We start from the raw sequence: 111,909 nt of genomic DNA, 5'->3' as shown, positions 1-111,909 counted from the left end.
TGGTGACGCGTCCGGATCTTGCTGTGCATGTGGAGGCGCTGGACCCTGCCTCGGCTGTGTTTTTTCAGGCTCTGGCGGATGGGAAGGCTCTCGGCTTTGCGGCGGAACATGCGCTTGCAGCACATTCTGATTTCGATTTGACGGTGTGTTTGCGTAAGGTACTGGAAACAGGTGCGTTCATTGCCGCAGGCGGCAAGGCATAAATGTGACGTTGGCAGGCGACCGGGCGACCGCATTTTTGGCGGACCTGGAACGGAGGGCAGAATGGGTTTTTTGGCGGCATGGCTTTATCGGGTACACACCAGCGTGGCGCTTGTAGTGCAGCGCGCCACGATGACCTGGTTGCCCGGACTGGCGGCGCGGCTGGTCTTTGCCAGTGTGCTGCTGGTGTATTTCTACAAGTCCGGTCTGACGAAGCTTGGGGACGGGGTCCTCGGCATCTTCATGCCTTCGGATGGTGCCTATGCGCAGATCCTGCCACAGATCTATGAGGCGTCGGGATATGATGTCTCGCAACTGCCGTTTCTGCCCTACGGGGCCATCGTTCTGGCGGGAACCTGGGCGGAATTTATCCTGCCGACGATGATTGTGCTGGGATTGTTCACCCGCATCTCCAGCCTCGGCATGATCATCTTCATCGCAGTGATGACCTACGTTGATATCACCGGGCATCATGTGGAAGCGGCGACCATCGGGGCCTTCTTTGACGGCAATCCGAGTTCCCTGATGGCCGATCAGCGGTTGCTCTGGATCTTCCCCTTGTTGTTTCTGGTGCTTCAGGGGCCCGGAAAACTCTCGCTCGATACGCTTTTGGGTGGGCGGATGCGGCGGCGTGAGCTGTATTACTAGGCTGTCCCTGGTTCACACCTCAAGTCAGGCGGACGACGATTTTCGGTGATCGTCGGTGCGCGAGCCTTGCGCTGGCACAGGGTGTGAAGCACATTCGCCTCCATGAACTTTGCCAGTGATAATTGGGCAGGAGCCACGGCGCCGGTGATGGCAGCCCTGGCCCGCCACTCCGCCGGGTTTGCCTCCGCCTATGGGACAGATCCTCTGACCGCCGCGCTCGAAAAGCGCTTCTGCGAGATTTTCGAGCGGGAAGTGTCGGTGTTCTTCGTGGCGACCGGTTCGGCCGCCAACTCCTTGGCGCTGTCGGCCTTTGCCAGACCAGGTGGCGCAATCTTCTGTCATGAAGATGCGCACATCCGGGTGGACGAATGCGGCTGTCCGGAATTTCTCACCAGCGGCAACAAGCTGGTGGGGGTTGCTGGCGTCAACGGCAAGATGACGCCTGAGGCGCTGAGCCAGTCGATGGCTGATTTCCCCGATGGTGTGGTCCATCACGGCCAGGTCGCTGCGGTTTCCATCACCCAGGCAACGGAAGTCGGGACGCTCTATTCGCTGGACGAAATTGCCGCGATCAAGGCTGTGGCTGAGAGTCGCGGCGTGCCTTTGCATATGGATGGTGCTCGCTTTGCCAACGCGCTTGCCTCGCTGGGCGCAACGCCAGCGGAAATGACCTGGAAAGCGGGCGTCGATGCGCTGTCCTTCGGGGCAACGAAGAACGGCTGCTGGTGCGCTGAGGTGATTGTTTTCTTCGATCCGGAGCAGGCGAAGGGCTTTGAGTATTTCCGCAAGCGCGCCGGGCATCTGTTTTCCAAAAGCCGGTTCGTCGCAGCCCAGCTGGAAGGTTATCTGGAAAATGACAATTGGCTTACGACCGCAGCCCATGCCAACGAGCAGGCCAAGCGGTTGGCCCAAGGTGTTGAGCAGCGCGGCGGGCGCCTGTTGTCGCCGGTGCAGGCGAACGAAGTGTTCCCGATCATCGGCAAGGTCCAGGCCGCCAAGCTGCGGCAAGGTGGGGCGATGTTCCACGAATGGCCTGTGCAGGCCAGTCATCCGAATGCGCCGGTCGAGGGGGACGTTGCTATCCGTCTGGTGACGAGTTTCGCCACCTCACCTGAGGAGGTTTCTCAGTTTCTGGATCTGCTCTAGTCTTTGAGACGAGCTGTTCCTGCTTTTCGACGTGAGCATGGCGCCTGGATTGGATCCAGGCGCCATTTTTTGTCATTCGCACTCTACGGCTGATGCGGGCCGTATCGATTTGCGTCTGGTGGATCAGACCAGACGGCCAGATATTGAGAGCCGACCTTAGTGGGTCTGGGCTTCAATCTGCTTGGAGGTTCCTGTTCCGATTTCGATCTTGCGTGGTTTCATGGCTTCCGGGAGCTCACGAACCAGATCGATGTGGAGCAGGCCGTTTTCAAGCTTGGCTCCGTCGACACGAACATATTCAGCGATCTGGAAGCGGCGCTCGAAGGCGCGTGAAGCGATGCCGCGATGCAAAATGCTTCGGCTTTCGTCTTCCGCTTCCTTGTCTCCCTTGACCGTCAGCACGTGTTCGCGTGCCTCCAGAGAGAGCTCTTTTTCGCTGAAGCCGGCAACGGCCATGGTGATGCGGTAAGCGTTCTCTCCGGTCCGCTCGATGTTGTAGGGCGGATAGCTCGGAGCGTCTGCGTTGGCGCTGTCGAGAAGGGAGAACAACCGGTCAAAACCTACGGTGGAGCGGTAGAGCGGAGTAAGGTCAAAATGGCGCATGTGTCTGTCCTCTTAAAGTTGAGCAACGGATCATTTTCTGTATCGTCCCACCCCCCAATCATTGGCGAGGCTGACGAAGCTAACAGGCCCAATTGGCGCCTGTGTTCCTGAGATGGGGAGCCCGTTTGGCAAGTTCAAGAGGGTGAAATTCAATCTGAATGCCAGATGAATGGGGCCTTCCGTTTTGGTTCAAGTGGTATGAGCCATTGTCCTCTCATCGACGCCGCAACGGGCTTTTGAGCCTGGCGGCAAGCAAGACGAATTGACATGATGAGAGGAGTTCAGAAATGACCCGCACCAAAAGCAAGATCGTACTCGCCTTCGCCACCGCCCTGATGCTCGGCGGAACCGCCATGGGGGTTTCAACCACCGCCGCCAGCGCCCAGAGCGCCGTCAGCAAGATCGAAGACGGCAAGGGCCGTGTCCTTCAGATCGATCATCGCGGCTCCCGTCATGGGTATGAACGGGGAGGACGCCGGGATGAGCGCGGTGGACGTGGACACGTGCAACGCGGCCATGGCCGCGACCATGTTCTCGGCAAGCGTCAGGTTCGTCGTTCCCTGCGACGTCAGGGGTACCGGGATATCCGTTTCGTTGGTCAGCGTGGCCCGGTGTTCATTGTTCGTGCCAAGGGGTGGCGCGGTCTGCCGCAGAGGCTGGTTGTTGACGCCCGTTCTGCAGCCGTGATCGGCCGCAAGCCGGTTCGTCAGGGCGGCTACAACTGGAGCTACCGCTGGTAAGTGCGGAATCCTTTGAGGGCCCGCAATCTCGCCCACTGCGCAAATGGCCGTGCGATCCCCTCGCGCGGCCATTCGTGTGTCGGTCCGGGCACTTGCATGTGTTGTGATCGTGGGGATGGCGCAGTATCGTGTGGCAACACAACAAGGGATGCTGAAGGCCGCGATGAAGTTGATCGATCACCCGGACAATCCCGTGCCTGAGGGCGGTACATGTGGAATGGTCCAGTCTACTGACGGCGTGTTGCTGCGGTATGCCCATTGGCCATCGACCGGCGGCAAGCGTCGCGGCACCGTCACCCTGTTGCAGGGGCGGGCGGAATTCATCGAGAAGTATTTCGAAGTCGTCGAGGACCTTCGCAAGCGCGGCTTTGCCGTCATTGCCTTTGATTGGCGCGGGCAGGGCGGGTCCGACCGACTGTTGCGCGACAGACGTCGAGGGTTCGTCCGCTCCATTCGTCAGTACCAGGAAGATCTTCGCACTGTTTTGAAAACCATTTCGCTGGCCGAATATCCGGGCCCGCACTTCGCTCTGGCGCATTCCACCGGGGCGGCGGTGCTTCTGGCAGAGGCGCCGAGATTGCGGACCGTGATTGATCGGGCCGTTCTTTGTTCGCCGCTGGTCGGCATCCTTGATCTGGGGTGGCGGGAGCGCTGGGCGTTTCGGCTTACCCGGATGATGAGCCTTTACGGGCTCGGCAGCCGTTACATTCCCGGCGGCACATCCGAGATTTTCGGGAAGTTTGAAAACAACCGGCAAAGCAGCGATGAGCGACGGTTTCAGCGGGCGAATTTCGTTCTGCGGCTGGCGCCGGAACTGGGGCTCGGGTCACTCACCGCCGGTTGGTTGCATGCGCTGGGTCAGGCGATGTTGTCTTTTCGGCGCCGCGACTTCGGCCCGTCTATTGCCTTGCCGTGTCTTGTCATTGGCGCGGGAAAGGACCGGATCGTCTCAACCCGCGCGACCGAGGAATTGGTCTCACGGATGAAATCGGCCGGATACCTGGAAATTGCCGGGGCAGAGCATGAGTTGCTGATGGAGCGGGATATCTACCGCGATCAGGTCTTTACGGCTTTCGACGCTTTCATCCCGGGAGGCGCCGAGGCCCCCGGGTTTCAGGATGAAAGCGTCGTGGCCTAGGCGGCTTTAGGAAGGTTCAAACGGCTCCCGATGCCAGCTTTGCCAGCAGCTTTTCATGCAGGCGTGGGTCACCGCTGGCAACCACCTGACCGCCATCGGTCGCCGGCCCGCCTGTCCAGTTGGTTATGACGCCGCCAGCTCCTTCGATTACCGGGATAAGAGCAACGATATCATAGGCTTGCAATCCTGTTTCGATGACGCAGTCGACTTGCCCGGCGGCGATCATGGCATAGCCGTAGCAATCGGTGCTGTAGCGCACCAGACGGGTCTGCGCCTCAATCGCATTGTAGGCGTCTGCCTCGGCGCCCTTGAACATCTCAGGCGCGGTGGTGAGGAGAATAGCGTTCTCGATGCTGTCGCAGGAGCGGGTTTTCAGCGGCCGGCTGCCAATCGGACCCTCGTACCAGGCGGACTTGCAGTCGCCGACAAAGGCTTCGCCGATATAGGGCTGGCCCATCATGCCGATATCCGGCTTGCCGTTGGTCTTGAGGCCGATCAGAACGCCCCAGGTGGGCAATCCGCTGATGAAAGCGCGAGTGCCGTCGATCGGATCAAGAACCCAGACATGCTCCGCATCAAGGTTTTCGCTGCCGTGTTCCTCACCCAGAATGCCGTGTCCGGGATAGGTCTTGTTGATCTCGGCCCGCATTGCCGTTTCTGCGGCCTTGTCGGCGATTGTCACCGGATCGAAGCCGCTGGCCAGCTTGTTTTCAACATCAAGACCGCCTCGGAAGTGCGGCAGGATGGCTTTTGCAGCGGCTGCAGACAAAGTGTCGAGGAAAGGCACGAGCGGGTGGGAAGAAGCCAAGGAGATCTCCACTTTGGGATATGTGATTGTGACATTTGGGTCGGTGTGAGAAATGCCAGGCAGGAAGCTTCTCAAGTAGGTCAGGGGTTTATTGCATTGCGGTGGGTAACTGAACCGAAAAATTGGCGGAATTGCTTATATTTCGATCACTGGATGCACAGAAGCTAGGCTTGACGTTTGTGCGATGCGGTGCGAGGTTTATTGCAGCGCGAAACGATCTTTCTGAGTAGCGCCGCCCTCCTTGGGCGTTTCCTCCCTAGACTTCGGGCCGCTTTTTAGCGGCCCTTTTTTCTTGTCCGGACCGCTGGGTCCAGATTTCAAACATGTTCTTTCCGATAGTGCCGTGTGACGGCCGTCTATTCCGCCGCCTGTGCCTCTTCGGTAAAGGCGGCATCCGGCATGGCTGTCAGTTCCTTGGCGAATTGGGCGAGGTCTGTCTTGAGCTGGACGAAATGTCGATTGGGCTGATGGGTGGCTTCGTCCATATAGAGACCGCGGTTGATTTCGATCTGCAGGGCATGAAGGTTCTTGCTCGGGCGGCCATAGTGCTCGGTGATGAAGCCGCCAGCGTAGGGGGCGTTGCGGCTGACCCGGTAGCCCAGGCTCTGCAACAGGGCGGCGGCGTAATCCACCAGCTCCGTCGCGCAGCTGGTGCCGTAGCGATCTCCGAGGATAAAGTCCGGGCGCATGTCGGAGGGAACGTTGCGGATGACGGATGGCATGGAATGGCAGTCGATGAGGATCGCATGGCCGAAGGCGACATGGGTCTGGGCCAGCAGGCGGCGCAGGGTCACGTGATAAGGCTTGTAGATCTCTTCAATGCGCCACATGGCTTCCGCCAGAGGCAGGCGGTGCCGATAGATTTCGTGATTGTCGCTGACGATGCGGGCAATCGTGCCCAAGCCGCCGGCAACCCGAATGGAGCGTGCGTTGGCGTAACTCGGCAGCCGCTCGTGGAACATCTTCGGGTCTAGCTCATAGGGCTCGCGGTTTACATCCAGATAGGCGCGGGGGAAATGCGCCCGTAGCAAGGGCGCTCCCAACGGGACGACATGGGTGAACAACTGATCGACGAAGGCGTCCTCGGACCGCCTGATCATCTGCTCATCCAGCCGCGAGGCAGCCACAAAACTCTGGGGATACTGACAGCCGGAATGGGGAGAGTTGAAGACGAAGGGCAGGCGCTGATCGGCCGGGCTCAGGATCTCGAAGGGCGGGTATCCGTTGAAATCCGCGTTTGGAGCCCAGGACGCAGGTGTTTCGCTGTCGTTCACCAAGTTCCGCCCTTTCCTGTCCATTGTTTTTGGGGTGGCACTTGACCAGATCCCTGAATTTGCCATGTTGCCAAGGAATTAACACCCCGTCCACAGAAACCGGTTGCCTGTAGCCGGGGAATGGTTTCACTCTATCTTTAAACCGGATTCCGATTATAAACGGCCCTGCACGGGCGGAGTTCGGTCCGCTGTACACAAGTTTAACAACGAATGGTTGCCAACAATGCCGCGTATCCTCCTAGCGGAAGACGACAATGACATGCGCCGCTTTCTGGCCAAGGCACTGGAAAACGCCGGTCATGATGTCATTTCCTTCGATAACGGAAAAAGCGCTTATGAGCGTCTGCAAGAGGAGCCCTTCTCGCTGTTGCTGACGGATATCGTCATGCCGGAGATGGATGGCATTGAGCTGGCTCGGCGTGCGACGCAGCTGGATCCCGACTTGAAGGTGATGTTCATTACAGGCTTCGCAGCTGTTGCTCTGAACCCGGAATCGGACGCACCAAAAGACGCCAAGGTTTTGTCCAAGCCTTTCCACCTAAAGGATCTTGTGCAGGAGGTGGAGCGGATGCTGGCTGCTTAAGCAGCGAGTTATCCACGGCCTGGTGGGTTAAGCGAAAAAGTTTCGCCGGTTCTGTAAAAAGGGTGTTGCCACACCTCCAGATCCTCGCTATATCGCTCCCCACCACAGCGCTCCGGCGCAAGTGATACCGAGGAATTCGGGCGTGTAGCTCAGCGGGAGAGCACTTCGTTGACATCGAAGGGGTCACAGGTTCAATCCCTGTCACGCCCACCATTGTTGCACTGACTGGCGATTGCGCCAATTGGTGTGGGCCATTCCGGGCCAAAGACAGCGCAGGGTTTTACCCAGCTGCGGTCGAAACGGATAGGGCCACTCACAGATGAGCGCCGACGGCGCTTGTTTCATGTTTACGGGTAATAGGGCCCTTCCAAGGGACAGTGTCATGAAGATCAAAAATTCGCTTAAAGCGCTGATGGGCCGTCACCGCGACAACCGTATGGTTCGTCGTAAAGGCCGTGTGTACATCATCAACAAGAAGGCTCCGCGCTTTAAAGCTCGTCAGGGCTAAGCGCCGAGCGCGCCTCGCGCGCTTGTGACCACCTTGTTCAATTCACGGATTGACCGCTGCTGCCGGGAGAGTAATCTTCCGGCATGCGGCTTTTTGTGTTTCTACTTCTTCTTTCGTTTGGTCTCACGTCCGGCATGGCCTGGTCGGCTGGGCGCCTGAGCTTTTTACCTGTTGTCCTTCAGGTGCAGACCGTCCCTGATCTGGGGCCGGAGGCGGATATTCCTTCGCTCGACGATCTGGATACGCTTCTGGATACGCCGGAAGGCGAGGAAGGCTCTGAGGGCGCGGAAGACGGCAGCGGTGTAACCGTGCTGGAAGAGAATCTGACGGGCGAAGGGGCGAAGACGGCCCCGCTTGATGGCTTGTTTGACGATCTGGCAGCTGCCGAGGGCGAGACCCAGGCTCGCATACGTGCCCACCGCATTCAGTTGCTCTGGCTACGCTCGGGAAGTGATACGGTGGATCTGCTGATGCGTCGTGCCGGAACAGCCCTGCAGCAGGAGGATCTGATTCTGGCGCAGGATCTGCTGGATGTGGTTGTGACCCTGGCTCCGGAGTTTGCCGAAGGGTGGAACCGTCGTGCCACGGTCTTCTACATGAAGTCCGATTTTTCCAAGTCTCTGGCCGATATCGAGCGGACGCTTGCTCTTGAGCCGCGGCATTGGGGAGCACTCTCCGGTCTCGGGATCATTCAGCGTCGGCTGGGGCAGGACAAACGCGCTCTGGAGACCTTTCGACGGGCCTTGAGCATTCATCCGGGACTGGAAAATGCCAGCGAGGCGATCGAGACGCTGGAAAAAGATGCTGCGGGCGAAGCGATCTGAGATCGTATTGCTGCTTGCCCAAAGCTGGCGTTCCGCTGAAAGTTTCTTTCCTGCCATTGCTTTGCGCTTGAAGGCTTTTAGTCTGAAGCGATGATTTGGTTTCCCATTACATTGATCGGCCTGACGCTTTTGGTCGCCTATACCTTCTTCCGCACCCGTCAGATCGGCGCAGGCTATCCCCCAACGGGTACATTCGCCGATGTCGAGGATGTTCGTCTGCACTATCACTGGCGCCGTGCAGGAAAAGTGAGCGGCGAAAAGCCTCCGACACTGGTGTTTCTGCATGGGGCAAGTGGCAACGCCTGGGATATTCTGACAGCCTTTGAGCCGCACATTGGCGACGCGGCAGAGTGCCTGTTTGTCGACAGGCCCGGCCTTGGGCACAGCACCCGGGCACGGCGGCACCACGTGCCGATCGAGCAGGCGCGAACCCTTGGTCGGCTGCTGGACCAGCTGGAAATCGGCTGCTGCGTCGTTGTAGGGCATTCGCTCGGGGCCTCCGTGGCGGCCGCACTGGCGCTGGAGCGGCCGGATCTTGTGGCCGGTGCCGTGTTCATCGCGCCTGCAACACATCCGTGGCCGGGTGGCGTGGCGTTATACTACCAGTTGGCCGCATGGCCTCTCCTGGGACCACTGTTCAGCTGGACATTGACGCTGCCGATTGCAGAGCGGTTGGCGCCGGGGGCGACGGCCTATGTGTTCGCTCCCGATCCAGTGCCTGATGATTATGCCGGGAAGATCCGGCTGCCACTGTTGTTTCGTCCAGCGTCGTTCCGTGCCAATGCGGCTGACGTTGCGCGACTGAAGAAGAACGTCAGCAAGCAGAGCTGCCGCTACGGCGAGATCATGCAGCCCTGTCTGGTCTTTACCGGCGACAAGGATGCTGTCGTCTGGCCCAGCATTCACAGCGATGGCCTGGAGCGGGACCTGCCGCATGTGCGGAAGATTGTTCTGCCCGGTGCGGGGCACATGCCGCACTACGCGCATGGAGAGCGGATCTTCCGGGAAACACTGGAGCTGGCGCAGGCGCAGGATTTAGCAAAGAAAAAACTCGCAAGGGAGTTGTGATGAAGAGAACTGGTGCGCGGGGAAGACGGTTATGGGTCAGGCATAAAAAAACCAGCGGCTGTAACCGCTGGTTTTTTGAACCACAATAGAAGTCGCAGATCAGGCTTCGCTGCTGACGCCACCGGCAAGCATGCCAAGTGCCTGAAGATAGAGGTCGAGTACGGCTTCTTCTTCTTCGCGCTCATGCGGCTGCTTCTTGCGCAGGGACACCACCTTGCGCAGGATCTTGACGTCGAAGCCGTTGCCCTTAGCTTCGGAATAGACGTCCTTGATGTCGTCGGAAATGACCTTTTTTTCTTCTTCGAGACGTTCGATACGCTCGATAAATGCACGCAGCTGATCGCCGGCGACGATGTCGGACATGCTTCTTCTCCTAAGTTGATGATGCAGTAGGCGCGCTGGCCCTTTCCTTGGAGTGTGGGGTACGAGAACTCCCGAAAAAGGTCAAGCGGGCAGGCGCGTCAGAGGGCTCAGTGGGCGGGCTTGTTCACGTCGAAGGCGGTTTTTTGCGCGTCCGACGCCTCTGTCTGATGCTTTGCCTTCCATTCGCTATAGGGCATTCCATAGACGATCTCGCGAGACGATTCCTTGTCCATGTCGATGCCTTTTTCCTCAGCGGCATCCCGATACCAATTGGAAAGGCAGTTTCGGCAAAATCCGGCCAGGTTCATCATGTCGATGTTTTGCACATCGGTACGCTCACGCAGGTGGTTTACCAACCGGCGAAAGGCGGCAGCTTCCAGCTCGATGCGGGTCTGGTCGTCCATGGGATATCCTTTCAAAAACTGAAATCGTGTTGTGGCGACCGGTGGGGTTTATGCGCCAGGGCTCCGGTTGCTGTTGAGCCTGAAAATCGGATGTTTCGCGATCTGCTTCAAGGGGTCATTACCTGTCATGTGTGGCGATGCAGCGGCGGCGGGGAAAAAGCCCTCTGTCGATTGGGCAAGGCGGGACGAGGTGAAGCCTTAGCGTTTCAGATGAAATATGGGTGATTCGAATTCGGATCAGATCCCGCTTCATCGACCGGTGGCCCGGAATTATCTCCTCAGTGCCCGTGTGGAGCCGCGTGTCGATAATGTTATGAGATCTTGGCCTTGCTCAGGCGCCTGGCGCTCGGCGCGGGATGTCGCTTCGCACTCAAAGTGAAGCGGGGGTGTCGAGCTTGTTCTGTCGTCCCGTTCGGACTGAGGTCTGCCAGAAGAGGTGCGCGTGCGAGACGGTCTTAGCAGCATGTCGAGGCAGATCAAAAACGCCAACAAGAGTGAGGCGCCGTCACAAGCAGCGTGTTTGCCTTTGGTTTTGCAGCTGCAGGGCTGCACAGGGGTTCATGCGATGGAAACCGGTAGCGGCTCTGCACTCGACGAGGGTCAAGGGGGGAGCGGCGCGTCTGCTGGTTTTCCCGGCCCACTCCAGTGCGGCTCAAACTGTGGCCTTGATGCCGCCTCATTCATGATGCGAAAACGGCAGCCACGGATTTTTCGAAGCGCTGTCAGCGTGATGGTTGGCTGGCGATGCTTCGGCGATGTCGATGTCTTTGCGGCTATCGTCGTTGACATCCCGCAGCAGTCCTAGCAAAAAGCTACTATTCAAAAGACGCGAGAAACGACTTGCCTATGACGATGGACGGGGAACGACGCCAAGGCGGGAAGAATGCTGGTGTTTGCCGGTTGGCGAACCTGGCCAAGCAGATCGGCCTTGCTCTGGTTCCCTTCTTGCTTCTGGGCACTGCGGCACACGCGGATCTACGTCTTTGCAACAAGACTGAAAGCAAGGTTGGCGTAGCAATCGGATACAAGGACAAGGTGGACTGGATTACCGAAGGGTGGTGGAATCTAGAACCCAACACCTGTGAGACACTTGTTCCCGGATCCCTTGTGTCACGTTACTATTACATCTATGCCGTTGATTACGAGCAGTTCGGCGAATGGGGCGGACGTGCTTTCATGTGTACCCGCGAAAAGGAATTTACCATTCGCGGAATTCAGGACTGTGTCGCTCGAGGATTTGAGCGAACAGGTTTTTTTGAAATAGATACGGGCGAACAGAGCAGTTGGACTGTCCAGCTGACGGAGCCCGTACAGCAAGGGGCAGGTGGGCGATGAGGCGTAACCGACGAGTAAAGATCCTGGCAACTCTCGGACCCTCTTCCTCAACACCAGAGGTCATCGAGAAGTTGTATCGTGCGGGTGCGGATGTGTTCCGGATCAACATGAGTCACACTGATCATGACCGGCTACGACAGCTCGTTGAGAGCATCAGGTCAGTTGAGGAAAAGGTGGGACGGCCAATCGGGATCCTCGCGGATCTGCAGGGGCCGAAATTGCGCGTTGGTGCGTTTGGCAATGGTCCTGTGATGCTGGAAAACGGCGCGCGGTTCACGCTGGATGCAGACACCACGCCTGGCGATGTGACCCGTGCACATCTGCCTCATCCGGAAATTTTGAAGGCTCTGGAGCCTGGCCACCGCCTGCTGTTGGACGACGGCAAGGTGCAGCTCAAGGTGCTGGAGTGTTCCGAGACCAAAGCCGTGACGGAAGTTGTCGTCGGTGGCAAGCTGTCTGACCGCAAGGGCGTCAGCGTACCCGATTCCGAAATCGACACCAGCGCGATGACCGACAAAGACCGCAAGGACCTGGTTGCGGCTCTGGATCAGAACGTCGACTGGATCGCGCTGTCCTTCGTTCAGCGCCCTGACGACATTGCCGAAGTGCGCAAGGTTGTTCGTGGCAAGGCCGGCGTTCTGGCCAAGATTGAGAAGCCGCAGGCCATCGGTCGCTTGCATGAGATCATCGAACTTTCCGACGCCATCATGGTTGCCCGTGGCGACCTGGGCGTGGAAATGCCGCTGGAACAGGTGCCTGGCTTGCAGAAGCAGATCACCCGTGCTGCACGTCGCGCCGGAAAGCCGGTGGTGATCGCCACCCAGATGCTGGAATCGATGATTACTGCTCCGGTGCCGACCCGGGCGGAAGTCTCCGATGTGGCGAACGCCGTGTTCGAAGGCGCCGATGCCGTCATGCTATCGGCTGAATCTGCTGCTGGTGACTTCCCCGAGGAAGCCGTTGCCACCATGGACAAGATTGCCCGTGAAGTGGAGCAGGACCCGCATTACCGCTCGATCATCGATGCGCAACGCAGTGAACCGGAAGCAACGGGTGCGGATGCCATTTCGGCAGCTGCGCGCCAGATCGCCGAGACCCTGCGTCTGGCTGCCGTGGTCTGCTACACGACCTCAGGTGCGACCGCGTTGCGGGCGTCGCGCGAACGTCCGACCTCACCGGTGATTGTGCTTTCCCCTGTGGTGCAGACCGCACGTCGTCTGGCGCTGGCCTGGGGGCTGCATTGCGTCGTCAGTGTGGATGCCGCCTCCGAGGAAGACATGATCGATCGTGCTTGTCGGGTTGCTTTCGAGGAAGCGCACGCCAAGCCGGGTCAGCGTATCATCGTCACGGCGGGTGTGCCGTTTGGAACGCCGGGCTCGACCAACCTTCTGCGCATCGCCTTTGTCGGCAATGACGGTCAGGGCGGCGTCTGATCCATCAGGCGGTAGGCTGCAAAGGCTTCAAGCCACACGACCATACTGACGAAAAAGGCGGTCCGGAATTTCCGGGCCGCCTTTTGTTTTGTCTGCACTGATGCAAGCTACAGAGCGTGATGTTGTTGTCTCAGCGGGCGTAGCGTACCGGCAGAACGATGATGGCTGGGCCATCAAAGCGCTCGGAGCGCATCGCACCGTATGGGAAAACGCTGAAGCCCTGTGCCAGGAATCGGTTGCCCGGCTGCATCAGGCGTTGAAGCTGCCGCTGATGCGGATGGTGCAGCGCTGCGACCTGGGCATTGCGCTTGGTCGGCTTGGCTGACAGCAGTGTCGGGTCGGACTTGTCCGGCAGACTGGCGAAGCCGGCCAGCGGGTCGATGATCTCATCGCGTGGAATGGTGCCGGAGACGGATTGGCGTGGGGCATCGGCGACAATAGCCGGCATCAGGTAGGCAAGAGCCTCGGTGCGCCCGTCAGAGGCGTTCCGGTCGCGCTGCTGCTGTGCGCTGTCAGCCAGCTGCCGCGCCGCCTGGCCAGGGATCTGTGACGGGGCACGGTTGGTCAGGTCGGCTGCAGCCGGTGCATAGGCGAGGGTCGATGCCGGTGCATTGGGCCGGATGCGTGGCGCCGTTCCGGTGGCTGCGGCAATCGCTGCGGCGCCATCTTGCAGGGCGGGTGCTGGTTCAGGCGTGCGCAGGGCAAGTTCCTGATGCGATTTGGCAGCTTGCTCGGTGGCCTTCACTAGTGTTGCCGTCGGCTTTTGCGTTGGCAGAATACCAGCCATGGCAAACCGCTGCAGGTCGGCCGGTGCGGCTGGTTCTTCCACTGCAATCGTTGCGACGACAGATGGGGCGTCGCCACGCTCGATCGCCTGACGTTGGCCGTCCAGGGTGTTGCGCGGGGCATCCGGCTCAGGTGCAGGTGCTGCACGGCTGGGCTTGGCAAAAGGAATGCTGCTGGCAATGGCAAAGGGCAGGGCTTCCGGGGTCTCTGGTGTGTCCTGCACGGCTTCTGCAGCCGGCGCTTCGACCACTGCGGGAGCGACTTCGGTTTTCAGCAGAGGGATTGGCGGTGCGCTCAAAGCAGCAATCGTCGCAGGTGCTGGTGTGGACGGTGCGGAGCTGGTGCCGATCTTGCCAGGCGGCAGAGGCTTGCTCTCGTTGCGCGTGGCGGCGACCCTTGCACTTTCAGCAGAGCCACCGTTGCCGAACAGGCTGGCGATGAAATTGCCACCGGCTGGCTTTTCGTTGGAGATCGGCGCACGCACCAGAGCGCTTGGGTCCCTGGACGAACCTGAGCGGGAAGGTGCTGCGCTGGCGACCTGATTGGTCGTGCGGCTGCCACCCTGGTTCAGCTTTTCAAGCGTTCCGGCCTTTTCCTTGGCGAGCGCGACTTTGTAGCCGCTCAGCGGCTTGCCGTCCGTCGGTACGTGGATGGTGTTGCCATCCGGGAAAACCTTTGCCAGCTGCGAGCGTGTCATGCGCGGCCAATGGCGCACCGATCCGGTGTCCATGTGAACGAAGGGTGATCCGGATGTCGGATAATAGCCAACGCCGCCGACCTGTTTGCGCAAGCCCGTGGCGCGCAGAGTGGCGAGGTTGACGCCCGGAATATAGAAGTCCATTGCCCGGCCACGGGTGTGCTGGCTGTTTTGCGCGACGCCGCTGGAGCGTTTGCGCAGCATGTTGTTGGTGGCGGGCGATCTGTAGCTGGAGACGACATAGATCGGCTTGCTCGCGCCGATCTCCTGATAAACTTCCCAGACCAGGTCCAGAAGCTTCGGGTCGATCTTGGTGATTTCGTTACGGCGCCAGTCGCGCAGGAAGCGATTGGCTTCGCGCAGACCGTCTTGCAGGTAACGACCATTCTTCTTGAAGGTAATTTTTACCCGTTCATGGGTGTGGGTGTTGTAGAGGCTGAGCGTGCGCGTTTCAGCCTGCGCTGAAGCTGGAAACCAGACAGCCCAGGCGCAAAGCGCCAGCAGGATGATCTGGAAGCGCTTGAAAGCCTTCGCAGTCTTCAACTGTACGGACGGGTTACGCAAATCACACTCTCGCCTAATTGCGGGCTCTTTGGCCCAGTTCGCTCCCCAGCGAATGAGCACGCTAGCCGTCCCAGGTTAAAAAGCTTTTACCTTGATTTCAATTGACCGAGAAACGTGGCGGAATTGCAACGAAATCCTGAAAAAGGTCTGTATTCGCCGGATTTTCGACTAAATTTCCGGCGGAAACTCAAGGCGCGCGGGTGTCTGGAACACTTCTTAGTGATTTTACGACCTGCGAAGCGGGTTTCAACTGCTGATTTCAGAGGCTGCCATTTTGGTGAATCGGCGGCTCTTTGATCCTGCAAAAACGCCGGGCTATTGGCCCGGCGTCTTGCTACTTGATCAGGCGTCGTCGGGAACCGCGACGGTGTAGTTGAGTGGCATTCTGCCGCCGTCAGCGAAGATCGTCTGGCCGGTCACATAGCTGGCATCCGAAGATGCCAGGAAGGCTGCAACACCTGCAATTTCAGAGGCTTCCCCAACCCGCAGCATCGGCGTGCGTGACAGGATGCGGTTCTTCGCAGCCGGGTCATCGTTCACCGAGGCCAGCATATCGGTCATGATCGAGCCTGGGCCGATCGCGTTGACGCGGATGCCGTGAGGGGCGAGCGCCACTGCTGTCGTCTTGGTCAACTGGGCAACGCCGCCCTTGGAGACGCAGTAGGGAATCTGGTTCGGGATGGCGAGAACCGAGTTGATCGATGACATGTTGATAATGGTTCCGGCTTCTCCGCCGTTCTGAACCTTTTCAACCATGTGGCGGGCAACAGCCTGACTGCACAGGAACGTTCCCTTCAGATTGACACCCAGTACCCGGTCGAGATCTTCCTCCTCGAGGTCGAGGAAGTCCGCACCTGCGACGATGCCGGCATTGTTCACCAGCACATCGATATCGCCATAGGCGTTCAGGGTTTCCGCAACCATATTGCGGACGTCCAGGCGTTCGGCCACGTTGCAGTGAATGTAGGTGACCTCACCCAGCTGGCTCAGTTCCGCAATTGCCTTTTGGCCCGCCTCATCGTCCACATCGGCAATGACCACCTTGGCGCCATCGGTGACAAAACGTTTGGCAACCGCAAAGCCGATGCCACGGGCGGCGCCCGTAACAATGGCGACCTTATTTTCAAGGGACACTGAAGACCTCTTTAGTCGGTTCAAAATAATCGAGGATGCGCCTTGGCGCGAAGCCCGACCATAGGGGGATCAGAACAGGCTGTCGACGGAATTTCCGGAACCGGGTCATGACCGGGAGAGGATGCCGTGGCTTGCCAGCGCCTCGGCAATTTCGTCCAGAATGGCCGGGTCATCGATCGTCGGAGGTAGCTTCACCTCCTGACTGTCCGCGATCTGACGCATGGTCGCCCGTAGGATCTTGCCGGATCGGGTCTTGGGCAGACGCTCAACGGTAATGGCGATCTTGAAGGCGGCAACCGGGCCAATCTCCTGGCGAACCCGCTGCACCAGCTCTTTCTCGATTTCCTCCGGAGGACGGTTGACCCCGGACTTGAGAACGGCAAAGCCGCAGGGCAACTGGCCCTTGAGCTTGTCCGCGATTCCGATGACCGCGCACTCGGCAACATCCGGATGACCGGCCAGAACCTCTTCCATCGCCCCGGTCGACAGGCGGTGCCCGGCAACATTGATGATATCGTCGGTGCGCGACATGATTGAGAGATAGCCGTCCTCGTCGAGAATGCCCGCATCCGAGGTTTTGTAAAATCCGGGGAAATCCGCCAGATAGGCCTCATGGAAGCGGTCTTCGGCATTCCAAAGAGTGGGCAAGCTGCCCGGTGGCAACGGCAATTTGATGACGATATTGCCCAGGGTGTTCTCGGGCAGCGGGGCGCCACTGTCGTCAACGATCTGGACATCATAGCCGGGCATCGGGACTGTGGGGGAGCCTGGCTTGACAGGCAGGAGGCCCAGGCCCATCGGGTTGCCGACGATGCACCAGCCGGTCTCGGTCTGCCACCAATGATCGATCACCGGGATCTTGAGGGTTTCCGCTGCCCAGTTGACCGTGTCCGGGTCGGCGCGTTCGCCAGCCAGGAAGAGTGCACGGAACTGATGCATCTCATAGTCGGCCATCAGCTTGCCTTGCGGGTCTTCCTTGCGAATGGCGCGGAAGGCGGTGGGGGCGGTGAAAAGCGCTGCCACCTGATGCTCGGAAATGACACGCCAGAACACACCGGCATCCGGCGTTCCCACAGGCTTGCCCTCAAACAGGATGGAGGTGCAGCCGTGCAGCAGCGGGCCGTAGGCGATGTAGGAATGACCAACCACCCAGCCGACGTCGGATGCGCCCCAGAAGACTTCGCCGGGTTCGATGCCGTAGAGATTTTCCATTGACCACTTCAGCGCAACCATGTGGCCGCCGGTGTCGCGGACGACGCCCTTCGGCTGGCCCGTCGTGCCGGAGGTGTAGAGGATGTAAAGCGGGTCCGTGGCTTCCATCGGTACGGGCGCAACTTCGCGCCCCTCGCTGACGGCGATGTCCAAGGCTGCGCCAAGATCGAAGTCGCGGTCGTTTTGGAGGTCGGCCGGCGCCTGCTCGCGCTGGACCACGAGAACAGCTGAGGGCTTGTGTTTCGAAACGTCGATTGCCTTGTCGATCAACGGTTTGTAGGGGATCACCCGGCCGGGTTCGATGCCACAGGAGGCGGCGATGATGATTTTTGGCGTCGCATCATCAATGCGTGTGGCCAGCTCGTTTGCCGCAAATCCGCCGAAGACCACAGAGTGGATCGCGCCGATGCGTGCGCAGGCCAGCATGGCCATCACGGCTTCCGGTATCATCGGCATGTAGATGATGACCCGGTCGCCCTTGGAAACATCGTGATCCTGCAAAATGGCGGAGAAGGCCTGAACCTTGTCGAGCAGTTCCTCGTAGGAATAGGCGCGTTTGGATCCGGTTATCGGGCTGTCGTAAATCAGGGCTGGCTGCCCGCGCCGCCCGCGCTCCACATGTCGATCCAGACAATTGTAGCAAGTGTTGGTCTGCCAACCGGGAAACCAGTGGCCATAGGGGCCAGATCCGGCATCGAAGACCTCCGTCCCCTCGACACTCCAGTCTATTTCAGCGGCAGCCTTTCGCCAGAAGTCAAAGGGGGCGGACTTCCAGCTGGCGTAGGTTTCCTTGTAGTGGCTTGGCATCGATGTTCCTCCCGAAGCGCCCGTCCTTGCTTGCTTGTTCACTTCTGCAGACGTTGCGGCTCACAATGAGAGTGGGGCAAACAACCCGAAAAACGCAAGAGTGCAACCCGTCAGCCTTTCGATCTAAGGTAAAACAGAGGGCATGGAAGCGAGCGGGCTTTACGACACGAGGTCGGCCATGCTTGAGTGGGCGCCCTGCATTCCCACGCATTCTTTCATTTCTGGCTTTCCTGAATGTCTCCAATTTCTGATCCGATGTTTTATGCCGTCGCTGTTCCGGCGGTGATCCTGGCTGGCCTGTCAAAAGGTGGGTTCGGCGGCTCGATGGCAATGCTCGCCGTGCCGCTGATTGCGCTCGTCATTTCGCCTATCCAGGCGGCCGGGATCATGTTGCCGATCCTGGTGCTGATGGATGTCGTCGGGTTGATCGCCTACCGCGGCCATTACGATCGCAAGAGCTTGTGGATTCTGGTTCCGCCCGCGTTGCTGGGGATCGGGGTCGGCTGGGCGACGGCGGCGCTGGTCAATGAGGCCTTTGTCCGGCTGCTCGTCGGGTCGATGTCTTTGATCTTCGTGGCAGACTATCTCTGGCGCAAGCGACGCGGCGGGCTGGACAAGGCGGCTGGGCACAATCGTGCCAAGGGCAGCTTCTGGGGCGCTGTGGCCGGGTTCACCAGCTTCGTCAGTCATACCGGTGGGCCTCCGTTCCAGCTTTACATGGTGCCGTTGCGCCTGGAGCCGACGCTGTTTGCCGGCACGGCCGTCATCTTTTTTGCGGTCGCCAACACCGTGAAGCTGGTGCCATATTTCTTCCTTGGTCAATTCGACATGACCAATCTGGCGACGGCCGCCGTGCTGTTGCCGCTTGCACCGCTTGCCACGCTTTTCGGGGTCTGGCTGGTCAAGGTGGTGAAGCCGGATTTCTTCTACTCGTTCATTTACATCATGATGGTGATCGTCGGGGTGAAGCTGATCTGGGACGGCGCCACCGCGCTCATGGTCTGACGTCTTGGGCTGACCTGGACCTCAAGATCATCGTTGCAGCATCGGGCGATTGGCGGTCATATGTCCTGTACAGCTCGGGTCGAGGAGGGCTGACTGTCTTGGGAGGACGTCAAAAATGAAAAGCAGCGCATCACAAGGCAAAAGTGTCTTTGATGAAGGTCTGGAACGGTGCGAAGCCAATTATACACCCCTGAGCCCATTGAGCTTTCTGGCGCGGGCGGCGGAAGTGTTTCCCGATCAGACCGCAATCGTCCACGGCAAGACACGGACGGATTATCGGACCTTCTACGCTCGGAGCCGTCAGCTCGCTTCGGCCTTGAGCACACTCGGCATCGGCAAGAACGACACGGTGACGGTGATGCTGTCCAACACGCCGCCGATGTTGGAGGCGCACTACGGTGTTCCGATGACAGGTGCCGTTCTGCATTCCATGAACACGCGACTTGATGCAGCCGTCATCGCCTTTCAGCTCGATCATGCCAACAGCAAGGTCGTGATCACAGATCGGGAGTTCGCTCCTGTGATGAAGGACGCGCTGGCTTTGGCGAAGGTCTCGCCAACAGTGATCGACTATGATGATCCGGAATTTCCGCAGATGGGCGAGCGTTTGGGCTCTTTGGACTACGAGGCTTTCCTCATGTCCGGTGACCCGGAGTTTGCCTGGCAGTTGCCGATGGATGAGTGGGATGCGATCGCGCTGAACTATACCTCAGGCACGACCGGCAACCCGAAGGGCGTGGTTTATCACCACCGGGGGGCCTATCTGCTGGCGCAGGCCAACATCCTGACAGCCTCCATGCCGAAGCATTCGGCCTACTTGTGGACGCTGCCGATGTTCCACTGCAACGGCTGGTGTTTTCCGTGGTCGATTTCCATCATCGCCGGAACGCATGTCTGTTTGCGCTGGGTGAGGCCGGATGCGATGTGGGCGGCCATGGCAGAGGCTGGGGTGACCCACATGTGCGGCGCTCCGGTCGTCATGTCGGCTTTGCTGAATGCACCGGCGGAGATGAAACGTTCGCTGGATCGCACGGTGGAATTCTTTACCGCCGCCGCGCCGCCGCCTGAAAGCGTGCTGGCGGCAATGAAGGCGGAAGGGTTCAACGTCACCCATCTTTACGGCCTGACCGAGGTTTACGGCCCTGCCGTGGTCAATGACTGGCATTCTGCCTGGGACGCGTTGCCGCCGTCCGAGCAGGCTGCGAAAAAAGCCCGGCAGGGTGTGAAGTATGTGGCGCTGGAAGGCCTGACCGTGCTGGATCCTCAGACGATGGAGCCGGTTCCGGCAGACGGCGTGACTATTGGCGAAGTGATGTTTCGCGGCAATGTGGTGATGAAGGGCTACCTGAAAAACAGGGAGGCAACGGACGAGGCCTTCCGAGGTGGCTGGTTCCACTCCGGCGATCTGGGTGTCTTGCATCCGGACGGCTATATCCAGCTGAAGGACCGGTCCAAGGACATCATCATTTCAGGTGGCGAGAACATTTCCTCCATTGAGGTGGAGGAGGTGCTTTACAAGCATCCATTGGTGCAATCGGTCGCCGTGGTCGCTCGACCGGACGAAAAGTGGGGCGAGACGCCTTGTGCTTTTGTCGAGCTGGTTGAGGGGGCGCAGGTGAGTGAAAGCGAACTGATTGCCTATTGTCGCGATCATATGGCGCGCTTCAAGGCGCCGCGCACGGTGGTGTTTTCAGCGCTGCCGAAAACCTCTACCGGCAAGATTCAGAAATTTGCCTTGCGGGAACAGGCCCGGCTTTTGCCAGAAATGATCTGATTTGACCGGCGTTTCGAACCGGATTTCTGATCGGCACGTGTCGGCCTGGGCGGGCAAAAAAGAAAGCGCCGAGGGAATTCCCGGCGCTTTCAAAACCTTTATGGGCGGCCTGTCGATGAAGGATCGATCATCGGGCCTGCTAACGCTTCATCAATGAAGGGTTACATCCTGTCGTATTCGCTCAATCTCGTCTTTCAACTTGAGTTTTTTGCGCTTCATGTTGGCCAACTCCAGGGAGTCGGTACTCGGGTGCAGGAGTGCGTCGGAGATCTGGCGTTCAAGGTCCGAATGACGGCGCTGGAGCTCGGCGAGATGCGATGGCAGGTTCATAAAATGCCTCCTGTTGGTTGGCCTCAACACGAAAAGACTGCCATAGGGAAAAGGACCTGTCGATCCGTTCAAAGCCCTATCGGCGAAATATTCGCCACCTAAACGGAACTTCAAGAAAATAACCTTTCGTGACCATAAACCGGACACTAAAAAACCGACGTGTTGTCTTGATGTGCATGCTTGTCAATTGCGCGGAGGGGCTTGCTGTGGCATGGCTTTGGGCGCGTAATTTTGCAAGCGGATACAGTCTGAGGAAATTGGGCAAGAGAGAGCATTGATGGGCGATAGTGACGATCAGGAATTGAGGGTGGAGCTGGCGCAGCTGAGGCAGGAGCATCGCGATCTTGATGCTGCCGTGCAGGCCTTGTCCCTGGCTGGAAATGCCGACGCCCTGCAAATGCAGCGATTGAAGAAAAAGAAACTGGCGATCAAGGACCGTATCGTCGCGCTGGAAGACCAGCTTTTTCCCGATATTAGCGCCTGAAAACGCGCATGAGCAATAAATCCCGGGCAGACCTTGCGTGCCCGGCGCGTCTGCCTATACTCCGCGCCTTCAAAAATGACTGAAGAATTCAATCGAACGGGGGTCACACGTGGCGGGCAAGGATGTAGCAATCATCATGGGAAGTCAGTCCGACTGGACGACCATGAAACATGCAGCTGATGTTCTGGACGAACTGGGTGTCAGCCACGATGTGCGCATCGTCTCCGCCCACAGAACCCCTGAGCGCATGTATGAATTTGCCAAATCGGCCAAGAGTGAAGGCTTCAAGGTGATCATCGCCGGTGCCGGCGGTGCGGCGCATCTACCGGGCATGACCGCTGCCCTGACGCCGCTGCCGGTATTTGGCGTGCCGGTTGAAAGTCGAGCGCTTTCTGGCGAAGACAGCTTGCTCTCCATCGTTCAGATGCCAGGCGGCATCCCAGTGGGCACTTTGGCCATTGGCAAAGCAGGTGCCACCAACGCTGGTCTTCTGGCCGCAGCTGTTCTGGCGCTGATGGACACAAAGATCGAAGCGTCTCTCGATGCCTACCGAACCAACCGGACCGCAGCCGTGGCTGAACGCCCGTCTGACGACTGACCTCGTTTTCCAAGTTTACCCCAAACGCAACTGACCTTCGAAAGGCCCCCACATGAGTGCAACGACCCAACTTCGTCCCGGTGACACCATCGGCATTCTGGGCGGCGGACAGTTGGGGCGGATGATGGCGCTGGCCGGGGCAAGCCTAGGACTGAAGTCTCATATCTACTGTCCGGATCCGAATTCTCCGGCCTTCGAAGTCGCAAATGCCTATTCGGTCGCTCCCTACGATGATGTGGCGGCACTCGATGCCTTTGCATCGCAGTGTCAGGCGATCACCTATGAGTTCGAGAATGTTCCAGGGCCGACTGCGGATCATTTGAACGCCAGGGTGGCGGTGCGCCCGGGCGTGAAGGCGCTGGAAGTGGCGCAAGACCGGTTGGCTGAAAAAGAGTTCCTGCGCTCCGCCGGTGTGGAAATCGCAGACTTTGCCCGTATCGACAGTGAGGCAGATCTGACGGCGGCGCTGGAAGCCTTTGCCGGTCAGGGTGTGCTGAAAACCCGTCGCTTTGGCTATGACGGCAAGGGTCAGGTGATGATCCGGGCTGAGGGCGATGCTGACGGGGCGCTGGACAGCCTGAAGAATGCCCCGGCTGTGCTGGAAAGGCTGATTGGCTTTCAGCGTGAAGTCTCGGTCATCGTCGGACGCGATGTGAAAGGCACCTGCGAAGTCTATGACATCGCCGAGAACCTGCACGAGAACCACATTCTGAAAACATCGACCGTGCCGGCAAATGTCTCTGCGGCGACGGCGGCTGTCGCGCGTGACGTGGCGGTGAAGATCGCCTCGGCGCTCGATTATGTCGGTGTGCTGGGGGTGGAGTTGTTCCTTTGCGGCGAGGGCTCGGCTGAGCGGCTTCTGGTCAATGAGATTGCGCCACGCGTTCATAACTCGGGTCACTGGACGCAAGACGCCTGCCTGACATCGCAGTTCGAGCAGCACATGCGTGCGGTCGCGGGATGGCAGCTTGGCTCAGCTGTGCGCCACTCCGACGTGGTGATGGAAAACCTCATCGGCGATGAATGCGAAAATTGGGCGAAGATTCTGAGTGAGCCGAACGCGCGGCTGCATCTTTATGGCAAGGCGGAAGCCCGCCCTGGTCGCAAGATGGGGCACGTCAACCGGATTTTCCCAAAGAGCTGACCCAATGCGGGGCAGCCAGGCGCACAAGAAGGTCCTCGGGCGCTAGACCAGCCCAAGGGATTGTCGACGGATAAAGCGGATGTTGGCCAGCACTGCGACGGTTGCCAGACCGCCCGCAAGTCCACTCCAGACCCCAACGCCGCCCCATTCCAGATAAATTCCCAGTCCGAGCGAGAGGCTGATGCCGATCACCCAATAGCCGACCAGCGCGTAGGCGAGGGGGACCGCCGTGTCGCCGAGGCCGCGCAGGTTGTTGACGCCGATGATCTGCGCACCGTCGGCGATCTGGAACAGAGCTGCGACTGCCAGGAAGGACACGGCGAGTGCCAGGACTTCGCCCGACTGCGGATTGTCGAAATCCAGGTAAAGCGAAATGATGGCCTCGGGCACGGTCCAGAACAGCAGCGCAAAGGACGTCATGAACATGAGCGTGATGCCAAAGGCGGACCAGCCGGCACGTCCAATGGCGGCATTGTCATTGCGCCCGGCAGCGAGACCGACGCGGGTCAGGGCAGCCTGACTGAGGCCGACGGGAACCATGAAGGTCAGCGAGGCAATCTGCAGCGCAATGCCGTGGGCTGCCAGCGGCAAGGCACCGGTCCAGCCGATCAGAATCGCCGAGGCGGCAAACAGCGCGGCTTCGGCGACAATCGTGATGGCGATGGGAGTGCCGACACGGATGATCCGGAAGAAGGTGGTCCAGTCTGAACGCCAGATGCGCCCGAGAATGGCGTAGCGCTTCAACTGCCTCTGATGAGTGACATAATACAGCAGGACGGCGGCCGTGGTGGCCGATGAGAAGACCGATGCAATGCCTGCGCCGACCAGTTCCAGGCGTGGCAAGCCGAAAGCCCCAAAAATCAGCGCATAGTCGAGGAGGGCATTGACAAGCGCGCCGCAGATGGTGGCAATCAGCACGACACGGGATTTTTCCATCACGGTCAGGAAGCCGCGAAGCGCCATGATCATCAGCGCCGGGAGCAGGCTCCACTGCAGGACGATCATGTATTCGCCGGCAAGGCGGGCGATCTCGGGCTGCTGGCCGAGGGCGATGAGGATCTCTTCGGCAAACAGCATGGCGCACCAGGCAGGCAGGCAGTAGAGCACTGAAATCCAAAGACCCATGCGCACAATGCGCCGAAACTCGCGGGTCTCGCGGCGGCCACGGGCCTTGGCACCAAGCGGGATCACAGCCTGGATCAACCCCATTCCGAAGAACCATGTGACCATGAACATATTGAAGGCCAGAACCGAGCCTGCGAGCTTTTCGGCTCCGAGCCGACCGATCATCAGGACGTCAGTCGTGTTGATCGCCATCTGTGCCAGCTGAGCGCCGGCCAGCGGCAGGCCCAGAGCAAGGGTCGGACGGATGTCACTTTGCCAGAGACGTCCCCAGGGCGTCACGGCTTGTGGGTCGGTGGTGCGCGCCACGGAATGGCCCCTTCTGGATGGAGGGCCGGATCAGGCGGAAAATGCTGCGGATCCCTGTCGCCCTTTGTGTCTGTTCGTCTATCTGGGTTTGCTGGCAACGTCTACCATTTGCCGGTCAGTTGGCTCGCGGCAGCTGTGGCAGGAATAAGTGCAGGGGACTGAGGGAAACGCGCGGTTTTTGCCTGTGGACAAGTTTTTTGGCTTCTGCTATGACCCCGCGCACGATGGGGTGGTCGCCATAAATCGGTTCCGGCCGGTCGCTCCTCTTCTTCTTTTTGGAAACGATTGCGGCTCGATTTTTCGAGGTCGCTACAGAGCGGGATATACACCAGTGCAGGTTCTGGTTCGCGACAACAACGTCGATCAGGCGCTTCGGGTGCTGAAGAAAAAATTGCAGCGTGAAGGCGTCTTCCGGGAGATGAAGCTGCGCGGTCATTTCGAGAAGCCATCTGAAAAGAAGGTTCGCGAGAAGGCCGAAGCTGTTCGCCGGGCACGCAAGCTGGCACGCAAGGCAGCGCAGCGTGAAGGCCTGGCATCAGGTCACACAGCACGCCGCTAAGGCGTTTCTGCTGTTGGTTCACGGCCCCTTTCATCCGGTTTCAAACTGCTGCTGACCGGATCAGAATGTGGGTTTTCAAAGATTTGGGGGGCCGGCTGAATGCTCAGTCGGCTCTTCGTGCTTGCAATCCGTGGTGGTCTTCAATAGCCAACGGTAGGGAATAGGGCCATTATGGGGTTTCCCACGTGGCGGGATTTTGGCGGACAGGCGAGGCAAATTGCGATCATGGCAGTGCAGCAGAACGATCAGGGCAAACAGATGACGCGGATGACATTGGCGTTTCTGGGTTTGTTGGCTCTGGGAGCCTGCCAGACCGGTGGCGGAATTTATGAAGGCGTGCCAGTTGACCGGGCTGCTGGATCTTCCGAGAACATCAAGAGCCTTTCTGCCGTTATCGAGGCCAATCCACGCGACGCTGGCGCCTACACCACACGCGGCATTGCCTATGGTCAGGCCGGCAAGCTGGACGAGGCCATCGGCGATTTCAACGCGGCCCTGCAGCTCGACCCGAATTCCTACCAAACCTACGCCAACCGGGCGCTGGTCTACCGGCGTCTCAACCAGGATCAGGCGGCTATTGCGGATTACAATCGCGCGCTTAACCTGAAACCGGATTATGAAACTGCTCTGGTCGGTCGCGGCAACACCTATCGCGGTCTGGGGCAGTACGGCGCAGCTTTGGCCGATTTCAATCGGGTGATTGCGCAGAACTCTTCCAACGCACGGGCGTTTTACAATCGCGGCCTTATCCATCAGGCGCAGAACCAGCATCAGCGCGCTGTCGAGGATTTTGCCACTGCCATCGGCTTGAACCCGAATGCCTCCGAACCTTACGTCGCGCGCGGGATCTCTTATCTGGCGCTGAATGATTCGGGCGCAGCTCTGGAAGATCTGACGGTGGCTCTGAACCTGGACAAGGAATCGTCCGTGGCCTGGGCCAATCGGGGTGTTGCGTTGGAGCTTCAGGGCAAGTTCAAGGACGCGCGCCGTAATTACCAGAAGGCGTCGGTTCTTGATCCCAGCAATACGCTGGCGAAAGAAGGCCTGCGCCGAATGGACAGCCGTCGCGGTTAAATCTTCTCAGTTTTTAAAAGGGAGTGGGGGCTTCGAAGGTCAGCCACTCTCCCCCATTGGGATGATAGAGGCTCAGGCTTTCAGCATGGAGCTGCAGTCTCTGGGCTGCCTGCAGCGCTTCGTCATCTGCATAAAATCTGTCACCAATGATCGGGTGACCTAAACTCAGCATATGGACACGTAGTTGATGGGATCTGCCGGTTTCGGGAAATAGCCGAACCCGCGTTGTCGCGTCGTCGCGTTCGATCACCTGGTAGCGGGTAAGAGCTTTGCGGCCCAGTTCAAAGCAGACCATCTGTTTTGGGCGATTGGGCCAGTCGCAGCGCAACGGCAAATCAATCTCACCGCTGTCGTGTTCCAGCTGGCCCCAGACGCGCGCCAGATAGGTCTTCTTGGTGTGACGTCGCTCGAATTGCAGGCCAAGGTGGCGGTGCGCTGCCGGGGTCATTGCCAACACCATGACGCCCGACGTGTCCATATCCAGCCGGTGAACAATGCGGGCCTGCGGATAAATCGCCTGAGCGCGCGCTTCCAGACAATCCTTGTGCTCGGCCGCCTTGCCGGGAACGCTGAGCAGTCCGCTCGGCTTGATCACCAGCAACAGATCGTCGTCCTGGTGCAGCACCTCCAGAAAGGGCTCCATCGGCGGATCGTAGACAAACGGGGCAGTGGCTGTGGCAGAGGTCACGGTCATGCGGGGCTTATAGCGCAGTGGCGTAAAAACAAAAGGCGCGGGGCCAGATGGCACCGCGCCTTTTTCATGCTGGATCGGTTGGTGCCTTACAGCGCCTTGATGATGTCCTCGGTCATCTTCTTGGCATCGCCGAAGAGCATCATCGTGCGGTCCATGAAGAACAACTCGTTCTGGATGCCGGCATAGCCGGAGCTCATGCCACGCTTGACGAAGAGCACTGTCCCGGCCTTGTCGACGTCGAGGATCGGCATGCCGTAAATCGGCGACTGCGGATCATCACGGGCTGCCGGGTTGGTCACATCATTCGCGCCGATCACATAGACCACGTCGGCCTGTGCGAACTCCGAGTTGATGTCTTCCAGCTCGAAGACTTCGTCATAAGGCACGTTGGCTTCCGCCAGCAGCACATTCATGTGTCCTGGCATACGCCCGGCCACCGGGTGAATGGCGTATTTGACCTCGACGCCTTCTTCCTTCAGCACATCGGCCAGCTCGCGCAGGGCATGCTGGGCCTGAGCCACCGCCATGCCGTATCCGGGCACGATGATGACCTTGGAGGCGTTCTTCATGATAAAGGCTGCATCGTCGGCAGCACCCTGCTTGACCGGGCGATCATCTTCGCTACCGCCGCTGCTGGTTGCTGTGTCTCCGCCAAAGCCACCAAGAATGACGGAGATGAACGAGCGGTTCATGCCCTTGCACATGATGTAGGACAGGATCGCGCCGGACGACCCGACGAGGGCGCCTGTGATAATCAAGGCCATGTTGCCGAGGGTGAAGCCGATGCCGGCTGCTGCCCATCCGGAATAGGAGTTGAGCATGGATACAACCACCGGCATGTCCGCGCCGCCGATCGGGACGATGATCAGCACGCCGAAAGCGAAGGCCGCCAGCACGATCAGCCAGAACAGGAAGGTGCTCTCGGTGGCCACCAGACCTGCGATCAGGACGACAACCAGAACGGCCAGGCCCAGGTTGATCATGTGCCTGCCCGGCAACATGATCGGCTTGCCGGACATGCGGCCGTCGAGCTTCAAGAAGGCGATGATCGATCCGGTGAAGGTGATCGCACCAATGGCAGCGCCAAGAGCGGCTTCAACCAGCGCCGAAGCGTGGATATCGCCAGGTTCGCCGATGCCGAAGGCTGCGGGGGCATAAAGAGCGCCCGCTGCAACGAAGACGGCAGCCAGGCCGACCAGCGAGTGGAAGGCGGCAACAAGCTGAGGCATGGCCGTCATCGGAATGCGCTTGGCAATCACCGCACCGATACCGCCGCCGATGCCGAGGCCCAGCAGGATCAGGACGAAGGCCCCGAAGCTCAGGTCAGCTGCGGCAAGCGTTGTCAGAACGGCAATGGTCATGCCGACCATGCCGTAGAGATTGCCCTTGCGGGAGGTTTCCGGGCTGGACAGGCCGCGCAGGGCCATGATGAACAGGACGCCCGAGGCGAGGTAAAGAAGTGCCGTCACATTGGCAGACATGGTATGGCCCTCCTATCGCTGCTTTTTCTTGTACATGGCGAGCATCCGGCTGGTCACCATGAACCCGCCGAAGATGTTGACGCTGGCCAGTACGAGCGCAATAAACCCGAAGATCTTCGCCCAGATGGCGCCGTCGCCAGAGGCGAGGTCGACACCGACTGCAAGCAGTGCTCCGACGATGATCACGGAGGAAATGGCGTTGGTAACAGCCATCAGCGGAGTGTGCAGGGCAGGGGTCACCGACCAGACCACGTAGTAGCCGACAAAGATCGCCATGATGAACACGGAGAAGAGGAAAACGAAGGGGTCGACGCCTCCGGTCGCACCTGTTGCCTGGGTCGCCAAACCTGCGAGCTGGTCCAGATAGGATGCCGCAGCAGCAGATGCTTCACGGGCGCCCTCGGCGGCTTCACCGGCGGCCTGGACGGCAGCCTGGGCTCTTTCCAGGGCATCTGCCTGTTGGGTCACGTCGCTCATGCGCTCGCTCCTTCATTTTCCTTGCCGGCAGCGACCATCACCGGCGTTTCCGGCTGCTTGGGCGCAAACGCCGGATGCACGACAGCGCCATCGCGGGTCAGGCAGGTGGCCTTGAGCAACTCGTCATCCCAGTTGGGCTTGAGCGTCTTGCTTTCCTTGTCGATCATCGTTTCCAGGAAAGTGAACAGGTTCTTGGCGTAGAGTGCAGAAGCGGAGGCCGGAATGCGGCCAGCCATGTTCTCGTAGCCGATTACGGTGACGTCACTGACAGTGGCGACTTCACCGGGAACCGTACCCTCGACGTTGCCACCGCGCTCAGCTGCCAGATCGACGACGACGGAGCCTGGTTTCATGCTGGAGAGCATGGCGCTGTTGACCAGCTTGGGTGCCGGGCGGCCAGGGATCAGGGCGGTGGTGATGACGATGTCCTGCTTGGCGATATGGCTTGCGACCAGCTCGGCCTGCTTCTTGCGGTAGTCCTCGGACATTTCCTTGGCGTAACCGCCCGAGGTTTCTGCCTGCTTGAACTCGTCATCCTCGACGGCGATGAACTTTGCGCCGAGTGATTCCACTTGTTCCTTGGCAGCGGGGCGGACGTCTGTTGCGGTCACAACGGCGCCAAGGCGGCGCGCTGTGGCGATGGCCTGAAGCCCGGCAACACCAGCGCCCATGATAAAGACACGTGCGGCGGGAACGGTGCCGGCTGCGGTCATCATCATCGGCATGGCGCGGCCATAGGCGGTCGCAGCCTCGATGACGGCCTGATAGCCGGCGAGGTTTGCCTGGGAGGAGAGGACGTCCATGCTCTGAGCGCGGGTGATGCGCGGCATGAATTCCATGGAAAAGGCGCTGACGCCCTGCTTGGCGATTGCGGCGATTTCGGCCTCGTGTCCGAACGGATCCAGAGAGCCGATCAACAAGGTGCCGGACGCCATGTCTGCCAAGGTGTCGGCGTTCGGCCGACGAACGGTCAGAACGACGTCTGCATCTTTCAACGTGGCGGTGCGATCCGGAGCGATCTGGGCTCCGAAGGCTTGATAGTCGGCGTCGGGAATCATGGCGGTCTTGCCAGCGGCCGTCTCGATGACGACAGTCGCGCCTTGGGCAACAAGGCGCTTGACGGTGTCTGGCGTTGCCGCAACACGCGATTCAGCCGCCGCGGTTTCGCGCGGCACTGCGATTTTCATAGATTTCCTCCCCTTGGAAAAATGCGCTCTCCGATAATCCTCAATTCGAAGAGCGCACTATCATTTCTTCAAGACCGCATGGTCTTTAAACCATCAGGATTGCAAGAGCCCCAGACAGGAAGAATACGCCGGCGGCCGGAATCCAGCCCTTTTCACCAATCGCCATGCCAACGGCAGTGGCGACGATGTTGGCGATGAGCATCAACCAACCAAAGACATGCGCTGCTGTTCCGCCGAAAGCGAACATGATCAGGCACAGCACGATTGTCAGCACATGGATGGTGCCGATCTTGGAAAAGTTGATGAAACCTTCGTAAGTCCGTTCGTGGGACGGATAGTCCATGGAAGGTGCGGAGTTGTCGGACATATATTCCCCCGGTAATAAAACGCGTTCCTTAGGGTCTTTACAATAAACGGGTGTCCGGGGGCAATGCGCCATTTCACGAACAGTCGCGTGAAACAGGCTTTATGAGGATCGTCATGCTGCTCAAGCGGAGAGCTGAGCGTGCCCCGCTGACGCCAAAACGGCCTGCTGTCGGCTTGCGACTTTTTCGGCTGTGAAATTTTCGATTTGTTCGTTGAAAAGCCTGAAGAAATTGAGCTCTGCCCGCAGGTGCAGAAAGACCGATCCGAGACCTATTGCTGCCCGGTCCATGAAGACGAATTCCTGGGGGATGGTCACCGGCCCGAGCTCCTTCAACCCCTTGTGAACCTGAAAAGCTTCTTTGCGTCCATAGTCGGCTGCACTGATGCCTTCTGCAATCGGTCGGACGCGGTCGGTCAGCAAGGGGCCATAAATGAAACGGGCCCAGATGTTCAGGACGTCGATGGTTTCGCGGGTAAGACCCCTGTAACCCCAGGTTTCATAGGCATGGACGACACGGTCCTCATCGCCCTCCAGCAGCCCCATGTAGAGGTCGACAACGCCGCCGACGAATTGCTCGGGGAAGATGCGAATGCAGCCGTAGTCCAGCAGGTTGATCCCGGCGGGGTGCTTGCCGCTGTCATCGGTGAAGACGGTGTAGTTTCCCAGATGCGGATCGCCGTGGATCATGCCGTAGTGTGAAAACGGATGCCACCAGGCGTGGAACATGGTTTCCGCCAGACGATTGCGGTCTTCTAGGGGATGTTCCTTGAAGTGCAGGATCGGCTCACCTTCCAGCCATCCCATTGTGAGAAGCCGTCGGGTGGAGAGCTCAGGCAGGGTTTCAGGGATGCGAATGTCAGGACGATGGGCCAGCATTTGCTGATAGGCGGCGATGTTGGCGGCCTCGCGCTTGTAATCCAGTTCCTCGCGCACCCGGGCGGCGATCTCCTTGGCGATCTCGCGGCTGTCGATGGCATTTTGAATGCGCCTATGCAGTGAAACCAGCCACTGCAGCTGTTGCAGGTCCGCCTCGACTGCAGATGCCATATCGGGGTACTGCAGCTTGCAGGCGATTTTATGCCCCTCCAGTGTCGTCGCCTTGTGTACCTGACCCAGGGAGGCCGCGGCGGCTGGATCCTTGCCGAAGTCCATGAACTTGGATTGCCAATCGGGTCCGAGTTCGGCTCGCATCCGGCGTTTGACGAAGGCCCAGCCCATCGGTGGCGCACTCGCCTGAAGCTTGGCCAGTTCGGCGGCATATTCAGGCGGCAGCAGATCCGGCACGGTCGACAGCAGCTGTGCGACTTTCATCAACGGGCCTTTCAGGCCGCCCAGCGCATCGGCGATCTCCTGCGCGCTCTTGAGATTGTCCAGATCCTTGCCCAGCAACCGGGAGCCGGCCATCTTGGCGGCGATGCCTCCCATGTTGGTGCCGACTTTGGCGTAGCGGCCAACGCGGGCCGTCAGGCGATTGCTTTCCCGGTCTCGTGACATGGTGGCGTTATTCTCCGGTACGTGCGGTGCAGCGATGCTCTCCTGCAGATGTAGGCAGGCTCGAGGTAAAGACCAGTGACCACTTCGTCGCGGTCGAGGCAATGGCTCTTGGGAGAATGAGCGAGGTTCAGCTGGTCGCGGGAGCCGAGGCCAGATCCTGCAGGGCCTGGGCGAGCGTGGCCCGGTGCTGGGACAGCCCCTTGTAGGACAGCTGATGTTCATCAAGACCCAACAGCTGTTGGCGTAGCCCAGCCGCCCAGTTGCCGCCATTGGGATGGCTGTTCAAAAGCTCCAGCGGGTCGTGGTGGATCTTGATGGTGAAGAGAATGTCGCCGGATCCGGGCAGTCGGCGCAGGGTCTGGCGTTCCACGCGGATGAACAGACCTGCAAGGCTGGCACCGCCATCGCCGGTCAGTTGCGGATCGATCTGCTTTGGCTCGGGATGATGGAGATCATCGTCATCGTAGATCGACCAGTTGAAGCGGGCAACCAGCTGGGTTGGCTTCAGGTTGTCAAAAATCCGCGCTACGACGTTGCCCAGACGCGTGCCGTTGAAGCCCGGCACACCGACGTGGATGTCGTGCATCGACTTGCGGAATTTTTCCAGCAGCGACCAGGACGACGGAAAGCAGAGGCAGGCAGCCGCAAGGCGGTAGCCCTCCGGTCCCTTGCGCATCAGCACCAGATCTTCCTGCACAAGACGTGCAGCGACGACCAACGGCGGATCACCCGGCATGGGTTGGACATCCGCAGCTGACAAGCCGGGAGGAACGATTGTGCCGTTGCGTGTCGCGTAGGAGGGCTGGTGAACGCGCAGATGCGATAGGATCAGATCATGGATTTCCTGCTGCGCGGCCTCGGTATCGGGCTCCGCCTGGACGACTTTGTGCCGGCGGCTTTCCAGAAGCTGCTTCTTGTAGGTCAGGTGCTGGACAAGAAAGGTGTCCGGCTCAAGCCATTGCGCTTCTGTCGTCGGTTCCAGGCCGACTGAAAATGGCTGCTTGGAGCCGTCATAAGGTGTGTGCAGAAACGGTGGGGAGGGCGCAGGCGCGGATGTGAGAACAGACATGGTCTACAAGATCCCCAAAGCGGTCCGGAGCAGAGTTCGATTGGGAAACTCTGGCGCCGCAGCGTTCGCGCTCACAAGGGGCCAGCCGGCAAAATGCTGAGGCCAGCCCCTTGTCAGAGTTTATTCGGCGGCTTCGAGCTCTTCCAGCTCATCGATGATGGCTTCAATCACCGAAAGGCCCTTCTTCCAGAACTCGGGATCGCTGGCGTCCAGACCGAAGGGGGCCAGCAGCTCGGAGTGATGCTTGGTGCCTCCGGCCTTCAGCAGGTCGAAGTATTTCTCCTGGAAGCCTTCTTCTGCGTCCTGATAGACAGCGTAGAGCGAGTTCACCAGGCAGTCGCCAAAGGCATAGGCATAGACGTAGAAGGGCGAGTGGATGAAGTGCGGAATATAGGTCCAGAAGTTCTCGTAGCCCGGGTTCATCTCGATTGACGGTCCGAGGCTTTCCTTCTGCACGTCGAGCCAGATCTGCCCAAGGCGTTCCGATGTCAGCTCGCCTTCCCGACGTTCGGTGTGGACCTGACGCTCGAATGTGTAGAAGGCGATCTGGCGCACTACTGTGTTGAGCATGTCTTCGGCCTTGGAGGCGAGCATGATCTTGCGCTGTTGCGGGGTTTCGGCCTTTTTCAGCAACGACTGGAAGGTCAGCATTTCGCCGAAGACGCTGGCCGTTTCAGCCAAAGTCAGCGGAGTCGGTGCCATCAGCGGGCCGTTTTCTCCCGCCAACACCTGATGCACACCATGGCCCAGTTCATGCGCCAGGGTCATCACGTCGCGGGTCTTGCCGAGGTAATTCACGAGAACATAAGGGTGAGCGCTGGGCACGGTCGGGTGGGCAAAGGCCCCTGGAGCCTTGCCCTGACGCGCCGGCGCATCAATCCAGTTGCGATCAAAGAACCGTTCGGCAATCTCGGCCATTTCCGGCGAAAAGCCGGCGTAGGCGGTGAGCACGGTGTCCTTGGCTTCGTTCCACGGGATGACTCGCCCGTCAGCCTTTGGCAGGGGTGCATTGCGATCCCAGAAGTTCATCTTTTCCATGCCGAGCCATCTGGCCTTCATCGCATAATAGCGGTGCGACAGGCGCGGATAGGATTCGCGCACGGAGGCGACCATCGCATCGACGACTTCCCGCTCGACCCTATTGCCGAGGTGGCGGCTGTCGGCAATGTCTGAGAACTTGCGCCAGCGGTCGGAGATTTCCTTGTCCTTGGCCAGTGTGTTGGTCACCAGAGTGAAGAGGCTGAGGTTCTCGGTGAATGTCTTGTTCAACGCTTCGGCGGCCTTGGCACGCTTGGTCGGATCGACGTCCTGAAGCAGGTTCAAGGTGGACTCGAGCGGCAGAGTTCCCGTGACGCCTTCGACTTCGAAGCGCAGCGACGCCATGGTCTCGTCGAAAAGACGATTCCAGGCCGCACGGCCGGTGATGGATTTCTCGTGAAAGAGCTGCTCGACCCGATCTTCCAGCTGGTAGGGTTTGTCCTTGCGCAGATCTTCCAGCCAGGGGCGGTAGTAGGCAAGATCCGGATTGGCAAGCGCTGCATCGATGTCCGCGTCCTCGATGCGGTTCATTTCCAGCGTGAAGAACAGCAGGTGCGAGCTGGCAACGGTGATCTGTTCCTGCACATCGCCATAAAACTTCTGCACCTTGGGATCGGTGGTGGCGCCTGCATAGGCGAGCCCGGCAAAAGAGATCAGCTTGCCGAGTGAATCTTCCAGTTCCTCATAGGCCTTGATCGCGGCAACCAGCGAAGCGACGTCGGACTTGGCGAAATCTGCCAGTTTGCCCTTGTTTGCCGTTTCGAAAGCCTTCGACTTCTCGATGCCTTCTGCAAGATCGGCTTTCACTTCCGGCGCGTCGATTGAGGCATAAAGATCGGTCAGATCCCACTGAGGCAACGCACCGAGATCCTTGCTCGCTGCTGATGAGGCGTCTGAGGTTGCGCTGAGGAGAGCGCCGGACAGGCGAGCGGAAAGATACGGGTTGCTTGGGATCATGGGATCACCTCATGGTTTGTTCTGGTGTCGGGGCATGAAGGCCGCCAACTTGTGTCCATTCATGGCGTCGAATGTGGCATGTTTACGAGGCGGTACAAGCATCAGGCAAATGCTTTTCCGTAGAAACCTGCGCGAGGCGTGGGAACCGGTGACATATGAGGCCGTTGACGATCTATGCAAAATCCCATGGAAAACGAGGTCCGGGCCGTTTCGACCGGCGTCATCGTAGCACTTGCGCTTTTTGTGGCGGATGTGCTGCTCGTCGAAACCGGCAGAGTGGAAGCCTTTGACCTGGCAGTCCTGGAGTGGTTTCGAAGCACTGCCGACATCAATGATGCCTGGGGTCCTCCCTGGTTTGAGGAGGCGGCCGGTGAGATCACCGCGCTTGGCAGCTATTCGGTCATCCTGTTGTTCTCGCTGATTGCCGCTGGTGTGCTGGCGATCTACCGGCACACGCTGGCAATCGTCTTCATCGGCGTGGCGATCTCCGGTGGAGCCATTGTCTCGTCCGTGTTGAAGCTGCTGTTTGAACGCGCGCGCCCAGATGTGGTGGAGCATATGGACACCACCTTCACCTACAGCTTCCCCAGTGGCCATGCGCTGATTTCTGCCATGACCTATCTCACCTTGGCCGCGGTCGCGATCCGTTTCATCAACAACACGCTGGCGCGACGCTACCTGCTGGGGTGTGCGGTTTTGCTGACCGCATTGGTCGGAACCAGCCGGGTTTATCTCGGGGTTCACTGGCCCAGCGATGTCTTTGCCGGCTGGTGCCTTGGCGGCGCGTGGGCCGGGGCAAGCTGGCTCATTGCACATTATCTGTCGCTGCGTGTCAGCAAGGGTGGAATGGGGGCAGATCTTGGCGAATCCGATGTCTGATACAATTGAAAAATTGCCGTCTTTCGAGCAACCGAGGTGGATCGCTGTGGCGGCCCGTGCCGGCTATGCCGCACGGGGTATTGTCTACATCATCCTGGGGTGCCTGACGTTTCTGGCAGCCTTCAGCGCGGCCAGCAAGACGGACACCAAAGGCGCCATACGCACCCTGCTTGAGCAACCCTTCGGCGAAGCGCTTGTCGGGCTGTTGGTCATCGGGCTGGCGAGCTATGTCTTCTGGCGCCTCGTGCAGGCCTTCTTTGATCCGGACGATCATGGTCTGGGGGTACGGGGTGTGTTCATCCGGTTGGCACTTTTCGTCTCCGCGCTGTCTTACTCCACTCTGGCGCTCTATGCGGCATCGCTGGTTTTCTCGATTCACTCTGATGGCAGTGAAGGCGGGGCGGCCGGATCTGTCGTGCGGAGCCTGAACGGCTTCTTCTCCATCCAGACCATCAGCCTGGGAATGGCGATTGTCATTGCCGGCGTTGCCTTGTCGCACTGGTGGAAGGCGTTTGCGGGTACTTATGAGCAATATTTCAAAGCCGATGAACAGGCGATGCGAATCATCCGCCCCATTTCCATCATTGGGCTGAGCGCTCGTGGGCTGATCTTCGCGACGATCTCCTGGCTCCTGGTTCTGCGCTTTCTCAATCGCAAGGAAGACAGTGCCGGGGATGCACAGCCGGGGCTGAAGCATGTGTTGCACTATTTTTCAGAACTGCCTTACGGACAGTGGCTGTTGGGCGGCATCGGCCTCGGGCTGGTTGCCTTTGCCTTGTATTCTCTTGCTGAATCCCGTTGGCGCCGAATTTCGACACCGGATTTCACCTGACGATCTGTTGTGGACAGGGGGTGGAGGGACGTGCATACGCGCCCTTTTTGCCGACGTTTTTAGCAAGCCGCTGGATGATTTGTTTACCCATTCGAGACCACACTGGCCCGAATTGACACACTGAATCCGTAGGAAGTGGCCTAAATGCAGCCAGCCATTGGCAAAATTCTCATCGTCGATGATGATCCGATCCAACGCAGGCTCCTGCAGGAGGCGGTGAAGAAATTCGGTCACCGGTCGAAACTAGCCGAGCATGGTGCGGAAGCCGTGGCCATCATGACGGGCCCCGAGGCTGCCGATATCGATCTGATCATTCTGGATATGGTGATGCCGGAACTGGACGGCATCGGCGTTTTGACCGAATTGCGTCGGCGCAAGATCGGCACGCCGGTGATCGTTCAAACGGCTCATGGCGGGATCGACACGGTTGTCAGTGCCATGAACGCGGGTGCTCAGGATTTCGTGGTGAAACCGCTCAGCGCTGAGCGACTGGATGTCTCGATCCGGAACCTGCTGAAGGTGTCCGCGCTGGAAGGTGAAATCACCCGCTTCCGCAAGCAGGCGTCCGGCACACTGACGTTCGACGACATCGTAACCCGGTCTCCCGGCATGGAACGGGTGATCAATCTGGGTCGCCGGGCTGCCTCTTCCAACATTCCGATCCTCATTGAAGGGGAAAGCGGTGTCGGCAAGGAGCTGATCGCCAGCGCGATTCAGGGGTCGAGCGAACGCAAGTCCAAGCCGTTGGTCACCGTCAACTGCGGTGCCATCCCCGATAATCTGGTGGAATCAATTCTCTTCGGCCACGAGAAGGGCGCGTTTACGGGTGCGGTCGACAAGCATGTCGGCAAGTTTCAGGAAGCCCATGGCGGTACGCTGTTTCTGGATGAGGTTGGCGAACTTCCGTCCGACGTGCAAGTGAAGTTGCTGCGAGCTCTGCAGGAAGGCGAAATCGATCCGATCGGTGGCCGCCGTCCGGTGAAGGTCGACTTCCGGCTGATCTCGGCGACGAATCGTCGTCTGGTCGATCAGGTCAAGGAAGGCGCTTTCCGCGAAGACCTTTATTACCGTCTGAATGTCTTTCCGATCTGGATCCCGCCGCTGCGCGACCGCCCGGAAGATATTCCGATACTCTCCCGCCACTTCCTGGCGCGCTTTGCCGCTGAGGAGGGCAAGCCCCAGGTCTCCGGCATTGCGCCTGATGCCCTGGATCTGCTGCAGTCTTACCGTTGGCCGGGCAATATCCGTCAACTGCAAAACACCATCTTCCGTGCGGTTGTCCTGTGTGATGGTCCGGCATTGACGATTGACGATTTTCCGCAGGTTGCAGCGGCTGTCGACCGCGTGGTTCCGGGGCATGTGCACTCCGGTTTGTCGGTTGCTCCCGCGGAACCGGTGGCACGAGCTGCTCCATCGCATGCCGAGGTACACACCCGCCCGGCACCACAGCCGGCTTCGCAGGCCATGACCCCGCCGCCGGTGAACCAGGAAGCCTTCCGTCATGCAGCGCCCTTCGGCTTCATGCGGTCCCTCGATAATGATGGACACGTGCGCAAGCTGGTGACGATGGAAGAGGAACTGATCCGCTTGGCCATCGACCATTACTCCGGTCGTATGACCGAAGTTGCCAAGCGCTTGGGAATCGGTCGTTCAACCCTCTACCGCAAGCTCAAGGAATACGGCCTGGAAGAGGGCACGAACGGCAAGGAAGACGCCGCCTGAGTATCAGGTTGGCGTCTTACGCCAGTGGTTGATCGAACTGCAGTCTGGCCAGATTGGCGTAGAGTCCACCCTTGGCCAGCAGCTGCTGATGCGTGCCTTCTTCCAGAATACGGCCGCTCTCCAGAACGATGATACGGTCGGCCTTCAGGACGGTTGCCAGCCTGTGGGCAATCACCAGGGTGGTGCGGTCCTGCATCAGCTCGTCCAGAGCGTCCTGCACGGCGCGTTCACTTTCTGCATCGAGAGCGCTGGTGGCTTCATCCAGCAATAGTATCGGCGCGTCCTTCAGGATCGCCCGCGCAATCGCGAGGCGTTGCTTCTGGCCGCCTGACAGGGTGATCCCACGTTCCCCGACCAGCGTGTCGTAGCCCTCGGTCATGGCAGAGATGAAATCATGGGCAGACGCGGCCTTGGCGGCGACGATGATTTCTTCACGGCTCGCCTCTGGCTTGGAGAAGGCAATGTTATCGGCAATCGTTGCCGCAAAGATCGCTGTTTCCTGAGGGACCAGAGCCATGTGGGTTCGCAATTCACGCGGATCGAGCTGCCGTAGGTCCGTGCCGTTAAGGGTCAGGGCGCCGGACGTCGGGTCGTAATAGCGCAGCAGCAAATGAAACAAGGTCGACTTGCCCGCACCTGAGGGGCCGACCAGGGCCACTGTCTCGCCTGGGCGCACCTTGAGCGAGATATCCGTCAGTGCCGGCAGCGCATTGGCCGCTTCATAGGCGAAAGAGACGTTTTCAAAGCCCAGCTCGACAGCATTCGAATGTAGAACGGATTGGGCGTTCTGTGGTGCGGTGATGGAGGGTTCTATATCCAGCAGCTCAGAAAGCCGTTCGGCGGCGCCTGCGGCCAGAGACAATTCCCCCCAGACTTCGGACAGACCGGCGAGGGAGCCCGCGGCCAGAACGGAATAGAGCAGGAACTGGCTCAGCTCGCCGCCGGTCATGGTTCCGGCCATCACCCTATTGGCGCCGATCCAAAGAACGATCACCACACTGCAGCCGATGACGAAGATCGCAAAGGCTGTCAGGATCGCCCGGGCTGCGGTCATGCGTCTGGCGGCGGAGAAGCTTTCCTCAACGGCGCTGCCGAAGCGCTCGCTGGCGTGCCGTTCGTGCGTGAAAGCCTGCAAACTGCGGATGTTGGAAAGGATCTCGGAGGCATAGGCGATGGCGTTGGCCAGCGTGTCCTGGGCCATGCGCGAACGTTTGCGGACGCCACGGGCAAAGGTCAGCAGGGGCACCAAAATCACCGGAATGGCGGCCAGCACGATCAGTGACAGATGCGGACTGGTGATCACCATCATGACGGTGGCGCCGAAGCTCATGATCAGATTGCGCATGGCAATCGAGGCGCTGGCTCCGAAGGCGGACTTGATCTGGGTGGTATCGGCGGTCAGGCGCGAGAGGATTTCTCCAGAGCGTGCGCCGTCATAAAACGATGCATCGAGCCCGACGATATGGTCGAAAGCAGCGCGGCGCAGATCGGCTACCACCCGTTCGCCAATCCACATGACGAGGAAGTATCGCAAGGCACTTGCCACCGAGAGGGCGGCAACCACGGCAATGAGAACCAGAAAATACGATTGAATCAGCTGCGAATTATCGCTGTCAAAGCCCTGATCGATCATTTGTCGAATGGCTGAGGGGAGGACCAACGTGGCGCCTGCAGCCGCAAACAAGGCGGCGATAGCTGCCAGAACCTTCAGCTTGTAGCGCTTCAGGAAGGGCAACAGTCGTGCAAGCGGCGCAAGATTGGCACGTTTGCGCCGGTTTTCCGCTTCGTTGACAAGGGGTTCGGCCGTTGTTGCAGGGCCGTTGCGATCCGGGGATGTTGAAACGTCACTCATGGTGCTAAGACTTGGGGGAGGGGCGGCGAAAAACCAAGAGATAAATTGGTGTAAGGAATCCTTTTCCGGCACTTGTCACTACCGGATCGATAGGGTATACGACCGCCTCATGTTTCCGGGGCTGCATCCATCATGGATCGGCGGCCCCTTTGTATCGTTTGCACCTCAGGGACGTGCTTCGCATGGCGGGCCCGGATCAGGTGCCTGAAAGGACCGGCCATGAAAGCGGATATTCATCCCGATTACCACTCCATCAAGGTTGTCATGACCGATGGTACCGAATACCTCACCCGTTCCACATACGGTGCTGAAGGCGACACACTGACCCTGGACATCGACCCGACCTCGCACCCGGCATGGACCGGTGGCGACCGTCAGATCATGGACCGTGGTGGTCGTGTATCCCGCTTCAAGAACAAGTTCGCTGGCTTCCTGGGTTCCTAATCGACCCGGAGCTATCGCTCTCTGTTTTAAAGAAAACCCGGTCCTTGTGGCCGGGTTTTTTTATTTTCAAACCAAGACGGTGGATGTCAGTCTGCCAATGTCGCTGTTAACGCCATGCCAGATGAGGGATTTGATGTCCGGAAACACCACGCAGCCTCCGTTTACCCCAGTGTCGGGGCAAGATCCTGCACTGGCAGAGCTCACCCTGGATGAGGCGACGCGTCCGAAGCTGCTGCCGATTGAGGGCGCGCGTCCGGAGCACCGGGCACATGGCCGGCATCTGGCGATGATCCATCGGATGTATCTCGATGATCTGGATACCGTTGGGCAACTTCTGGAAAGTGTCGAGCGCGGAGAAGCGTCGGCGCTGGATCTGGCCCAGACGGTCGAGGGGCTCGATCTGACGCAGAACTATCGCCAGTTCGGCACGCTGTGCGGACGCGAATGTTATGTGCTGACCATGCATCACAACATCGAGGAAGCTCAGGTCTTCCCGATCCTGGAGGCTGCCGGCAACGATGGCCTGAGGGCCGTCGTGCAAAGGCTGCAAGAGGAGCACAAGGTGGTGCACGCTCTGCTTGAAAAGCTCGGGCAGGCCGCTGCAAATCTTGTGGAGCAGCCCGGCAGCGATACGTTCAGCGATGCGAAAGAAGTCTTTCGCGTCCTGCTGAAGGTGGTTCGGTCCCACTTCAGTTACGAGGAGACGGAACTGGAAGAAGCTCTGGGTGTCTATAACGCGCTGTGAGCGGCTTTTCGGGCGCTGAGGCTTGGTTCTCAGCAGATAAAAGAAAAGCCGCTCTGAGAGGCTCGGAGAGAGCGTCAGAGACGGCTTGAAAAGGTGCTGTCATTTTAAAGTGTGCCGTTCAGGCGAAGTGTGGCGTCTCAGCCCGCCTGTCCGAAAGCGGCACGCAGTTGGTTCAGCTGTGCCACTACGGGATTCCCCTGAGCGTCCAGAACTTCCTCTTCAACAGCGTAGAGCATCTTGTCCAGGTGGACGACGCGCTTCTGCAGGCGAATGGAGCGGGTGATCAGTGCACGAAGGCTTTCCGGAAGATCGTCCCAGACAACGCTTTCAGTGGCGCTGGAAAGTTTGTCGAGGCGGACGCGGTTCTTTTCGCTTCCAGCCTGTTCTTTCGACATTTCACCTTCATTTACAGCGCGTTGAAGCAAAAGCCAGGAGGCCAGCTGCATCAGGCGTGTGGTCAGGCGCATGGATTCTGTCGCGTAGGCCAGCGATGTCGGGCGGCCCAGAAGCTTGGACTCGGCCCGTCCTTCGCCATCGAGGTACAGCGCGGTTTCTTCAACCAGAGCCATGCCTTCCTGGAAAAGCGACTGGAAATTGTCGGAGGCAGCCAGTCGGTTGGCGAAAAATACTGTTTCCAAGTCGCCGGTCTTCGGGTTGATCTCGTCGGTCATGGGTCTAAACACCTTCTACTGCCTACTCGTCTGCCTCTGCCTGAGGTCCGGGATTGGGACACTGCATGATGCGATGTCTCAATTTGGAACAGGCGGTGATCTTGCCCGGTTAATTTGCAATCAACGTGCCAGTTACGGCCTTCGGTATCCAAAGGAAGGTCGATTACCGGTCCGCTCATGCGGCGGACCTAATCTCAGATCCCGTCCGGAATATCCGGAGATGATCTCCCGCACGCCGGTCATCAGCAAACCTCTCAGGGAGGTGGCCCGTTCAGCGGATGATCTATATTGTTATATCGGGATGGAGGCAAAAAAAAGAGCCGCGTCATGCGCGGCTCGAAGTCTTTAACAGGGAGGCGTCAAACAGAGTGGACAGGAGCCACTCAGAATCCAGAAACTCTGGACAACGGTTAATATCGTTTGAAATGCTTAACACAAGGTAAATACGTAAAATTTTATTCAAATTACATAGAAGTACCTATGTAATCGTCACGGGTCTGTTAAGTTGTCGACTGTGATTAATCACAGCTTAGTTCCGAATATAGCATCAGCATTTGCACGGACGCCCTTCTTATGGCCCAAGCTCTGTTGCGTGCGCTCAATTTCCGCCTCAAGCGCTTCGATCCGCTGCGTCAGCTCCTCTTCCGACAAGTTTTCCAGGTCCTCTCCGACCAGAATGGTGCCTAAAATGAGAGAAGGACGGGTGCTCAGATTATCGTCTGTCATCTGTTTCGTTTCCTTCTGCCGTGTCGCCTGGCTTGGTGCGCGATGAGCGCGCGGTGATTGTCAGCCGTGTCGACGAGACTTACATATAAGGCCGTCATCAGGAGAATATTATGCCACAACTGCCCGAAAAAATGACCGTCATTGCGATCACCGCGCCAGGCGGTCCGGATGTGCTCGGACCGGAAGAGCGGTATGTGCCTGTGGCGCTGGGGCGCGAGATCCTCATCAAGGTGGAAGCGGCCGGCGTCAATCGGCCCGACGTGATGCAGCGTATGGGGCTTTATCCGCCGCCCAAGGATGCCTCGGATCTGCCGGGTCTGGAGGTTGCCGGTACGGTGGTGGCCAGCGGGAGCGACGCATCTCGCTATCAGGTCGGCGACAAAGTGACCGCACTTGCCCCAGGTGGCGGCTATGCGGAGTACTGCAAGGTCGATGAGCGTCACGCCCTGCCGATCCCCGAGGGATTGTCGATGGTGGAGGCTGCTGCCCTGCCGGAAACGTTCTTTACGGTGTGGAGCAACGTCTTTGATCGGCTCGGGCTGAAGCCGGGAGAAAACTTTCTGGTTCATGGTGGGACGTCCGGCATCGGCACGACAGCCATTCAGCTTGCCAAGGCGTTCGGCGCGGTGGTCTTCACCACTGTCGGTTCGGATGAAAAGCTGGAGGCCGTCAAGGCGCTGGGGGCTGATCACGCGGTCAACTACAACAAGCTCGACTTCGTAGAAACCTTTCTGGAGGCGACCAACACGGTCGGAATCCACGCCATTCTGGATATGGTCGGCGGCGACTATGTGGAGAAAAACTGGAAGGTGGCTGCGGTTGAAGGGCGTATCTGTCAGATCGCAACATTGAACGGCACGTCCCAGGAGGTGAACTTCTCGCGCCTGATGATGAAGCGCCTGACCCACACCGGTTCCACATTGCGCCCGCGGGATGCTGCCTTCAAGGCGGAGATCGCCAGCACGCTCGAAGCAAAGGTCTGGCCGCTGATTGCTCAGGGCAAGGCGAAGCCACTGATCGATTCGACCTATCCACTTGCCCAGGCGGCAGAAGCGCATCGCCGGATGGAAAGCTCTGGCCATATCGGCAAGATTGTTTTGACGATTGGCGATACTGCAAACACTGAGATGTGATTCTATTTGGCTTCCGTAAGGAAAACCCTCCGATAAAAGCAGTTAATCCTTGGCGGATTAGTTTGCTTTTGCCGGGGGGCGGCGTTATACAGGATCCATATCCCACTCAGCTTTGAATGGACCCTTTGCTTTTTCACCTTGCCGGGTGAGGGAGCTGTCAGGAGGATTTTGACCGATGTCGAATACGCCGCTTATGCCGAAGGCCACTGCCGTCTGGCTTGTTGACAATACGGCGCTCAGTTTCACCCAGATTGCCAACTTCTGTAAGTTGCATCCGCTGGAAGTGAAAGCGATTGCCGATGGTGAAGCCGCACAGGGCATCAAGGGTCTCGACCCTATCCTGACCGGTCAGCTGAGCCGTGATGAACTGGAACGGGCGCAGACCGATCCAAACCATCCGCTGAGCTTGCAGACCTCCAAGGTTGTGGTGCCAGAAGCCAAGCGCAAGGGACCGCGCTACACGCCGGTGTCACGTCGTCAGGACCGTCCGAACGCGATCCTGTGGTTGGTGCGCAACCATCCGGAGCTGAAAGACACCCAGATCATCCGTCTGGTGGGAACCACGAAGCCGACAATTGCGGCGATCCGTGACCGGACCCACTGGAACTCTTCGAATCTGACGCCTTCCGATCCCGTGACCCTCGGACTGTGCAACCAGATCGAGCTCGACCTGGAAGTCGAAAAGGCCGCGAAGCATTCTCCGCACCAGGTTCTGAAGCCTCAGGAAGTGCTGGCTTCGGTCGATGAAACCACCAGTGAAGAAGCTCTGGCTGCTGCCTTCTCCTTCGACACGTCCAAGCCGATGCAGCGTGAAGTCGAAGAAGTCTACGACGCCGATGCTGTGTTTGCGAAACTGAATTCGTTGAAGTCTTCCGAGGAAGCGCCTGAAGACGTGGCTGATGCCCCGGCTGAGGAAGCTGAAGACGAAGACAAGACCGAGGAAGATCGCGGTTAAGCCTCGTTCCCTTGGTTTGATGTTTAAGGAAAAGCCGCCGGGTTCCGGCGGCTTTTTTGCGTTTTGGGCTGTTGATTGAAGGTCAGCGTTCGGTCAGTTTCAGCTCGATGCGGCGGTTCTTTGCCAGGGCATCAGGGCTCTCGCCCTCTTCCAATGGCTGGAATTCGCCGAAGCCGGCGGCTACCAGGCGCTTGGGATCAACGCCCTTGGCAACAAGATAACGAACCACCGAGATTGCGCGCGCTGCCGAGAGCTCCCAGTTGTTGCGCAGGCGCCCAGTGCCGGAGAGTGGACGTGCATCTGTGTGACCATCGACGCGCAGCACCCAGTTGATCTCTTCCGGAATCTGGCTGCTCAGTTCGAGGATTGCATCTGCCAGCTTTTCCAACTCGCCCTCACCATCGGGATTGATCTCTTCCGAACCGGAATCGAACAGAACCTCTGACTGGAAGACAAAACGGTCGCCAACAACCCGAATGTCGGAGCGTTGCGACAGGATTTCCCGGAGGCGGCCGAAGAAGTCGGAGCGATAGCGAGAGAGTTCCTGCACCCGCTGCACGAGGGCCGCGTTCAGCCGTTTGCCGAGGCTGGCAATCTTGGCCTGGCTTTGGCTTTCCTTCGCCTCAGACGCCTCCAGAGCTGCGTTGGCTGCAGAAATCTGGCGACGCAAGGCGGAAATCTGCTGATTGAGCAGCTCGACTTGCGCCAGAGCTCGTTGGGACACCTGCTTTTCATCATCCAGCAGGTTTTCCAATTGTGAGGCACGGCCACCTGCAGCATCTGCAGCACCTGACTGCGTATCGAGCAGACCAAGCAGCCGGTCGCGTTCGTCAGTTGTGGCGCCGAGGCTGGCCTGAAGACCGGAAATCGTGTCCTCAAGCTCGGAGTTGCTGGCGCGTTCCATCGCCAGTAACTCGGTCAATTCGCTGATCTGGATGTTCAGTCGATTGAGCACCGTGTCACGGCCCGACAGCTGTTGGGACAGGAAAAACTGGGCAAGCATGAAGATCGACAGCATGAAGATGATGACGAGCAACAGCGTTGCCATGGCGTCAACGAAGCCCGGCCAGTAGTCGGTGCCCTGCACTCTGCGGCGGCTGCGCAATCCGGCCATGGTCGATTACTCCTTGGCGCGGTCGAAGGCAGCGGAAATCGAGGAAAGCAGGTCTTCGATGCGTTTCTGCTGGGCGGTTTGGCCTTCGGCCCATTCCCGCATCATCTGCTGCTCGGAGCGCACGTGTTTGACCAGGCCCTGAATGCCTTCAGCCAGATTGGCCATTGCCTGGGCGGAGGCGCGATTGCCGCCTTCCTCAACCGTCTTCTGCAACTGGGCAATGGAGGCCTGGATCTGCTCTGTATTGGTGGACGGGGTTTCGAGGAAGGGCTCTTCCGGATCGATGTCGGTAACCGTGGAAAGCCAGTCTTCCAGTTCGGTGTAGAAGCGATTCTGTGCCTGGCCGGCCTGAAGGTCGAGGAAGCCCAAGACCAGAGATCCCGTGAGGCCGAAGAGCGAGGACGAGAAGGCAGTGCCCATGCCTGACAACGGGGCTTCAAGGCCAGCTTTCAGATCTTCGAAGATGACGTTGGCATCGCCCGCGCCGACATTCAGGTTCTGGATCGTCGCGCCGACGGAGCTTACCGTCTGAAGCAGGCCCCAGAAGGTGCCAAGCAGGCCGAGGAAGACAAGCAGCCCTGTGAGATAGCGGGAGATCTCCCGGCTTTCCTCCAGTCGCATGCCAATGGATTCCAGGATAGATCTTGCTGTGGTCGGGGTCAGCGCCATTTCGCCGACCTTGTTGCCCAGCAGTGACGCCATCGGAGCAAGCAGAACCGGCGAGCGGGTTTCGAAATCCGGATCCCCGGTTCGGAAGCTGTTGACCCATGAGATTTCCGGAAACAGCCGTATAACCCTCCCGAACAGCAGAACGATGCCGAACAGAGCGACAAACACGATCAGGCCGTTGAGGCCCGGGTTGCTCATGAAGGCTTCGGAGATCTGCCGGTTCAAAATGAACGCGAGAAAGGCCACGATCACCAGGAAGATGGTCATGAAAGACAGATAAGCCCGAGGGCTGGACAGACTATAGGGGTCGAAGTCTCGTGACATGGTCGCCAATCAATCACCTGTTGCAAGGTCCTTGATTGATAGCGTGATTTCCCAAGCCTTGGGAACCGTTAATCTTAAATCTTTGAAATGCTTCAGGCTGGGGTTGACGCTGCGCCGGACGTGAAAACGCCCCGGACTGGCCAGGGCGTCTATCGCTATCGCATGTTGCACCTGGGCGCGGAAATCAGCCCTGCGCTGCTTTCAGCAGGCGCAGAATGTGCTTGTGGGCGATCTCGTTGCCCGCAACGATGTTGCCGCTTTCGAGGAAGCCCTGTTTGCCGTCGGTTTCACTGACATATCCACCGGCTTCCTTGACGATCAAGGCACCTGCGGCGATGTCCCAGGAATTCAGGTCGTATTCCCAGTAACCATCGACACGACCGGAGGCCGTCCATGCAAGGTCGAGGGAGGCGGCGCCAAATCGGCGAATGCCTGCCAGCTCGGGCATGATGTGGCGCAGCTGTTTCAGCATGCGGCCGTGATCGCTGTGGCCGATGCGCGGCAGGCCGGTGGCGAAGACCATTTCGGACAGTTCGCTGCGGCCAGCAACGCGCAGGCGACGGTCGTTGAGGAAAGCGCCACGGCCACGTTCGGCAGTGTAGAGCTCGTCCATCACCGGGTTATAGACAACAGCGGCAACGATCTGCCCAAGGCGTTCAAGCGCGATGGAGGTGGCGAAGATCGGGATGCCATGCAGGAAATTGGTCGTGCCGTCGAGCGGGTCGACATGCCAGACATGCTGACCGTCGGTGCCTTCGGTGATGCCGCTTTCTTCCATGATCAGCCCGAAGTTCGGGCGGGCCTTGGTCAGCTCGGTCCGAATGATCTCTTCAGCGCGCCGGTCGGCTGCGGAGACGAAATCCCCCGGCCCCTTGCGCGAGACCTGAAGGTTTTCGACCTCCCCGAAATCGCGGATGAGGCTACGGCCCGCCTTGGTGGCGGCCTGAACCATGACGTTGAGGATTGCTGTACGGGCCATTTTCTTGCCAATATTTTCTTGGGTTCGGCGACCTGATGTTCAGGCTGCCGAACCGGGAGAGGGACGTGAGACGGCGCTCCTTAGTCGGCGCGTTTCACATATTCGAGTGTGCCGGTGTCGACCATGATCTTCTCGCCGGACGTAATGAACGGCGGGACCATGACGCGCACGCCGTTTTCCAGCAGAGCAGGCTTGTAGGACGAAGACTGTGTCTGACCTTTGACGACGGCGTCGGCTTCGGTGATCGAAAGCGCAACAAACTGTGGCAAGGTGATGCCGATCGGGCGTTCTTCGTGCATCTCGACGGTCACCATCATGCCGTCCTGCAGGAAGGCCGCGCGATCGCCAACGAAGTCGGCCTGCAGTTCAAGCTGCTCGTAGGTTTCCGTGTCCATGAAGATCAGCATGTCTTCCTGGGTGTAAAGGTACTGAAAGTCCTTTTGCTCCAGGCGAACGCGCTCGACCTTGTCTTCCGAGCGGAAACGCTCGTTGAGCTTGCGACCATCGATCAGGTTTTTCAGCTCAACCTGAGCAAATGCCCCACCCTTGCCTGGCTTGACGTGCTGGGTCTTGACGACCGCCCAGAGCGTGTCCTGATGCTGCAAAACGTTGCCAGGCTTGATTTCGTTACCGTTGATTTTCATGGAACGACCGATTGCGTAATGATTGAAACTGACGAATAGGTTGGCGTCGGGCCAATTTTAGATAAAGACCGCGCGAAACCAGTGTGCGGCCTGTCCTACACAAATGCGGGCGGGTTTCAAGCAAAAAAGCTGATTTCAGCCAAAGCTTAGCGTGTCTGGCGAAAGCTAGCTTCCGCAGCGGCGACGGTGCTGCCGGTGAATTCCTCAGCCAATCTCTGAGCTTCCTGGCGGGTCCCATCGTCAAGGCGTTCGGCCAGACCGTCGAGGGCTTCGTCGTCGACGCCCATGGCGCGTGCGATGTAGTGCCACTTGATGGCGAGGACCGGATCGAGATCGCGGCCACGGCCGGAGGCATGGCAGCGGGCGAGCCGGTTCATGGCCACTGGATTCCCGGCAATGGCGGCACGTTCGAACCAGTCGGCGCCTTCCATCTCGTCGGGTACGACGCCTTTGCCCTGAAAGCGGAGGATGCCGTAATAGAGCTGGGCTTCCACATGACCGCGCCGAGCGGCACGACCCATCCAGAAAGCCCCTTGGCGCAGCGTATTGGCATCTTCCTCACTCGGGTTTTGGTCAACCGACTGAAGATAGGACAGCGCGAGATTGTACTGGGCTTCCGGGTAGTTTCCCTCTGCCGCCTGGCGCAGGAGATCGCGGGCTTTGTCGTAGTTTTGAGGCCGGCCAACGCCTTCCTGATAGAGCAGGGCCAAATTGTAGCGGGCTGCTGCGTCGCCAGCATCGGCGGCAAGCTGAAACAGGTCTGCGGCCTTTGACTTGTCTTGCGGGACGCCATTGCCGAGAAGGTACAGCTGGGCTAATTGCTGGGCTGCGGTGACATCACCGGCCTCAGCTGCCTTGGTATACCAGCCTGCAGCTTTCTTGGGATCTTTTTTCAGACCAAGGCCGGCTTCATACATCACGCCGAGCAGGGTCTGGGCATGCATGTTGCCGACGTCTGCCAAGGGTTTAGCGCGCACCGCAGCGGTGATGTACCAGCCGCGCTGAAACGCGCCATAGGCCAGGTCCACAGGCGCCAGGCTGTCCGGCCCTTCGGAGGGCGGGAAGGCAAGGTAGGGCGGTGGCAGGAGGCCGGGTGCCGTGGTCTCAGAGGCGCCAGGCTCGCCGGCCTTGTCGCCCTTGCCAGAGGGTTCCTGGGGAAGAGCAGGCGCTTGCGCCTGCTTTTCAGCCGCTGAAACCGCTTGCGCATGGGCACGGTGCTCAGTGACACCGCCCCAGCCCGCGATCACGAGTGTGAGGACGCTCAGAAGACGGGTGGTCTTCAGCACATAATGCTGTCGGAGAACCCGGGATCCTCGCATCGTTCACTCGGTGTCCTGGAATTCGTGGCCGTCCAGAATTACGTTGGCGCTTGCCACAGCGGCAGCCGGACCCTCGGGGTGGTCCCAGATGGCACTCTTCAGAGCGACGAAGTCGGCGCCGGTTGCAGCTGCTGCGTTGGCGCTGTCGAGGGTTGAGCCTGCGAGCGCGACACACGGTGTCTCGAACAGCTCTGCCCACCACTGGGCCTTGGACAGGGTCTTGTCGTGCGGTTCTTCTTTTTCTTCCAGATCGAGACGGCCGATGAACAGGTAATCGACGCCGGTTTCCGCGGTTTCCATGTCTTCGTGCTTGAGCTTCGTGCCCCCGGCACCAACGATCTTGGCCGGTTGCAGGCTTTCGACAGCCATCTTGATGTCATCGAGCGAGGTATCGATGTGGGCGCCATCGGCGCCGGTGCGGCCGGCAACCTGAGTGTCGTTGTAGATCAGAGCGGCAGCGCCTGCAGCCTGGATGATCGGTACCAGCTTTTCAGCTGCGTCCTGCCGGGTCTTGGTGTTGGCGTCTGGCTGATAGATCAGCACGCAGGCGACGTCGCCGCCGGACAGCGCCGCTTCCAGATTGGGGGCAAAGGTCTCCGCATCCATATTGGGCGGGGTGATGATGAAGAGACGGGGACGGTTCACGGGCGGTTCTTTCAGGAGCTCGGATCTGGACGGGGCGAAGGGCTATGCCAAACGCGCGGAATGTATTGTCCCTAATCGGGGCGAAAGAGCGGCGCAAGGAACTTCTTTGATGAAATACTAAACGCAGGTTCTCAAGAGGCTTGCAACAAAACGAAAGAGACCGGCGCAAGGGCCGGTCTCCAATGGGTTCAACAATGCTGGAGCGTCAGTTGGTCTTTGGATCCAGGCTGCCGTCCTTGTAACGTGCAGCCATCTCGGCCAAGGGAATAACCCGGTCGATCTTGGCGGCCTGTCCTGCGGTGTTGAAGGCTTCAAGGCGCTCGATGCAGAGCTTTTCCATGGCATCGCGCGCAGGCTTCAGATACTTGCGCGGGTCGAACTCGCCCGGATTTTCGGTCAGGATCCGGCGGATCTGACCGGTCATCGCCATCCGGTTGTCGGTGTCGATGTTGATCTTGCGGACACCGTGCTTGATGCCGCGCTGGATTTCTTCCACTGGCACACCCCAGGTCTGGGGCATCTCACCGCCATACTGGTTGATGATCTCCTGAAGATCCTGCGGCACGGTGGAGGATCCGTGCATGACGAGTGGCGTGTCAGGCAGGCGGCGGTGAATTTCCTCAATCAGATGCATTGCGAGAATGTCACCATCAGGCCGCCGGGTAAACTTGTAGGCCCCGTGCGATGTACCCATCGCGATGGCGAGGGCGTCGACTTTGGTTTCCTGAACGAACTTCACGGCTTCGTCCGGGTTGGTCAACAGTTGGTCTTCTGTCAGCACGCCTTCTGCACCATGGCCGTCTTCCTGATCGCCCATGCCGGTTTCGAGAGACCCCAGAACACCGAGCTCGCCTTCAACCGAGATGCCGCCATAGTGGGCCATTTCAGTCACCATACTGGTGACGCCGACATTGTAGTCCCAGTCGCCGGGAGTCTTGCCATCGGCTTGCAGCGATCCGTCCATCATGACGGATGTGAAGCCAGCTTGAATGGCCGTCATGCAGGTGCCGGGCTCATTGCCGTGATCAAGGTGCACACAGACCGGAATGTGCGGGTAGATCTCGCAAACCGCATCCATCATATGCTTGAGCATGATGTCGTGGGCGTAAGAGCGTGCACCGCGAGATGCCTGAATGATGACGGGAGAATTCGTCTTGTCGGCAGCGGCCATGATGGCCAGTGCCTGTTCCATATTATTGATGTTGAAGGCCGGTACGCCATACTCGTGCTCGGACGCGTGATCGAGCAATTGGCGCAAGGTGATGCGAGCCATCCATATCTCCTGTCAGACATTTGCCAAGTAACGAGGAAGAGAGGTGGAGGTTCCTCACTCGAAGACCTGTAGCGTGATTTCGCTTTGTTTCTAGCAAATGCTGGAGGGATTGGAAGTTATGGCACTGAGTCTTAAATCGATTAAATTGAGAATATTGTCGAATAAAATCAAAGATCTTTAATTCGCTAATTAAATTAAATGCATATCTTCCGCAAGGGGGACGCCCGGCTGGAAGATCAGCCGGGCCAATTCTTATGCTTCGAGAGCCTTGACGCCTGGAAGCACCTTGCCCTCCAGCCACTCGAGGAACGCACCGCCTGCCGTCGAGACGTAGGTGAACTGTTCTGCTGCACCTGCGTGGTTGAGAGCGGACACCGTGTCGCCGCCACCGGCGACGGACTTCAGCTTGCCGTCGGCCGAAAGCGTTGCAGCGAAGCGGGCTGCGGCCACAGTGGCTGTGTCAAAAGGTGCGATCTCAAAAGCGCCGAGCGGACCGTTCCACACCAATGTCGCAGCTTCGCTGATTGCCTTTTTGACATCTTCAATGGATGCAGGGCCGGCGTCCAGGATCATTGCATCGGAGGGCACATCGTTGACGGAAACGGTCTCGTTCTCGGCATTTGCCTTGAACTCGCGGGCCACGACGGCGTCGCTTGGAAGGATGATCCGGCAGCCGGATTTTTCCGCCGCGGCGACAATCTTCTTCGCGGTGTCTGCAAGATCATGCTCGCACAGCGACTTGCCGACGCTGATGCCTTGAGCTGCGAGGAAGGTGTTGGCCATACCTCCGCCGATTACCAGCATGTCGACCTTGCCGACGAGGTTTTCGAGGAGATCGATCTTGGAAGAGACCTTGGCACCACCGACCACTGCCAGCACCGGGCGCACCGGTGTGGAGAGTGCTGCTTCCAGAGCTTCAAGTTCTGCCTGCATGGTCCGGCCTGCGTAAGACGGCAGAAGCCTGGCAACACCCTCTGTCGAGCCGTGGGCCCGGTGGGCGGCTGAGAAGGCATCGTTGACATAGGCGTCGCCATTGGCGGCAAGAGCCTTGGCAAACTCGGGGTCGTTCTTTTCCTCGCCCTTGTGGTAGCGGGTATTTTCAAGAAGCAGAACGTCGCCGTCGGACAGGTCGGCAATGGCGTCTTCAGCAGCTTGCCCGATGCAATCTTCGGCAAAATCGACAGGCTGCAACAGGTAGTCGGCAAGCACCTGGGCAACGGGCTCAAGTGACATGTCCGGGACGCGTTCGCCCTTCGGTCGGCCGAAGTGGGCCAGCAGAATAACCTTGGCGCCTTTTTCGGACAGTTCCTTGATGGTCGGCAGAATGCGCTCGATGCGGGTGGCATCGGTGACTTTTCCGGCGTCCATCGGCACGTTCAAGTCAACGCGCACGAGCACACGTCTGCCAGTAAGTTCGGTCAGGTCGTCTAGAGTTTTGAAAGGCATGGAGACTATCCGTTCTGTCAGTCGCAAAAGACGTAAGGCGCAGGGAGCGCTGCGGAAGGTCGCTTGCACCAAAGGCTGTGCTTCACGTCAAAAACAAAACGGGGCGGATCCGGTTTCCCGTGTCCGCCCCGGATGATCAAGTGCGGGTATTCACCCGGTGCGTGCTGCTCAGATGAGCTTTGCCATTGCAACGGCTGTGTCGGCCATGCGGTTGGAGAAGCCCCACTCGTTGTCGTACCATGTCAGAATACGCACGAAGGTGCCTTCCATGACCTTGGTCTGGTCCATGTGGAAGATCGAGGAATGCGGGTCGTGGTTGAAGTCGCTGGAGACCAGCGGATCTTCAGTGTAGCCCAGCACGCCCTTGAGCTCGCCATCGGCGGCTTCCTTGATGGCGGCGTTGATTTCCTCAACAGTGGTGTCGCGCGATGCGATGAAGTTCAGGTCGACGACCGAAACGTTCGGAGTCGGAACGCGGATCGCAACGCCGTCCAGCTTGCCGTTCAATTCCGGCAGAACCAGGCCAACGGCCTTGGCAGCGCCAGTCGACGTCGGGATCATGGACATGGCTGCAGCGCGGCCGCGGTACAGATCCTTGTGCATGGTGTCCAGGGTCGGCTGATCACCGGTGTAGGAGTGGATGGTGGTCATGAAGCCCTTTTCGATGCCGACAGCCTTGTTCAGGACGTAGGCAACCGGGGACAGGCAGTTGGTGGTGCAAGACGCGTTGGAGACGACGAGGTCATCCTTGGTCAAGGCACTGTCGTTCACGCCGAAAACGATGGTCTTGTCTGCGCCGGAGGCCGGTGCAGAAACAAGAACGCGCTTGGCGCCGGCTTCAAGATGGGCCGCAGCTTTTTCTTTGGCGGTGAAGATGCCGGTGCATTCGAGAGCGACGTCAACGTTGAGCTCGCCCCACGGCAGATCTTTCGGGTCGCGGATCGCGGTGACCTTGATCGGCTTGCCATTGGCAACGGTGATGGTGTCGCCTTCGACGGTGACTTTAGCCGGGAACCGGCCATGGACACTGTCGTAGCGCAGAAGATGGGCGTTGGTCTCGACCGGGCCGAGATCATTGATTGCGACAACTTCAATGTCGGTGCGGCCGGATTCGACGATGCCGCGCAGAACGTTGCGGCCGATACGTCCGAAGCCGTTGATTGCAACTCTGGTTACCATATTCCACTCCCACAGTTTTGGTGGCGCATGCTTGGGGCGCCCTGTCTCAACTCGTTCGGATCTAAGATGAATGGAGCCATCAGGCCCAATTCAGGGCTGTTGTCCGAAGCAGGCTTCGGACAACAGCAGGGTGTTTGAAGTTACTCGGCTGCAGGCAGCTTGGACTTGGCGGCTGCAACGATGGCGTCCGGCGTGATGCCGAAGTGCTCGTAGAGTTCCTTGTAAGGGCCACTGGCGCCGAAGCCGGTCATGCCGACGAAGGTGCCATCGTTGCCGATGTAGCGATCCCAGCCCATGCGAATTCCAGCCTCAACGGCGATCTTGACCGGGCTGGAGCCGATGACGGCAGCCTTGTAGTCGTCGGACTGGGCTTCGAAGAGTTCAAAGCACGGAACCGAGATGACCCGGGCTGCGATGCCGGCTTCACTCAGCTTGCCATGTGCTTCTACTGCGATTTCAACTTCCGAGCCTGAGGCGAAGATGGTGACGGCTGCGTCTTCGTCACTGTCGACCAGCACGTAGGCGCCACGGGCACACAAGTTGTCTTCTTCGTAGGTTTTGCGCTGAGACACAAGGTTCTGACGGGTCAGAGCCAGAATGGACGGGTTGTCCTTGGCTTCCAGCGCCAGCTGCCAGCATTCGAGAGTTTCCGTCACATCCGCCGGGCGGAAGAACAGAAGGTTCGGAATGGCACGCAGGGCGGCGTAATGCTCGACCGGCTGGTGTGTCGGGCCGTCTTCGCCCAGACCGATGGAATCATGGGTCATCACGTGGATGACGCGCTGATTCATCAGGGCGGCCAGACGGAGCGACGGGCGACAATAATCGGAGAAGATCAGGAAGCCGCCGGAGTAGGGGATCAGACCGCCATGCAGCGCCATGCCGTTCATGGCTGCTGCCATGCCGTGCTCGCGGATGCCGTAATGGATGTAGCGGCCTGAGAAGTCATCCGGAGTGACCGAAGCTGTCTGCTTGGTCTTGGTGTTGTTCGATCCGGTCAGATCGGCGGAACCACCAATGGTTTCCGGAATGACTTCGTTCAAGACATTCAAAACAGCTTCAGATGCCTTGCGGGTTGCCATGGTCGGCTGCGTATCCGCAAGCTGCTTCTTGTAGGTCTGAACGGCGTCTTCGAAGCCGGCCGGCAGATCGCCACGGTTGCGGCGTTCGAATTCGGCGCGGGTTTCTGCATCAACGTCGGCGAAACGCTTCTGCCAATCCTTGTGGGCATGAGCAGAGCGAAGACCGGCGATGCGCCAGGCATCGAGGATGTCGTTCGGAACTTCGAAGGCTTCATGCGGCCAGTTCAATGCTTCGCGGGTGCCAACGATTTCGTCGCCACCGAGTGGAGAGCCATGAACGCCGTTGGTGCCAGCCTTGTTCGGAGCGCCAAAGCCAATGGTGGTCTTGGCGGCAACCAGGGTCGGGCGGTCGCTGGACTGGGCCTGACGCAGAGCCGCTGCAATGGCTGCCGGGTCATGACCGTCGATGGAGATGGTGTTCCAACCGGATGCGGCGAAGCGGGCAACCTGGTCGGTCGAATCAGTCAGACTGACGGCGCCATCGATGGAAATGCCGTTATCGTCCCAGATGACAATCAGCTTGTTCAGCTTCAGGTGACCGGCCATCGACAGGGCTTCCTGGCTGATGCCTTCCATGAGGCAGCCATCACCGGCGAGAACGTAAGTGAAGTGATCGACCAGCTCTTTGCCGAAGCGCGATTCCTGCAGCTTCTCGGCAATGGCCATGCCGACGGCGTTGCCCAAGCCCTGACCAAGCGGCCCGGTGGTGGTCTCGATACCGGCGCCGTGGCCGTATTCCGGATGGCCAGCGGTGCGGGATCCGATTTGACGGAAGTTCTTCAGTTCATCCAGGGTGAAGTCTTCGTAGCCCAGGAGATAAAGCAGGCTGTACAGCAGCATAGAGCCGTGACCTGCAGACAGAACGAAACGGTCGCGGTCGGCCCAGTCGGGTGCTGTCGGGTCAAACTTCAGGAATTGGGTGCAAAGGACCGTAGCGATATCCGCCGCGCCCATGGGCAGGCCTGGGTGGCCGGACTTGGCTTTCTCCACCGCGTCGATGGCAAGGAAGCGGATCGCATTTGCCATGCGCTGATGTTTTTCAAGATCGGTCATGTGAGTTCCGTCGCTTGTTCGGCCAGAGGCCGTGAAAGTCGGTGCGCCTATTTCAACCCAGTCCTTGGCCGAACCCCTCGGCGCCCGTCGAAAAAGGAACAAGGTTCAACAGGGCGGCAAGATCATGAACTTGGCAGAAAGGCGCCCGACAAATATCAGGAACCTTGCTCGAGTCAATAAAGCGACTGAATTGATCGCAGGGAATATGTCTGTCAGAAAGGGAATTGAGGATTCTAACGAGGCTGACATTGACGGAAAGAAGTTCCCTTGCCTAATCTTTGGGGGCGCGGCGGAATTCAGCATCGAGTTTTCTCGGTTCGTTTTGAGCTTTCCGTATATTTCAAATGGCTTATTGTTCGGATCGGTTGACGTAGCGTTCTCCCGTGTAATCGGAATATATACGCTTAAACAAAGATGTAGACCGGCTCTGCCGGCCGTGGCCGTTTTTTGGGCTACGCAGGAGAGAACGTAGGGGATATGGCGGAGACGGGTTATCACGCAGACGTTTCCTTCGACTCGGCCTTGCAACGATTGCTCAAGGCTGTGGACGGACTGGAAGTTGCGGTAGAGCGCCGGTTGAACGTGGATCGCTCCTTGAATGCGTTGCAGGAAGATTTGCAGCGGCTTGGCGAAGATCGGTCGGAATTGGCCAATCGGCTGGATCGGACGGAAGCACGCGCGGATCGGTTGAACGATGCGAACAAGGAAGTTTCCCGTCGGTTAGTCACTGCCATGGAAACCATCCGGGGCGTGCTTGACACGCACGGAGGCTGAGCGGGGCATGGCTCAAATCAATGTGACGATCAATGGCCGTTCGTTTCGCATGGCATGTGATGACGGCGAAGAAGAGCGGCTTCATGCGCTTGCTGCGCGCTTTGACGACTGGATTACCGAACTGCGATCAGCATTTGGCGAGATTGGTGATCAACGGTTGACGGTCATGGCCGGCATCATGGCGACCGATCAGCTGGCCGAAATGGAGAAGAAAGTCGCTCGGCTGGAAGGCGAATTGCTGGCTGCACGCCGTGACAGTGAAACCAGCAATGACCAGTTGCAATCGCGCGATGCCGAAGCTGCTGCAGCACTTGATCAGGTGGCCGGTCGTATTGAGGCTTTGGCCCATGGGTTGTCGAAAAGCCTGAAGCCAAGCTGAGTAAAGCTTCCTAAATATCTTTGAACGCGAGGTTTTTGGCCGCTCGTTACCGCTTTCATGGCCTTTCGCGCAGAAAAACTTGCCAAAAACTGTCGCACCCCTGCGACAGTTTTTACGGCGAAAATACGTACTTTCCCTTATTCGGGGTGTGCCCTAGGCTGAAATCGTGGCAAAAGCCCAGTTATTGAACTGAGTATTTTCAGGCGATTTTTTAGTGAATTTGCATCAAACCTGACGGTCATATTGCCGTTGCCCGATAGGAAGTCTGGTACCCGCACCAGCTTTCGCTAACTCATTCAGGCCGGACACCCAGTGTCCGGCTTTTTTTTATTCGAATGGGACTCTGGAAATCTGTCTGAGGCGATCGGACGATTGAAAATTCGGGATCCGGGGTCTGAAACCGTATGAGGGGCTGGTCAACCGTTGAGGGCAGGCCTATATGGGAATGGCGGCTGCCCGATATGTCAGGAAACATATCCCCGGGGCCTTACGCATTCCTTTGGGAGCTGTCCCTGTTTCGGACCGTGGTCTGTCGCATACGGCGCCCACCTACACAGTAGGTTCTCCGGGATTGCTCATTCCAACGGTCGGGTGGCTGCTCTTCCATTTTTTTACTTTAAGTCTACCGTCCTGCTCAATCGGATATGCGCATGACCTCTCTGGCGGAACAGAAAAACACTCTTCGGCAGGAAGCGTTGCGACGCCGCAGGGCGATGGATCCGGTGGCGCGGGTCGAAGCTGGTCTGGCCCTCGCTCACCATGCGCAGGAACTGCCTCTTCCCGCTGGAGCGATCGTGGCCGGGTTCTGGCCTATCCGCGATGAAATAGATCCACGCCCCCTTTTGGAAAGCGTGCGGTCAGCCGGACACCAACTTTGCCTGCCTGTCGTGGTCGAGCCGCATCTGATCTTCCGCGCCTTTTATCGCGACAGCGTCTTCGAACCGGCGGGCTTCGGGACCTATGCTCCCGGTGCCGATGGGGAAGAGGTGCGGCCAGATGTCCTGCTGATGCCTCTGGCTGCCTTTGACGGCTTTGGGAATCGTATCGGCTATGGTAAGGGCCATTATGACAAGGCACTTGCTGCTCTTGAGGTTGATCGGAAAGTGCATTGCATCGGGGTCGCCTTTGGCCTGCAGGAAGTTGCCAGTGTTCCGGCAGAGCCGCATGATAGGCCGCTGGATGGCATTTTGACGGAAGCCGGCTACCGCCGCTTCTCCAACCTCTGAGGCCTTATGAAGCTTCTTTTTCTTGGCGACCTGGTCGGACGCACAGGTCGCATGGCTGTTATCGATCAGCTTCCCGGCATCATCGCAGACAATGATCTGGATTTCGTCGTGGTCAACGGCGAGAACGCTGCCTCCGGCTTCGGCATTACCGAGCAGATCCTGCAGGACGTTCTGGATGCGGGGGCCGATGTGGTCACATTGGGCAATCATTCCTGGGATCAGCGCGACACGCTTGTGTATATCGAGCGTCAGGACCGCTTGCTGCGCCCGGTGAATTATCCCAAGGGCACACCCGGTCGCGGGTCGCATCTGTTTACCGCACGAAATGGTGCACAGGTGATGGTCGCCAACGTCATGGGGCGTGTCTACATGGATGCGATGGATGATCCTTTCGCCACCATCGAGCGCGTGGTTGACGATTGCCCGCTTGGACAGGTGGCGGACGCGATCATCATCGACATGCACGCCGAGGCAACCAGCGAAAAGCAGGCCATGGGGCATTTTCTCGACGGCAGGGTTTCTCTGGTGGTCGGAACACACACACATGTACCGACTGCGGATCATCAGATCCTGACTGGTGGCACGGCCTATATGTCGGACGCCGGCATGTGCGGCGATTATGACAGTGTGCTGGGCATGGAAAAGGAAGAGCCGGTCAACCGTTTTCTGCGCAAGATCCCCGGCGCCCGGTATGCGCCGGCCAAGGGAGAAAGCACGATCAGTGGTGTGGCGATTGAAACCGACGACCGTACGGGCCTCGCCCTGCGGGTTGCGCCAGTGCGCATCGGAGGCAAGCTGGACCCAATTCTTCCACCGTTCTGGGGCTAGGAACTCGGCGCAGCCTTGAGGCGGCGACGGGCAACGCTGGATTTTGCCGGCGTCATTGCCTATAAGCGAGCCAGATTTTTAACGAGACATCCGCAGTAAGCCGAGAAGAGCCATGGCAGGACATTCAAAATTCAAAAACATCATGCACCGCAAAGGCCGTCAGGACGCGGTCCGGTCCAAGATGTTCTCCAAACTGTCCAAGGAAATTACCGTCGCCGCGAAGATGGGCGATCCGGATCCGGACGCTAACCCACGCTTGCGTCTGGCCGTTCAGAACGCCAAGGCGCTGTCCATGCCGAAGGACAACATCCAGCGCGCGATCAACAAGTCGCAGACAGGTGATGCCGAGAACTATGATGAAGTCCGCTACGAGGGCTATGGCCCAGCTGGCGTCGCCGTCGTGGTCGAAGCCCTGACCGACAACCGCAACCGGTCTGCGTCCAACATTCGCTCCTATTTCACCAAATGTGGTGGCTCCCTGGGGGAAACCGGCTCGGTGTCCTTCATGTTCGACCGTGTTGGGGAGATCGTCTACAAGCCGGAAGTCGGTGAAGCGGACGCTGTTCTGGAAGCGGCAATCGATGCTGGTGCAGAAGATGTTCAGTCGGATGAAGGCGGTCACACGATCTATACCGCTTTTGAGGATCTGAACGACGTATCCTCCGCGCTTGCCGACAGTCTTGGCGAAGCCGACAGCGTCAAGATTATCTGGAAGCCGCAGACCCCGACCCCGGTCGATGGGGAAAAGGCCGAGAAAATCATGAGACTTCTGGACATGCTGGAAGACGATGACGACGTGCAGAACGTCTATTCCAACTTTGATGTCGACGACGAGACCATGGCGGCCCTCGCATCTTGAGGCGCAGCCGAAATGTCTGATTTCGAAAGCCCCGGTTTTGCCGGGGCTTTTTTTTGACTGATTGCTTCAGGAGCCTTCGATGATTGATAATCTGTTCGAGTTGACCGCCAAAGACACCAAGACGCTGCAGGAGCGAGCGCTCAAGCTGTGTGAAGAAGCAGGCGAGGTGGCACAGGCTGTCCTGTCGGCGACAGGCGCTCCCGGCTCGACTTACAAGAAACTGGAGCTGGCGGATGTGCGTGAAGAAGCCGTCGACACAATGATCGTTGCCCTTGCCGTTCTGGCGCAGGCCAGCGACAGCGATGAGATGTTTCAGGCAGAGTTGACGCGCTTGCTGAGCCTCAAGGTCGGCAAGTGGCAGGAAACATTGACGCGGACCTGAGGCTACGCCCTAACGCAGGTAGGGGTCCAGTGCCGGCATGCTGGTGACGACAGCTATCGCAATCAGCGAATAGGCGATGATCCGGTAAAGTTTTGGATCGGCATTCTTGAAGCCGGTGGAGCCGAGATACAAACCCAGGCCATAGACCGGTATACCTGTAATGAGCAGCCGGACGACGTCCAGAGTGAAGAAGTCCCGCAGCCAATAGGCAAAGACCGTTCCGATGCTGGAAATGGCAAAAAAGACGATCAGGTTGGCCCGGACGATGGCCGGCTGCCTGGCGCTGGACAGCCAGAAGGCAACCACCGGTGGTCCCGCGACCTGACTGACGCCGCCGAGAATTCCGGCAACGGCACCGACGCCAAAAGATATGGGAGGGGTGGGCGCTCGCTTGTAGCGCCAGCCGGAGATCAGCAGAATTAGTACAGCTGCCACGATGAAGAAGATAATCCAGCGCAGCAGCAGTACATCCATCGTGGCAATGAACCACGTGCCGACATGCACGAAAATGGTCGAGCCGATGACCGCAGGAATGATCGTGCGCCAGTCGCACAGCCGGACGGCTTTGACGACCAACGGCAGGGCGAGGATGAAGTCGAGAGCTAGAAAGCCGGCGGCAGCGGTCGGCGGGAAAATGAGTGTTGTCGCGACCGGCATATAGATCATGCCGGCCCCGAACCCTGCGAACCCACGGACGCATCCGGCGACGAAAAGAACGGCGCTCAGGAACAGCAGGGTTCCCGGCGTGAAGGAGGCAAAGACATCAAACATGGGATTTGCAGCGCTTCCGCACTAAAAAAGAGGTGTTGCTCCCTCGGTAAAGGGGCATGGCGCTGGCGTCAACGCGGAAGTTTTGTTACCGCTTTGTTCTATGATGCATCCGATTCGAGTGCTCGGCATTGACCCGGGCTTGCGCCGCATGGGCTGGGGAGTGATCGAGGTGGCGGGCAACCGCCTGTCCTTCATCGCTTCCGGGACCGTAACGTCCGACAACAAAAAGTCCCTTGCGGAGCGGCTGGTCCAGTTGCACGACGGGTTGACCCGTGTGGTCGAGCTGCAGGCTCCGGCAGAGTCGGCGGTGGAGCTGACTTTCGTCAACAAGGATGCGGGGGCAACCCTCAAGCTGGGGCAGGCGCGCGGCATCGCGTTGCTGGTGCCGTCTCTCGCTGGGCTGACTGTGGCAGAATATGCCCCGAACCTGGTGAAGAAAACCGTGGTCGGAACCGGCCACGCTGAAAAGACCCAGATCCGTGCCATGGTGAAAGTTCTGATGCCGAAGGCCGTGTTTGACACGGATGACGCGGCCGATGCTCTGGCGATTGCCATTTGTCACGCTCATCATCGCAATACGAACAGTGGCCGATTGGCTCAATTGGGAGCCGCGTAAGCGGGCAAGATCGATGATTGGAAAACTCAAGGGCACCATCGACAGCTATGGCGAGGATTACGTCATCCTCGATGTGCATGGCGTCGGTTATCAGGTGCATTGTCCCTCGCGAATCCTGCAGCACCTACCACGAGCGGGTGAAGCAGCGGTTCTGGCGATTGAAACGTTGGTGCGCGAGGACATGATCCGCCTTTATGGCTTTGCCGATGATGCGGAGCGTGAGTGGTTTCGCATGTTGATGACCGTGCAGGGGGTTGGTGCCAAAGTGGCTCTGGCCATCCTCGGTATTCTGAAAGCCTCGGAAATTGCCAATTCGATCGCATTGGGCGACAAGGCGACGATCTCGCGTGCGCCGGGTGTCGGCAAGCGGGTGGCAGAACGCATTCTGTCTGAGCTGAAAGACAAGGCGCCAAGCTTTGCCAGTGTCGATGCGGGTACTATCTCCGTGTCGCAGACAGTCGCCGACAATATTGCAGCGCGCCCGGTCGCCGAAGCGGTGTCCGCGCTGACAAACCTCGGCTATGGTCAGCCGCAGGCTGCGGCCGCAGTGTCGAAGGCCATGCAAAGTGCGGGCGAGGATGCTTCGACTGAAACGCTGATCCGGCTTGGACTGAAGGAGTTGTCGCAGTGATCGCGCTGACCTATGGCATCATTGCCGTTGTCTACATCATCCTGGCCTTTGGCGGAATTTTCATGCTCGATCATTGGTTCTCGCAGCGGGTCGGGGACAGACCGTTTTCGATCAATGGTCGCAAGATCGAAACGGATGATCCTTTCGTACAAAAGCAGTTCCGCAAGTTTCATTTCTTCAAGGTGATCTATTCCATGAGCCTGATCGCACTCTTGCTGGTGACGGTCTCGTATGTCTGATGAAGAACGTATTGTCAGTCCGGAAGTCCGAGGCGATGAAATCGATACGACCATGCGCCCTCAGGCGCTGGATGAGTTTGTCGGTCAGGCGCAGGCGCGCGCCAATCTGAAGATCTTTATTGGAGCGGCAAAGTCACGTCAGGAAGCGCTGGACCATGTGCTTTTTGTTGGACCTCCTGGACTGGGCAAGACAACCCTGGCGCAGATCATGGCGCGAGAGCTGGGTGTGAATTTTCGGGCCACATCAGGCCCGGTGATTGCCAAGGCGGGCGACCTGGCAGCGCTGCTGACCAACTTGGAAGATCGCGATGTTCTTTTTATCGACGAAATCCACAGGCTCAGCCCGGCGGTGGAAGAAGTTCTCTATCCGGCGATGGAAGATTATCAGCTCGATCTGATCATCGGGGAGGGCCCCGCGGCCCGGTCGGTGAAGATCGATCTGGCAAAATTCACTCTGGTGGCTGCAACCACACGTCTGGGCCTTCTGACGACGCCCTTGCGGGATCGGTTCGGCATTCCAATCCGCCTGCAGTTCTACACGGTCGAAGAACTGGAGCACATCGTCAACCGTGGTTCCAAGATCCTTGGCATCGGCATGGCCGCGGATGGGGCGAAGGAAATTGCCAAACGTTCACGCGGTACACCCCGTATTGCCGGCCGGCTGCTGCGTCGGGTACGGGATTTCGCGGTTTATGCGGGTGTCGACAGTGTCGACCGGGCGCTGGCGGACAGGGCTCTGAGTCAGCTTGAGGTGGACAGCGCCGGTCTTGATAGCCTTGACCGCCGCTACTTGCAGCAGATCGCCATGAATTTCGGTGGCGGGCCGGTTGGCATTGAAACCATCGCTGCTGCGTTGTCGGAGCCGCGCGACGCGATTGAGGAAATCGTTGAACCCTACCTGATCCAGAACGGCTTTCTGCAGCGCACTCCACGGGGCCGCGTCTTGACGCCGCTGGCGTTCCAGCATCTGGGTCTTGCCGTGCCTCGAACCGCGCCTGCGGTGCAGCAGGGCTTGTTTACCGAGCCTGAATGAGGCCTGATTTGTCGGCGTTGAGTTTTATTCGATAAATTTTAAGTGAGGGTGGCACATGCAAAACTTACAGGAAAACTGGCCTGACCTGGCTGGCCGCCTGGAAGCTGGTGTGCACCGGCTTGGGGTTCGCGTTTATTACGAGGACACTGATTTTACCGGAATTGTCTATCACGCCACCTATGTCCGGTTTTTCGAGCGTGGCCGCTCCGATTTTCTGCGGCTTGCCGGCATCCATCATCACGAATTGCAGCAGGAAGCTGCGGGCGGGCTGGCATTTGCCGTGCGCAAGATGAACCTCGAGTTTCTGAAGCCGGCGACCATCGACAATATTCTCGTGGTGGAAACCCGGCTTATGGCGCATCGCGGCGCCCGGATCGAGCTGCAGCAGTCGATCCTGCGAGGCGAGGAGCTTCTGGTTCAGGCGGAGGTTCATGTGGCCGTGATTACGTCCGAGGGTCGGCCGACGCGCCTGCCGCTGGCGCTCAGCGAAAAGCTCTCTGCCGCTGGCCCATTTTAACTTCCCCAAGCGGAAGTTTTGGTCGGGCAGGCATCAGCATTGCGAAGAATGCCGAAATCTTAATATCTCCGTAACCTTAATTGATTCTTTTGGGTGTCACTTCAAACTCTTGGCTTAGTCCCAGTTTCGCCAAAATCACCAGTCAAATGGAACGCTGACTTCATGCGACGGTTGATTGGTGTGGCGACAGGGAGACTTTCAGAGCTTGAAGGTGAACTGCCGCAAGGATGCCGGCGATTATGAAACCCCGGCGCGTACGAACCACAACATCGAATTGGCCAAGAGGTCCGAAGCTTCATGAACGAACTTGTTCAGTCCACCCTGACGGCACAGGACGGGGATATCTCTTTCTTTGCGCTGTTTTGGGAAGCGCATATCGTTGTCAAGCTGGTCATGATGGGACTGATTGGCGCCTCCATCTGGTGCTGGGCCATCGTCGTCGACAAGACGCTGCTGTACAGCCGGCTTCGCCGTCAGATGAACCGGTTCGAGACTGTGTTCTGGTCGGGACAGTCGCTGGAAGAGCTCTATGGAACCCTGCAAAGCCGCAGCAACCACGGTATGGCGGCGGTGTTCGTTTCCGCCATGCGAGAATGGAAGCGCAGCCACGAAGGTGCGCGCCCGGCTATCGCCAGTCTGCAGCAACGCATCGACAAGGTGATGGACGTCACCTTGCAGCGTGAGGCGGAGCGACTTGAGAGCCGCCTGCTGATTCTGGCCACTGTGGGGTCAGCAGCACCGTTTATCGGTCTGTTCGGCACCGTCTGGGGCATCATGACCGCGTTTCAGGCGATCGCGGCTTCTGAGAGCACAAACCTGGCGGTTGTCGCGCCGGGTATTGCCGAAGCCCTGTTTGCGACGGCCCTGGGTCTGCTCGCGGCGATTCCTGCAGTTATCGCCTACAACAAACTGTCTTCCGACGTTTCCAAGGCCGTTGGCCGGATGGAAGGGTTTGCCGACGAATTTTCCGCAATCCTCTCCCGTCAGATCGACGAAAGGGGCTAAGCCTATGGGCATGCAGGTCGGATCAGGCTCTTCTGGAGGCCGTCGCGGAGGACGGCGTCGGCGCAGCAGACATCAGCCGATGAGTGAGATAAACGTCACGCCGTTCGTGGATGTCATGCTCGTTCTGCTGATCATTTTCATGGTGGCAGCTCCGTTACTGACAGTTGGCGTGCCGATTGATCTGCCGGAAACCCGCGCCAAGGCGCTGGAAGGCGACACGGAACCGATCACGATTTCCGTCAACTCCGAGGGACAGATTTTCCTTCAGGAAACCGAGATCCCTCTCGAAGAAGTTGTCGCGAAGCTGGAAGCCATTTCCGCCAACGGGTACGACGAACGTATCTATGTGCGCGGTGACCAGGACGCGGACTATGGCACCATGATGAAGCTCATGGGCCGGATCAATGCGGCCGGGTTCAAGCGTCTCGGCTTGGTAACCCTTGAAGAACGGGATTCGTAAACCGCTATGCGGGCAGGTCTCATCGCGTCTGTTGCCGGTCACTCGGCCTTGCTGCTCTGGGGGCTGATCGCCCTTCCGGACGCTGAGAGCTTTGCAACGAAGCCGGTCGACACTTTACCGGTCGAACTGGTTCCGATTTCAGAGCTCACCCAGCTTCGAAAAGGTGAGAAGATCGAAACCGAAATCCGGGAAGTGGCTGCGGTGAAACCGACTGAAGCCCCACCAAGGGAAGCGCCACAACCTGAAGACAAGCCAGGTGAGTCGGTTGTCCAACAACCAACACCGCCAGCTCCTACGCCCACACCTGAGCCGGAACCGACACCGGAACCGGAGCCAGAGCCGGCCCCAGAGCCTGAGCCCCAGGCCGAGCCGGAACCGGCGCCAGCGCCAGAACCCCAGGCAGAGCAGGCAGCTGAACCGGAGCCGGCGCCGACGGTCGAGCCCGAACCGCAACAGGCGGCGGCACCTGTGCCGCCCAATGTAACGCCGCGGACCAAGCCGACACCGCCAAAGCCGAAGACCCAGGTGGCTGAGAAGCCGAAGGAAACCTTCGACACGACAGAGATCGCAGCACTTCTGAACAAGGTGGAACCGGCGGGCGGAAGCACGTCGACCACTCAGGATCAGGCGTCGCTTGGCAGTCGCAAGGGCAGTGAGACCACTCCCGAGTTGACGGTCTCCGAGCTTGATGCACTGCGGGGGCAGATTGCCCAGTGCTGGAACCCTCCGGTCGGGGCGATCGGTGCGGAATCCCTTGTGGTCCGTCTGAAGATTGGCCTGTCACAGAGCGGCGAGATTTCCAGCAGTCCGGAAGTCATGAACAGCAATTCAAACCCGGCCTTCGGGGCTGCGTCCAGCAGTGCGGTGCGCGCCGTCATGCGCTGCGCGCCCTACAATCTACCAATTGCCAAATATGATGCTTGGCGGGATGTGATCATCAATTTTGATCCCCGCGAACTTTTGGGAGGCTAACCCATTGAACAGGAAACAAGGAGCTCAGCCGACGATGCGCCTCAAGGCCAACATTTCCCGTTTCCTCAACGGAGCGAAAGCATTGGCAGCAGTCGCTGCCTTTGCCGTGCTGACCGCGTCCGGTCCCGCCCACGCCCTGATCGAGATCGATATCACGCAAGGCCAGGTCGAGCCGATGCCGATTGCCCTGCCGTCGTTCACGGCGGAAGGTGGCGATGCCAAGGTTGCGCAGGAGATGACCTCCGTCATCGCCGCCGACCTCAAGCGGTCCGGGCTCTTCAACCCGCTCGACCCGGCCAGCTTCATCCAGCAGAACCTGGGCGTGAATACCACGCCGCGCTTCGGTGACTGGCGTGTCATCAACACCCAGGCCCTGCTGACAGGCACAGTCGTGGCACAGCCGGACGGTCGGTTGCGGGCGGAATTCCGCCTCTGGGACGTTTTTGCTTCCGAGCAGCTGCTCGGCCAACAATTTTTCACGACCCCGGAAAACTGGCGTCGCCTGGCCCATATTATTGCCGATGCGGTTTACGAGCGCCTGACCGGTGAGAAGGGCTATTTCGATACCCGTATCGTTTATGTCGATGAAACCGGTCCGAAGGACAAGCGCGTCAAGCGCCTTGCCATCATGGATCAGGACGGTGCGAATGTCCGCTATCTGACACGTGGTGACGATCTCGTTCTGACCCCACGGTTCTCGCCGACGAGCCAGGAAATCACTTACATGTCCTATGACGGGGCGGACCCGAGTGTGTACCTGCTCAACATCGAGACCGGACAGCGTGAGATTGTCGGGAACTTCCCCGGCATGACCTTCGCACCGCGCTTCTCTCCTTCGGGACAGCAAGTGGTGATGAGCCTGCAGCAGGGGTCGAATGCAAACATATTCCTGATGGATCTGCGCACGCGCAATACAACGCGGCTGACCAACTCCGCCGCAATTGACACCAGCCCTTCGTATGCCCCGGACGGCAGCAAGGTGGTGTTTGAATCTGACCGTGGTGGTCATCAGCAGATCTATGTGATGAACTCTGATGGCAGCAACGTGCAGCGCATTTCGTTTGGGCCAGGACGCTATTCCACGCCGGTCTGGTCGCCACGCGGCGATCTGATCGCCTTTACCAAGCAGCATCAGGGCCGGTTCATGATCGGTGTGATGAAGCCGGACGGCAAGGGAGAGCGTATCCTGACCGAGGGCTATCACAACGAAGGACCCGCCTGGGCGCCGAATGGCCGTGTGTTGGTGTTTTTCCGTGATACGCCGGGCGCCAATGGCGGCCCCCAGGTCTGGACGGTTGACCTGACGGGACATAATGAGCAGCGGCTGTCGACCCCGGCTTTCGCGTCGGATCCGTCGTGGTCGCCGCTTATCGACTAAAACAATGGTGAGCTCAGTGGTCGACGTGTCCTTCAGGATGCGTTAACCACGTTTGCCAAAGGGACATTAACCAGCTTCCGTTAGATCTCATTCACCTTGATCGGGGCGCTGGGGATTAGGAGACTTCGAAAATGGTACTTGTTGCGAACTTTATTCGCGGCCTAAAGGCATTGGCCGTCCTCGGCACAGTCCTCTTGGTCGCCGCCTGCGCCCAAACGGGGCCGGAGGGGTTGAATGCTGCCGGACAGGGCAATGCGACGCCTGGTTCCGGGCAGGACTTCATCGTCAATGTGGGTGACCGCGTGTTCTTCGAAGAAGATCAGTCGACGTTGAACTCACAGGCTCAGGGTGTCCTGAACCTGCAGGCTCAGTGGTTGAACCGTTACTCGCAGTACACGATCACTGTTGAAGGTCATGCCGATGAGCGCGGGACCCGCCAGTACAATATCGCGCTTGGTGCACGTCGTGCTCAGTCGGCCCGTGACTATCTGGTTTCTCTTGGCGTTTCGGCGAGCCGGATCAAGACGATTTCCTACGGCAAGGAACGTCCGGTCGCGGTTTGTAACGACAACAGCTGCTGGTCCCAGAACCGTCGTGCTGTGACTGTGCTGAACAACGCCACAAACTAGGGCATTCGCCGTCCGCGCTGAACTCTGTGCGGAGAGGTGGCAAGATCAGACAAAAGGCCGGCTCGTCCGGCCTTTTTTCGTTTTCGTCCTGAAACAGTGAAAATTGCGAAACCATGCCAAAATTTGGCCGAAGTCGCCGCGCCCTGTGATAACCCTCTAGATGTGCTACCTGATTGGCACCGGACGATCGTGCGTTTTGCGGGATCGGGACAGACGCGGAGGGTGAGAATGAGATTCTTTCGGAGGGTTGCGATCCTCCTTCTGACAGCGGTCGTGATGAGCGCTGCCAATGTACCGGCCCAGGCTCAGCTTTTCGGCCGCAAGAACGATGATTCCTCAGTTCGGCTTGACCAGACCGAGGAACGGGTTCGGCAGCTGACCGGGCAGATCGAACAGCTGACCTATCAGCTGCGCGAATTGCAGGACCAGATTCGCCGGATGCAGGAAGACAATGAATATCGCTTCCAGCAGCTGGAAGGCGGCGCGCCGGGTGGAAACCTGGGTGACCGAACCAGCAATGACATCCCGATGGATGACCACGGACCGAGCGGGACGGGCACTTCGCCCCGCTCACTCGGCTCGCTCGACGGTGCCGGGTCCGGCGACAGCGGCTGGTCGGCCAGCGGCGGGTATGAGACCGGCGCAGATGCTGGTGCCGCAGGTGCTGCTGGTGGCGGCGGTCCGATCGATCTGGGGGCTTTGGCCGGTGGTCTTGGTGGCGCTCTGGGTGGTTCCGGCGGCGACGTACTGTCTTTGCCGCAAGACCCTGGCACGCAGGCGACGGCTGATAGCATTGCCGGTCTGGTCAACAGCGGTGATCCGCGCAGCGACTATGATAAGGCCTACAGTCTGGCGGTGAACGGGGACTATGCGGCAGCTGCCGATGCGTTCCAATCCTTCATGGCGCTTTATCCCGAGCATGAGTTGGCGGGCAATGCCCAGTTCTGGCTTGGGGAAAGCCTTCTGGCGCAGCGGGATTTCCGCGAAGCTGCCGATGCTTTTCTTGAGGCCTACACAAATTATCCGCAGAGCGACAAGCGCTCCGACAGTCTCTTGAAACTTGGAATGTCTTTGAATGGTCTGGGCGAAGGCGAAGCCGCCTGCGCGACCTATTCCGAGCTTCTGGCCAAGTTTCCGTCGGCAGCCCCGGCCGTTTTGCAACAGGCTCGGGATGAGCGACAGCGTGCCAAGTGTTCTTGAGACAGGCTCCGGCAAAGAGCCGATTGGTCGCGATGAGACCACTGCGCTCTTTGCCGCCCTTTCTTCCTTCAAACGACTAGCCGTCGCGGTTTCCGGCGGTGCCGATAGTGTTGCTCTGCTTTGCCTTCTGGTGGAGTGGAAAGAGGCTGTCGGCTGGCCCGGGGACTTTCGAGCGCTCACCGTCGATCACGGCTTGAGATTGGATAGCCGGGCAGAGGCTGCCTTTGTGGGCGATGTGTGCCATCGTCTGGGGGTGGCGCATCAGACCTTGCTCTGGGAGGGCGAAAAGCCAGTGGCCAATGTGCAGGCGGAAGCGCGCAATGCGCGGTATCGCCTGTTTGCGGCGGCGATGGACCAGCATGATCTCGAAGCCGTGCTTCTGGCGCATCATCAGGGGGATCAGGTCGAAACCTTTCTCGACCGGTTGACACGCGGCAGCGGTGTTTACGGCCTGGCGGCGATGAAACTTGACGACCCGCATGGCCCGTCCGGGCTGCGCGTTCTGCGACCGTTGCTCCAGACGCCCAAATCCCGGTTGACCGCGACGCTCCGGGCCCATGGTCAGAGCTGGTGCGAAGACCCAAGCAATGAAAACGAAAGTTTCAAGCGGGTGCGTCTGCGCCGGTTGGCTGAGGCACTTGCAGCTGAAGGATTGGATACGGTTCGCCTTGCTGAAACGGCACGCCGTATGGGGCGTGCTGCCGATGCCCTCGATCAGTGGGTGGGGGAGCTTTTTCTGACCCGGGTACAGGAACACCCGGCTGGGCCTGCCCGGATGGCACGGGAGGATTATCTCTGCGTTCCGGAAGAAGTACGGCTGCGCCTGCTCACGCGGCTCCTGCAAAAGGTCGGGCGGCATACGGGCCCGCAAGGTGTGCCGTTGCGCCTGTCCAAGCTGGAAGGTCTGGATCAGGCGATTAGGGGGCTGTCGCGCACTGGTGATGGGCTACGACAGACGCTGAACGGCTGTTCTATCCACATCGATCAGCAGTGGTTGGTGATCGGTGCGGAGATGGGACGGGTGCCGGCCGAGACAGTTTGTCTAGATGACGTGGAACATGTGGTCTGGGACAATCGTTATATATGGACCCGTGGCGGTGCACGGCTGGACTTTTTATCCGATGTGGCGGACCGGGCAGGGGATATAGGCTCAGGTTTGAAGTTGGGTCCGCTTGGAGAAGCCCCTGGTCGAGTTTCGGCAAAGGACGCCGACTGGGCCATTCATGGCGCCTTCGATCGGTCGCCTGCCATCTGGCTGGGTGACAGGTTGCTTCTGGTGCCTGGCCTCTCAGTTGAGGGGCTTTCCGTGGAGGAAGCAGAGGCTGAAACGGTGTTGAGAGCCGGATATCTGTCCGCCATATGAGGCGAAAGTTCGCCGGCTGGGGCGCTGCTGGCCGGTCTTCAAACCGGACATGCGAAAAAAAATCTGCCGAATGGCGCAAAAAAGCTTGGTCCTACAAGCCTGTTTTAAGAAAAAAGTCAGGCCAACTGCGCAACTATGGCGCACCGCCTTGGCATGGGGGGCTTTGCGACCTATCTTGAGGCCAAGACGACATCCGCGCGAGTAGCCGCTTCAGGCGGGCATAGGAACGAGGCGGTCAAGGGAACGAAATGAACGCAAATTTTCGCAACTTCGCACTTTGGGCAATCATCGCATTGTTGTTGGTCGCACTGTTCCAGCTCTTCCAGAGCCCTGGACAGCGCAGTGCCACCGATGAGGTGCCATTCTCCCAATTCATGGATCAGGTCGAACGTGGTGAGGTTCGGGACGTAACTGTCCAGGGTCAGCAGATCACTGGCCATTACACCAGCACCAGGGCCTTTCAGTCCTATGCTCCGGGCAATGCACAGTTCGTGGAGACGCTGCGCTCCAAGAACGTGGTCGTCAACGCGCGTCCTCCTTCAGAGAATTTTTCTTTGATCGGTGCGCTGATTTCCTGGCTGCCGATGCTGATCATCCTGGGTATCTGGATTTTCGTCATGCGGCAGATGCAGGGATCCGGCGGCAAGGCCATGGGCTTCGGGAAATCGAAGGCCAAGCTGCTGACGGAAGCTCACGGTCGGGTAACGTTTGAAGACGTCGCCGGTATTGATGAAGCCAAGGAAGACCTTCAGGAGATTGTTGAGTTCCTGCGTGATCCGCAGAAATTTCAGCGCCTCGGTGGACGTATTCCACGCGGCGTTCTCCTTGTCGGACCTCCGGGTACGGGTAAAACACTGACGGCACGTGCTGTCGCCGGTGAGGCAAACGTTCCGTTTTTCACCATTTCCGGCTCGGACTTTGTTGAAATGTTTGTTGGTGTCGGCGCGTCGCGTGTCCGCGACATGTTCGAACAGGCCAAGAAAAACTCTCCTTGCATCATCTTTATCGATGAAATCGATGCGGTGGGTCGTCATCGTGGCGCCGGCATGGGCGGCGGCAATGATGAGCGTGAGCAGACCCTCAACCAGCTTCTGGTCGAGATGGATGGTTTTGAGCCGAACGAAGGTGTGATCATCATCGCGGCGACCAACCGTCCCGACGTTCTGGATCCCGCGCTTCTGCGTCCGGGCCGCTTTGACCGCCAGATCGTTGTGCCGAACCCGGATATCACCGGGCGTGAGAAAATTCTCAAGGTGCACATGCGCAAGGTGCCGCTGGCTCCGGACGTCAACGTCAAGACGCTGGCACGCGGCACTCCGGGTTTCTCTGGTGCCGATCTGATGAACCTGGTCAACGAGGCCGCACTACTGGCTGCGCGCCGGTCGCGGCGTCTGGTCACGATGGCCGAGTTTGAAGATGCCAAGGACAAAGTCATGATGGGGGCGGAGCGCCGTACCCTGGTGATGACCGAGGAAGAAAAAAAGCTGACTGCTTACCACGAAGCTGGTCACGCTTTGGTGGCCCTGCATCAGCCTGCATCCGATCCGATCCACAAGGCAACCATTATCCCGCGCGGTCGTGCGCTGGGCATGGTGATGCGTCTTCCGGAAAAGGATCAGGTGTCCCTGACTCGTGCCAAGTGCAAGGCCGATCTGGCAGTGGCAATGGGTGGGCGCGTGGCTGAAGAGATGGTCTTCGGGTACGAGAAGGTCACATCGGGTGCTTCTGGCGATATTCAGATGGCCACCAAGCTGGCACGCGCGATGGCAACCCAGTTCGGCATGTCCGACAAGTTGGGTCCGCTGCTGTATGGTGAGAACCAGGAAGAGGCCTTCATGGGCCATTCCATGGGCAAGAACCAGCATGTTTCCGATGAAACCCAAAAGATGGTGGATGCGGAAATCAAGTCCTTCGTCAATCAGGGCTATGAGACCGCCAACAAGATCCTCACCGAACAAGAGGATGAGTTGCACACCATCGCCAAGGGCTTGCTGGAATATGAAACCCTGTCGGGTGAGGAGATCCGCAACCTTCTGGATGGCAAGCCTCCGGTGCGTGACACCGATGACGATCAGCCGATTGGGCGGGCTTCTGCCGTCCCGACGGCCGGTGTCAAACGCGGCGGTGATGAGCCAAGCGGCGGGATGGAACCTCAGCCCCAGGGCTAAAACCTCCTGGGTAAGACATGAATCTCGAAATGCCCGGCTTCGGCCGGGTATTTTATTGTCAGTTTTCCGTAATATTCGCTCATAATTCTTGAACCGTTCCCCGGTAGGATTTGCGTTAAAAGACGTTCAACGACCATCACAAAAGACCAAACAAGGGTAGCGATCAGCCATGCGTAAGTTCTTCGGGACAGATGGTATTCGGGGCCGCGCAAATACGCCGCCAATGACTGCGGATCTGGCTCTCAAGGTGGGAATGGCCGCAGGGCTGGCCTTCAAGAATGGCGGACATAAGCACCGCGTCGTCATCGGCAAGGATACCCGACTTTCCGGCTACATGCTGGAAAATGCCATGGTGGCCGGGTTCACATCCGTGGGGATGGATGTCTTTCTGCTTGGGCCGATGCCGACACCTTCGGTGGCGATGCTGACACGGTCGCTCAGGGCTGACCTGGGTGTGATGATTTCCGCCAGCCACAATCCGTTTCATGACAATGGCATCAAGTTCTTTGGACCTGACGGTTTCAAGCTGAGCGATGCGATCGAGGCTGAAATCGAAGCGATGCTGGAAAGCGACCTGACACCTCGACTGGCAGCAGCGATGGATCTGGGTCGGGCCAAGCGAATTGAAAGCGCGCAGCAGCGCTACATCGAGTTTGCCAAGAGGACGATGCCGAGAGAAATGAGCCTGGAAGGGCTGCGGGTTGTTGTCGATTGTGCCAATGGCGCGGCCTACAAGGTGGCGCCGGAGGCTCTTTGGGAGCTGGGGGCTGACGTCATCTCTCTCGGAGTGGCTCCGGACGGGTTGAACATCAACAAGGACTGCGGGTCGACGGCGCCTGAGGCGCTGTCGCGCAAGGTTCTGGAAGTCCGGGCGGATATTGGTATCGCCCTCGACGGGGACGCCGATCGGGTGATCGTTGTCGATGAGAACGGCCAGGTGATTGACGGAGACCAGCTGATGGCGGTCGTGGCGCAGTCGTGGCAGGCTGCCAACAAGCTTTCCCAGCCGGGGATCGTGGCGACGGTGATGTCCAATCTCGGGTTGGAGCGTTACCTCGGCGATCTCGGGCTCTCGTTGTCGCGTACCAAGGTCGGTGATCGTTATGTTGTCGAGCATATGCGGGCGCACGGGTTCAATGTTGGCGGCGAGCAGTCTGGTCACATTGTCCTGTCGGATTTCGCGACGACGGGCGATGGCTTGATTGCAGCTCTGCAGGTGATTGCCTGCGTCAAGGATCAGGGCCGGCCGGTGTCCGAGGTCTGCCGTCGGTTCGAGCCAGTGCCGCAGCTTTTGAAGAATGTCCGCTTTTCAGGTGGCTCGCCACTTGAGATCGGCGTGGTTAAAGAGGCGATCCTGGACGGGGAGCAGCGCCTGGGTACATCAGGTCGTCTGGTGATTCGCGCTTCCGGTACCGAGCCCTTGATCCGGGTTATGGCGGAAGGGGATGATGAGGCCCTGGTGCATGCGGTGGTGAATGACATCGCAGAAATTGTCCGTAAATCGGCGGCTTGATTACCTAGGGTTCCATAATTTCAAAGTCGGCCAGAGTTTCATTTGCAAAATGGAACTCTGGCATTCATTTGTGTTAATTTCAGATTTACCTTTAACTCTATGTTAACGTAAAAAATCCTGGTTAAGAAACACAGTTAAGCTGCAATTAATCATTTTTGACCATGCTGTAACCATGTCAATGCAGGCGGCCAGTACTTGGTGAGTGCCTGATTTCATAGGGACGAGGACATGGTTATTTGTATTAAGCGATTGTCTTTCGCCGGCTTTGCGGTGACACTCGCCACGACTGCTATGGCGGCAGATCTGCCGGCTCCGGTGATTGAACACATTCCCCAGGTTCCGGTTGCTGCAGCTGGCGGCTGGTATCTGCGCGGTGATATTGGATACAAGCTTTACAACGACCCGAAGGGTGGGTTTGTAGACAGTTCGACAGTTGGCGACCTGCGCTACGAGCGCGAAAGCATCGACGATACCTGGATGATCGGCGTTGGTGTCGGTTACCAGTTCAACGATTACTTCCGCTCCGACCTTACGCTGGACTACGAAGCCAAGGCGACAGCGCGCGGCTATGCGGTTTGCGGCACCTGTTCGACGAACTTCTCTGAAGAGCGCACGGATCTGGACATCTGGACCGTCATGCTGAACGGTTATGTTGATCTGGGAACCTGGTACAACCTGACACCCTACGTCGGTGCAGGTGTTGGTGCTTCCTACATTCGGGCGTCTAACACGATCTCGATCAACCCGGGTAGCACTGCGGCGACCTACGACAAGGACAACGGCGAGTTCAACTTCGCTTGGGCCCTGATGGCCGGTGCTTCCTATGCGGTGAACCAGAACCTGAGCATCGATGCTGGCTATCAGTATCGTGATCTGGGCAAGGCGCGGACCACGGCTTACACGGCAACTGGCAATGGTCGCAGTGAGTTCAAGGACATCACGGCGCACGAGATTCGCCTCGGCATGCGCTACACGTTCGATAGTGCGGCTCCAGCCTATTACGCTCCTGAGCCGATCATGAGCAACTTCTAGGCAACAGCGCCTGACTGAATTTGAAAAAGGCCGGTGCTCGCACCGGCCTTTTTGTATGGGTGACGCGATGGCCATTGACCTTGCGCGTTGTCAGGCCTATCGGGATCAGGCTCCGTTCAGTGGAGCTTTTCTGTCTTTTCAAGGGGGCCCGTCCCATGTCCGCCGATCGCGCGAAACCCACACTCCGTCCTGCCAATCCGAATTTTTCCTCAGGCCCGTGTTCCAAGCGTCCTGGCTGGTCGCTGGAGAGTTTGTCGGATGCGCCGCTCGGACGGTCCCATCGCGCCAAGGTGGGCAAGGACAAGCTGGAAGAAGCGATCAACCGCACCCGCGATATCCTTCAGGTGCCGGATGACTATCGCATCGGCATCGTTCCAGCTTCGGACACTGGCGCTGTGGAAATGGCGCTGTGGTCGCTGCTGGGGCCGCGCCCGGTTGATATGCTGGCATGGGAAAGCTTCGGGTCGACCTGGGTGTCCGATGTTCTGTTGCAGCTGAAGCTGGATGGCGCCCGCAAGGTCATTGCGCCCTATGGCGAATTGCCTGACCTGACCACTGTCGATTTTTCGCATGATGTTGTCTTTACCTGGAACGGTACAACGTCTGGCGTCAGGGTGCCCAACGGCGATTGGATACCTTCAGACCGTGAGGGTCTGACTATCTGTGATGCGACGTCGGCAGCATTCGCTCAGGATCTACCCTATGACAAACTCGATGTTGTGACTTTCTCCTGGCAAAAGGTTCTGGGTGGAGAGGCTGCACATGGCATGCTGATCCTCAGCCCGCGGGCTGTGGCGCGTCTGGAAAGTCATACGCCAGCCTGGCCGATGCCGAAGATCTTCCGGCTGACGAAGGGGGGCAAGCTGGTCGAGGGCGTGTTTAAGGGCGAAACCATCAACACCCCCTCGATGCTGTGCGTCGAAGACTATCTTGATGCACTCAAATGGTCGGAAGGCCTGGGTGGTCTATCAGGCCTGCGTGCACGCGCAGACGCCAACCTCCGCACAATTGCTGGTTGGGTCAAGGCGCGCGACTGGATTGATTTTCTGGCAGTGGACCCTGCCACCCGCTCCAACACCTCGGTCTGTCTGCAGATCGTTGATCCTGCCGTCACGACGCTTGATGAAAAAGCACAGGCAAGTTTTGCCAAATCCATCGCGACCTTGATGGAGAAGGAAGGCATCGCCTATGACATCGGAAGTTATCGGGATGCTCCGGCAGGCTTGCGGATCTGGTCGGGTGCAACGATCGAAACCAGTGACATCGAGGCCTTGCTGCCCTGGCTCGATTGGGCCTTTGGTGAAGTGCAGGGTGGCTAGCTGAGGCTGCGCAGCTTGCTCGAAAGTGGTTTTGGAAGGCGGCAGGTTTGCCGCCTTTTTTATGCGGGCTCGCTGGCCTTGAAGGATCGGAGGATCCGCCCATCCAGAATCAGAAGCCCAAACAAAAGCAAGCCCAACCCAGCGACCTGGGTCAGCGTAAGAGCTTCGCCTAGCAGAGTGATGCCGAAGATCATGGCGACGGCCGGCACGATCATGGTGACGACGGAGGCATTGGTGGCACCTGCCGAGGCCAGCAGTCGGAAATAGATCAGATAGGCGCCGGCGGTGGCAACAACACTTAACCCGATGAGGCTGGCCCAGACTGTCCAAGGTGTTTCCAGCGGCGACCAAGCCCCGATGAAAACGAGTGCGACCGGCAGCATCAGCAGGCTGGAGCCGGTCAGTTGTCCTGCGGCTGCGACCAATGGTGTGTGGTGGCGCAGGCGGCGAGCATAAGACGCCGCAAATCCGTAAGACAGCGCTGCCCCTAGGCAGGCCAGTTGCGCCCAGACCGGGTCATGCGCCAGGCCGGCGAGACTGGATGACAGCAAGGCCGCGACGCCGGCAAAGCCGAGCAGGACACCCGCGACGCGGTGCAGATGCGTCGTCTCTTGCTTCAACCACACGGCAGCAATGACAAAGGTGAAGATGGGCGTCGAGGCATTGAGGATAGAGGCGAGCGAGGCGGAAAGCGCCGTCTGACCGACGAACAGCAGCGAAAACGGTATGGCGTTGTTCAGCAGTCCCATCATCAGGAAAGGTCCGAAGGCTTGTCTGGTCCAGGGGAAGCGTTGCCCCTTCAAACGTAGCACCAGATGCAAGACGATGCCGGCAATTGCCACGCGAAAGAACACCAGCAACAAGGGTGGAATGACAGCCACGGCGACTTTCGCAAAGATGAAAGAACAGCCCCAGATCGTTGCCAGCAGAAACAGAAGGGCCCAGTTGATCAATGTCATCGTCAGTTTCCGCATGGGGAGGAACGCCGAGGATGGCGTGCTGTTGGCGGCATAGCAACAGGAGGTCCTGTCTGGGAACCCGAAAACAGAGCGCTGAGGGCTTTTGAGGCAAGGCATGTCAGGGAAGTGGCCAGAAACCGGCTGTTTTCCCGAGCTGTGGATGCGAAGTCGGCTATTCACCACACGAACAAGGAAATGCCGGTTGGGGGCTCGCATGTTGAAGGCCAACTGGCTATAGTCCGCCGCGTTTGCCGCAAGCAATGCTGCTGCGGCTGAGTGTTTTTGCGTCCCGGATGCCGGGGCGCCTATTGCCGTTTCAGGAGGGCAGGAAATCCATGGCCAATGTGGTTGTCGTCGGGTCGCAATGGGGTGATGAAGGCAAGGGCAAGATTGTCGACTGGTTGTCGGAACAGGCTGATGTCATCGTTCGCTTTCAGGGCGGGCACAACGCCGGTCATACCCTGGTAATCGACGGCGTGAGCTACAAGCTTTCGCTGCTGCCTTCCGGTGTAGTACGTGGCAAGTTGTCGGTGATCGGCAATGGCGTGGTTCTCGATCCGCACGCCTTTGTTGCTGAAGTCGAGAAGCTGAAGGCACAGGGTGTCGTTGTGACCCCGGAAAACCTTCGCATTGCCGAAAATGTCACGCTGATTCTTTCCCTGCATCGGGAGCTGGATGCCCTGCGGGAAAACTCCAATTCGGGTACCAAGATCGGCACCACCAAGCGTGGGATCGGCCCGGCCTATGAAGACAAGGTTGGCCGTCGCGCCATCCGTCTGATGGACCTGAAGAACCTGACAACGCTGAAGGGCAAGGTCGAGCGACTTCTGGCGCACCATAACGCTCTGCGTCGTGGACTGGGCGTTGAGGAAGTCAGTGCCGATACAATTTATGAAGAACTGACTAGCGTTGCCGACCAGGTGCTGCCGTTCATGGACATCGTCTGGAAGTTGCTGGACGAGAAGCGCAAAGAAGGCAAGCGGATCCTGTTCGAGGGCGCCCAGGGTGCGTTGCTCGACATCGATCATGGCACCTATCCGTTCGTGACGTCTTCCAACACCGTTGCGGGTCAGGCCTCGACGGGTTGTGGTCTTGGTCCAAATGCCATCAACTATGTACTTGGGATCACCAAGGCTTACACCACACGCGTTGGTGAAGGTCCGTTCCCGACTGAGCAGGACAATGAAGTCGGCAACTTCCTTGGTACGCGCGGGCATGAGTTCGGCACAGTAACAGGCCGCAAGCGCCGCTGCGGCTGGTTCGATGCGGTTCTGGTGCGTCAGACCGTCAGCACATCGGGCATCAGCGGCATCGCCTTGACCAAGCTGGACGTGCTGGATGGCCTGGAAGAGATCAAGATCTGCGTGGGTTATGAGCTCGATGGTGAGCGAATCGACTACCTGCCGGCGTCGCAAGGCGCTCAGGAACGGGTGAAGCCGATTTACGAAACCTTGCCGGGGTGGAAAGAATCCACAGAAGGCGCGCGCTCCTGGGCCGAACTTCCAGCCCAGGCTGTCAAATATGTGCGGCATGTTGAAGAACTGATCGGTGCGCCGGTTGCCCTGCTTTCGACCAGCCCGGAACGTGACGACACAATTTTGGTTCAGAATCCGTTTCAGGACTAAAAGTCAGCATTAACAATTGCTTCCAGGCCTTACAATGGTCGGGAATGAGATCTAGAAGAGCGGCCTCATGTGAAATTGGGGCCGCTTTTTTCGTAGCGTCATCGCCTTTTCGATGGGTTGCTGGCCCCCTGAACTTTATTTGATGCGAGCCTTTTACCGGGAACCCTGTCTTCCTTGGTCAAGTTTAAAGGCTGCAAGGGCAGACAGGGGTTCGCCTGGAAGTTAACTTGGTATAAGCCTTGAATAAGATGACAGGACCTGGTCCGGCGCAGGGGTCGAGCCAAGGTCTAACGGGCAGGACGATGGCAGACTATTATTCCATTTTGAAAAAGACGATCGAGTCTCTTCCGGAAAACACCGGTGCAGCGCGGCGCAGTGTTTACAGTCGGGCCCGAAATGCCATTGTCAATCAGCTGAAGAGCTATGAGCCTCCGCTGTCTCCTTCGGAGATTACGGCTGAGCAATTGCGGCTGGAAGAGGCGATCCGAAAGGTCGAGGCAGAAGCGGCACGCGCCACGCTGGGTCTGGCGTCAAAGCCTTCTGCTCCAAAAGCTGATGTTTCGGCACCCGTGGTGCCTGTCGCTTCTGAACCGGCAAAGACGCATGACGTTACTGCTGTTCGCGAAGAGCCACCGATGCCGCCGCAGGGCACGGATGACGACATGTTGTCCGCCCCGGAGCCGGAGGTCGCAGCGCCGGAACCTGTCGAGGAACCCGCGCGCGCCACACAATGGCGGTCGTCTGAAAGTTTCTCGGCCACTAAACCCAAAACAGATGATACGGCTTCGACCAAGGGCAACTCCTTTGGACGGCAAGAACCACGGGTGGCATCTTATTCATCCGAAGAAACGACTGCAGGCCGAGATGAGCCGAGTTCTTCCTGGGGCGCCGGTGGCATCACGGCCTCAAGATCTTCTTCGCTGGATAGCCTGGACGGCATGTCCGAGGATGAGGCGGCTGCACCGGTCAAGTCCGAGGTGGAAAGCGCCGATACATCTCGCCGCCGCAAGCGCAAGCCCGGTAAGCAGAGCCGCGCTTCGGAACGGCTTCGCAGCAAGTCCGAAAAGTCCTCGTCATTTCCGATCGGGCTTGTCGGGCTGCTGCTGCTGATTGTGCTTGGTGTCGGCGCGGTGCTGTATTCCCAACAGGATCTGATCAACGAGATGCTGGCGGGATCCGACGATGCAGTTTCTGATGTCGAGTCGCCCGTCGTTGCGAGCCTTCCATCAGATGATTCTGAGCTGGATCCGCCTGATGCTGGAGAGGCCACTGAGGAAAGCGGCAAGATCGAAGATCGTTTGCTGGATGAGAATGGCCAGCCTGCGGTAGCGCCGGATGCGCGTTCTGTGACCACGCAGCCGATCCGTATCGGCGAAGGAACGGGCACGCCATCTTCGACCGTGGTTGGCACAGCTGCGCCGGCAACGACCGCGTCCGGGGCAGGCGCATCGGATGTGTCGAGCGAACAGGACGACGTGGAAGGCGAAGCTTCGTCTGAAGTGAATGATCCGGTGGCCAGCGGGCTGGTCGCGCCTCTCGATGAGGAAACCGCGGCTTCAGTGCTGCCAAGCGATGATAATGGCGGCGTTGAGCGCTCGATCCTCTATGAGGAAGGCGATGCCAACAACGGGGCGGGAACGGCTTCTCAGGGTGAAGTGACCTGGTCGGTGGAAACCGATACGGATCTGGAAGGCCGCGCCCAACAGGTCCTCACCGCCCAAGTGGTGATACCGGACCGCAACGTAAGCGTCTCGATGCGGATCAAGCCGAATGACGATACGTCACTACCGGCTAGCCATCTGGTCGAGCTGAAGTACGAGCTGCCTGACGACTTCACTGCTGGCGACGTGGTGAACGTGCCCGGTCTGGTGATGAAGCCGACGGAAGAAGCACGCGGCGATGCGCTGATTGGTGCGTCTGTCAAGGTTTCTCCAGGCTACTTCTGGATTGCCCTTTCGAGCATCGACAGCGAGCGGGATCGCAATCTGGCGCTGTTGCGCGAGCGGGCCTGGATCGACATTCCGATGCTCTATGAGAACGGGAAGCGCGGCATTCTCACCCTCGAAAAGGGTGCTGCCGGGGATGCAATCGTCGATCAGGCGATCACGGCCTGGGTCGGGCAGTAGCCATAAAGCCCGGCGATACGCCGGGGCTGCTTGCCTTTCACAACGACTACATCAAACAGACTTCCGGTCCTTGCCTTTTCATTTTGATTGGGGCAAGGTCCGGCTTGGTCCGAGGGGTGTTCTGGTGAAACGGAACTGAGATGGCTTAGAGCCGAACCCTTAGAACCTGATCCGGGTCATGCCGGCGAAGGGACGGAAACCTTTAGCCTATTCCCGGATCTCCAGTGTCATTGCCTGCGTCTGCCTTGCGGTCGCCGGGACGGGAGATCCTTATGTCGAGTTGCCAGAGCGGCCGGTCGCTGACCGTTCGCGTTGAAGTCAGAACTGTCGGCGTCTTGGGCCTTTTGGCCGATGGTCGTTCGGAAGCGGGAAAGCCATGAGAGCTTTCCTCGGCAAGATCTTGCGCTTCTGTGTCGGGTTGATGCTGTTCCTGCTTTGCTGGGAAGGCATCGTTCGACTGTTCGAGCTCCCTAATTTCATGCTGCCAAGCCCCGTGCGAGTGGTGGATGCCTTTGCGCGGCAACCCTCCTTTCTGCTTTATCATGCCAGTCTGACCCTGGGTGAAACCCTTCTGGGCTTCGTGTTCGGGGTGCTAGCAGGCGCTGCCGTTGCACTGCTGCTGTGGGCATCGCCACTGGCACGGCGTGGGTTGCTTCCCGTGGTTCTGGTGACCCAGGCGCTGCCGGTCTTTGCCATTGCTCCGATCCTGGTGCTGTGGCTGGGCTTCGGTTTGACCTCGAAGGTGGTCATGGCGATCCTGGTGATCTTTTTTGCTGTCACCTCGTCGTTTTACGATGGATTGCGGCAGATGGAGCCGGGTCTGGTCGATCTGGCGCGTTTGTATCGCGTCTCCAGGCTTCGCGAACTGTGGTTGTTCCGGCTCCCGTCCGCCTTGCCAGCGCTGGCGAGCGGCATCCGGATCGCTGCTGTATTTGCCCCCATCGGGGCGGTGGTCGGCGAATGGGTCGGTGCTAAAGGCGGCCTTGCTTTCATCATGCTTCAGAGCAATGCGCGGATGCAGACGGACGTCATGTTCGCTGCGTTGATCCTGCTTGCCCTGATGGTTCTTTGTCTTCGCGCCATCGTCGACCGGGTCACCCGGTGGCTGGTGCATTGGCAGGCAGAAACCTGACCTGCCGGGTTTGGAGGAAACTTATGAAATTGCTGAAATTATTTGTCGTCTGTGCCGGTCTGGTCGCATCCACTCAGGCTCATGCGGCTGAAAAAATGACTGTTCTTCTGGACTGGTTCGTCAACCCGGACCATGCCCCGTTGGTGACAGCGCTGAGCAAAGGCTTCTTTGAGGCAGAAGGTCTCGAGGTGGAATTGATCGAACCGGCAGACCCGGCAATGCCGCCGAAGCTGCTTGCGTCCGGGCAGGGGGATATCGCGGTTTCTTACCAGCAAACTCTCAACGCGCAGGTCGAAGAAGGTCTGCCGGTGGTCCGAATCGGGACACTGGTTGCGACGCCACTCAACTCCCTGATCGTTCTGAAAGACGGGCCCATCAAGACGCTGGAAGACCTGAAGGGCAAGAAGATCGGCTTTTCGGTCTCCGGATTCGAGGATGCGATGCTTGGCCAAATGCTGAAGAGCGTCGGGCTGACGTTTGACGATGTCGAGATGCTGAATGTGAACTTTGCCCTCTCGCCGGCGTTGCTGTCCGGTCAGGTCGATGCGGTCATCGGCGGATACCGCAACTTCGAGCTGACACAGCTTGGTCTGGAAGGGCATGAGGGCACAGCGTTCTACCCCGAAGAGCACGGCGTGCCAGTCTACGATGAGCTGATCTATCTGGCGCATAAGGACAAGCTGGATGACCCGCGTCTGGTCAAGTTTCTGGCGGCGATTGAAGCTGCAACAATCTATCTGACCAACCATCCCGAGGACGCATGGCAGGCGTTTCTGGAGGTCTATCCCAATCTTGACGATGCACTGAACAAGCAGGCCTGGGTGGACACGCTGCCGCGCTTTGCCAAGCGTCCGGCAGCGCTGGATGAAGGTCGTTATGAGCGCTTTGCACAGTTTCTGGTCGACGCGGAGCTGATCAAGGAGATGGTGCCGGTTTCAACCTATGCCACGACCCTGCGCTAAGCGGGGCAGATATTGAAGCGAAGGCCGGAGTGTCAGATGACTGACGTTTCGGCCTTTTGCATTTGACCTTTATTGCGCGGCAGAGGCTTCCGGCAGCCCGCTGATTTCTTCCGCGAACTGGCCGTAGAAGGCCGTCAGCTTTAGAGGTGCCAAGCTCTGACAGGCGGTGAGGTGAGACATTGCCGCGCTGGAACGTCCATCGCGCATTGCTGTGATCATAGCCTGGTGCTCGGTGGCGAGGGCCTGAAACTCTGGCGTTGCGGCCATGGCGTCATCGCCGACAAGGGCGAACAACCGCACTGGCCGGGTTTTGCCCTTCAGCGGGATTTCCCTTGCTTCGAGATAGGCAAACTCCGGCGCGGCCTCGCGGGTGGCGGAGGAGACCAGAAGTTCGGCACCCGCTTCCTTGCAGCTGGATTCAATCCGCGAAGCGATGTTCACGGCATCGCCGATCACCGAGTAGTTGAAGCGGCGGTTGGATCCCATGTTGCCGACACAGGCCTCGCCGGTGTTCAATCCGATACCGATCTGGACATTCTGAACCTTCATGCCACGCGCCCGGAAACCAAAGCCGTCCTCGGCATTCAGCTGATCAACTTTCTCCAGCATGGCCAGGCTCGCCTGACATGCCAGGCGCGGGTGATCGATCTGCAGCAGGGGCGCATTCCAGAAGGCCATGATGCTGTCACCGATGTATTTGTCGATGGTGCCGTCGCTCGCCTGAATGACGTCGGAGAGCGGCGAAAGAAGCGTGTTGAGGAAGCTGACGAGATCTTGCGGTGTCAGCTGCTCGGAAATCGGGGTGAAGCCGCGCACATCCATGAACAGTATGGTCATGTCACGCAGCTCGCCGCCGAGAACCAGCTGATCGGGCGAGGCTTCGAGCTGATCCACGAGTTGCGGCGAGAGATATTGTCCGAAGGCTTGCCGGACGAAGCGCTTTTCCCGCTCCGTGACGAAATAGAGCACGGCAGTGGCTGCCGCAAATACCAGAAAGGCTGCAATGCTGGGGTAGACCGGATCGATCAAAAGGCCTTGGTGAAAGAACAGGTAGAGTGATCCGCCGACGAGAAGGGCGGAAATTGCGGCCCCTAGAAGCGCTGTGGTCAAGGAGCCCAATGCCGGGAAGGCGATGATCACCAAAGAACCGATCAGCAGGGTGACAAGCGTTTCTGCGCCATCGGCCCAGTCCGGTCGGCTGATGAAGACCTCCTGTAGAATTTGCTCCAGCACCTGGGCATGGATCGAGACGCCGGGGACGACTTGCCCGAGCGGTGTTGTGCGGGTGTCGAGCAGTCCGACTGCGGAGGTGCCGACGAAAACAATCTGACCTTCAATCCAAGGGCGGACCTGCTCCTGCAGTGACGGGTCGAGGATGTGCCGGGCAGAAATATAGCGTTCCGGCCGATCGTGATCATAACGGACCCAGACTTCGCCGTTGCTGTTTGTCGGAACCTCATAGGCGCCGATCTTGATGGCCGTCACGGCGGCGTCACCCGTGTCCAGCTGACCGGATGCGCCGGTTGAACGCACAATGATGCCGGAGGCTCCCTGCGCCACGCGCAGGGCTTCTGCAGCAAGGCTGGGATAGAGTTTTTCGCCATCCGACAGGATCAAGGGGATCCGACGCACAACGCCTCGGGTGTCTGCTTCGGACAGAGAAACACTTCCGGTGCCGGTCGCGCGGTTCTCAAGCATTTCCATGGAGGGCAGAAGGGCGGTGTGGGGTCGCAGAAAATCCGTCGGATCGGTGCCGGCGAAGGCAAAGGCGCTCTTGCGCTGTGGCAGCCGGGGTCCCTCCTTCAGGACAGCGGCGAAGCCCAGGATCACCGGAGCTTCGGCGATTGCCTCGGCAAAGGCCTCGTCGTTGTCGGGAAGGGACGACAGCGCACCGCGAATGAACTGCTCATGGAGTGTGTCCTTCAGCTCGATGGTCTTGGCGATGTTTGGTGGCGAGGAGCGGTCCGGCTCGCTGAAGATCACGTCGTAGGCGATGGTTGCGGCGCCGAGCTCGTTGAGGGCACGGGTCAGCTCTGCGAGGCGGAGGCGCGGCCAGGGCCACTGGCCGTGCTCGGCGATGGTGTCTTCATCAATATCGACGATCCGCACTGGAGGATCGCCATAGTCGCGGGGGGCGAGGCGTTGATAAAAATCAAAGGTGAGATCGCGAATTGAGGTCAGGAGGCCAGGATCCGCCGCGCGCAGCGTTGTCAGGGTGGCAAGAAGCAGGATGGCCATCAGAGCGACCAGGCTGCGCTTGCTGAGCATATGCTTCCAGACGGCCTTCATTGGTCGGGCCTCCCAGCCATCCGCGTGTCAAAAGCAACTGGAGGTTATTGTTAAAAGTCTCACAGCGAGGTGGCAAGCAGCTTGGAAAGCAGAGGCACGGCCACGCCACGAAAAAAAAGCCCGCCGCCGTTTCCGGAGACGGGCTTTGGTCTGAACAGTCTTGGGAGGAAGTTCAGAGCTTGTACTGGTTCAGGCCGCGCCTGCTGCGCCGTTCAGATCACGAGCGCTGGTCTGGACAGCTTTCTGGACTTTTTCGAAGGCACGAACTTCAATCTGGCGCACACGCTCGCGGCTGACGCCGAATTCACCGGAGAGGTCTTCCAGTGTGATCGGATCTTCCGACAGGCGGCGTGCCTCAAAAATGCGGCGTTCGCGTTCGTTCAGCACGTCCATGGCGTTGGCCAGCATCTTGCGACGCATGTCCAGCTCTTCCTGGTTGGCCAGCAGAACTTCCTGGCTTTCGTGCTCGTCAACGAGCCAATCCTGCCATTCGCCTGCATCTGCCTCTGCCCGGATCGGGGCGTTGAGGCTGGCATCGCCGCCAAGGCGACGATTCATGGATATCACTTCTTCCGGGCTGACGCCCAGTTTCGTGGCGATTTCCTGTACCTGATGTGGCTTCAGATCGCCTTCTTCAAGGGCCTGGATCTTGCCCTTGAGGCGACGCAGGTTAAAGAACAAACGCTTCTGATTGGCTGTGGTGCCCATCTTGACGAGGGACCAGGAACGCAAAATGTATTCCTGTATCGCTGCCTTGATCCACCACATGGCATAGGTTGCCAGCCGGAAGCCCTTGTCGGGTTCGAACCGCTTGACCGCCTGCATAAGGCCAACATTGCCCTCGGAAACGACCTCGCCGATCGGCAGACCATAGCCACGGTAGCCCATGGCGATCTTGGCGACGAGACGGAGATGCGAGTTCACCAGCCTTTCGGCTGCTGCTGGATCTTCATGCTCCTTGTACCGCTTGGCGAGCATGTACTCTTCCTGCGGCTGAAGCATGGGGAATTTACGAATTTCGTCGAGATAGCGGCTGAGGCCACCTTCTCCGGCAACTAATGTCGGTACGTTCTGGGCCATTGAATGCGCCCCCCTTCCCCGAATGATCCGTTTCCTTTGACCAAGGTATCTCTCCGCCCAAGCGGCGCGAAGGGTCCCGGAATTTGAAGGCAAACGGTTAAATCATGCGGCCGTTCCGAACGGCCCGCGATGATTTAATATAGGTACACTTGCGGGTTTTTCACGAGCTTAAGATGCCGATAGGCCTAAAATTTTCGTAATGTCTCCAGAAGCTCTTTGAAGTCATTAGGATAATCGCTCTCAAATCGCAGTGTTTCGCCACTCACTGGGTGAGCAAAGGCGAGCAAACCTGCATGCAGAGCCTGGCGTGAAAAGTTTCCGACGACAGACTTAAGCGGCTCTTCGAGGCGGTTCACCTTGGTCTTGAACCCGGCGCCATAGTCGACATCACCGATCAGCGGATGGCCGATGTGGCTCATGTGGACGCGGATCTGATGGGTGCGACCGGTCTCGAGGCGACATTCCATGAGCGATGCCATGGCAGGCTCATCTTCCCGGCCAAAACGCTCCTTCACCTGCCAATGGGTGATGGCATGCCGGCCGGCGGTTTTCACCACGGCGATCTTCTGGCGGTTGTGATGGGACCGGGCGAGATTGGCTTCAATCGTGCCTTTCAGGCCGGACGGCGCACCCCAGACCAGGGCTGAGTAGGCGCGTTCCAGCGGGCCTGTGCGGCCGTGGTCAGCAAATTGGGCAGACAGACCCTGATGAGCCTGATCGCTCTTGGCGACCACGAGCAGGCCGGTGGTGTCCTTGTCGATCCGGTGGACAATGCCGGGACGCTTGACGCCGCCGATGCCGGACAGACTGTCGCCGCAATGGTGTAACAGGGCATTGACCAGAGTGCCGGTCCAGTTGCCCGCACCGGGATGGACCACAAGGCCTGCGGGTTTGTCGATGACGATCAGATGCTCGTCCTCGAAAACGACAGTTAGGGGAATGTCTTCGGGTTCCGGATCGGCGTCTTCGGGCTCGGGCATAACCAGGGTGAGTTCGTCACCTTCGTTGACCCGGTATTTCGGCTCCACTATCTTGCCGCCGTTCACGGTGACTTCGCCGGCCTTGATCAGCGCTTGCACCCGGCTCCGGCTAAGGGCCTCGAGTTGGGCAGTTATCACAATGTCGAGCCGCGTTCCGGCTTCGTCCGCAACAACCAAATAAGTGAAGTCCGCAAGAGTTTCTGCGGTGTCTTCTGGAGACATCTCGTTCATGAATCAACCTGAGTTCAAAGGCCAGAACGCGGGAGAAGAGCCGCTTGACCCGGCGACCTTGCGCGTTCAAACCAAGCTGAAGCGGCTTCTGGCCGGCTCTTCGCTGGTTATGTTTGCCGGCTTTATCGCCGTTTTTGCTGCCATCTTCTACAAGATTAATAGCTCAGATAACAGTCTATCTGCAGATACCATTGCTTCGACGATTTCGCTTGGTGGCTCAGTTGAGGTGCAGCAGGTCTCTCTGGAAGATGGGCGGCTTGTTCTATTGGTCGAGGAGGCCGGGGTCCAGTCGATCGTTTATGCCGACCCTTCAAGTGGAAGTATTCTCGGACGAACCCGTTTTCTCAATCGCTGATCGGCTTGAAACTCAAGATGCCGACAATGCCGGGTCTCCCGGCGCTTTCCGGATCCGAGGGGTGAAAAACCCCTTGGCTTACCGGAACTTCTTCAAAGTCAAATGGGCTTACGCCTTCCAGGCAGGCGCTGTTGAGGCCATATTCCGTCGGGTCTGAGCGGCGTTTGTGGTGCGTGTAGATGCCACAACGCGAGCAGAAGTAATGCTTTGCGGTTCTGGTGTTGAACTCATACAGGCTCAGATACTCTGCGCCCTCCAGGATCTCGAAATCGGCGAGACGAGCGGAGACTGTCACCGCGCCGCGCATTCGGCACAAGGAGCAATTACAGCGACGTGCCGAACTCAGACCTGCGCTCAAAACAGCCCTGAAGCGAACAGCGCCGCAATGGCAAGCGCCCGAAAAGTCTTTTTTCGTCGAGTCGAGGGCAGGGCTCAGGACCGGTTCGCACTTCATTTTCAAAAACCTCTCTGTGAATAACCTTCGGAAGGAAGCACGGTTTCCTGCCATAGTGAAAGCTATAAACTGACGCGATTGCGAAAAATGCGCTCAAGGGGGTTGCGCCCCCTCAAAAGGGTCTCTATACGACCGGCCATCGGCTTGAGACATTGATCTCCACCGACCGCGCGCCCATCGTCTAGCGGTCTAGGACGCCGCCCTTTCACGGCGGAAACACGGGTTCGATTCCCGTTGGGCGTACCACTTTCTTCCTGGTACATTCTTGGCAACACATTGCTTTCGTCAATTGGACGAAGCACTTGCGTGTTTTTGCTCGCTGCGGTTAGGCTCCTGTTTCCCCGGCCGATGCAGCCTCCTGCGCACCGGTCTTGTTTCCGCCCGCCGCCGGATTTGCCACATGCCTTCTTCCGAAATTCATCCGCTCGACCTTGCCGCTACAGATCTGTCGCGAAAGATCCATCTTAGTGACATCTCATGCGTTGAGGTCATGCAGGCGGCGCTGGAGCGCATTGCGTCAGTGAACCCGGCTCACAATGCGCTGGTCAGTCTTCGGACGCCTGAAGAGCTTCTCAGGGAAGCTCAGGGGCTCGATAACGAGTTGGCAGCCGGGACGTCCCGTGGGTGGCTCCACGGCATGCCTCTGGCGATCAAGGACCTGTCTCAGGCGAAGGGACTGCCGTGCACCTGGGGATCTCTGATCTACAAGGATCACGTCTCGGAACAGGACGATCCGCATGTGGCGCGTATCCGGGCAGCTGGCGCCATCCTGATCGGCAAGACAAACACACCGGAGATGGGGTTGGGGTCTCATACCACCAACAAGGTGTTCGGCCCGGCGCGCAATGCCTTTGACACCTCACGCAGCGCTGGCGGCTCCAGCGGTGGGGCTGCCGTCGCGCTGAGCCTTGGATTGGTGCCAGTGGCTGATGGTAGTGACATGATGGGGTCTCTGCGCAATCCAGCGGCATTCAACGGCATCTACGGGTTTCGGCCAAGCTATGGACGAATTGCCAGTCCGGGAAGTGCCGACCTGTATTTTTCTCAGCTGGCATCGACGGGCTCAATGGGGCGCACGGTCAGGGATATGGCAGCACTTTACGAAACCATGGCCGGGTATGACGGCTTTGATCCGCTGGCGCTGGATGACGAACTGCCAGCCAGTGACTTCCAACCGTCTTTAGGTGATGGCGTAACGATCGGCTGGATGGGGGACCTCGGTGGTTACCTTCCGATGGAAAACGGGGTGCTTGAGACCTGTAGCTGCTCCCTTGAGATCATGCGCGGCATGGGCTGTGCGGTGGAAGATGTGGTTCCGGACTTCGATTTTGCCGATCTCTGGTTCTCCTGGACGACCCTGCGCTCGTTCAGTACGCATTTTAATCTCGGCCCATTGTCGGCGGATCCGGAAAAAAGGCAGCTGCTTGGCGCTCAGGCGCTTTGGGAGGTCGAGAACCGTAGTAAACTGAGCGTCGACGACCTGGAACGAGCGACAAGGATCCGCAGCCGCTGGTTTGAATATCTCGCACGGCTTTATGAGAAATTTGACTATCTGGTGCTGCCATCGGCGCAAGTCTTCGCATTTGATGTCGATACTGCCTGGCCAACTGAAATCGCCGGGCGAACCATGGACACCTATCACCGCTGGATGGAAGTTGTGATCGGGCCGAGCCTTGCCGGCTTGCCTGTCGCCGCACTGCCGTCCGGGCTTGGGAGTAACGGCTTGCCGCATGGTGTTCAGCTTATCGGAAAGGCACGCTCAGACCGGAGCACATTGGCCTTCGCCGCTGCCTATGAACGCGCAATCCTGGCAGCCGGGGTTCCCGGCGTTCAGGGAAAAGTGCCTCTGTCGGGCGGGGCGCGCTGAGCAGGCGAGGGCCAAGGGGTTTTGGCAGGAGCAGCCGGAGACGTTTGAAGCTTAGTCGTCCGGGGTGTCTGAGGCGGGTTCGTTCTTGCTGGTCTCGATCACCTCGACGTCGGCTTCGCGCGCCAGTTTAAGGATTCGCTGGGACGGACACTCGTCGGTGACGAACACATCCACTTCCGACAGTTGACCAATGCGGACCGGGGCAGAACGCTCAAATTTCGTACTGTCGGCCACAAGGATCTTCTGGCGGGCGTTCTGCAGGATGGTCTGGGTGACCCGGACTTCGCGGTAATCATAGTCCAGCAGAGAGCCGTCAGGGTCGATGGCCGAAGCGCCGACAATGGCGAAATCCGCCTTGAACTGACCCATGAAATCGACAGCTGCCTCACCAACGATACCGCCATCCGAGTGGCGCAGGATGCCACCGGCCATTACCACTTCGATATGAGTGTAGCCACGCATGATACCGGCGACATTTATGTTGTTGGTGATGACCATTAGCCCGCGATGCTGGAGAAGCGCCTGAGCCACTGCCTCGGTGGTGGTGCCGATGTTCAGGAACAGCGATGCGTTGTCGGGGATAAGCTCGGCGACCCGCTGGCCGATCTGGACCTTTTGTGTCCCTGAAATCACTCTGCGGGCCTCGTAGCCGACATTTTCGATGCCGGACGACAAGAGGGCGCCGCCATGGGTGCGGGCGAGCAGGCGCCGATCACACAGTTCGTTCAGGTCTTTGCGGATCGTTTGGGGCGTTACGGAAAAGCGTTGCGCCAGATCGTCGACGGAAACGCGACCATCGCGTCGTGCGAGTTCGAGGATTTCGTTGTGGCGGGCAATCAGCATTCGTAGGAAGCCAGTCTCATCGGTGCGCTGTGATGGCGATCAAACGCGCGGGTCAATCACGGGTCAGGCGACGCTCTTTTTCTTTTGTCGGGGTGTTGTTTGGGCTTCTGCGTCCGGTTTTACCTGCGGCACTTGATCAGCCGAAGGCGTTTCATCATCGGCCCGGGTTGGAGGCGTGAGGGCGGCTGTGGCGGAATCGTCTGCTGTCGGGCTTTCCGTGGCCAGCTCTTGCGCTACCGTTGCTTGGACCTCCGGCACGAGGGCGGAAGCATCGGCTGCCGGAGATGCAGTTTCGGGGGCGGGGATTGGTTCGGGTTCTTGTTGTGGCATCTGCGCAGGCGCAGGCTTGGCGTTCGTATTGGCCAGGCTTGCGCGCACGATACGTCCCAGCAAGGCGCTGGCGTTTGCAAGTACCTGCCCCTCGCCCTGGGATTTGCCCGCGCCAGACCGGCTTGCCGTGACTTTCTTCGCCTTCAGGCGGGCGGCCCTGGAAATGTCCACATCCGTGCCGCTGAGCAGGCCGCTGCTGAGCAGAAGCAGATCTTCTCGCAATTCGGCAAGCTCGGGAGTGCGGCGCAAGTCGTCGCGCAGACGCTGCAGCTTCGAGCTGGTTCGTTCCAGCGCACGTTCACGGTTTCTGACCAGCGCCGTCAGGCGGGCTGCTTCATTGTCGGCCCACTTCAAGTCCCGCTCCAGTGCCTCGCGGTGTCCGTCGGACGGTTTGCCTGCTTGGTCCATCTGGGCGGCGAGACGAGCAACCTCTGCCTGTGAGGAAATGAAACGCGCTTCTGCGTCAACAAGCTTGTCTTCAAGCTTGGAGGCCCAGGCGCGTGTCTCCTGCATCTCGTCGACATCCGTGGCAGGGTCTGCAGCGATATCCAGTTGTCCGTTTTGGCGATTGGCGGCACGGGCCTTGAGGGTGGCGACCTGCGACTCCAGCCCGGTGATTGTGGCAAGTGCCATTGTGTCGGCAGCCGGGCGCCAGGACGCGCCGGGGTTTTCGATGCGTGATTTCAGCAGATCGAGTTCGGCACGGGTGCTGGCGAGAGCCTGTTCTGTCTCGGCCAGTCGTTCTTTCAGGTTGTCAGAATCGTCGCTTGTTTCGGCTGTCTCATTGTCGCTTCTGACGTCGACCGCCTGAGTCTTCTTGCGTTGAGAAAGGGATTTTCCTGTCCCGCGCGCGCCGGCGATCTCTGTCTTTTTGCGCTCCAGGTCTTTCAGGGATTCTTCGAGGGCAAATCGGAGATTGGACACTTCAGCCTGCAATCGGCCGGTTTCCGCCCGGTGATGAACGCTGGTTTCGCGCTCGTGATCACGCGCGACTTCCACGCGGCGCAGGGCGAGGGCATGATTGGCGCGTTCGAAGTCCTGAACGGCGCGAACTTCAGCGTAGGAGCTGGGGTTGACCGCGATCATCGCTTCGCGGGTCAGTCGGACGGCCCGCTTGTAGAAGGCAGGCAACACCGCCATTGCGATAAGGATGGCGGTGAAAAAGCCGAGCGCGATGTACATTCCAGCTTCGATCAAGACCGAACTCCGTGGCCTGCGGGCGTCTGTTCTTCAGCTTTCATCATTAGCCGACGTCACAGGAATATCCAAGGCAAAGAGCAGCGCCGAGCTATGGAAAGCGGCGCTGCTGTTACTGCTTTGGCTCAGAATGGGTTCCAGGTCGGCTGTGGCGTGAACTTCAAATAGCCGATGTTCAGCCCAAGGCGTGCGCCCACTCCAGCGCGAACCGGAACGACAACAACATTGTGGTTGGTCAGTACCGTCATGCCGACACCGCCGACCAGATAGGCGGAGCCATTGACGCCGAGATACCGGTTGTGCATCGCCTCGACGGAAGGGAGATTGTAGACGAGCATCATCACCCGGGCGCCATCTCCACCAAAGTCCCACCCCAAAGACGGGCCTTGCCAGAAGATCTTATGGGTGCCGGCGTTGCGGGTATAAAGGTGACCTTCGCCAAAGCGGGCACCCGCCACAAAGGCGCCGGAGCCCTCTTCACCAAGGATGTAGCCGTTCGGTTCGCCGTATTTCGAAAAGGCCTTTTCGACAACAGACGCAATTCCACCAGACACGGAACCGAAGAACTTGTGGCCCGTGGCGACCATTTCATCCGAGGTGTAGGTGGATCCGCTGTTCGACTGGGCCGATGCCGGCGTTGCCTGCAGGCCGCTGAAGGTCAGCGCCAAGGTCAACAGAAGCGTGGAAAGAAAGGCCTGAAAGGAAAGGTTCATCCTGGGTCTCATCAGTTGTTGTAATACAAAACGGATGGAGGTCACCGCGAAGGGAACCTTGATCCATGCGGTCCAATGTTCAACTGGCTCACGTCTTCCCCAAGGCTACAGTGTCCGATGGTTTTGAGACAAGACGATGATGAAACCGTCGGAGAAAGATACCTTGCATTTTTCGTGAGGGCGACCGGTGAGATAGACTAGAGTGTCCATGACTACCGAATCGCCCACTCACTTCAGGGACAAGCAAGTCGAATCAATGAGAAAGTCTACAAGGATTGAGACAATCGTGTGGCTCTTACCAGCCATATGTGCCGTCTTCTCATTTTTCGTCTGTGCGGCTATTGCCCGTCCCCAGATTTTTGTACCCGATCCGATCAGCGGTTATGCGCTGGGAGGGCGGGATCCGGTGGCCTATTATATCGACGGCAAGCCACGGCCTGGCAAGCGGCGATATGAGCTTGCCTGGGGTGGGGCGAAATGGGTCTTCGTCAATCAGGGTAATCGTGCAGCTTTCGAAAATGCGCCAACAGCTTACGCTCCCGTCTTTGGTGGCTGTGCGGTTTATTCCCTGTCGCAAGGATTTGCGACGGCAGGAAATCCATCTATTTTCGCAATCTTTGAGAACCGGCTGATGCTGTTCCATTCCGACGTGAACCGATTTCTGTTCCTCAGCAATCCCAAGGCTCATATTGCCAGCGCGCAGGGCAATGCCCGGCGTGTCGGGTGCATGCCGGGCACCTGAAGCTGTGCGAACTGCTTGGCAGCCCTTGGAGAGCTGTGTATCGATGAAATACGGTTAATCGAATCATTCCTGCTGGACCCGTGTTGAGAAGAGCTCTGTAGCGCCATGTCTGAACTCAAAGAACTTACTGCCCTGGACCTCGCTGCTCTGGTCGCGAGCCGGGTATGTCATGACATCATCTCTCCCGTCGGCGCGATTACCAACGGGTTGGAAGTGCTCGACGAGGACAATGCGGAGGACATGCGCGAATTTGCCATGGACCTGATCCGCAAGAGCGCCCGTCAGGCTTCGGCGAAACTGCAGTTTGCCCGTCTGGCATTCGGTGCCGCCGGCTCGGCAGGTGCGGAAATCGATCTTGGAGATGCGCAAAGCGTTGCAACCGGTTTCATGGAAAATGAAAAATCGGAACTGGTCTGGGACGTACCGCGCTCCCTGATGCCGAAGAATCTGGTCAAGCTGTTGCTCAATCTCATTCTGATCGCCAACCAGTGCGTTCCCCGTGGCGGCACAATCACCGTGCAGATGCAAGGCGAACCAAGCGCACCGACCTTCACGCTGTCTGCCAAGGGCGTCAACCCGAGGATTCCCTTGGGAATGGCCGATATTCTTTCCGGTGAAGAGCCTGAGCGAGTTGATGCGCATTCGGTTCAACCGATTTACGCAGTTTTACTTGCGCGCGAAAGCGGCGTGAAACTCGACCTTGTTAAAGAAGAAGATACGGTAAAAATAACAGCAGTGAAGTCGGCGTAGTACTTCCTTTTCGAAAGACGGAATCGTTTCAGCGTATCTTAACTGTTTCAGACCACTCTCACTCCACGGACATGAAGTCCTACTACTCGATACCGAGTGGTGGATATTTAGTAACAGTCGGGTGAGAGCGGGCCATGGACGACCTCCTCAGGGAATTTATTACTGAGACGAATGAAAGCCTAGATGTCGTTGACGTTGAGCTTGTCAAGTTCGAGCAAGAGCCGAACAATGCGACGATCCTCAACAACATCTTTCGTCTGGTGCACACGATCAAAGGCACTTGCGGCTTCCTCGGTCTTCCCAGGTTGGAAGGTATCGCTCATGCGGCCGAGACGCTTATGGGGAAGTTCCGGGAAGGTGTTCCGGTTACTCCGGATGCTGTTTCTCTGATCCTCAGTTCCATTGATCGGATTAAGGACATCATCAACGAGCTCGAGCAGCTCGAAGGTGAAGAGCCTGCTGGTGATGACAGTGATCTGATCGCTGAACTGGTGCTCATGTCGACTAGTGCCGATGCGCCTGCCCCTGTTGAAGAGGTGGTTGAAGAGGTAGCTGAGCCTGAGCCCGAGCGGGCCTTGCGACCTGGCGAAGTTTCACTCGATGAACTGGAACGTGCGTTCCGGGAGACGGAAGTCGAAGTCGAGACAGCTGAACCGGAGATCGTGGAAGCGCCTGTCGCTCAACCGGAACCTGCTGTTGCTGCTGCTCCTGCAAAGGAAGCAAGCAAACCAGTAGAAGCTGCCCAGCCTGAAAAGGCTGAAGCAAGCGAGAAGAAGAGTCCTTCTGTTTCAAACCAGTCGATCCGCGTTGCCGTGGATACACTGGAGCATCTGATGACGATGGTCTCCGAGCTGGTGCTGACACGTAACCAGCTTCTGGAAATCGTTCGTCGTCATGAAGACAGCGAGTTCAAGGTGCCACTGCAGCGCCTGTCCAATGTGACAGCCGAGCTGCAGGAAGGTGTCATGGCAACACGCATGCAGCCAATCGGCAACGCCTGGCAGAAACTGCCGCGTATCGTTCGTGACCTCGGTCAGGAACTTGATAAGCCGATTGAACTGGAAATGATCGGCGCCGAAACCGAGCTGGATCGCCAGGTTCTTGAGATGATCAAGGATCCGCTGACCCATATGGTTCGCAATTCCGCCGATCACGGGCTGGAAATGCCCGCTGAGCGGCGAGCAGCCGGCAAGCACGACAAGGGCACGATCACCCTGGCTGCCTATCATGAAGGCGGGCACATCATCATCGAAGTTCGTGATGATGGGAAGGGTCTCGACGTTGAGCGGATCAAATCCAAGGTCATCGAACGCGGTCTTGCTACCGAGGCCGAAGTCGAGAAGATGTCGGATGCCCAGATCCACAAGTACATCTTTGCTGCTGGCTTCTCGACCGCGGCACAGGTGACGAGTGTTTCCGGTCGTGGCGTCGGCATGGATGTTGTGCGCAACAACATCGAGTTGATTGGCGGTACCGTTGATCTGCGCTCTACGCAGGGCAAGGGCACCAGCTTCATCATCAAGATTCCGCTGACGCTGGCGATCGTCTCCACACTGATCGTGGAAGCCGCAGGCGACCGCTTTGCAATTCCTCAGCTCTCCGTTGTCGAACTGGTTCGGGTTCAGATGAACTCCGACCACCGGATCGAACGGATCAAGGACACACCCGTCCTGCGCTTGCGGAACAAGCTTTTGCCGCTGGTCCATCTGTCCCAGCTTCTCGGCATCTATGAAGGCGAGGACGTGGAAAAGGCAATCGACGATGACAACGGCTTTATCGTTGTCATGCAGGTCGGCAGCCAGACATTCGGGGTCGTGGTTGATGGGGTCTTCCACACGGAAGAAATCGTCGTCAAGCCGATGTCGACCATGCTCCGGAACCTGACCATGTTCTCCGGTAACACCATTCTCGGTGATGGCTCGGTGATCATGATCATTGATCCGAATGGTGTGGCCAGTGCCATGGCAAGCCATGCTTCCAGCTCCGTCTCCGAACAGATCGAGGAAGAGGCCGAAGAAGCAAACCGCAAGGCCATGAACCACAATTCGACCATATCGCTGCTGCTGTTCCGCGCTGGTGCGCCGGAGCCGAAGGCGGTGCCGTTGTCACTGGTTACACGCCTGGAAGAGTTTGAGGTCTCCAAGATCGAACGCTCCAACGGTCGGGATCTGGTGCAGTACCGTGGCGCCCTGATGCCGCTGGTCTACGTCAACTCCGGCGATCAGCACAAACTGGAAGGCACGCAGCCGATGCTGGTGTTCTCCGACAGTGGCCGTTCGATGGGGCTGGTTGTCGACGAGATCGTCGACATTGTGGAAGACCGCATGAACATCGAGGTCGGTTCCGACCGCCCGGGCATCCTTGGCTCTGCAATCGTCAAGGAACGTGCGACGGAAATTCTCGATCTGGGCTTCTATCTGCCACAGGCATTCGAAGATTGGTTCATGCGCAAGGAAATGGACATCCAGGCGCTTACCAAGACCGTTCTGTTTGTCGATGACAGCTCCTTCTTCCGCAACATGTTGTCCCCGGTACTCAAGGCTGCGGGTTACGATGTGACGACCTGCAACTCTGCAGGGGAAGCGCTCGAGCTTCTGGAGAACGGTGCCAAGTTCCACGCAGTGGTCAGCGACATCGAGATGCCGCAAATCAACGGCTTCGAGTTCTGTGAAGCTCTGCGACGGGATCCGCGGTTCCGCAACATGCCGGTGCTCGCTCTGTCCGCCATGGTCACGCCTGCCTCGATTGAGCGCGGACGCCAGGCCGGCTTTGACGACTATGTAGCCAAATTCGACCGTCCTGGTCTGATTGCGGCGCTGAAAGATGTGTTCTCCGGAGAGATGGGAGTAGCAGCATGACCGCTCTGGATATGTCCGTAACCAACACAAGCAGTGACTCGATCCAATACGTCACCGTTTTGATTGGTGGACAGCTCTTCGGTTTGCCGATTTCCCAGGTTCACGACGTTTTCGTGCCGGAAAGTGTTACTCGGGTACCTCTTTCGGCACCCGAGGTCGCGGGAGTTCTGAACCTCCGCGGGCGCATCGTCACGGCAATCAACATGCGCCGTCGTCTGCATCTTCCTCCTTTGAAGGAAGGTCACATGATGGCCGTCGGGATTGAATACAAGCACGAATCCTATGGGCTGATGATCGACAGTGTCGGCGAAGTCCTGAACCTTCCGGCCAGCTCTGCTGAGCCGAACCCATCCAACCTGGACAAGCGCTGGGCTGAAATTTCCGGCGGTGTTCATCGGCTGGATGGGAAATTGATGGTGATTTTGGATGTGGCGCGGTTGCTGGGTGCAATGTTCACCGAACCGATGGTCGCTGCCTAACGCAGCGATCGGCCCGTGCTCTAAGGGGAGAAATGATCATGAAACAGTGCCTTGTGGTGGACGACTCGAGCGTCATCCGGAAAGTCGCTCGGCGTATTCTTGAAGATATGAACTTCGAGATTGCCGAAGCAGAGGACGGACAGCAGGCGTTGGAGCATTGTCGCAAAACAATGCCGGACGCGATTCTGCTGGACTGGAACATGCCGGTGATGGACGGGCTGGAGTTTCTGACCAGCCTTCGCAATGAAGATGGTGGCGATCGTCCGATCGTCGTGTTCTGCACCACCGAAAATGATGTTGCCCACATTGCCCGCGCCATCCGCGCAGGTGCAAACGAATACATCATGAAACCATTCGACCGGGAAATCGTGGAAGCCAAGTTCCAGGAAGTTGGTCTTATCTAATCGCTTTGGCCACTGTAATAAAAAGATATGGATCTGGCTGATGGCTGTTGCACAAACGAACTACCCGGGGTCTTCCCCCGGTACTGACCCCATCAAGGTTATGGTTGTTGACGATGCAGTCGTCATCCGTGGACTGCTCAGCCGTTGGCTGGATGCGGATGAGGGACTGAAGGTTGTCAGCTCTCAAAGAAATGGCAAGCTCGCGGTCGACGATATCGAACGCAGCAATCCAGACGTCGTGGTTCTCGATATCGAGATGCCCGAAATGGATGGAATGACAGCGCTGCCGCTGATGCTGGCGAAAAAGCGGGATCTGGTGGTCATCATGGCCTCCACGTTGACACGCCGGAACGCTGAAATCAGCTTGAAAGCCCTGTCGTTGGGTGCGGCAGACTATGTGCCAAAGCCTGAATCCAATTCAGAGGTCACCACATCGGTCGACTTTCGGCGTGAACTGATCGAGAAGGTCAAGGCTCTGGGTGCGCGCACCCGGCGCATGCGTGCTCCTGTGCGCTCCATGCGCGCGGAAACCTCTGCCGGACGGGTGAATTCCCAGGCGCCGGTCGGAAGGCTCTCAGCGGCTCGTGAAACGCTTCGTGGGACGTCGTCAGCCGCGCCTGTGCCGGCTCAGGCGAAGTCCTTCACGCTTCGGCCCTACTCCAGCGCACGGCCGCGCATTCTGGCGATCGGTTCGTCCACCGGTGGTCCACAGGCTCTGCAAAAGGTCATGCGCGAGATCGGCTCTGCCGTTCATGACATCCCTGTCGTGATTACGCAGCATATGCCGCCAACCTTCACTTCCATTCTGGCCGAGCACGTCGGCAAGGCGGCGCTGCGTCCTTCGAAAGAAGGCGTAGACGGTGAGGTGTTGCGTCCTGGCGAGATTTACGTGGCGCCGGGCGGCAAGCACATGATTCTGGAGAAGGACGGCGGTGCCGTCAAAATCCGGCTGACGGATGGCGCACCGGTCAATTTCTGCAAACCTGCCGTTGATCCGCTGTTTGACAGCGTGGCGAAGGCATTCGGTTCCGCCACACTCGGCCTGATCCTGACGGGGATGGGCCACGATGGTGCGGCCGGCGTGAAAACCATCGCTGCAGGCGGCGGAAGCATTATTACTCAGGACGAAGCCTCGAGCGTCGTCTGGGGAATGCCGGGCGCTGCAGCTAATACCGGGATGTGCAGCGACGTGTTGCCTTTGGATGAAATTGGTTCGAAAATTATACGGATACTCAAGGGGAACCTGAGATGAGCCCTAGTGAGTTTGAGTTCCTCAAGAAGTTTCTGAAAGACCGCTCCGGTCTGGTTTTGTCGAATGACAAACAGTATCTGGTCGAGAGCCGACTGCTGCCAATCGCACGCACTTCGAAGCTGGAAACACTCAGTGCCTTGATCCAGCTTGTTCAACGCGGTGGACAGCGTCAGTTGGAAATTGATGTTGTCGAGGCGATGACAACGAATGAGTCGTTTTTCTTCCGGGATAAAACGCCATTTGATCATTTCAATGAGACGATGCTTCCCGCTCTGCTTCAGTCGCGCTCCTCGCAGCGCAACCTGAAAATCTGGTGTGCGGCGGCCTCTACAGGGCAGGAGCCATATTCCCTTGCTATCTGCCTGAAGGAAGCGGCTGCCAAGATGGGCGGCTGGCGCACCCGCATCGTCGGGACCGATCTTTCCCAGGAAGTTCTGGAGAAGGCGAAAGCCGGACTGTACAGCCAGTTCGAGGTTCAGCGCGGTTTGCCGATTCAGATGCTGCTCAAGTACTTTGAGCAGAAGGGTGACATGTGGCAGATCTCACCGAGCCTTCGGGCCATGGTGGAGTGGCGCAAACTCAACTTGCTGGAGAATTTCAACCATCTGGGCGAGTTCGACATCCTGTTCTGCCGCAATGTGCTGATCTACTTTGATCAGCCGACGAAGGTGGAAATCCTCAACCGGTTGGCGAAGATGCTGCCGGAGGATGGTTACCTGGTTCTGGGAGCAGCGGAGACCGTGGTTGGCCTGACCGATGCGTTCCAGCCTGTCGCTGGCAAGCGTGGGCTGTTCCAGCGCAAGTCTGCTGCGTCGAGTCTCGGGAAGACCTCTGCCCGTCCGCTGTTTGCGAGCTCGGGAACCGGCCGCTAGTCGCGCCGCGTTCAAAGATCCTGATTCTTAAAAAAGCCGGCCTTGTGTCGGCTTTTTGTTTGTTTGACCTCAGCCTCGAGGGGCCTCAGTAGCAGACATCCGATTTTCGCTTACGTCGCGATGATGTGAAGAGGGAAGGGCGTTGTCATCCTGCAAGAGGCTTTCCCGTCTCCAAGTCTGCCCCATATAACTATTTGGATACCGTATTCTGTCATTCCAGCCTCAGCTTTTTTGCTGGGGTTGCGGTTTGACGGACCTGTTGGCTTGAGCTCCAGAAGGGGCAAGCCGGATTAACCGAACTACATGTGAAAGGGATTTTTGCGATGAGTGGATTGAAGACAGAGCTTTCCCGGCGTGCTGCCCTTGGGGCTGGTGCCTTGACCATTGGCGGGCTGACCGCGGCCGCCTCTGGGGTTCGACCAGCGTTTGCAGCCAATCAGGAGAGTTCCAAGGCAATGATACCGTTCTCCCGCTATCAGCTGGGCAAGTTTGAAATCACCACGCTGCTCGATGGCGCAGGCGTGTTTGAAGAGCCGCAGAAAACCTTTGCCATGAATGTGCCAGAGGACGAGTTCAAGGAAGTGACCCTCGGGAATTTCCTTCCGGTCGACAGGTTCAAGAACTTCTTCACGCCGACGGTCGTCAATACGGGTTCTGAGCTGATCCTGTTCGACACGGGCAATGGCGCCGGAGCACAGCCGGATCGTGGCAATCTGGTGTTGGCGCTGGAGTCTGCGGGGTATTCCGCTGACGACATCGATGTGGTGGTTCTGACCCACATGCATCCGGACCACATCAACGGTGTGATGACCGGCGACGCGCCGACATTTGCGAATGCGCGGTATGTGGCAGGCTCAAAGGAATACGATGCATGGTCGGGGATGGACCCAGCCACGAATGGCGCGGCCAAGATCTTTTCCGAGAAAGTGAAGCCACTGGCCGACAAGACGACCTTTGTTGAGGATGGTGGCTCTGTTGTCTCCGGCATTACCGCGATGAGTGCCTTTGGTCACACGCCGGGCCATCTGACCTTCATGCTGGAGAGCGATGGCGCGCAGCTGTTGCTGGCGGCCGATACGGCCAATCACTTCGTCTGGTCGCTCGGCTATCCCGAGTGGGAAGTGCGCTTCGACATGGACAAGGCTGCGGCTGCTGCGACACGCAAGAAGGTGTTCGGGATGCTGGCTGCCGAGAAGATCCCGTTTATCGGCTATCACATGCCGTTTCCGGCCGTAGGCTTCGTAGAGAAGCGGGAGACTGGTTTCCGCTATGTGCCGGAGACCTATCAGCTGGATCTGTAACGGGCATTGAGATCGTTTCGAAAGGCCGGGGCTTAAATGGCTCCGGCCTTTTGTCGTCAGTGGGCTTAGCCCCAGGATACCAGCAGCGCGCCGCCGGTGATCATCGCGACGCCTGCCCAGGCGCGTGGGCTGAGTGTCTCGCCTAGAAAAAGCGACGCAAGGACGGCCACAAAGACGACGCTCATCTTGTCGATAGGTGCGACCTGCGAGGCCGTCCCGATTTTCAGTGCGCGGTAATAGCAAAGCCACGATGCGCCGGTGGCAAGGCCGGAGAGAATCAGGAAGATGGCACTGCGTTGGGTGATCTGCTGGGTGTCGCGCAATTCACCTGCGGCGAAAGCGATCATCCCGGTGAGCAGCAGGATCACGACGGTCCGGATGAAAGTTGCGAGGTTGGAGCCGATATCGGTGACGCCGACTTTGCCCAGTACGGCTGTCAGGGCGGCGAAGACTGCAGCCAGAATGGCCCAAAGTTGCCAGCTTTCCTTCATGTCGATCCTCTCGTTGCTTTCTGGAGGCATAAAAAAACCCCCGCCGAAGCAGGGGTCCTTTAATTCGCTCAGGCGCTGCCGTTAGGCAGCGACTTCGACTTCCGGTTCGCGCAGCACATAGCCACGACCCCAGACTGTCTCGATGTAATTCTTGCCGGAGGTCGCTGCTGCGAGCTTCTTGCGAAGTTTGCAGATGAAGACATCGATGATCTTCAATTCCGGTTCGTCCATACCGCCGTAGAGGTGGTTGAGGAACATTTCCTTGGTCAGCGTGGTGCCCTTTCGCAGCGAGAGGAGTTCCAGCATCTGGTACTCCTTGCCGGTCAGATGCACACGCTGTCCGCCCACTTCAACGGTCTTGGTATCAAGGTTCACCTTGAGGTCACCAGTGACAATGATCGACTGGGCATGGCCTTTGGAGCGGCGCACGATAGCGTGGATGCGCGCCACCAACTCGTCCTTGTGGAACGGTTTGGTCATGTAGTCGTCAGCACCGAAGCCGAGACCACGAACCTTGTCCTCGATCCCGGCATTGCCGGAAAGGATCAAGATCGGAGTCTTTACCTTCGAAACGCGAAGTGTGCGCAGAACCTCATAACCGGACATGTCCGGTAAGTTGAGGTCCAGCATTATGATGTCATAATCGTACAGCTTGCCGAGGTCGATACCTTCCTCGCCAAGATCTGTCGTGTAGACGTTGAAGTTTTCAGACTTCAGCATCAGCTCAATGCTCTGTGCTGTAGCGCTGTCATCTTCAATCAACAATACACGCATGCCAATCCCCTTGTGTTGCCTTTCCTGGGCAAGTCGCAACGGCTCTGTCGGTGCCTGCTACGAAGGACTGCGTCTAACCCCGACTCAAAGCTAAGAGAGTTATGGTTAACAAAATCTAATTCGTAGCGGCAAGCTCTGAGTTAACGAATCTGTGCACAATCTCTAAGTCTCTGAAAAGCAGGCAAATATTGCCTAGTTTCGAGCTTAAAGTGGTACATTAAAAAGCCACCCTAAGTGACTCCCTTCAGATTCGTTTCCAAAAAGCCGTTATCGACCTTCAAATGGCTCTCGCCTGTCAACGATCCCTTCATTAAGATTAAGCAGAGATGTAAACGATAGGTTACCAAACGGCCGATCTTTCGAAAGGAATTTAATTTGAAGTCGCTTTTTGCCGAAATTGATTCGTTGATGGCGACCGAAATTTACGGCCGAGTGGTCGCCGTGCAGGGGCTCCTTGTTGAAATCGCCGGGCCGATCCACGAGATGAGCGTTGGCTCCAGATTGATGATCGACAGCGGGGAAGGAAACTTGCCGGTTCCGGCTGAAGTCGTGGGTTTCCGTAACGAAAAATGCCTGTGTATGCCGTTTTCGGGGCTGGAGGGTGTACGTATGGGCTGCAAGGCAGTGATCACCGCTCGTGAGAGCGTCGTTCATCCCGCAAATGGCTGGCTAGGGCGGGTTATCAATGCCCTTGGGGAACCCATCGATGGTAAAGGAGACCTTCCCGGTGGCGGAACGCCTCGCAAATTGAGAAGTAACCCTCCTGCGGCCTCTGAACGGGCGCGCGTGGGCGGTCCGCTCGATCTCGGCGTGCGAGCGCTTAACACTTTCGTGACCTGCTGCCAGGGGCAGCGCATGGGGATCTTCGCTGGATCAGGTGTGGGTAAGTCCGTTTTGATGTCGATGCTGGCACGCAATACGGATTGCGATGTCTCCGTAATCGGTCTGATTGGCGAACGTGGCCGCGAGGTCCAGGAATTCATCGAAGACGATTTGGGTGAAGAAGGGCTGGCACGCTCGGTTGTTGTCGTTGCAACGTCTGATGAGAGTGTGCTGATGCGGCGCCAGGCTGCCTATCTGTCCATGACGGTTGCTGAACATTTTCGCGATGAAGGGCAGAGTGTTCTCTGCATGATGGATTCGATCACGCGATTTGCGATGGCGCAGCGGGAGATCGGTCTGTCCGTCGGTGAGCCGCCGACCTCCAAGGGCTATACGCCGACCGTTTTCACCGAGCTGCCGCGTCTGCTGGAGCGCGCAGGTCCAGGCAAAGTTGGCAAGGGGACGATCACGGGTCTTTTCACCGTGCTGGTGGAAGGTGACAATCACAACGAGCCTGTTGCCGATGCCGTACGTGGAATCCTGGATGGCCACGTGGTGATGGAGCGGGCAATCGCAGAACGTGGTCGCTATCCCGCTATCAACGTGCTCAAGTCGGTGTCTCGCACCATGCCGCGCTGTGTGCCTGACGATCAGCTTCCGGTGCTGAGAAAGGCACGGCAACTGATGGCGACGTTCTCGGATATGGAAGAGCTGATCCGGCTTGGGGCCTATCGGAAGGGCTCTGATCCGACTGTTGATGAAGCGATCCACAGGCACGAGCCGCTGGAAGCGTTTTTGACACAGGGAAAGGACGATTCCACATCACTTGAGAACGGTTATTCTCAACTTGCCAACCTTTTGGAAATGACTCCGGGTTAAGGTGACTTTGCAAGGGGAGTATTGAGTTATGAAAACCCGTGAGAGTCTCATCCGCCTGAAGCGTTTTCAGGTCGATGACAAACGACGCCAGCTCGGTCAGATTGAATCGATGATTGCGGAATTCAACCGCATGGCCGACGAGCTGGACGATCAGATCAAAAGCGAACAGGAACGTGTCGGGATCACCGACGTGGGGCATTTTGCCTACCCAACCTTTGCCAAGGCTGCGGCGACCCGACGCGATAATCTGAAAAATTCGGCGCACGAGCTGCATGATCAGCAGGAGCGTGCCCGGGACGAGCTGAATGAAGCGATTGAAGAGCTGAAGAAGTTCGAACAGCTGGAAGAGCGTGATCAGCAGCGTGAGCGCACGGCTCAGGAAGTCGCTGAGCAGGAGCAGCTGGACGAAATTGCCGGCAGGGCTCATGCACTGAAATAATCTGGAAGGACTCAACCTGGGACCTTCCAGTTCCCCTAAGCTGACTTTTTGTATTTTACCGGACGTTGCGATGGCTTTCCAAAAGCCGATTCTGGAACGTTTCGGTTGGGATGAGCAGTCTTTCTGGCTGCCGGTCTCCTGTAACCTCCGCACCTTTCTTGAGTATTGAGACGCTTTTTCCTCCAGGTTTTTTTGGGCCTGGCTAGGCGGGACTGTGCTGTCGGCAGCTGTGTGCTAGTTTGGCTTTTCTTGCTGGTTTGACTAGCTGTTGAAAGGCCCGACTGGCTAATGCGTTTTCTTCTGTCCGCCCTGTTGCCGATGGCCGTGTTCTCGTTTGCTTTGGGGATCACGCAGCCACTCCTCAGGTTCGAGCGGCTTTATTTTCTGGAAGATCGACCGTCGCTGATCGAGATGATTGCGGGGCTTTGGCAAGGGCAGGAATTTGTCTTGGCCGGAGTTGTTGCGCTGTTCTCGCTTGGCCTGCCCGGACTAAAACTACTGGTTTTGCATCTGGCGGTGCTGTCGGGGCGAGGAAGCCGCTCGTTGGCTGTTCTTTCCGTTGTCGGCAAGTGGTCGATGCTTGATGTGATGCTGGTCGCACTGGTGGTGTTTGCTGCCAAAACGTCGGGGCTGGCGGCGGCGAATGTTTTGCCCGGCTTGTGGTTTTACGCCGCTGCGGCCGTTGCGACTGCCCTAGCGGCGCATCTATGCCGAAAGTGAGCCCACGGGATGTCTCAGAGTGAGCTGATCTTGCGGTCCGGGCCGCGCTGGCGCTTTCGCTTCATTGGCCGTCTTGCTGAAAAGCTGACGTCGTCCGCTGCATCTGGCGAGACGGGGTCTGACGCCAAAAGGTCCGCGTAGGCATCGATCCATCTTTCAGCCTGAGACATGGGAATGCGCAGGCTGGTGCCGCGCGCCCTTGCGATTGCATTGAAAGTCGATTGCTTGAGCTTCAGCGCTTTGGCCACCTCGATCACCAGGGCCATGTTGCCGCGGAAGATGGCATCGCGAACGTCCCGCTGACCGGCCTTGCTCAGATAGGCAAGCAGTTCGGCCACACTGTTCAGGCGGTTGTCCATCAACATGACGAGGATGAGATCGTCGAGACCTATCCGGTTGCGCTCGGCAAAGCTCCACAACAACGTGATGTCATGGATGTCAAGTTTGCTGCCATGATCGCGCCGCAGGTCTCGCAGGCGGGCCACAGATTCCAGATCTTCCGCGTTCATGGCACCGGTGATCATGCCTTCCAGACGCTCTCGGGCGGTGGGGCTGACGTATGGCAGCAGCTGCTTGCAGCTTGCTGGCGGCAGATCGCCACGCAAAGTGAGGTCCTCGCGCAGAACGGCGTCGCTGAGGGCATATTTGATCAGAGTCTTGATGGTGTCACGTGACAAGCGGATGTGGCGATTTCCGGCGAGGAGGCGTCGAACTGTTTGCCGACCACGAGATACCAGAATGTCGCTGACGGGCGTGCCAAGATCCCGACGTCGGGCCAGAAACTGAAGGTAAGGCTCACTCATGGTCTCGGCCAGGTCCATGAGCATATGCTCATCCAGAACCGGTGAGTGCTCCAGAATCGGTTGGGCGATGATGATGGGTTCATGGGCCAGGTGTTTTGCCAGTGGAACCGGAGTGCCGGCATACTGGGCGAGTTTGCGCGAGAGCTTGAGCTGATCTGTGGGCGCGCTGCGGGAATACAGAAGCAGTGCTATCTCGCAGAAAAAGTCTTTTTCTCGGTCTGAGACATCGGATTTTCGCTGCAGCAGAATGTCGGAAACATCGAGTAAGACTGACCCCCAGACTTCCTTGGAGGCGCTTTTGTTCAATTTTTTCAAGGAAGTCAGCATCGAAAATTCCAAAAAGCGATTTCCACGAGCACTTCGTCATCCTCAATATAAACTGTCAAAATAAAAGGAAAGTTACTCGCATTTCTGCCAAGTTCGGTCGTCAGAACCCTTGCAATCTGCTGGCACACATGGAACTCCCTAGGGAACCTCCAGCAGGCAGTTTCTGGTCGCGTTTACGAGCGTGTGCCCGGCACTCCGTTGGTACTTTTAAAAAATAACGAGGTACGTGATGTTAACCGGAAAACATTTGATCGATGGCGCATGGGTTGAAGGTGGAACGACGTTCCAGACAGTCGCACCTGCAACCGGTCAGGTACTTCAACAAGCTGTTTTTGATGCAGACGAAGCAACCGTTGCCAAGGCAGCAGAAGCGGCGGAGCGTGACTTCGTTGCTTACAGCAGCAAGAGTGCAGGCGAGCGCGCTGCGTTCCTGCGCGCTATTGCCGATGAAATCGAAGCGCGTGGCGCTCAGCTGACCGAAACCGGCTCGCAGGAAACGGCGCTGCCGGAAGCTCGCCTAAACGGTGAGCGCGGCCGGACGACCGGCCAGCTGCGGATGTTCGCGGACTGGATCGAAGAAGGCACCTGTTTCGATGCGCGCATCGATCGTGCAATGCCGGACCGCCAGCCGCTGCCGCGCCCTGACCTGCGCCTTACACTGCGGGCCATCGGGCCGGTCGGCGTGTTCGGGGCGTCCAACTTCCCGCTCGCCTTCTCGACAGCCGGTGGCGATACCGCATCGGCGCTGGCAGCAGGTTGCCCAGTGATCGTCAAGGGGCATCCGGCCCATGCCGGCACCGCGGAAATCGTTGCCGATGCCATTCGCGCTGCGATCGAGAAGACCGGTATGCCAACGGGCACCTTCGGTCTCGTTCAGGGCGCCAGTATCGCGTCCGGATCTGCTCTGGTGAAACATCCGCTGATCAAGGCTGTCGGCTTTACCGGTTCGCTGCGTGGCGGTCGCGCGCTGTATGACCTCGCGGTTTCGCGTCCCGAGCCGATTCCGTTCTATGGTGAGTTGGGCTCCGTCAATCCGACGTTCCTGATGCCGGCAGCACTTGCCAGTCGTGCCGAGGAAATCGGCAAGGGCTGGGCCCAGTCGCTGACCATGGGCGTTGGCCAGTTCTGCACCAATCCGGGCCTGGTCGTCGTTCGCGACGGCAAGGGCGTTTCCGAATTCGTCGCTGCGGCTTGTGAAGCACTCGGCAGCGTTCCTGCCCAAACCATGCTGACCGCCGGTATCGCCAAGGCCTATCGATCGGCAGTGGCGGAGCGCAAGGCGTCCGGCAAGGTCGACGTGAAGGTTGCCGGCACGGATGCTGGCGACTGTGACGTGGCACCGGTGGTGTTTGAAACCACTGCGGCTGTCTATCTGCAGAACCCGGACTTGCATGACGAGGTTTTTGGCCCGGCGGCGGTCGTGGTGAAATGTGCCAATGAAGCTGAAGTGGCCAAGGTCGCTGCAACTCTCGAAGGTCAGCTGACCGCCACTTTCATCATGGACGATGAAGATCTTGGTGCCGTGCAGCCGCTGCTGCCAATCGTCGAGCGCAAGGCGGGGCGACTGATCCGCAACGCCTATCCGACCGGCGTGGAAGTCAGCCATGCAATGATGCACGGTGGTCCTTACCCGGCCTCGACGGATGTGCGGTCAACGTCTGTCGGCACAAAGGCAATCGAGCGTTTCCTGCGCCCGGTTTCCTATCAAAACTTCATGCAGGACATGCTGCCGGACGCCGTGAAGGACGGGGTCAAGACCCCGGTTCTGGACAACGGCAAGCACGCCTGAGATTTGAGAAGCTGAGTGAAGGAAGGCGGTCTCTGACCGCCTTCCTTTTTTGTATCGAGGCTTTAAAGTCCTCTGATGGAAGGAACCGGTCCATGGAGTGATGCGTTCCATCCCGGGCTGTTTTGCACAACTTCAGCCCAACCTTTAAAAGACCAGACCGATCAGGGACCCCCGGATGCTTCCCAAACGCCTGCTGCCCATCCTATCTGCTTTTCTTTGCGCGTTTTTATTCGTCAATCTTCCGTCTTCCCAGGCACAGATGATCCCGCTTCAGGGGCTTATGTCTTCTTCTTCGGGAAATGAAGACACTGCAAACTCCGAGGAACAGGGGGCGATGGAGGCAGGCGCGCAGGACGCGGCGCAGACGTTGATCAAGCTCCTGGAAGACCCTCAGGGCCGTCAGGCCTTGATCGAGGCGTTGCGAAAGTCGGACGGCGAGACAGCGCCTCAGGGAGCGGAGCAGACCGATACACCTCCTGCTGAGAGCCAGTCTGCGGGGGCAGCAGGTACTGCATCGGCAGCGGAAAATGTCGATGATAGTGACCCGCCCCTGGCAGTTGTCCTGGGAAGCTATACCCGGCTGATGCTGGATGAAGGCTGGACTGTTGTCGGTCGGGTTCAGCACTTCATGCGCGGCTTTCTGCT

General features: G+C 58.5%; 109 protein-coding genes, 2 tRNA genes, 1 other RNA gene and 1 riboswitch (2 of these 113 running past the window's edge). Of the genes, 69 read left to right on the top strand and 43 right to left on the bottom strand.

The genetic code is table 11. From position 1 onward, the window contains the following. From J0X15_RS17270 to J0X15_RS17260, 3 genes are all read left to right on the top strand, one after another. Positions 1 to 203, top strand: partial view of an HvfC/BufC N-terminal domain-containing protein gene (locus J0X15_RS17270; protein ID WP_209015424.1) — the final stretch only. 604 nt of this gene lie to the left of the window's left edge; 203 of the gene's 807 nt are visible here — the last part of the coding sequence; its start codon lies beyond the left edge, outside the window; its stop codon occupies positions 201 to 203. A gap of 61 nt (positions 204 to 264) precedes the next feature. Continuing rightward, positions 265 to 849 carry a DoxX family protein gene (locus J0X15_RS17265; RefSeq protein WP_206943437.1) on the top strand — a complete coding sequence of 195 codons (585 nt, stop codon included), beginning with the start codon at positions 265 to 267 and terminating at the stop codon, positions 847 to 849. 102 nt (positions 850 to 951) lie between these two features. Beyond that, positions 952 to 1,995, top strand: coding sequence for a threonine aldolase family protein (locus J0X15_RS17260; protein WP_206943435.1), 1,044 nt, complete (start codon positions 952 to 954; stop codon positions 1,993 to 1,995). A 156-nt stretch (positions 1,996 to 2,151) separates the two neighbouring features. On the opposite strand, the gene J0X15_RS17255 is transcribed toward J0X15_RS17260, so the two are convergent. Beyond that, positions 2,152 to 2,598 (bottom strand): Hsp20 family protein, encoded by a 447-nt coding sequence (locus tag J0X15_RS17255; RefSeq protein WP_206943433.1) that lies wholly within the window; start codon positions 2,596 to 2,598, stop codon positions 2,152 to 2,154. A 287-nt stretch (positions 2,599 to 2,885) separates the two neighbouring features. Between J0X15_RS17255 and J0X15_RS17250 the strand changes: the two genes are divergently transcribed. After that, the gene (locus J0X15_RS17250) at positions 2,886 to 3,338 is read left to right on the top strand and encodes a hypothetical protein (RefSeq protein WP_206943431.1); all 453 of its coding nucleotides are present in this window, start codon (positions 2,886 to 2,888) and stop codon (positions 3,336 to 3,338) included. Between the two features lie 115 nt (positions 3,339 to 3,453). Then, positions 3,454 to 4,476 (top strand): alpha/beta fold hydrolase, encoded by a 1,023-nt coding sequence (locus tag J0X15_RS17245; protein ID WP_209015423.1) that lies wholly within the window; start codon positions 3,454 to 3,456, stop codon positions 4,474 to 4,476. Between the two features lie 16 nt (positions 4,477 to 4,492). Here J0X15_RS17245 and hisN read toward each other — a convergent pair whose 3' ends face one another. Together hisN and J0X15_RS17235 are read right to left on the bottom strand one after the other, a co-directional pair. Next, positions 4,493 to 5,284: a histidinol-phosphatase gene (gene hisN / locus J0X15_RS17240; RefSeq protein ID WP_206943429.1), complete on the bottom strand. Its 792-nt coding sequence runs from the start codon at positions 5,282 to 5,284 to the stop codon at positions 4,493 to 4,495. A 356-nt stretch (positions 5,285 to 5,640) separates the two neighbouring features. Further along, a complete protein-coding gene (locus tag J0X15_RS17235) occupies positions 5,641 to 6,558 on the bottom strand; it encodes an N-formylglutamate amidohydrolase (protein WP_331461947.1) in 918 nt (305 codons plus the stop codon). A gap of 223 nt (positions 6,559 to 6,781) precedes the next feature. Here J0X15_RS17235 and cpdR point away from each other — a divergent pair, with 223 nt between their 5' ends. The 5 genes from cpdR to J0X15_RS17210 all read left to right on the top strand — a co-directional run bounded on the left by cpdR (position 6,782) and on the right by J0X15_RS17210 (position 9,541). Further along, on the top strand, positions 6,782 to 7,141 hold the full coding sequence (gene cpdR / locus J0X15_RS17230; RefSeq protein WP_206943418.1) for a cell cycle two-component system response regulator CpdR: 360 nt from the start codon (positions 6,782 to 6,784) through the stop codon (positions 7,139 to 7,141). Positions 7,142 to 7,279: 138 nt separating this feature from the next. After that, a tRNA-Val gene (locus J0X15_RS17225) sits at positions 7,280 to 7,354 on the top strand. Positions 7,355 to 7,523: 169 nt separating this feature from the next. Then, complete coding sequence (gene ykgO / locus J0X15_RS17220) at positions 7,524 to 7,649, top strand: type B 50S ribosomal protein L36 (protein ID WP_029059454.1); 126 nt, start codon at positions 7,524 to 7,526, stop codon at positions 7,647 to 7,649. An 83-nt stretch (positions 7,650 to 7,732) separates the two neighbouring features. Further along, complete coding sequence (locus tag J0X15_RS17215; protein ID WP_209015422.1) at positions 7,733 to 8,473, top strand: tetratricopeptide repeat protein; 741 nt, start codon at positions 7,733 to 7,735, stop codon at positions 8,471 to 8,473. A gap of 90 nt (positions 8,474 to 8,563) precedes the next feature. Beyond that, positions 8,564 to 9,541 carry an alpha/beta fold hydrolase gene (locus tag J0X15_RS17210; RefSeq protein ID WP_206943416.1) on the top strand — a complete coding sequence of 326 codons (978 nt, stop codon included), beginning with the start codon at positions 8,564 to 8,566 and terminating at the stop codon, positions 9,539 to 9,541. A 99-nt stretch (positions 9,542 to 9,640) separates the two neighbouring features. Here the strand turns inward: J0X15_RS17210 and J0X15_RS17205 are convergent, their stop codons facing one another. After that, complete coding sequence (locus J0X15_RS17205) at positions 9,641 to 9,904, bottom strand: DUF2312 domain-containing protein (RefSeq protein WP_206943414.1); 264 nt, start codon at positions 9,902 to 9,904, stop codon at positions 9,641 to 9,643. A gap of 107 nt (positions 9,905 to 10,011) precedes the next feature. Next, positions 10,012 to 10,308: a DUF1244 domain-containing protein gene (locus J0X15_RS17200; protein WP_206943412.1), complete on the bottom strand. Its 297-nt coding sequence runs from the start codon at positions 10,306 to 10,308 to the stop codon at positions 10,012 to 10,014. A gap of 846 nt (positions 10,309 to 11,154) precedes the next feature. Here J0X15_RS17200 and J0X15_RS17195 point away from each other — a divergent pair. Together J0X15_RS17195 and pyk are read left to right on the top strand one after the other, a co-directional pair. After that, positions 11,155 to 11,643 carry a DUF1036 domain-containing protein gene (locus J0X15_RS17195; RefSeq protein ID WP_231710470.1) on the top strand — a complete coding sequence of 163 codons (489 nt, stop codon included), beginning with the start codon at positions 11,155 to 11,157 and terminating at the stop codon, positions 11,641 to 11,643. Next, on the top strand, positions 11,640 to 13,076 hold the full coding sequence (gene pyk, locus J0X15_RS17190) for a pyruvate kinase (RefSeq protein ID WP_206943410.1): 1,437 nt from the start codon (positions 11,640 to 11,642) through the stop codon (positions 13,074 to 13,076). The genes J0X15_RS17195 and pyk overlap by 4 nt, the downstream gene beginning before the upstream one ends. A 130-nt stretch (positions 13,077 to 13,206) precedes the next feature. On the opposite strand, the gene J0X15_RS17185 is transcribed toward pyk, so the two are convergent. The 3 genes from J0X15_RS17185 to J0X15_RS17175 all read right to left on the bottom strand — a co-directional run bounded on the left by J0X15_RS17185 (position 13,207) and on the right by J0X15_RS17175 (position 18,276). Beyond that, positions 13,207 to 15,069 (bottom strand): DUF882 domain-containing protein, encoded by a 1,863-nt coding sequence (locus J0X15_RS17185; RefSeq protein WP_206943643.1) that lies wholly within the window; start codon positions 15,067 to 15,069, stop codon positions 13,207 to 13,209. 396 nt (positions 15,070 to 15,465) lie between these two features. Beyond that, positions 15,466 to 16,257: an SDR family NAD(P)-dependent oxidoreductase gene (locus J0X15_RS17180; protein WP_206943409.1), complete on the bottom strand. Its 792-nt coding sequence runs from the start codon at positions 16,255 to 16,257 to the stop codon at positions 15,466 to 15,468. A gap of 105 nt (positions 16,258 to 16,362) precedes the next feature. Beyond that, the gene (locus J0X15_RS17175) at positions 16,363 to 18,276 is read right to left on the bottom strand and encodes a propionyl-CoA synthetase (RefSeq protein WP_206943407.1); all 1,914 of its coding nucleotides are present in this window, start codon (positions 18,274 to 18,276) and stop codon (positions 16,363 to 16,365) included. 234 nt (positions 18,277 to 18,510) lie between these two features. Between J0X15_RS17175 and J0X15_RS17170 the strand changes: the two genes are divergently transcribed. Together J0X15_RS17170 and J0X15_RS17165 are read left to right on the top strand one after the other, a co-directional pair. Further along, positions 18,511 to 19,281: a sulfite exporter TauE/SafE family protein gene (locus J0X15_RS17170; RefSeq protein WP_206943405.1), complete on the top strand. Its 771-nt coding sequence runs from the start codon at positions 18,511 to 18,513 to the stop codon at positions 19,279 to 19,281. A gap of 115 nt (positions 19,282 to 19,396) precedes the next feature. Beyond that, positions 19,397 to 21,055, top strand: coding sequence for an acyl-CoA synthetase (locus J0X15_RS17165; protein WP_206943403.1), 1,659 nt, complete (start codon positions 19,397 to 19,399; stop codon positions 21,053 to 21,055). A 150-nt stretch (positions 21,056 to 21,205) separates the two neighbouring features. On the opposite strand, the gene J0X15_RS17160 is transcribed toward J0X15_RS17165, so the two are convergent. Beyond that, the gene (locus J0X15_RS17160) at positions 21,206 to 21,385 is read right to left on the bottom strand and encodes a YdcH family protein (protein ID WP_206943401.1); all 180 of its coding nucleotides are present in this window, start codon (positions 21,383 to 21,385) and stop codon (positions 21,206 to 21,208) included. 277 nt (positions 21,386 to 21,662) lie between these two features. Here J0X15_RS17160 and J0X15_RS17155 point away from each other — a divergent pair, with 277 nt between their 5' ends. The 3 genes from J0X15_RS17155 to J0X15_RS17145 all read left to right on the top strand — a co-directional run bounded on the left by J0X15_RS17155 (position 21,663) and on the right by J0X15_RS17145 (position 23,611). Beyond that, a complete protein-coding gene (locus J0X15_RS17155) occupies positions 21,663 to 21,869 on the top strand; it encodes a YdcH family protein (RefSeq protein WP_206943400.1) in 207 nt (68 codons plus the stop codon). Positions 21,870 to 22,005: 136 nt separating this feature from the next. Continuing rightward, the gene (gene purE / locus J0X15_RS17150) at positions 22,006 to 22,467 is read left to right on the top strand and encodes a 5-(carboxyamino)imidazole ribonucleotide mutase (protein ID WP_206943641.1); all 462 of its coding nucleotides are present in this window, start codon (positions 22,006 to 22,008) and stop codon (positions 22,465 to 22,467) included. Between the two features lie 52 nt (positions 22,468 to 22,519). Beyond that, a complete protein-coding gene (locus J0X15_RS17145) occupies positions 22,520 to 23,611 on the top strand; it encodes a 5-(carboxyamino)imidazole ribonucleotide synthase (RefSeq protein WP_206943398.1) in 1,092 nt (363 codons plus the stop codon). A gap of 42 nt (positions 23,612 to 23,653) precedes the next feature. Here the strand turns inward: J0X15_RS17145 and J0X15_RS17140 are convergent, their stop codons facing one another. After that, complete coding sequence (locus tag J0X15_RS17140; RefSeq protein ID WP_209015419.1) at positions 23,654 to 25,042, bottom strand: MATE family efflux transporter; 1,389 nt, start codon at positions 25,040 to 25,042, stop codon at positions 23,654 to 23,656. A 331-nt stretch (positions 25,043 to 25,373) separates the two neighbouring features. On the opposite strand from J0X15_RS17140, the gene rpsU reads away from it, so the two are divergent. Next, positions 25,374 to 25,601 carry a 30S ribosomal protein S21 gene (gene rpsU / locus J0X15_RS17135; protein WP_206943396.1) on the top strand — a complete coding sequence of 76 codons (228 nt, stop codon included), beginning with the start codon at positions 25,374 to 25,376 and terminating at the stop codon, positions 25,599 to 25,601. Between the two features lie 171 nt (positions 25,602 to 25,772). Next, positions 25,773 to 26,675, top strand: coding sequence for a tetratricopeptide repeat protein (locus tag J0X15_RS17130; protein ID WP_209015418.1), 903 nt, complete (start codon positions 25,773 to 25,775; stop codon positions 26,673 to 26,675). Positions 26,676 to 26,688: 13 nt separating this feature from the next. Here J0X15_RS17130 and rluA read toward each other — a convergent pair whose 3' ends face one another. The 8 genes from rluA to J0X15_RS17090 all read right to left on the bottom strand — a co-directional run bounded on the left by rluA (position 26,689) and on the right by J0X15_RS17090 (position 35,439). Continuing rightward, positions 26,689 to 27,369: a bifunctional tRNA pseudouridine(32) synthase/23S rRNA pseudouridine(746) synthase RluA gene (rluA, locus tag J0X15_RS17125; RefSeq protein WP_206943394.1), complete on the bottom strand. Its 681-nt coding sequence runs from the start codon at positions 27,367 to 27,369 to the stop codon at positions 26,689 to 26,691. An 86-nt stretch (positions 27,370 to 27,455) separates the two neighbouring features. Beyond that, entirely contained in the window at positions 27,456 to 28,850 is a 1,395-nt protein-coding gene (locus J0X15_RS17120; protein WP_206943392.1) for an NAD(P)(+) transhydrogenase (Re/Si-specific) subunit beta, read from the bottom strand. Between the two features lie 12 nt (positions 28,851 to 28,862). After that, on the bottom strand, positions 28,863 to 29,327 hold the full coding sequence (locus J0X15_RS17115) for a proton-translocating transhydrogenase family protein (protein WP_206943390.1): 465 nt from the start codon (positions 29,325 to 29,327) through the stop codon (positions 28,863 to 28,865). Beyond that, complete coding sequence (locus J0X15_RS17110; RefSeq protein WP_206943387.1) at positions 29,324 to 30,514, bottom strand: Re/Si-specific NAD(P)(+) transhydrogenase subunit alpha; 1,191 nt, start codon at positions 30,512 to 30,514, stop codon at positions 29,324 to 29,326. The genes J0X15_RS17115 and J0X15_RS17110 overlap by 4 nt, the downstream gene beginning before the upstream one ends. 85 nt (positions 30,515 to 30,599) lie before the next feature. Next, the gene (locus J0X15_RS17105) at positions 30,600 to 30,881 is read right to left on the bottom strand and encodes an aa3-type cytochrome c oxidase subunit IV (RefSeq protein WP_206943377.1); all 282 of its coding nucleotides are present in this window, start codon (positions 30,879 to 30,881) and stop codon (positions 30,600 to 30,602) included. Between the two features lie 120 nt (positions 30,882 to 31,001). Next, positions 31,002 to 32,375: an ABC1 kinase family protein gene (locus J0X15_RS17100; RefSeq protein ID WP_206943367.1), complete on the bottom strand. Its 1,374-nt coding sequence runs from the start codon at positions 32,373 to 32,375 to the stop codon at positions 31,002 to 31,004. Positions 32,376 to 32,502: 127 nt separating this feature from the next. After that, on the bottom strand, positions 32,503 to 33,444 hold the full coding sequence (locus J0X15_RS17095; RefSeq protein WP_206943365.1) for a heme-dependent oxidative N-demethylase family protein: 942 nt from the start codon (positions 33,442 to 33,444) through the stop codon (positions 32,503 to 32,505). 120 nt (positions 33,445 to 33,564) lie between these two features. Beyond that, on the bottom strand, positions 33,565 to 35,439 hold the full coding sequence (locus J0X15_RS17090) for a M3 family oligoendopeptidase (RefSeq protein ID WP_206943363.1): 1,875 nt from the start codon (positions 35,437 to 35,439) through the stop codon (positions 33,565 to 33,567). Positions 35,440 to 35,625: 186 nt separating this feature from the next. On the opposite strand from J0X15_RS17090, the gene J0X15_RS17085 reads away from it, so the two are divergent. The 3 genes from J0X15_RS17085 (at position 35,626) to J0X15_RS17075 (ending at position 38,872) form a co-directional block, all read left to right on the top strand. Next, positions 35,626 to 36,318, top strand: coding sequence for a phosphatase PAP2 family protein (locus tag J0X15_RS17085; protein WP_206943361.1), 693 nt, complete (start codon positions 35,626 to 35,628; stop codon positions 36,316 to 36,318). Beyond that, positions 36,311 to 37,150, top strand: coding sequence for a DUF1206 domain-containing protein (locus J0X15_RS17080; RefSeq protein ID WP_206943359.1), 840 nt, complete (start codon positions 36,311 to 36,313; stop codon positions 37,148 to 37,150). The genes J0X15_RS17085 and J0X15_RS17080 overlap by 8 nt, the downstream gene beginning before the upstream one ends. A 144-nt stretch (positions 37,151 to 37,294) precedes the next feature. Beyond that, entirely contained in the window at positions 37,295 to 38,872 is a 1,578-nt protein-coding gene (locus J0X15_RS17075; protein ID WP_206943357.1) for a sigma-54-dependent transcriptional regulator, read from the top strand. Positions 38,873 to 38,888: 16 nt separating this feature from the next. Here J0X15_RS17075 and J0X15_RS17070 read toward each other — a convergent pair whose 3' ends face one another. Then, positions 38,889 to 40,724 (bottom strand): ABC transporter transmembrane domain-containing protein, encoded by a 1,836-nt coding sequence (locus J0X15_RS17070; protein ID WP_206943354.1) that lies wholly within the window; start codon positions 40,722 to 40,724, stop codon positions 38,889 to 38,891. A 219-nt stretch (positions 40,725 to 40,943) separates the two neighbouring features. On the opposite strand from J0X15_RS17070, the gene rpmE reads away from it, so the two are divergent. Beyond that, on the top strand, positions 40,944 to 41,168 hold the full coding sequence (gene rpmE / locus J0X15_RS17065) for a 50S ribosomal protein L31 (protein WP_206943346.1): 225 nt from the start codon (positions 40,944 to 40,946) through the stop codon (positions 41,166 to 41,168). A gap of 133 nt (positions 41,169 to 41,301) precedes the next feature. Further along, positions 41,302 to 41,913 (top strand): hemerythrin domain-containing protein, encoded by a 612-nt coding sequence (locus J0X15_RS17060; protein ID WP_206943344.1) that lies wholly within the window; start codon positions 41,302 to 41,304, stop codon positions 41,911 to 41,913. Positions 41,914 to 42,050: 137 nt separating this feature from the next. Here J0X15_RS17060 and rcdA read toward each other — a convergent pair whose 3' ends face one another. Both rcdA and J0X15_RS17050 read right to left on the bottom strand, forming a co-directional pair. Then, entirely contained in the window at positions 42,051 to 42,584 is a 534-nt protein-coding gene (rcdA, locus tag J0X15_RS17055) for a protease adaptor protein RcdA (RefSeq protein ID WP_206943336.1), read from the bottom strand. A gap of 522 nt (positions 42,585 to 43,106) precedes the next feature. Then, positions 43,107 to 43,310, bottom strand: a complete 204-nt coding sequence (locus tag J0X15_RS17050; RefSeq protein WP_206943334.1) for a DUF1192 domain-containing protein — start codon at positions 43,308 to 43,310, stop codon at positions 43,107 to 43,109. 110 nt (positions 43,311 to 43,420) lie between these two features. Between J0X15_RS17050 and J0X15_RS17045 the strand changes: the two genes are divergently transcribed. Together J0X15_RS17045 and J0X15_RS17040 are read left to right on the top strand one after the other, a co-directional pair. Beyond that, on the top strand, positions 43,421 to 44,443 hold the full coding sequence (locus J0X15_RS17045) for an NAD(P)H-quinone oxidoreductase (protein ID WP_206943332.1): 1,023 nt from the start codon (positions 43,421 to 43,423) through the stop codon (positions 44,441 to 44,443). A 175-nt stretch (positions 44,444 to 44,618) separates the two neighbouring features. Further along, on the top strand, positions 44,619 to 45,398 hold the full coding sequence (locus J0X15_RS17040) for a DUF1013 domain-containing protein (RefSeq protein ID WP_206943331.1): 780 nt from the start codon (positions 44,619 to 44,621) through the stop codon (positions 45,396 to 45,398). A gap of 82 nt (positions 45,399 to 45,480) precedes the next feature. On the opposite strand, the gene J0X15_RS17035 is transcribed toward J0X15_RS17040, so the two are convergent. From J0X15_RS17035 to tkt, 10 genes are all read right to left on the bottom strand, one after another. Further along, on the bottom strand, positions 45,481 to 46,512 hold the full coding sequence (locus tag J0X15_RS17035; RefSeq protein ID WP_206943329.1) for a peptidoglycan -binding protein: 1,032 nt from the start codon (positions 46,510 to 46,512) through the stop codon (positions 45,481 to 45,483). A gap of 6 nt (positions 46,513 to 46,518) precedes the next feature. Then, entirely contained in the window at positions 46,519 to 47,505 is a 987-nt protein-coding gene (locus J0X15_RS17030) for a flagellar motor protein MotA (RefSeq protein WP_206943627.1), read from the bottom strand. Positions 47,506 to 47,689: 184 nt separating this feature from the next. Further along, positions 47,690 to 48,484 carry an inositol monophosphatase family protein gene (locus tag J0X15_RS17025; protein WP_206943327.1) on the bottom strand — a complete coding sequence of 265 codons (795 nt, stop codon included), beginning with the start codon at positions 48,482 to 48,484 and terminating at the stop codon, positions 47,690 to 47,692. Positions 48,485 to 48,564: 80 nt separating this feature from the next. Then, on the bottom strand, positions 48,565 to 49,128 hold the full coding sequence (efp, locus tag J0X15_RS17020; protein ID WP_206943325.1) for an elongation factor P: 564 nt from the start codon (positions 49,126 to 49,128) through the stop codon (positions 48,565 to 48,567). A gap of 146 nt (positions 49,129 to 49,274) precedes the next feature. Continuing rightward, entirely contained in the window at positions 49,275 to 50,447 is a 1,173-nt protein-coding gene (locus tag J0X15_RS17015; RefSeq protein WP_206943323.1) for a tetratricopeptide repeat protein, read from the bottom strand. A gap of 3 nt (positions 50,448 to 50,450) precedes the next feature. Then, positions 50,451 to 51,092, bottom strand: a complete 642-nt coding sequence (locus J0X15_RS17010; RefSeq protein WP_206943321.1) for a thiamine phosphate synthase — start codon at positions 51,090 to 51,092, stop codon at positions 50,451 to 50,453. Between the two features lie 205 nt (positions 51,093 to 51,297). Further along, positions 51,298 to 52,365: a class II fructose-bisphosphate aldolase gene (fba, locus tag J0X15_RS17005; protein WP_206943319.1), complete on the bottom strand. Its 1,068-nt coding sequence runs from the start codon at positions 52,363 to 52,365 to the stop codon at positions 51,298 to 51,300. 252 nt (positions 52,366 to 52,617) lie between these two features. Continuing rightward, the gene (locus J0X15_RS17000) at positions 52,618 to 53,811 is read right to left on the bottom strand and encodes a phosphoglycerate kinase (RefSeq protein ID WP_206943318.1); all 1,194 of its coding nucleotides are present in this window, start codon (positions 53,809 to 53,811) and stop codon (positions 52,618 to 52,620) included. Positions 53,812 to 53,979: 168 nt separating this feature from the next. Beyond that, entirely contained in the window at positions 53,980 to 54,990 is a 1,011-nt protein-coding gene (gene gap, locus J0X15_RS16995; RefSeq protein ID WP_206943315.1) for a type I glyceraldehyde-3-phosphate dehydrogenase, read from the bottom strand. 140 nt (positions 54,991 to 55,130) lie between these two features. After that, complete coding sequence (gene tkt / locus J0X15_RS16990) at positions 55,131 to 57,125, bottom strand: transketolase (protein WP_206943307.1); 1,995 nt, start codon at positions 57,123 to 57,125, stop codon at positions 55,131 to 55,133. 477 nt (positions 57,126 to 57,602) lie between these two features. On the opposite strand from tkt, the gene J0X15_RS16985 reads away from it, so the two are divergent. From J0X15_RS16985 to J0X15_RS16955, 7 genes are all read left to right on the top strand, one after another. Next, a complete protein-coding gene (locus J0X15_RS16985; protein WP_206943305.1) occupies positions 57,603 to 57,899 on the top strand; it encodes a DUF4164 domain-containing protein in 297 nt (98 codons plus the stop codon). Positions 57,900 to 57,906: 7 nt separating this feature from the next. Next, on the top strand, positions 57,907 to 58,278 hold the full coding sequence (locus J0X15_RS16980; protein WP_206943303.1) for a cell division protein ZapA: 372 nt from the start codon (positions 57,907 to 57,909) through the stop codon (positions 58,276 to 58,278). 446 nt (positions 58,279 to 58,724) lie between these two features. After that, positions 58,725 to 58,880, top strand: a non-coding RNA gene (gene ssrS / locus J0X15_RS16975) — 6S RNA. Between the two features lie 48 nt (positions 58,881 to 58,928). After that, positions 58,929 to 59,504, top strand: coding sequence for a 5-formyltetrahydrofolate cyclo-ligase (locus J0X15_RS16970; protein WP_206943301.1), 576 nt, complete (start codon positions 58,929 to 58,931; stop codon positions 59,502 to 59,504). A gap of 6 nt (positions 59,505 to 59,510) precedes the next feature. Continuing rightward, positions 59,511 to 60,332, top strand: coding sequence for a TIGR00282 family metallophosphoesterase (locus J0X15_RS16965; protein WP_206943297.1), 822 nt, complete (start codon positions 59,511 to 59,513; stop codon positions 60,330 to 60,332). Positions 60,333 to 60,444: 112 nt separating this feature from the next. Next, entirely contained in the window at positions 60,445 to 61,191 is a 747-nt protein-coding gene (locus tag J0X15_RS16960; RefSeq protein WP_206943296.1) for a YebC/PmpR family DNA-binding transcriptional regulator, read from the top strand. A gap of 79 nt (positions 61,192 to 61,270) precedes the next feature. After that, complete coding sequence (locus J0X15_RS16955) at positions 61,271 to 61,573, top strand: MazG-like family protein (protein WP_209015417.1); 303 nt, start codon at positions 61,271 to 61,273, stop codon at positions 61,571 to 61,573. Positions 61,574 to 61,582: 9 nt separating this feature from the next. Here J0X15_RS16955 and J0X15_RS16950 read toward each other — a convergent pair whose 3' ends face one another. Next, entirely contained in the window at positions 61,583 to 62,344 is a 762-nt protein-coding gene (locus J0X15_RS16950; RefSeq protein ID WP_206943294.1) for a sulfite exporter TauE/SafE family protein, read from the bottom strand. Between the two features lie 100 nt (positions 62,345 to 62,444). On the opposite strand from J0X15_RS16950, the gene ruvC reads away from it, so the two are divergent. The 16 genes from ruvC (at position 62,445) to J0X15_RS16870 (ending at position 78,419) form a co-directional block, all read left to right on the top strand. Beyond that, on the top strand, positions 62,445 to 62,960 hold the full coding sequence (gene ruvC, locus J0X15_RS16945; protein ID WP_206943292.1) for a crossover junction endodeoxyribonuclease RuvC: 516 nt from the start codon (positions 62,445 to 62,447) through the stop codon (positions 62,958 to 62,960). Positions 62,961 to 62,973: 13 nt separating this feature from the next. Next, positions 62,974 to 63,591 (top strand): Holliday junction branch migration protein RuvA, encoded by a 618-nt coding sequence (gene ruvA / locus J0X15_RS16940; RefSeq protein WP_206943290.1) that lies wholly within the window; start codon positions 62,974 to 62,976, stop codon positions 63,589 to 63,591. Next, positions 63,588 to 63,830, top strand: a complete 243-nt coding sequence (locus tag J0X15_RS16935; RefSeq protein ID WP_206943288.1) for an endonuclease — start codon at positions 63,588 to 63,590, stop codon at positions 63,828 to 63,830. Before ruvA ends, J0X15_RS16935 begins: the two co-directional genes overlap by 4 nt. Further along, on the top strand, positions 63,823 to 64,863 hold the full coding sequence (ruvB, locus tag J0X15_RS16930; RefSeq protein ID WP_206943286.1) for a Holliday junction branch migration DNA helicase RuvB: 1,041 nt from the start codon (positions 63,823 to 63,825) through the stop codon (positions 64,861 to 64,863). The genes J0X15_RS16935 and ruvB overlap by 8 nt, the downstream gene beginning before the upstream one ends. Before the next feature lie 55 nt (positions 64,864 to 64,918). After that, positions 64,919 to 65,380 (top strand): tol-pal system-associated acyl-CoA thioesterase, encoded by a 462-nt coding sequence (gene ybgC / locus J0X15_RS16925; RefSeq protein ID WP_206943284.1) that lies wholly within the window; start codon positions 64,919 to 64,921, stop codon positions 65,378 to 65,380. 297 nt (positions 65,381 to 65,677) lie between these two features. Continuing rightward, positions 65,678 to 66,385: a protein TolQ gene (gene tolQ / locus J0X15_RS16920; protein ID WP_206943282.1), complete on the top strand. Its 708-nt coding sequence runs from the start codon at positions 65,678 to 65,680 to the stop codon at positions 66,383 to 66,385. Between the two features lie 4 nt (positions 66,386 to 66,389). Further along, positions 66,390 to 66,845, top strand: a complete 456-nt coding sequence (gene tolR, locus J0X15_RS16915; RefSeq protein WP_206943280.1) for a protein TolR — start codon at positions 66,390 to 66,392, stop codon at positions 66,843 to 66,845. A 6-nt stretch (positions 66,846 to 66,851) separates the two neighbouring features. Next, complete coding sequence (locus tag J0X15_RS16910; RefSeq protein WP_206943278.1) at positions 66,852 to 67,817, top strand: cell envelope biogenesis protein TolA; 966 nt, start codon at positions 66,852 to 66,854, stop codon at positions 67,815 to 67,817. A 34-nt stretch (positions 67,818 to 67,851) separates the two neighbouring features. Continuing rightward, positions 67,852 to 69,195 carry a Tol-Pal system beta propeller repeat protein TolB gene (gene tolB / locus J0X15_RS16905; protein ID WP_206943276.1) on the top strand — a complete coding sequence of 448 codons (1,344 nt, stop codon included), beginning with the start codon at positions 67,852 to 67,854 and terminating at the stop codon, positions 69,193 to 69,195. Positions 69,196 to 69,326: 131 nt separating this feature from the next. Then, positions 69,327 to 69,824, top strand: coding sequence for a peptidoglycan-associated lipoprotein Pal (pal, locus tag J0X15_RS16900; RefSeq protein WP_206943274.1), 498 nt, complete (start codon positions 69,327 to 69,329; stop codon positions 69,822 to 69,824). Positions 69,825 to 70,052: 228 nt separating this feature from the next. Beyond that, positions 70,053 to 71,024 (top strand): tol-pal system protein YbgF, encoded by a 972-nt coding sequence (ybgF, locus tag J0X15_RS16895; RefSeq protein ID WP_206943272.1) that lies wholly within the window; start codon positions 70,053 to 70,055, stop codon positions 71,022 to 71,024. Continuing rightward, positions 70,996 to 72,387, top strand: coding sequence for a tRNA lysidine(34) synthetase TilS (gene tilS, locus J0X15_RS16890; protein ID WP_206943270.1), 1,392 nt, complete (start codon positions 70,996 to 70,998; stop codon positions 72,385 to 72,387). Before ybgF ends, tilS begins: the two co-directional genes overlap by 29 nt. Positions 72,388 to 72,635: 248 nt before the next feature. Then, complete coding sequence (gene ftsH / locus J0X15_RS16885) at positions 72,636 to 74,555, top strand: ATP-dependent zinc metalloprotease FtsH (protein ID WP_206943260.1); 1,920 nt, start codon at positions 72,636 to 72,638, stop codon at positions 74,553 to 74,555. Between the two features lie 169 nt (positions 74,556 to 74,724). After that, positions 74,725 to 76,068 carry a phosphoglucosamine mutase gene (gene glmM, locus J0X15_RS16880; protein WP_206943248.1) on the top strand — a complete coding sequence of 448 codons (1,344 nt, stop codon included), beginning with the start codon at positions 74,725 to 74,727 and terminating at the stop codon, positions 76,066 to 76,068. Positions 76,069 to 76,296: 228 nt separating this feature from the next. After that, positions 76,297 to 77,100, top strand: a complete 804-nt coding sequence (locus J0X15_RS16875; RefSeq protein ID WP_206943246.1) for an outer membrane protein — start codon at positions 76,297 to 76,299, stop codon at positions 77,098 to 77,100. Positions 77,101 to 77,255: 155 nt separating this feature from the next. Further along, entirely contained in the window at positions 77,256 to 78,419 is a 1,164-nt protein-coding gene (locus J0X15_RS16870) for a phosphoserine transaminase (RefSeq protein ID WP_206943244.1), read from the top strand. Between the two features lie 59 nt (positions 78,420 to 78,478). Here J0X15_RS16870 and J0X15_RS16865 read toward each other — a convergent pair whose 3' ends face one another. Beyond that, positions 78,479 to 79,378, bottom strand: coding sequence for a DMT family transporter (locus J0X15_RS16865; protein WP_206943241.1), 900 nt, complete (start codon positions 79,376 to 79,378; stop codon positions 78,479 to 78,481). Positions 79,379 to 79,713: 335 nt separating this feature from the next. Here J0X15_RS16865 and J0X15_RS16860 point away from each other — a divergent pair, with 335 nt between their 5' ends. The 4 genes from J0X15_RS16860 (at position 79,714) to J0X15_RS16845 (ending at position 85,223) form a co-directional block, all read left to right on the top strand. After that, on the top strand, positions 79,714 to 81,003 hold the full coding sequence (locus J0X15_RS16860) for an adenylosuccinate synthase (RefSeq protein ID WP_206943239.1): 1,290 nt from the start codon (positions 79,714 to 79,716) through the stop codon (positions 81,001 to 81,003). Between the two features lie 302 nt (positions 81,004 to 81,305). Next, positions 81,306 to 83,129, top strand: coding sequence for a hypothetical protein (locus J0X15_RS16855; protein WP_206943237.1), 1,824 nt, complete (start codon positions 81,306 to 81,308; stop codon positions 83,127 to 83,129). A gap of 102 nt (positions 83,130 to 83,231) precedes the next feature. Then, positions 83,232 to 83,339: riboswitch (TPP riboswitch) on the top strand. A 166-nt stretch (positions 83,340 to 83,505) separates the two neighbouring features. Beyond that, positions 83,506 to 84,261, top strand: coding sequence for an ABC transporter permease (locus J0X15_RS16850; protein ID WP_209015416.1), 756 nt, complete (start codon positions 83,506 to 83,508; stop codon positions 84,259 to 84,261). 23 nt (positions 84,262 to 84,284) lie between these two features. Further along, positions 84,285 to 85,223: an ABC transporter substrate-binding protein gene (locus J0X15_RS16845; RefSeq protein ID WP_206943235.1), complete on the top strand. Its 939-nt coding sequence runs from the start codon at positions 84,285 to 84,287 to the stop codon at positions 85,221 to 85,223. Between the two features lie 69 nt (positions 85,224 to 85,292). On the opposite strand, the gene J0X15_RS16840 is transcribed toward J0X15_RS16845, so the two are convergent. The 3 genes from J0X15_RS16840 to J0X15_RS16830 all read right to left on the bottom strand — a co-directional run bounded on the left by J0X15_RS16840 (position 85,293) and on the right by J0X15_RS16830 (position 89,794). Next, entirely contained in the window at positions 85,293 to 87,512 is a 2,220-nt protein-coding gene (locus J0X15_RS16840; protein WP_206943233.1) for a CHASE2 domain-containing protein, read from the bottom strand. Positions 87,513 to 87,701: 189 nt separating this feature from the next. Then, complete coding sequence (gene rpoH / locus J0X15_RS16835) at positions 87,702 to 88,592, bottom strand: RNA polymerase sigma factor RpoH (protein ID WP_206943230.1); 891 nt, start codon at positions 88,590 to 88,592, stop codon at positions 87,702 to 87,704. A 185-nt stretch (positions 88,593 to 88,777) separates the two neighbouring features. Further along, positions 88,778 to 89,794 (bottom strand): RluA family pseudouridine synthase, encoded by a 1,017-nt coding sequence (locus J0X15_RS16830; protein WP_209015433.1) that lies wholly within the window; start codon positions 89,792 to 89,794, stop codon positions 88,778 to 88,780. 7 nt (positions 89,795 to 89,801) lie between these two features. On the opposite strand from J0X15_RS16830, the gene J0X15_RS16825 reads away from it, so the two are divergent. Further along, positions 89,802 to 90,158: a hypothetical protein gene (locus J0X15_RS16825; protein ID WP_206943226.1), complete on the top strand. Its 357-nt coding sequence runs from the start codon at positions 89,802 to 89,804 to the stop codon at positions 90,156 to 90,158. Here J0X15_RS16825 and J0X15_RS16820 read toward each other — a convergent pair. Then, positions 90,148 to 90,612: a GFA family protein gene (locus tag J0X15_RS16820; RefSeq protein WP_206943224.1), complete on the bottom strand. Its 465-nt coding sequence runs from the start codon at positions 90,610 to 90,612 to the stop codon at positions 90,148 to 90,150. The two genes, J0X15_RS16825 and J0X15_RS16820, sit on opposite strands and share 11 nt — an antisense overlap. Positions 90,613 to 90,782: 170 nt before the next feature. Between J0X15_RS16820 and J0X15_RS16815 the strand changes: the two genes are divergently transcribed. Both J0X15_RS16815 and J0X15_RS16810 read left to right on the top strand, forming a co-directional pair. After that, a tRNA-Glu gene (locus J0X15_RS16815) sits at positions 90,783 to 90,858 on the top strand. A gap of 154 nt (positions 90,859 to 91,012) precedes the next feature. After that, a complete protein-coding gene (locus J0X15_RS16810) occupies positions 91,013 to 92,479 on the top strand; it encodes an amidase (protein WP_206943222.1) in 1,467 nt (488 codons plus the stop codon). A 51-nt stretch (positions 92,480 to 92,530) separates the two neighbouring features. On the opposite strand, the gene J0X15_RS16805 is transcribed toward J0X15_RS16810, so the two are convergent. The 3 genes from J0X15_RS16805 to J0X15_RS16795 form a co-directional block, all read right to left on the bottom strand. Further along, positions 92,531 to 93,322, bottom strand: coding sequence for a DeoR/GlpR family DNA-binding transcription regulator (locus tag J0X15_RS16805; protein ID WP_206943220.1), 792 nt, complete (start codon positions 93,320 to 93,322; stop codon positions 92,531 to 92,533). A gap of 63 nt (positions 93,323 to 93,385) precedes the next feature. Beyond that, complete coding sequence (locus tag J0X15_RS16800) at positions 93,386 to 94,849, bottom strand: coiled-coil domain-containing protein (RefSeq protein WP_206943218.1); 1,464 nt, start codon at positions 94,847 to 94,849, stop codon at positions 93,386 to 93,388. Between the two features lie 125 nt (positions 94,850 to 94,974). Then, positions 94,975 to 95,574, bottom strand: coding sequence for a DUF1134 domain-containing protein (locus J0X15_RS16795; RefSeq protein ID WP_206943216.1), 600 nt, complete (start codon positions 95,572 to 95,574; stop codon positions 94,975 to 94,977). A gap of 274 nt (positions 95,575 to 95,848) precedes the next feature. Here J0X15_RS16795 and J0X15_RS16790 point away from each other — a divergent pair, with 274 nt between their 5' ends. The 8 genes from J0X15_RS16790 to J0X15_RS16755 all read left to right on the top strand — a co-directional run bounded on the left by J0X15_RS16790 (position 95,849) and on the right by J0X15_RS16755 (position 104,220). Beyond that, positions 95,849 to 96,304: a YHS domain-containing (seleno)protein gene (locus tag J0X15_RS16790; RefSeq protein WP_209015415.1), complete on the top strand. Its 456-nt coding sequence runs from the start codon at positions 95,849 to 95,851 to the stop codon at positions 96,302 to 96,304. Between the two features lie 105 nt (positions 96,305 to 96,409). Next, positions 96,410 to 97,054: a histidine phosphotransferase ChpT gene (gene chpT, locus J0X15_RS16785; RefSeq protein ID WP_206943214.1), complete on the top strand. Its 645-nt coding sequence runs from the start codon at positions 96,410 to 96,412 to the stop codon at positions 97,052 to 97,054. A gap of 134 nt (positions 97,055 to 97,188) precedes the next feature. Next, entirely contained in the window at positions 97,189 to 99,912 is a 2,724-nt protein-coding gene (locus tag J0X15_RS16780) for a hybrid sensor histidine kinase/response regulator (protein ID WP_206943212.1), read from the top strand. After that, positions 99,909 to 100,391 (top strand): chemotaxis protein CheW, encoded by a 483-nt coding sequence (locus J0X15_RS16775; protein WP_206943210.1) that lies wholly within the window; start codon positions 99,909 to 99,911, stop codon positions 100,389 to 100,391. Before J0X15_RS16780 ends, J0X15_RS16775 begins: the two co-directional genes overlap by 4 nt. A 38-nt stretch (positions 100,392 to 100,429) precedes the next feature. After that, positions 100,430 to 100,795, top strand: a complete 366-nt coding sequence (locus tag J0X15_RS16770; RefSeq protein WP_206943208.1) for a response regulator — start codon at positions 100,430 to 100,432, stop codon at positions 100,793 to 100,795. A gap of 40 nt (positions 100,796 to 100,835) precedes the next feature. After that, positions 100,836 to 102,047, top strand: coding sequence for a protein-glutamate methylesterase/protein-glutamine glutaminase (locus tag J0X15_RS16765; RefSeq protein ID WP_206943207.1), 1,212 nt, complete (start codon positions 100,836 to 100,838; stop codon positions 102,045 to 102,047). Next, positions 102,044 to 102,919 carry a CheR family methyltransferase gene (locus J0X15_RS16760; protein WP_206943205.1) on the top strand — a complete coding sequence of 292 codons (876 nt, stop codon included), beginning with the start codon at positions 102,044 to 102,046 and terminating at the stop codon, positions 102,917 to 102,919. Before J0X15_RS16765 ends, J0X15_RS16760 begins: the two co-directional genes overlap by 4 nt. A 323-nt stretch (positions 102,920 to 103,242) precedes the next feature. After that, positions 103,243 to 104,220 carry an MBL fold metallo-hydrolase gene (locus tag J0X15_RS16755; protein WP_206943203.1) on the top strand — a complete coding sequence of 326 codons (978 nt, stop codon included), beginning with the start codon at positions 103,243 to 103,245 and terminating at the stop codon, positions 104,218 to 104,220. Between the two features lie 65 nt (positions 104,221 to 104,285). Here the strand turns inward: J0X15_RS16755 and J0X15_RS16750 are convergent, their stop codons facing one another. After that, entirely contained in the window at positions 104,286 to 104,741 is a 456-nt protein-coding gene (locus J0X15_RS16750; protein ID WP_408015352.1) for an EamA family transporter, read from the bottom strand. Between the two features lie 51 nt (positions 104,742 to 104,792). Then, entirely contained in the window at positions 104,793 to 105,485 is a 693-nt protein-coding gene (gene ctrA / locus J0X15_RS16745) for a response regulator transcription factor CtrA (RefSeq protein ID WP_206943201.1), read from the bottom strand. Between the two features lie 375 nt (positions 105,486 to 105,860). Here ctrA and fliI point away from each other — a divergent pair, with 375 nt between their 5' ends. From fliI to J0X15_RS16730, 3 genes are all read left to right on the top strand, one after another. Further along, the gene (gene fliI, locus J0X15_RS16740) at positions 105,861 to 107,186 is read left to right on the top strand and encodes a flagellar protein export ATPase FliI (protein WP_206943199.1); all 1,326 of its coding nucleotides are present in this window, start codon (positions 105,861 to 105,863) and stop codon (positions 107,184 to 107,186) included. 28 nt (positions 107,187 to 107,214) lie between these two features. Continuing rightward, the gene (gene fliJ / locus J0X15_RS16735; protein WP_206943197.1) at positions 107,215 to 107,625 is read left to right on the top strand and encodes a flagellar export protein FliJ; all 411 of its coding nucleotides are present in this window, start codon (positions 107,215 to 107,217) and stop codon (positions 107,623 to 107,625) included. A gap of 288 nt (positions 107,626 to 107,913) precedes the next feature. Then, a complete protein-coding gene (locus J0X15_RS16730; protein WP_206943195.1) occupies positions 107,914 to 108,345 on the top strand; it encodes a paraquat-inducible protein A in 432 nt (143 codons plus the stop codon). A gap of 14 nt (positions 108,346 to 108,359) precedes the next feature. On the opposite strand, the gene J0X15_RS16725 is transcribed toward J0X15_RS16730, so the two are convergent. Continuing rightward, complete coding sequence (locus tag J0X15_RS16725; protein ID WP_206943193.1) at positions 108,360 to 109,475, bottom strand: DUF2336 domain-containing protein; 1,116 nt, start codon at positions 109,473 to 109,475, stop codon at positions 108,360 to 108,362. Between the two features lie 229 nt (positions 109,476 to 109,704). Between J0X15_RS16725 and J0X15_RS16720 the strand changes: the two genes are divergently transcribed. Together J0X15_RS16720 and J0X15_RS16715 are read left to right on the top strand one after the other, a co-directional pair. Beyond that, the gene (locus J0X15_RS16720; protein WP_206943192.1) at positions 109,705 to 111,264 is read left to right on the top strand and encodes an aldehyde dehydrogenase (NADP(+)); all 1,560 of its coding nucleotides are present in this window, start codon (positions 109,705 to 109,707) and stop codon (positions 111,262 to 111,264) included. Positions 111,265 to 111,544: 280 nt separating this feature from the next. Continuing rightward, positions 111,545 to 111,909 carry the beginning of a mechanosensitive ion channel domain-containing protein gene (locus J0X15_RS16715; protein WP_206943190.1) on the top strand. The gene runs 1,933 nt beyond the window's last position, so only the first 365 of its 2,298 coding nucleotides appear in the window; it begins with the start codon at positions 111,545 to 111,547; the stop codon falls past the right edge of the window.

The organism is Roseibium limicola, from assembly GCF_017313085.1.
In the GTDB taxonomy this organism is placed as follows: Bacteria; Pseudomonadota; Alphaproteobacteria; order Rhizobiales; family Stappiaceae; genus Roseibium; species Roseibium limicola.
This window is presented reverse-complemented; position numbering and strand designations above follow the sequence as displayed.

Coding starts and splice junctions, on each gene's coding strand:
- J0X15_RS17265 (WP_206943437.1), top strand. CDS start 265: ATGGGTTTTTTGGCGGCATGGCTTTATCGGGTACACACCAGCGTGGCG.
- J0X15_RS17260 (WP_206943435.1), top strand. CDS start 952: ATGAACTTTGCCAGTGATAATTGGGCAGGAGCCACGGCGCCGGTGATG.
- J0X15_RS17255 (WP_206943433.1), bottom strand. CDS start 2,598: ATGCGCCATTTTGACCTTACTCCGCTCTACCGCTCCACCGTAGGTTTT.
- J0X15_RS17250 (WP_206943431.1), top strand. CDS start 2,886: ATGACCCGCACCAAAAGCAAGATCGTACTCGCCTTCGCCACCGCCCTG.
- J0X15_RS17245 (WP_209015423.1), top strand. CDS start 3,454: ATGGCGCAGTATCGTGTGGCAACACAACAAGGGATGCTGAAGGCCGCG.
- cpdR (WP_206943418.1), top strand. CDS start 6,782: ATGCCGCGTATCCTCCTAGCGGAAGACGACAATGACATGCGCCGCTTT.
- ykgO (WP_029059454.1), top strand. CDS start 7,524: ATGAAGATCAAAAATTCGCTTAAAGCGCTGATGGGCCGTCACCGCGAC.
- J0X15_RS17215 (WP_209015422.1), top strand. CDS start 7,733: ATGCGGCTTTTTGTGTTTCTACTTCTTCTTTCGTTTGGTCTCACGTCC.
- J0X15_RS17210 (WP_206943416.1), top strand. CDS start 8,564: ATGATTTGGTTTCCCATTACATTGATCGGCCTGACGCTTTTGGTCGCC.
- J0X15_RS17205 (WP_206943414.1), bottom strand. CDS start 9,904: ATGTCCGACATCGTCGCCGGCGATCAGCTGCGTGCATTTATCGAGCGT.
- J0X15_RS17200 (WP_206943412.1), bottom strand. CDS start 10,308: ATGGACGACCAGACCCGCATCGAGCTGGAAGCTGCCGCCTTTCGCCGG.
- J0X15_RS17195 (WP_231710470.1), top strand. CDS start 11,155: ATGACGATGGACGGGGAACGACGCCAAGGCGGGAAGAATGCTGGTGTT.
- pyk (WP_206943410.1), top strand. CDS start 11,640: ATGAGGCGTAACCGACGAGTAAAGATCCTGGCAACTCTCGGACCCTCT.
- J0X15_RS17175 (WP_206943407.1), bottom strand. CDS start 18,276: ATGCCAAGCCACTACAAGGAAACCTACGCCAGCTGGAAGTCCGCCCCC.
- J0X15_RS17170 (WP_206943405.1), top strand. CDS start 18,511: ATGTCTCCAATTTCTGATCCGATGTTTTATGCCGTCGCTGTTCCGGCG.
- J0X15_RS17165 (WP_206943403.1), top strand. CDS start 19,397: ATGAAAAGCAGCGCATCACAAGGCAAAAGTGTCTTTGATGAAGGTCTG.
- J0X15_RS17160 (WP_206943401.1), bottom strand. CDS start 21,385: ATGAACCTGCCATCGCATCTCGCCGAGCTCCAGCGCCGTCATTCGGAC.
- J0X15_RS17155 (WP_206943400.1), top strand. CDS start 21,663: ATGGGCGATAGTGACGATCAGGAATTGAGGGTGGAGCTGGCGCAGCTG.
- purE (WP_206943641.1), top strand. CDS start 22,006: ATGGGAAGTCAGTCCGACTGGACGACCATGAAACATGCAGCTGATGTT.
- J0X15_RS17145 (WP_206943398.1), top strand. CDS start 22,520: ATGAGTGCAACGACCCAACTTCGTCCCGGTGACACCATCGGCATTCTG.
- J0X15_RS17130 (WP_209015418.1), top strand. CDS start 25,773: ATGGGGTTTCCCACGTGGCGGGATTTTGGCGGACAGGCGAGGCAAATT.
- rluA (WP_206943394.1), bottom strand. CDS start 27,369: ATGACCGTGACCTCTGCCACAGCCACTGCCCCGTTTGTCTACGATCCG.
- J0X15_RS17120 (WP_206943392.1), bottom strand. CDS start 28,850: ATGTCTGCCAATGTGACGGCACTTCTTTACCTCGCCTCGGGCGTCCTG.
- J0X15_RS17115 (WP_206943390.1), bottom strand. CDS start 29,327: ATGAGCGACGTGACCCAACAGGCAGATGCCCTGGAAAGAGCCCAGGCT.
- J0X15_RS17110 (WP_206943387.1), bottom strand. CDS start 30,514: ATGAAAATCGCAGTGCCGCGCGAAACCGCGGCGGCTGAATCGCGTGTT.
- J0X15_RS17105 (WP_206943377.1), bottom strand. CDS start 30,881: ATGTCCGACAACTCCGCACCTTCCATGGACTATCCGTCCCACGAACGG.
- J0X15_RS17100 (WP_206943367.1), bottom strand. CDS start 32,375: ATGTCACGAGACCGGGAAAGCAATCGCCTGACGGCCCGCGTTGGCCGC.
- J0X15_RS17095 (WP_206943365.1), bottom strand. CDS start 33,444: ATGTCTGTTCTCACATCCGCGCCTGCGCCCTCCCCACCGTTTCTGCAC.
- J0X15_RS17090 (WP_206943363.1), bottom strand. CDS start 35,439: ATGATCCCAAGCAACCCGTATCTTTCCGCTCGCCTGTCCGGCGCTCTC.
- J0X15_RS17085 (WP_206943361.1), top strand. CDS start 35,626: ATGGAAAACGAGGTCCGGGCCGTTTCGACCGGCGTCATCGTAGCACTT.
- J0X15_RS17080 (WP_206943359.1), top strand. CDS start 36,311: ATGTCTGATACAATTGAAAAATTGCCGTCTTTCGAGCAACCGAGGTGG.
- J0X15_RS17075 (WP_206943357.1), top strand. CDS start 37,295: ATGCAGCCAGCCATTGGCAAAATTCTCATCGTCGATGATGATCCGATC.
- J0X15_RS17070 (WP_206943354.1), bottom strand. CDS start 40,724: ATGAGTGACGTTTCAACATCCCCGGATCGCAACGGCCCTGCAACAACG.
- rpmE (WP_206943346.1), top strand. CDS start 40,944: ATGAAAGCGGATATTCATCCCGATTACCACTCCATCAAGGTTGTCATG.
- J0X15_RS17060 (WP_206943344.1), top strand. CDS start 41,302: ATGTCCGGAAACACCACGCAGCCTCCGTTTACCCCAGTGTCGGGGCAA.
- rcdA (WP_206943336.1), bottom strand. CDS start 42,584: ATGACCGACGAGATCAACCCGAAGACCGGCGACTTGGAAACAGTATTT.
- J0X15_RS17050 (WP_206943334.1), bottom strand. CDS start 43,310: ATGACAGACGATAATCTGAGCACCCGTCCTTCTCTCATTTTAGGCACC.
- J0X15_RS17045 (WP_206943332.1), top strand. CDS start 43,421: ATGCCACAACTGCCCGAAAAAATGACCGTCATTGCGATCACCGCGCCA.
- J0X15_RS17040 (WP_206943331.1), top strand. CDS start 44,619: ATGTCGAATACGCCGCTTATGCCGAAGGCCACTGCCGTCTGGCTTGTT.
- J0X15_RS17035 (WP_206943329.1), bottom strand. CDS start 46,512: ATGGCCGGATTGCGCAGCCGCCGCAGAGTGCAGGGCACCGACTACTGG.
- J0X15_RS17030 (WP_206943627.1), bottom strand. CDS start 47,505: ATGTCACGAGACTTCGACCCCTATAGTCTGTCCAGCCCTCGGGCTTAT.
- J0X15_RS17025 (WP_206943327.1), bottom strand. CDS start 48,484: ATGGCCCGTACAGCAATCCTCAACGTCATGGTTCAGGCCGCCACCAAG.
- efp (WP_206943325.1), bottom strand. CDS start 49,128: ATGAAAATCAACGGTAACGAAATCAAGCCTGGCAACGTTTTGCAGCAT.
- J0X15_RS17015 (WP_206943323.1), bottom strand. CDS start 50,447: ATGCGAGGATCCCGGGTTCTCCGACAGCATTATGTGCTGAAGACCACC.
- fba (WP_206943319.1), bottom strand. CDS start 52,365: ATGGCTCGCATCACCTTGCGCCAATTGCTCGATCACGCGTCCGAGCAC.
- J0X15_RS17000 (WP_206943318.1), bottom strand. CDS start 53,811: ATGCCTTTCAAAACTCTAGACGACCTGACCGAACTTACTGGCAGACGT.
- gap (WP_206943315.1), bottom strand. CDS start 54,990: ATGGTAACCAGAGTTGCAATCAACGGCTTCGGACGTATCGGCCGCAAC.
- tkt (WP_206943307.1), bottom strand. CDS start 57,125: ATGACCGATCTTGAAAAACATCAGCGCATGGCAAATGCGATCCGCTTC.
- J0X15_RS16985 (WP_206943305.1), top strand. CDS start 57,603: ATGGCGGAGACGGGTTATCACGCAGACGTTTCCTTCGACTCGGCCTTG.
- J0X15_RS16980 (WP_206943303.1), top strand. CDS start 57,907: ATGGCTCAAATCAATGTGACGATCAATGGCCGTTCGTTTCGCATGGCA.
- J0X15_RS16970 (WP_206943301.1), top strand. CDS start 58,929: ATGACCTCTCTGGCGGAACAGAAAAACACTCTTCGGCAGGAAGCGTTG.
- J0X15_RS16965 (WP_206943297.1), top strand. CDS start 59,511: ATGAAGCTTCTTTTTCTTGGCGACCTGGTCGGACGCACAGGTCGCATG.
- J0X15_RS16960 (WP_206943296.1), top strand. CDS start 60,445: ATGGCAGGACATTCAAAATTCAAAAACATCATGCACCGCAAAGGCCGT.
- J0X15_RS16955 (WP_209015417.1), top strand. CDS start 61,271: ATGATTGATAATCTGTTCGAGTTGACCGCCAAAGACACCAAGACGCTG.
- J0X15_RS16950 (WP_206943294.1), bottom strand. CDS start 62,344: ATGTTTGATGTCTTTGCCTCCTTCACGCCGGGAACCCTGCTGTTCCTG.
- ruvC (WP_206943292.1), top strand. CDS start 62,445: ATGATGCATCCGATTCGAGTGCTCGGCATTGACCCGGGCTTGCGCCGC.
- ruvA (WP_206943290.1), top strand. CDS start 62,974: ATGATTGGAAAACTCAAGGGCACCATCGACAGCTATGGCGAGGATTAC.
- ruvB (WP_206943286.1), top strand. CDS start 63,823: ATGTCTGATGAAGAACGTATTGTCAGTCCGGAAGTCCGAGGCGATGAA.
- ybgC (WP_206943284.1), top strand. CDS start 64,919: ATGCAAAACTTACAGGAAAACTGGCCTGACCTGGCTGGCCGCCTGGAA.
- tolQ (WP_206943282.1), top strand. CDS start 65,678: ATGAACGAACTTGTTCAGTCCACCCTGACGGCACAGGACGGGGATATC.
- tolR (WP_206943280.1), top strand. CDS start 66,390: ATGGGCATGCAGGTCGGATCAGGCTCTTCTGGAGGCCGTCGCGGAGGA.
- J0X15_RS16910 (WP_206943278.1), top strand. CDS start 66,852: ATGCGGGCAGGTCTCATCGCGTCTGTTGCCGGTCACTCGGCCTTGCTG.
- tolB (WP_206943276.1), top strand. CDS start 67,852: ATGCGCCTCAAGGCCAACATTTCCCGTTTCCTCAACGGAGCGAAAGCA.
- pal (WP_206943274.1), top strand. CDS start 69,327: ATGGTACTTGTTGCGAACTTTATTCGCGGCCTAAAGGCATTGGCCGTC.
- ybgF (WP_206943272.1), top strand. CDS start 70,053: ATGAGATTCTTTCGGAGGGTTGCGATCCTCCTTCTGACAGCGGTCGTG.
- tilS (WP_206943270.1), top strand. CDS start 70,996: ATGAGCGACAGCGTGCCAAGTGTTCTTGAGACAGGCTCCGGCAAAGAG.
- ftsH (WP_206943260.1), top strand. CDS start 72,636: ATGAACGCAAATTTTCGCAACTTCGCACTTTGGGCAATCATCGCATTG.
- glmM (WP_206943248.1), top strand. CDS start 74,725: ATGCGTAAGTTCTTCGGGACAGATGGTATTCGGGGCCGCGCAAATACG.
- J0X15_RS16875 (WP_206943246.1), top strand. CDS start 76,297: ATGGTTATTTGTATTAAGCGATTGTCTTTCGCCGGCTTTGCGGTGACA.
- J0X15_RS16870 (WP_206943244.1), top strand. CDS start 77,256: ATGTCCGCCGATCGCGCGAAACCCACACTCCGTCCTGCCAATCCGAAT.
- J0X15_RS16865 (WP_206943241.1), bottom strand. CDS start 79,378: ATGACATTGATCAACTGGGCCCTTCTGTTTCTGCTGGCAACGATCTGG.
- J0X15_RS16860 (WP_206943239.1), top strand. CDS start 79,714: ATGGCCAATGTGGTTGTCGTCGGGTCGCAATGGGGTGATGAAGGCAAG.
- J0X15_RS16855 (WP_206943237.1), top strand. CDS start 81,306: ATGGCAGACTATTATTCCATTTTGAAAAAGACGATCGAGTCTCTTCCG.
- J0X15_RS16850 (WP_209015416.1), top strand. CDS start 83,506: ATGAGAGCTTTCCTCGGCAAGATCTTGCGCTTCTGTGTCGGGTTGATG.
- J0X15_RS16845 (WP_206943235.1), top strand. CDS start 84,285: ATGAAATTGCTGAAATTATTTGTCGTCTGTGCCGGTCTGGTCGCATCC.
- J0X15_RS16840 (WP_206943233.1), bottom strand. CDS start 87,512: ATGAAGGCCGTCTGGAAGCATATGCTCAGCAAGCGCAGCCTGGTCGCT.
- rpoH (WP_206943230.1), bottom strand. CDS start 88,592: ATGGCCCAGAACGTACCGACATTAGTTGCCGGAGAAGGTGGCCTCAGC.
- J0X15_RS16830 (WP_209015433.1), bottom strand. CDS start 89,794: ATGTCTCCAGAAGACACCGCAGAAACTCTTGCGGACTTCACTTATTTG.
- J0X15_RS16825 (WP_206943226.1), top strand. CDS start 89,802: ATGAATCAACCTGAGTTCAAAGGCCAGAACGCGGGAGAAGAGCCGCTT.
- J0X15_RS16820 (WP_206943224.1), bottom strand. CDS start 90,612: ATGAAGTGCGAACCGGTCCTGAGCCCTGCCCTCGACTCGACGAAAAAA.
- J0X15_RS16810 (WP_206943222.1), top strand. CDS start 91,013: ATGCCTTCTTCCGAAATTCATCCGCTCGACCTTGCCGCTACAGATCTG.
- J0X15_RS16805 (WP_206943220.1), bottom strand. CDS start 93,322: ATGCTGATTGCCCGCCACAACGAAATCCTCGAACTCGCACGACGCGAT.
- J0X15_RS16795 (WP_206943216.1), bottom strand. CDS start 95,574: ATGAGACCCAGGATGAACCTTTCCTTTCAGGCCTTTCTTTCCACGCTT.
- chpT (WP_206943214.1), top strand. CDS start 96,410: ATGTCTGAACTCAAAGAACTTACTGCCCTGGACCTCGCTGCTCTGGTC.
- J0X15_RS16780 (WP_206943212.1), top strand. CDS start 97,189: ATGGACGACCTCCTCAGGGAATTTATTACTGAGACGAATGAAAGCCTA.
- J0X15_RS16775 (WP_206943210.1), top strand. CDS start 99,909: ATGACCGCTCTGGATATGTCCGTAACCAACACAAGCAGTGACTCGATC.
- J0X15_RS16770 (WP_206943208.1), top strand. CDS start 100,430: ATGAAACAGTGCCTTGTGGTGGACGACTCGAGCGTCATCCGGAAAGTC.
- J0X15_RS16765 (WP_206943207.1), top strand. CDS start 100,836: ATGGCTGTTGCACAAACGAACTACCCGGGGTCTTCCCCCGGTACTGAC.
- J0X15_RS16760 (WP_206943205.1), top strand. CDS start 102,044: ATGAGCCCTAGTGAGTTTGAGTTCCTCAAGAAGTTTCTGAAAGACCGC.
- J0X15_RS16755 (WP_206943203.1), top strand. CDS start 103,243: ATGAGTGGATTGAAGACAGAGCTTTCCCGGCGTGCTGCCCTTGGGGCT.
- J0X15_RS16750 (WP_408015352.1), bottom strand. CDS start 104,741: ATGCCTCCAGAAAGCAACGAGAGGATCGACATGAAGGAAAGCTGGCAA.
- ctrA (WP_206943201.1), bottom strand. CDS start 105,485: ATGCGTGTATTGTTGATTGAAGATGACAGCGCTACAGCACAGAGCATT.
- fliJ (WP_206943197.1), top strand. CDS start 107,215: ATGAAAACCCGTGAGAGTCTCATCCGCCTGAAGCGTTTTCAGGTCGAT.
- J0X15_RS16730 (WP_206943195.1), top strand. CDS start 107,914: ATGCGTTTTCTTCTGTCCGCCCTGTTGCCGATGGCCGTGTTCTCGTTT.
- J0X15_RS16725 (WP_206943193.1), bottom strand. CDS start 109,475: ATGCTGACTTCCTTGAAAAAATTGAACAAAAGCGCCTCCAAGGAAGTC.
- J0X15_RS16720 (WP_206943192.1), top strand. CDS start 109,705: ATGTTAACCGGAAAACATTTGATCGATGGCGCATGGGTTGAAGGTGGA.